Genomic DNA, 115343 nt, shown 5'->3' with positions numbered 1-115343 from the left:
TCCTGAGGGTCGAATTCCGGTTCGAACGATTGCGAAGACTCTTCGGCCGCCGAATCTCGCCCGGCCAACGATCGAGTCTCATCGATTGCTCGTTTCCGACTGGCCGAAAGACGCTCTTGGCTGAATCCAAGGTGCAGCAATCGGTAGCCAAGCCCGAAAACTCCAGACGCGATGGAAGCAACCGAAACGACCGCAACCACCCATCGCCCCCATCTTCCGCCGCCCTGAGTCAGGTTGGACTCCAGAACCCGACGGGCCTCTTCGGGAAGATCGATGCCGATACGAGACATCATCGCGGATGAAACGATGACCAACGCCAGAACAAAAACGCCCAGCAGGATCAATCCAAGGTAGAACGCGAGTTCACCAAGAATGCCACGCATCGCCCCGGTCCGCGAACGGCGTCCCCGTTTCTTACTCCAGGGACGCAGTAGCGTTCTCGACCAGGATCGTCTCACAAAGGACTACCGTAGCAATCAGTTGGCGGTCGAAACGGCCTGACGGCCAGGGCGATAGAACCCAAGTTGCTCAAGGGCGTCGTAGACTTCTTCGAGAGTCTTTTCGCCGAAGTTGCTGATTTTCAGCAAACGTCGAGGCGTCGCGTTGAGAAGGTCGCGAACGGTCAAAATGCCGGTCTCTTCCAGGCAGTTTGTGGTTCGAACGGTCAAACCCATTTCCGCGATGCTCAGATCGAGACGTTCACGGCGCAGTCGGGCTTCTTCCTCAGCCTTACTCAATGGAATGCGGGTCTTCATGAGAATCCTTTCACGAAAGGGTGCAATGGCGACAAAAAATGTGCAGATCGTCTTGTAAAGATAACCAATTCATACGCCCTGACAATGGCAACGCCTCGCAATCTTGGACACTCTTTCCACGACACTCCGCGGCATCCATCAACGCCGAACGTGCCAATCCTCGGTGCCATAACGCGTCCTTAACAATTCGTCAGCCACTTCTTCGATGGATCGAACCACCGACGAGTCAGGCTTGGACGACGCCCCAAATTGCTCCGCCAAATCCAAAGTCAACTGCGGAACATCGACATTGATGTTCCCGATGAATTCGCGGTGACTTCTTTGCTGACGATACTCCGGCTGTCTCGGTGCAAAATCCAAGCACGACTGGATCAGATCCAAATCGGAATCAACCAAGATGGTGCCATGATAAAGCAGGTGATGTCGCGCCACACGCAAGCTGTTGCCGGAGAACTTTCGGTTCTCAAACGTCAAGTCGCAGATTCCTTTTCGTTCCGCATTCGGCAACTGTGACTGGACCGCCGCGAGAACTCGCTGCATCACATAATCATGCGCAACGTCGATCTTGCGAATCGACGTTTCATCGAGCAACCGCAGCACGACGCTGTACATCCAACACCCTGGTCCGCCGACCACGGAAGCGCCCCCGGTACAACGTCGCAGCACCTCAATTCGACGCTCGCGACACCAACGACGATTCACTTCTTCATTGATTTTGGAACTGCGACCCAAAACGACGGTCGGCTGATCGAACTGCCACAACCGCAACGAATCAGTATCCATCGTCGTGGACTCGTCTTCGCCGACGACTTGGTCCGCCCACTGCAACATCGCCTCATCACGTGCGAGTTGCCTGCGGGCGAGCATCGATGAAACTTCGGCAGGGTCGTTTTCAAAGTTCAACAACTGCATTTTCGGCTCGCAACGATTCGATCAACGGCAGCGTCAACACTTTCCAAACGGCCACCAAACCGGCCAAGGTCCCAAACAACAAAATCGCAAGCAAGATCCCCAGCGGTTCCATGATCGGCATGCTGGTTCCTGACAACCAAGCGTACGGCAAAACGGCCATCATCGCGGTCACCGCTCCGCATCCAATCCCGATAGCAAGCAAGAACGTATTCTCCCCCAACACCAACGCTGCCAAACGCTGACGAGTGAATCCGACCGCTCGCATCACCGCCAACTCGCCGCGACGTTCCAAAACGCTTCGCAATTGAGCGACCGCCAAACCGATCGTTCCAAGCAACAATCCCAACGCCCCTAAACTTTGGAACGTTCGCAGATACGTGTTTTGAACCGCCAACAATCCCGCCAACACATGGTCGGCACGTTGCACGTCCATGCCAGCGTCAACCAAACGCGACTCCAACACTTCGGCAATCTCATCAACTTCGTCATCGCGGTCTGAAAGTTCACTCGCAGCGGACTCCGACGCGTCCCCACCTTGCATCGCAAACAGGAAGTACTCGTAACCAGTAGAACTCGGAAAGACGTTCTCGAAGGCTCGTTCACCAATGATCAACTTGCCTTGCAACACCGAGCCCGCCAACAAACCGACCACGCGAAAATGCACATCACCGCTGCCGTAGTCGAATGCTTTGACTTCACCCAGACCACCACGCATTTGCAAACTCCACATGGCGGTGTTTTGATCAATCACGACCGGCACCGGATCCTCGACCGTTCCGGCCGCGGGAACATCCAACAACTCCCAGGTCGCCTCCGACGAGTCCGCCTCCATGCTCGCCCAACCAAAACCGTCCAGCGAATCTTGATCTGACAATCCAATGACCGTCGGACGCATCGCTTGATAAAGATTGTTGCAACTCGCATCGTCGCCACCCTTCATCCGAAACGGAACGACGCGAACGTTGTCTTTAGTGAACGATTCGGCATCTCGACCGAGCAACTCCGCACGCACATCCTCCGCACGCAGATCTTGGTGAAGCGGCTGGGCCGTTTGTCCGATCAAGTCAAAGCCACCGGTCCCTTCTCGCGTCGGCGACAATCTAAACACGCTGATCGACAAGATCAAGAAAGCCGCCGTCGCAACCAACCCGATCGCAAGCGTGCTGCGGAGGGGACTGCGACGAGCGTTGGCCATCGCCAGTGAACTCAGCGACCCACCGCCCAGCCCCGGTGTTCGCATCGCGTGACCGGTTGAAGCTTGCTCACCGCGAGCCCCACCGGAATCTCCTCGTCTGCGAAGCGATCGGTGCACCCAAATCAAAATCGCCACCAACGACAACATTCCGGCTCCAACGAAGCCGCCCGCCGCTTGTTGACCGCCGCCCATTGCTCCAGCGATCGCGGCAACAAACGCGAGCACTAGCAACGCGATGGCAACCCATTTCGATGCATTGCCATCATTGGGATTCTTGGCCTTCGCACCGCCGCTCAAAGCATGCGATGAATCCATCGTGCGGCCACCAACCAACGCAGCAGGATTCAACCGCAACAAGAAACGCAGCGTCCAGGCCGCCGTGAACATGCACACCAACCAACCGAGGATCCCTCCCAAGGCGATCGACATCGGCGTCGCATGAAATTGCAAGAACGGAACCGTGACCGCTCCGACCCACCATGACTTGAGCGCCCACAGAACCGCCCACGCGTAAGCCACTCCGCCCGCGATTCCGAGCAGTGTTCCGAACGCAGCTGTCACCGCGGTTTCACCCAACGCCAACTTCATCACTCGTCGCGGGGTGAATCCAACGGCCAACAATGTGCCGAACTCACTGAGTCGTTGAATCACGCCCAATCGCAACAGCAAAGCGATCAACATCGTCGCGGCCAAGATCACAAAGAACGACAAGGCCAAGAACAAACCATCAAACGGTGTGGTGCCTTTGGACGCCGCCAACTGCTCGGCACGAATGGATCGCGGTGTCCAACCAAGCTCACTCTGCACGCCGCGAGTGGCAGCCAGGATTTTGGCTCGCAAGGCGGGCATGTCTTTGGCCAAACTCGCATCAATCCTCAAACCAGTCGTTTGCCCAAAGCGGCTTCCAAAAATCGTCTGGCCGACGTCCAGCGGAACAAACGCTTTGGGGGTCAACCGCTGCTCGTTCCAATAGGCATCGTCCTCACGTTCAATCTTTCGATCCAACTGAAACGGCAAGTCCCAATCGCCGATCGAATCTTGATCGGTCACGCCAGGAACATCGGGCGTCAACGCCGGATCGTTGTAGCGAGTGATCGGCTCGTCAAACACAGCTTCCCGGTTCCTGCGATAAGGCTTGCTTGGGATCGTCAACGGAACAATCTGAGTCACCACCGCATCGAACGACCGTTCAATTTCGCGGCCGTTTTCAACCTCCGGTTCGTAGAAGAACACGCGAACTTGATCACCAACTGCGGCACCCAAACGATTCGCGGTCCAATCATTCAACACGATCGGGGTTTCGCCCGAATCCGTCGTCGGTTGCTCCTGGAACGAATAGTCCAGCGGCAACGTGGGCCCGTCACTAATGGCGGACAACGTGCTGTAAGGAACCGAATGGGATTGGTCGTTGACGATCACTTCGCCGGTTTCGGGATCGACCTTTTCGATCGCATTGGCGAGGTAAGTCATCACCGGCGTCACGGTGCCTTCGGGCAAAGCATCCATGACCGCGTTGACCGCATCGTTCTTCAGCAACAGGTTCTCGCTAGTCAGCGAAATGTAGTCGATGACTGGCTCGCCGCCTTCTTCACCACCCCGCTGAATGTGTTGCAGGTTCCATCCCAGCGTTTCCAACGACCAACTCACGTCATCCCCAGAAATTTCGCGAGCCAGGAAAATCGCATTCGCTTGTCCATCGCGGTCCAACACGTCTGCGATGACTGTGCGAGACGCAAAAACCGTCTTGGGTGCCGCTTGGTTGGGACTCAGCGAAAATCGGCCCAGTCCGGAATCGGGCACGATGGCAGCGACCTTCATGCGAGGCAATCCTTCGCTTTGGATCTCTCGACGCCCCAGCGGACTATCGGCCGGCACCGCACCCTCAACCGGCAATCGCAATGTGACTTGATCGCCGACGGAAACCTTCAATTCGTCCGCAGCGGCTTGATTCAAGACAACGCTTTCTTCTCCCGGCATCGCCTCCGGCCGAATCCCGGTCACGTCCAAATCCCAAAACGATTCGTCGATCCCAAGAACTTGAACGCCGCCGATGCGTCGCTGTCGATCCGAACCTTCGACATCCGCCTCGATACTGCCACCGGGAAACAAAATGACCGGCGTCACGAAGGAATCCTTCGCGGTGGTGCCCGTTGTTTCCGTCTCTCCCTGACCGATGGATTCGCCTTCGATGGACAAATCCGCCAACGGGAAAAAGGCTCCAGGCGAAACAATCGATTCAATCTTCCCGAGCCGCTCCACCGTCAGCGATTTCAAGCTGCCACGCATGGAATCGCCCACCAACAAGGCTCCCGTGATCACCGCGGTCGCAGTCGCTACCCCGAGCGCCACCGCAACCGTCACAGCTTGACGATGACGAAGCGTCGAAAGGATCAGCGAGACCAAAGTGACGGATCGAGCGCGAGATGCCATTGGTTTCCGGGGGTCGGGGGGTGTCAACGGTCGTGACGGATGAACACGCGTCACAGTTCAAAGTGCCTGGCGTGCTCGAATTGCGACGATAACACGTTGGAGTTTGATTCCGAGTGCGTCCCACCAAGTTTGTAGGTTTCCTCACCGTCTGTCCACGTATGCCTTTGCAACGCAGTCATTCAACGTTCTGCGACCGCCATGGTCATGGTGGCTGGGATAGTGCATTGCAACGTTGGACGTTGGTGTTCGCCTTGGCATTCATCTCGATCGGGTGCCGATCCAATCAACCAATGCCCGATCGCGTTGCCAATTCAATCAAAGTCCCAAGCGAAATCAACGATCGAACGAATCTAGCGTCGGCCGTTCGCCTGGGAATCCCGACCGCCACGCAACAAGCCGGCGTTGAGCACCACGTTTACAATGACCGCGTCGAGCCAGCCCCCACCAACTCGCACGATCCCTTCGGCGGCAAACGAGACACGCAACGTCTGATCGAGTTGGCCTCCGCTAAACAATCTGGCCAACTGGACATCGCCACCCCGGCGATGCCCTCGTCCGTTCCTCCGTCAGACGCATCGCAGCCCCCGGAGTTCTGGGATCTGACGGAAGCCGAGATGATCACGTTGGCCTTGCAAAACAGCGACGTCATTCGGTCTCTTGGCGTACGAGTCCTCGAAGCACCGGCCTCCGTCACGACAGCCTACGACACCGCGATCCAAGCGACCGACCCAATGTTTGGTCCGCAGGCTGCTTTGGCGGAATTTGACAGTCAACTCAGTGCCTCGCTGACCACCCAAAACAACGACCGCGTTTTCAACAACGCCACGTTGGGCGGACAAGTTCAAGAGTTGGTCCAAGACTACGCCCAATTCCAATCCGGCTGGACAAAACGAAACACTTGGGGCACCCAGTGGGACGTGCAATCCATCCACCAGTACGACAGCAACAACCGAGCGGGCAACTCATTCCCGAGCTACTGGGAAACGCAACTGGAATTGGGAGTCCGTCAACCGTTGCTGCAGGGTGCCGGACGCACGTTCAATCTCATCGCGGGTCCCAACGCTCGCCCCGGGTTGAACTTCTCGAACGGTATTTGGATCGCTCGAATCAATTCCCAAATCAGCCAAGCCGATTTTGAAATTCAGTTGCGAGACTACTTCCTCGAACTGTACACCGCGTATTGGCAACTTCAGCGACTCTATCATTCGTACGCAAGCATTCGCCAAGCTCGAGACGTCTCGTACGAAATCTGGCAAACAGTTCTGTCAAAGAAACAATCCGGACTGATCGGCGGCGAAGCCTACAAGGAAGCTCAGACGCGAGCGCAGTACTACCGCTATCAACGCGAGGCGGACCTTGCACTGGGCGGCAGCGAAGGTGAAACAGGAATCCGGAATGCTGAACGAACACTCCGGCGGATGATTGGGCTGCCCATTGCCGATGGCAAACTCCTGAGACCAGCCGACGGGTTCACGGTCGCCCCCTTCGAATTCGCGATCGATGACAGCGTTGCTCGCGGGTTCCAACACCGAACCGAACTCAGGCGTCAACGCCTGCAGGTCCAACAACACAACCTCCGGCTCGTCGCTGCCAAGAACTTCCTGCTTCCACGATTGGACATGATCGGTCGCACACGAGTGAGAGGCTTTGGCGACGACCTGACGGGCGATGGCCCACGTTTCAGCAGTGCAGCCGACGACTTCTTCTCTTTCGATCACACCGAGTGGGAATTCGGCGTCGAAATGGGTGTCGCTCCTTTGAGGCGACAAGCCAAAGCCGCAGTGCGAAATGCCAAACTGCAACTGCACCGTGAACGCTCCATCCTGGAAGAGCAACAACACGCGGTGACGTTTGAAATTCACGACGCGATTTCGAACAGCCAATCCAGCTTCGCCGCGTTGCAGAATTCGCTCGCCCGCGTTGAAGCGGGCCAAGAACGCCTCGCTTCCTCGAGGGCCCTCTATGACGCCGGAAAAATTCAATTGGAGTTTTTGATCGACGCAACGGAGGAACTGCTTCATTCCCAACGTCAATTGCATGTTGACCAAACGAACTACAGCTTGTCGCTCGTTCGAATCAGCCGAGCGATGGGAACGCTGCTATCCGACGTCGGCGTTCACTCTTACCGCCGCTAAGATCGGTCTTGGGGCCTTCCAAGGCCGTCGAAGTGAAAACCCGACGCGTGAGCGAGGCATTCCCCAGATTCCGGCCGCGCAAGTTTTGAAGTTGCGCTTTTGCAGTCGGTTTTGTTGGCCAACGGCCAACATCCACCCAAACGTTTTAAATTGAATTTGGCCGTTGGCCATTAGAAAAAAAACCAACCTCAAAACTCACGCCGCGGTTTTCCAGGTCAGCGAGCCGTCCAGCCTCCATCGACCGTCAGCATGCTGCCCGTCATGTAGCTCGAAGCATCGCTGGCCAAGAAAATCGCAGCCCCTTGGATCTCTTGCATCTGTCCCCAACGCTCCAGGGCGGTCGCACCGACAATGAACCGTTTGGCTTCTTCGGTATCCGCGATTGGGACGTTCATCGGAGTCAAAAACGGACCAGGGCAAATGGCATTGACGGTGACATTGTCTGGGGCCAGTTCCAAACCCAATGCTCGTGTCATTTGCACCACCGCACCTTTGCTGGATGCGTACGGAGTTCGGTTGGCCAACCCGACCAAACCGAGCGTGCTGGCCAGGTTGATGATTCGGCCGGCACCGTTCTTCTTCATCACCGAACTGGCGTGCTTGCAACACAACCACATGCCATCCACGTTCGTTGCCTGAACCTGCCGGAATTGTTCCAGCGTCAGCTCATCGATCGAGCCACGCACATTGATTCCTGCACTGTTGATCAATACATCCAACCGAGAAAACTGGTCGACGCATCGCTGCACCATCTCAGCAACATTGCTTTCGACGGTCACGTCCGCCCCGATGCCGATTGCTTGAACCGGGTATTCGTCAGCAATCTTCTTTGCCGCCTCGGACGCTTCGTGTTCATTGCGACTGACCAAACAGACGTTCGCGCCGGCGGATGCGAGCCCGGCACCCATCGCTTCGCCCAACCCTTTGGAGCCTCCCGTGATCAGGGCGGTTCGACCGGACAAATCAAAGAGCTTCACACCGGGCCATCGAGTCATGTTTGTCACCAGAGAGAAAACGGGGAACGAGACCCAGACCAACTGCTCAATCAGCGGCAGCTTGCCGTCTCAAGAAATCGCGATTCGGCCGCCAATGTATCCAGCGAACAAAGCAATGAGAGAATAGAACCCGGTCAGGCCAATGACGAGCCCCAGCATCGAGTCCAGCCCCATTCCCTGCAAGTGAACCGCCACCGCGAAGGACATCAATACCATGCCCGAGAAAACGGATGCGAGAAAGCACCAGAACATGGTGGATAGAAACCCGAGGACCATGCCTTCCAAGGTTCCCGAAGCGGCTCGTCCGGCCAGCGGTCCAATGGTCGCCGGGCCGAGAGCCACCCAGAACACCGGGTTTAATCGCACCAACGAGAAAACAATTGCAGCCCACGTCAACACCAAGATCAAATGCACGATGCGGAACTGCATGACAGACTCACGTGGGTCCAGGTGAATTTTCCAACAGGCTGCTGATCAGCGGCAACAACTGCTTTTTGCGACTGACGACGTTCTCCAATTTATACAATCGATCTTCGAGCTGGGGGTAGTTGATCTCCTCCCAACCTTCCGGCTCGCTGCTCATCAACAACAAACTTCCGTTGCTGGAGATATCCGTCACCAACAGGGCTGAAAACTCAAGGTTCTCCTCTTCCGACAATCGCACCAAAGCCTGACTGAGTTCGGTTTGGCGTTCCCAGAACAGATCGAGTCCGATCTCTTCGATTTGAGAGATCGAAAATCGTCGTCCGTTCTCTTCGAACTGCTTGCAATCTTCGCGAACGACCTTGTCCGGCGTGCAGGATCGAAGTGCCGAACCGATCTCGAAGAATTCATTGGCGTACTCAGCCAACTCCACTTTGCAGTAACCCTGCAACCATTCCAGTAATTCGCGATCCACGTCCGTTGTTGTCGGCGAACGCAGATACAGCGTGTCACTGATGATTCCCGATGCCATGCAAAGCGCGATGCCGGGTTCAGGATCCAAACCTTCCTGCCGATACATGCGTGCCACCAATGTGCACGTCGACCCGACGGGATCCATGATGAACCGAATGGGCCCGGTCGATTTCAATGAGCCACCAAGTCGGTGGTGATCGAGAACTTCGACGATGTCAGAATCTTCCGCACCTTCGACGGCCTGTCCGATTTCGTTGTGATCCACCAACACCAATTGAGGCCGGGGTGGGTGAACCATGTCCGATTTGCTCAACACCCCAATCAACTTTTGATTGTCGACCACGGGGAACACGGTCTGCGCCGACCGATAAATCTGTTGTTTGGCTGCTGCCACAGGCAGCTTCGCGGACAACGCCAGGAAATCTCGATTGACGACTTCTTCAATCAACTGAGCGGCTTTGATCCGCATCGTCGTCGTTGCGGTGTCATACGGGCTGTTGATGACCGTCACGCCACGTCCGCGCGCGAGTTCCATCAAACCACTGGAGAGCTCATAGCCTCCGGTGACCACCAATCCTCGCACACCCATCTCGAGAGCGGGCAACTGGATCGTCGGCCGGTCACCGCTGACGACCAACAACCGATCGGCCGGGAATTGCTTCATGCGTTCGCAGAATCCACCGGCGCTCATCGCCCCCACGGTCAGGATCATGTCCTCATTGAGGCTCGAATCGACCGCGTGCTGGTACGATCCGCCCAACACGGAAACGACTTTATCGAGGTTGGTGCGAACCTCTCGAGATCGATATGGATCCACACCACCTTGGAAGACCAGCTCCAACAGATCCAGCAGCGTGACCAATCCGATCAACTGATCGTTGTCATCCAACACCGGAATGGACCGAAGCTCATGCTCGTCCATCCGTTCGTAGACTTCATAAAAGACGTCCGAAGTTCGAGCGACGATGACGTCTCGATTGCAGATATCCTCCAGCTCCGGACGGACATCCATGATGATTTTGGGCGCCGCCAGCTTGGCTTTCCGGAGCGCAAATTCGGTTCGTTCGTTGGGTGGACCACAACAGGCCGCCACCGCGTCAGGTCGAGTGGTTCGACGAAGAAAATCAGCGTAGGCCAAAGCACTGCAAATCGCATCCGTGTCCGGATTGCGGTGACCAAAAACGTGGACCGTCATGAAGACTATTCAATAACTCGATGGTGAAACGCGAGATGCAGTGCTTCCCGCGTGGATGATCCCAAGCCAGCCGCCATCACTGAACCGAGCCACCCGCGTTTGTCCAAGTGAGCATTAGCCCACTTCAACCATGGATCGGTTTCCAAATGCACGACCATTCAATCTTAGACCAAATGCCGGCACGAATTGTGCCAAAGATTTCGCTTGCGATGTCACGCCCAAATCACCCTGCAACCGATTTCACTGGTGACGCATTGTCGCACGGCACATCGGCGTTCAGTCGATTTTCGTTGCACGATCGGAGAACAACGTTTCCAACGTCTTCAAAATGGTGACGGGTTCACTCATTCGACCGGTGCCTTTGACTCGGCAACTGAGCCAACCGTCCTCGGGTCCGACCAAATGACAACCATCCTCTCGAAGCATTTCCACGTTTCGCTGGACCGCCACATGGTTCCACATTGGATCGCTCATCGCGGGTGCCAGCAACACCGGGCTGGTGTTTTGCAGATACAACGTGCTGATCAGATCTGACGCCATTCCCTGAGCGAACTGAGCCATCAAATTCGCGGTCGCGGGTGCAACGACCATCGCGTCGATTTCTCGCGTCAGCTCGATGTGGCTTCCCAGAGGAAATCTCGCATCGAAGACTTCATGAACGACCGGACGGCCCGAAAGCGCCGCCAAAGTCGCATCACCGATGAATTCGGTGGCCGCCCGAGACGTGACCACCTGAACTTGATGGCCAGCCTGTGCCAATTTGCTGCACAGGTCGGCCGCTTTGTACGCGGCGATTCCACCACCAATCGCCAACAGAATCCGCCGCGTCTTGGGTTCCATTACAGGTCCGAAGGATCCAGTTCAGGAGCTTCGCTAGCGGCAACGATGGCATCGAGGTCGTCGACCGTTTCGATTTCGTTTTCCATGTTCAGAAAGATCTTGTCCTGGACAATCTCTTGCAACACGATCGACATTTTGTCGTGCGTGTCCACGCTGACCAACGCTCGGCTGCCCTGGTTGAGCTGGACGAGACGTTTTTGGATCAAGGTGCTGAGTTTGAAACGGCCACCGATCTTGTTGACGATTTCTTCTTCTTTCAGTTCTTCGAGCACGGCGTCGTTTTCCTTTGATCCATTAAGATCTGGCAAATTTCGGTGACAGCGTTGTCGACCGATTCATTGATGATTTCGTATTGATAGCGGCTCAAGCATTGCATCTCGGCCGCGGCGGTTTCGAGTCGAGCAGTCAGAGAAGATTCTGATTCGGTGCCACGGTTTCGCAACCGTCGTTCCAACTCTTCCATGCTGCCGGGATGCACAAAGATCGTCACGGGGCGGTAGTGAGGGTCATCCAGGACCGCCATCGCACCTTGCACATCAATCTCTAAAATTACCCATTTCCCGGCATTCAGGCCAGTGGCAACTTGGTCCTTTAGGGTGCCATACCACTGCCCAAGGCTGAAAACTTGCTTGCATTCGACAAAGTCGTTCAGCTTTCGTCGGCGCTCGAATTCCTCGTGGGACAGGAAAAAGTAGTCTCGTCCGTGGATTTCGCCCGGACGAGGCTCGCGAGTTGTGGCGGAAACGCTGAGTTGCAACGGCACGTCACAACGTTTCATCAACTGCTTCACAACCGTCGACTTTCCCGCGCCGCTGGGCCCGGAAATGATAACCAGACGGCCGGGATGAGCGGTTTCGCCGCCAGATGGGCTGGAAGGATCGTTCATACCGACGGTTACTCCAAATTCTGAACGAGTTCACGCATGCGTTCGATCGCGCACTTGATCTCCACGACATGCTCAGCAATTTCCGCGTCACCGGCTTTGCTGCCGATCGTGTTGGTTTCGCGATTGAGCTCCTGAATGATGAAATCAAGCTTTCGCCCGACCGCTTCCCCGCGACTGCCCGACTCGCTGGAAGCCGTCTCCGCCGAGTCGCCCGCCAAAACGCCTCGCATCAATCCTAGGTGACTTCCCAATCGCGTTAGTTCTTCGCTGATATCGGATCGGTCTGCAAAAAGTTGGACTTCTCGGATCAAATCCACCGGGTCGCCCGCCGACAAGCCGTTGTCAGCCAATGCATTCTCGATCCGTTCGCGTAAACGTTCTTGGTATCGAGCCACAACCTGAGGACTCCGTTTGGCGATTTCCTCGCAGCGGGTCTGAATCAGCGTCATGTCCTGCTCGATCGATTCGGCCATCGCGATGGCTTCATCCGATCGCATCTGCTTGAAACGATCCAGCGCGGATTCCACGCTTTCCTGGATCAACGACCACTTGGCCGCCAAAGCCTGCTCATCGGCCGATCGGTTCTGTGATCCGGCCGAAGGCGATTCCAGCACACCCGGCATTTGCATCAGGTGAGCCAAATCAATGTTGGTCGAGGTGACGGCATCGCCCATTGCCAAAGAATCAGCGACCTGTGCCAACTGTTCTGCGTATGAACGGACCACATCGGCGTTGATTCGAGGCAGATCAGCTCCGGGTGGCGGAGTGAACCGAACCTGGACAGTGACGCTGCCACGGTGCAGATGCTGACGGACCAAAGCCTCCATCTTGGGCTCAAACTCCGAAACCGAATCACTGGTACGGAGAATGATTTTCAGCCCACGATTGTTTACCGAGCGAATCTCGGTGACGACCGAACCGGCGGCCCCTGAGGTTTCGCCTCGGCCCTGGCCGGTCATGCTGCGCAGCGAAGGGTAGGGCGACCCGCCGTGCGGTGAAGAGGGATTTGCTTGCGTGCGAAGGGACGCCTGCGTCACGGAGTTTCCTCATCCGAGGTGGTTTCAACTTCGGTAGTTTCGTCTGCTTCTGGTTCGGTTTCGGTTTCTTCGGCTGTGTCAGCAGCATCGGAATCGCCCGACGACAAAGAGCCCAACGATCCGATGGCAGCATCCAAATCGCTGACTTCGTCGCTATCAGATCCCGTTGGTACAACCAATCCGCTGGTGATGTCTTCGACGTCATCGCCAGGCCCGCCTTGAATTTGCGAGTCACTGGTGTCGGCGACGGCGGGAGTGTGAGCTCCCAATTGATACATCGCAAATGCACACACCAATGCCCACACGGCCGCGGTTCCGACGGTGATGGCGGTGAATGTGTCACCCGCTTTGCTGCCAAATGCGGACTGGCCACCGGGTCCACCCAGGGCTCCCGTCAAACCGCCGCCTTTGCCGCGTTGGATCAAGATCAGAAGGATCAAGAACACCGACAAAAACGCCATCAACCAACCCAACACGACGCTCATGAACGAGGCCAAGGGCAGGGCGGGAATCAGTTGATTGACCAACGACGCGGGTTGGAGCAAAGAATCGAAAGCGACACTCACGGCGAACAGTCCGTTGAAATGGAAAGGTTGTGGGAACGAATACGGAGTCAGATCAGGCGGAGGGAGCCGCGTTGATGATTCCAGCGAAATCATCGACCTTCAAGCTTGCCCCGCCGACGAGAGCCCCGTCGATGTTGGGTTGGGACAACAACTCTTCTGCGTTGCCCGGTTTCACACTGCCACCGTACTGAATTCGGATTTGTTCGGCGACTTCGGTCGAGAACATTTTTCCCAAAAGCTCACGAATGAAGGCGTGAACCGCTTCAGCTTGCTCTTTGCTGGCGGTTTTACCAGTCCCAATCGCCCAAACAGGCTCGTAGGCGATGACAATGTTGGCCGCACGAGCCTCGTCCAAACCTTCCAACGACCCGCGAATTTGCGTTTCGATGACCGATTCGGTGTCGTCCGCTTCGCGTTGTTCGAGAGTTTCGCCGACACAAACGATCGGGACCAAGTTTCCAGCCAACGCGGCATGCAGTTTTTTCGCGACGCAAGCGTCCGTTTCGCCCATCAATTGACGACGTTCGCTGTGACCCAAAATCACGAATCGGCATCCGACATCGGTCAACATCGACGCGTTGACTTCGCCGGTGAAGGCACCGTCTTCGGCGGCGTACAGGTTCTGAGCGCCCAATTCGACGGGAGTCCCGACGACGGCATCTGCCACGCCGCTCAGGTAAACCGATGGAGGACACAAAACGACTTCGACAGCGGGCGACTTGCCAACTGCGTCGACAATGCCCTTGGCAAGCGACGCGCCGGACTCGGCACGCATGTTCATTTTCCAGTTACCAGCAATCAGAATGCGACGACTCACGCGAGGGCCTCGGTTGGCGGGGTGTTTTTAGTGGTTGAATTCGGAAGAGGTGAGATCGTTTTACCCAGCAGTTCAGCCATCGCGGCCATCTTCTGAACGATCTCGTTGTATTGTTCGGGCAACAAGGCTTGAGCCCCGTCGCTCTTGGCTTCTTCGGGACAATCATGGACTTCGATGTGCACGCCATCCGCACCCGCGGCCAATCCCGCCAGAGCACATGGCGGAATCAAATCCGGCCGGCCCGTCGCATGCGATGGATCGACGATGATCGGCAAGTGCGTCAAACCTTGGACAGCTGGCACGGCAGCGACGTCGTACAGGTTGCGAGTCGACGGATCAAAGCTCTTGATACCACGTTCGCAAAGCACCACGTTCGGGTTGCCTTGAGAGAGCACGTACTCGGCGCTCATCAGCAGGTCTTGGATCGTGGCGGCCATCCCACGTTTGAGCAGGACAGGGCGATCGGTTTTGCCGACCTCGGTCAGCAACACGAAATTCTGCATGTTGCGAGCACCAACTTGCAGCATGTCCGAGTACTCCGCCACCAACTCCACATTTCGCGGGTCCGTGATCTCAGTCACAACCGGCACGCCAAACGTATCGCCGACTTCACGCAGGATCTTCAGGCCAGCTTCGCCCAGACCTTGAAACGCGTAGGGGCTGGTCCGCGGCTTGTAAGCTCCCCCGCGAAACAGGTTGGCACCTGATTTCACGACACTCTCGCCGATCCGCATCATCCGGTCGCGATCTTCGACGCTGCATGGCCCCGCGATCATGGCCAGGTTGCCTCCACCGATCTTCACTCCCGACACGTCGATGACGCTGGATTCAGGATGAGCTTCTCGGGAGGCCAATTTGTAGGGTGGCAAAACGGGAACGACTTGTTGCACGCCGGGGATCGATTGGAGCTGTTGTTCGGTGGTCAGACTCTCGTCGCCAATCATGCCGATGATCGTGCGAAACGTCCCGCGGCTGAGGTGCGTCTGGAACCCCATCGACTCGACCTTTTGGATCACATGGTCGATCTGATCGTCGGTCACGCCGTTTTTCAGAATCAATATCACGACTAAATCCGCGAAATGGCCGGTGGGTGGGGATGCAGACTGCTAAAAGAGACCGCACACCATAGCAGTCGACCCGCCAAATCGTCGAGAGGAGCTGTTTTCAGGGTTGAGGGGCCTGGGGAACACGGCAGTGGCGAAGATTGAAAAAGTTAAATTGACAGTTGCAAATTTGAAATTCAGTGAACTCCCTCTGGGCGAACATCGGGTAGATCAGCACGGCAGCAACAACTGGCCGCCAAACCGCCGAATCTTTGGCCTCCCAACCAAGATTTTACAATTTCAAATTGTCAATTGAACTTTTTCAATCTCCACCGGCAGACAACCAAGTGATGGCGATCCCCTGAACACCCTCAATCTTTTCTGGGCAAACTTCCTAAGAAATCCGCCCCCCACTCGTTGAGTAGTCGGAGGCGACATGACTCGTCTCCCTTTTTCTCCTCTCGCAATGAACCGCCATGAGTCAACCGGCCTCCACTTCCGCGGCCGAGGACCTCGTCGATCCAGGTGCGTCTGAACCGGATTCGTCCGGACAAGATTCTCCTGGGACTCGGAATACCGAGTGGATCGCCGAGGTCGTCGACCAGTTCCAGCGTCCTTTGTTGGCCTACGCCACCGGGATGCTGGCGGATCGCATCGCCGCCCAAGACGCCGTGCAAGAAACGTTTTTGCAATTGTGTCGCAAACGGCCGGACGATTTGGTCGACCGCTTGGCCCCATGGCTGTTCACCGTCTGCCGCTCACGAGTGATTGACATGCAACGCAAACGATCCCCTGACCGACTGGATCCTGACGCTGTCGCCGTCATCGATCCCGCCCCGCGCCCCGACGCGGTGGCCCAAGACCACGAGGCCCACGAGCAAATCGCGGCTTCGATTGAAACGCTGTCGCCCCGACAACGCGAAGTCATCCAGCTTCGAATGCAGGCTGGACTGAGTTACCGAGAAATCGCTGACGTCACCGGCATGACGGTCAGCAACGTCGGCTTTCATCTTCATCAAGCCGTCAAGTCGCTTCGCGATGGTCTGGCCGTCACCTGAAGCCTGACCAGTTCTTCCAATTCATTCTTCCGTCATCGGATCATCGATCATGTCCAATTCATCCACTTCCCCTCCGTGGGACGACCCTCGCGTCACGGCATTCGTCCTGGGCGAACTTCCTGAGAACGAAGCCGCTCAGTTCACCGAAGAGATGAACGCCAACCCGGAACTCGCCACTGCCGTCGAGGAAGCTCGAGCGGTCACCGAGCAAGTCGAATCATTCTTCCACTCCGCCGCGGTCCCACCACTGGAGTCCAACCGCGTCGAAAGCATCGTTCGCGAAAGCGAAACGGCTCCATCAGAAAACGACAAAGCTGCCGCGGGATCGACGGCGGGTGCTGCTTGGTACCAAGCGAAATGGGTTCAGTGGGCAGTCGCAGCCAGCGTCATTGGCATCCTTGCTTCGCTGTTGATTCCGCCAGTCCAAATGGCCCGAGAAACAGCCTTCAACCACCAACCATCAACAGGCGATATCGCCACCAATCAATCGGGTCCCGAATTTTCGGACACGATGGTGATGGATGAAGAGATGCAACTCGAAGATGTTGAGATGGTTTACCAACCATTCGACGGTTCCGCTGCCAAATCAATGCCAACGGAAATGAAGGCCGAGGGCGAGTCCTTTGGCTTGCAGGCAGCCAACCGTGTCTCAGGAATATCGCCTGCCGCCGAAGCCACTTCATCGGATGCGAGCCCACGAACCATTGCCGAGTCCTCGCTTTCTTCGGCGAACGAGCGAGCCGTAAGGTCGAGACGAGCCAAGCGAGCTGAGGATCCAACGATGGAAATGGGCATGGACTCCATGATGGGAATGGGCGACATGGAGATGGCTGGCCCGGCAATGGACATGGGCATGGGCAAGGACGGGATGGGAATGATGGGCGGAGGTATGGGCGGTATGCCAGCGGGCGAGATGCTTCGTCTTGAACTAGATAGCCAGCTCGCTACGTCCACGGACAGCGAACCCTCCGCTGGCAAACCAGTGGTAGGCGACTTTGCAGTGGCTCCCGTTCCGGAACAGCTTGGACGTCAGCAATTTTACTTCCGTGCTTCGCAGGGACGTACTCTCGAACGCCAGCTGGGAGAAACCGAGGAACTGGCACCGACATCAAACCGCCTGGCCATCTTGCCACCCACGCCCGATGGCGAAGGCCGGGGCCCCGGGATGTCCGGTGACAAATTCGAACCGATCCAAGAAAACAAATTCAGACGCGTGACCGAGCATCCGCTCAGCACGTTTTCCGTCGATGTTGATACCGCCAGCTACGCGAAAGTCCGCAGCTACCTGCAACGAGGCCAACTGCCACGTCCCGACTCGGTTCGAATCGAAGAACTGATCAACTACTTCGACTACCAATACACGCCGCCATCGGCGGAAGATCCGGTTCCGTTCTCCTCTGCGATGGCGGTCGCCTCGTGCCCTTGGAACGAAAACAATCGCTTGGTCCGAGTTGGTATCCAAGCCAAAGACATCGACCGAAAAGAACGTCCGCGCTGCAACTTGGTGTTCTTGATCGACACCAGCGGATCGATGAAGCGGCCGAACAAGCTGCCGTTGGTCATCGAAGGCATGAAGGTGCTGCTCGACCAACTGAAAAACAAAGATCGTGTGGCGATCGTGGTCTACGCAGGTTCCTCCGGATTGGTCCTCGACTCGACCCCGGTCAAGCAAAAGAAGAAGATTGTCCGCGCCCTGTCCGCTCTGTCGGCCGGTGGCAGCACCAACGGTGGTGCCGGTTTGCAACTCGCTTACCAAACCGCTCGTGAGAACTTCATCGAGGACGGCGTGAACCGAGTGATCCTGTGCAGCGATGGCGACTTCAACGTCGGCATGACGGGCACCGATCAACTGGTGGCTGAAGCGACTCGCCAATCCAAATCGGGCACCGAACTGACCGTGCTGGGATTCGGCATGGGCAATCACAACGACGCGATGATGGAACGCATCTCCAACTCCGGTGCGGGCAACTACGCCTTCGTTGACACCGTCTCCGAAGCGAAAAAGGTATTGGCGGATCAAGTGACCGGCACGCTGTTCACGGTCGCCAAAGACGTGAAGATCCAAGTCGAATTCAATCCCGCGGTCGTCTCGGCTTACCGATTGATTGGGTACGAGAACCGGATCTTGGCCAAGGAAGACTTCAACGACGACAAGAAAGACGCTGGTGAAATCGGAGCCGGCCACCGCGTGACGGCTCTGTACGAGATCGCTCCGGTGGGTCAGCTCCCCGATTCCATGCCCCCGATGTCGATCCGCTGAAGTATCAGCCCAGTGGCGACGCTGATTCGGGTGCTGAAGAAGTAGCCGAGGCCGAAGACTCCGACGAGTCTGCGACGAAGGAAATCCTGACGTTGAAGATTCGTCACAAACCCCCGCAAGGCGACGTCAGCGAGAAGCTCACTTTCCCGCTGGTCAACGAGAGCGAGCCCTTTGAAAAGGCCGACGCGGACTTCCAATTCGCTGCCGCGGTCGCCGGTTTTGGGATGCAACTTCGTAACAGCTCCCACGCTGGAACCTGGACGATGGACGACGTGATCGCCACCGCAACGGATGCCAAGGGCGATGACGAACACGGACTCCGAGCCGAGTTCCTGGAACTGGCGAGAACGGCGAAACGATTGATCGTCAACGACTGATCACTCGCCCAGAACCTGTCGCTCGGTGGTCCCCCACCGAGACGAGCACTGAAGACCAGACCATGGTTCACGATGGAGACCATCGTGCTACAGGTTCACTGACGCGCACGTCTATTGATCGGACGAAGTTTCCGCACGCGACCAAATCGCGTGCATCACGACACTGTAAAGCACCAGCGCGATGAGCATCAATGCTCCAAAGATCATCACGCTTTGACGAAGCGCAAATGCAACGCCGTAATCAGAATGCACGGCGTACACCCAGGACGCATGAACCAACATCATCAAGCTCGCCACCGCCATCACCGACAACGTGACCAAGTCCGGGATGCGAGTTCGCTTGGGCTCCGGGCTACCTTCGGGTTGTTTCCACAACCACCTCAGAGCGAACACGCCCATCGGCGGCAACAAGAACAGCGACGACAAGTGCTGGGCCACCGCGTACCATCGCACGCTGCGATCGGACAACGAGAACGCTTCGGATGACAAAAACGGCAACGCGATCATCGATCCCCAGCGATGTTGATGCGTGAACGAATCCCAGAACACATGTGTCGACGCGCCAACCAAAACACAAATGGCAACCAACAGAATGGATTGCCACTCGACCGACACCGGGCGATCCGCGATCGGTCGAACCCGAGTCCGCAACGGCCCCGGCAGCAACTCCACCGCCGGTTGCTTGATCAGCAAGTGATAAACAAAGTACGCAGCGACGCCGACTGGCACACAGTCGATGAACAACCCACGGATGCTGTGAAACGATTCGTAGTCAAACAGCATCGGGAAAAAAACGCCCGCGTCGGGCACCATGCACCCGATCGCGAGAGCGGAAAAGGGCAGACGCCACTTTGCCATCCACGCGATCGGAATTGCCGCTGCAACATGAGTCGGAGTGAACGGCATCGCTTCTCAAATCACTTGTTGGGCAGTGCCAAGGAACGAGCTCAGCTCGCTTGAATCAAAACATTCGCCGAGTTTGGCAAAACACTCACCGAAGCACCCGACTCAAGCAAGTTCTCAGCCTCCATCACCTGAAGCACCGCTTCGAGGATTTCAGGATCTCGCTTGGCGATCTCATTCAGTTTTTCACCCACGACGCTCGGACGCGCCGCAGCGGCTTCGGCCATCTTACTCGACACCTTCAGCGCGGTCTCACTCTTGATCAAACCCACACGGTTTTCACCATCTTGCTTCATCGCACTGGTCACCTGAACCAATCGCTTGACGACCTTTTCGGTGATGTTCTCGACCATATGACGGTCGGTAAAGGCGACCTTTCGAATGTAGACCGAACCCAACCGATAGCCCCACTTTTCTGACAGCGGCGACACCGCCTGCCGGACAGTTCGGGAAAGACTGTGCCGATCCTCGAGCATCTTTTCCATTTCCAAATTGCTCAGCGTCGAGATCGTCGAACTTGTCACGTTGGCTTGCAACGAGCCGTCTGGGTTTGCATTGGTGAACAGGAACGCAATCGGATCCTGCACCTGCATTTCGTACCAAATCCCCACGCCCATCGGCGTGCCTTCTTCCGAGTTGACCATTTGGCTGCGCAAGTAGTGTTGACGCAGCGCGGTGTCGACGACGTACTTCTTTCCAAAGAAAGGAATCAACATCGCCTTGGCACCAAAGTGAACCAAAGGGAATTGCAAACCGGGCGTTTTGATCTCGCCCAACACTTTGCCGAACAGAGTGAACACCTGCGACTCGCACTCAGCGACGCAGCAATACAAACCAAAGAAACGAGCGAATCCGAGCAAGATCGGAACCAACATCAACCCGAAAACGAAGCCGGGAACAAAACCAAGAACATCCATCTTATGCTTTCCCTTCAATCTTTGATTCGGTTTGATAAATACGTTCGGTGCGTTTGAACAACGGCACTCGCAGGTTCCGCAAGTAAGCCTTCAAGCAATCCGATCCGCCCTCGGACTTGATGCTGATCAACGTCCCAGCCAGTTCATGCAAAGGAGCCACTTCGGCTTGAGCGTTGTTCGTCGCGATCTCGACCGCACGAGCACTCATCGTGATCTGTTGTTCCGAATCCGCGCGCGCGGTGCTGATGTCGGCGGCGACCTGGTTGCGTGTGCTATTGATCGCCGACAAGGCTCGGTCGACTTCGGCGGGTGGATCAATTTCGGTGATCAACGCGGCATCCAACTCGATGCCATATCGGCCGGTCGTCGAACGACACTGTTCTTCCATGTACTGATTCAACAGCGGCAAGTTCTTACGCAAATCGTTGATCGAAACACCTTCGGAGAGCTCGACAGCACTCGACTTCGATTCGATGTCGCCTTCGCCTGTGCCAGCGATCGCTTCGGTTTCCGCGACGGCATCGGCGAGCAAGCTTTGTCCCTTGGGATCGACAAAGTTCGCAATCCGCTCACGCAGCACGGAGACAAAATACCCCATCACGTGCTCCAGCGGGCTCTCCACGCCAAACAGATACGGGTAGAGGTTGTTCTCACTGATCCGGTAGCGAATTTGGCCGTTGACTCCTGTGGTGAGGTTGTCTTTGGTGACCGCTTCGATCGTGCTTTGAGCCTTGGATGGGTCCCACGTCAGATCGACCGTTTGAGTCGCGACGCTGACTTTGTGAACTCGTTGCCAAGGCAGCTTGAAATACGGCCCACCGGGACCGATCACTTCGACTTGCGGGTACTCATAGCGCTCCCGTTCGTCATCCGACAGAACTTGACCATCGGATCCCGCCCCGAGACGTTTCACCGCCCCAAAGGTCGTGACGACCGCTCGCTGATCCGGTCGCACGGTGTACAAACACCCGACCAGAACCTTGAGAGCGGCATAGAAGCCAACTCCCATCATTAATCCAACCAAGAAAAACACGCTGCTACCTCTTTGGAAAGTTTCCGTTGCATCCGAACTGAATGTCACCCGAATTCGACAGCGAAACGCTGCTTGAAACCCTAGCCCGCGAAGAAAGCCACGGAGCGGATTTCCAACAATTCATTCGCTTCCAAAATGGATTGAATCGAATGTAACGACTGAAAGAGGGTGACGCTGGATGAAGAGGCTCGTTTGCGAGCGAGAGAGGGCGCAGGTTAGTTGATGTTGATGCGTTTGCACCGATGTAGGCCAGGTCATTACCTGGCACCCAGCCGATGCTTTGGAACAAAGCGAGGCGGGCAGCAACAACGCCTTCGAAGCTCTGACCCCGCTGGCCATTCACCGCGCCAGGCGGGGCCTGGCCTACGTTTGGCATGATTCAGACTTGGGAATTGAAAAAGTTCAATTGACAATTCTAAATTGTAAAATTGCAGGCAGAGATTCAGCACCGCTGTAGGCCAGGTCATTACCTGGCATCCAGCCGATGCTTTGGAACAAAGCGAGGCGGATAGCAATTCAGGCGGGGCCTGGCCTACGATTGGAGATCTGTCTAGCGAAGCAAGACGGCGCTCAGTTGTTTTTCGCAGGACGTGACCAACTTGTCGATGATTGAATCAGCATCGCCGCCGCTGAGTGTCTCCGTTTGGCTTTGCAATTCCATCGAGAACAGCACGCGTTTCTTGTCGGGGCCGTCGACCTTTTCGTTGCGATACGTTTCGCGATAAGTCAGATCCGCCAAACGTTCCTTGGCTGCCTTGCGAACCAACTCAGCCAACTCGTTCCAACGCACTGACTCGGGCAACACCAAGTTGAGGTCACGCTGAATCGACGGGAACGGACTGACCGCTTGCTGCTGTGGCACCAATCGCGATTGATTGACCAACACGTCCGCGGACAACTCGGCGGCAACGACACGCCCGGTCAACTTCCATTTTTTGACCAACTTGTCATCGACAAATCCCAAAAAGCCCAAACGCAATGACTCCTTGCCATCGTCACCGACAAGCGACAACTCCACCGCACCGCCCTTGGCAAAACCATCTCGCTGCACCGGAGCAACGGCCAACTCACCTGGAACACCCAAGCGATCGCAAAGCGTTTCGATGGTGCCCTTGAGAGCGAAGAAGTCTTCGCCAGCGATCAAACCAATGTGATAGGTCTCGTCTGGCAGCAATGCAATGTCGCTTCCCGCGGGCGCGGGCAAATAAACATGAGCGATCTCAAACAGGTCCGCAATCAAACTGGCCGAAGCCCAGTTCGCGGCGCGGCTTTGCAGCAGACTTGGAATCAGCGATCGTCGCAGCGTGCGGGCACCTTCCAACATCGACGTGCGAGTCTGCAGAGCAGGCAACTCCGTCCACGGCGAGATCATTTGATCCAGCTTTTCGGTGACCACGCTGGGCGTCATCGATTCGCTGATTCCGGCTGCGGTCAACACGCCGCGAATGCGTTCCATCGCGGTGTCGAAACGACGCTTGCTGCTGGGAGCAACGGGAATCGGCGAGTTCTCGGAAATCTTGTCATAGCCGTGAATCCGCGCGACTTCCTCGATCAAGTCGACTTCGCGAGTCAAATCGTGACGCCAGCTTGGCGGGACACACTGCAACCCATCGGCGAACGCGGAAACCTCGCAACCGAGCGAACGCAGGATTTTGTCCAGTTCTGCGGTTTCGATTTCCAACCCCAGCAGCGCCGCAACACGCTTGGGACGCAGCAACACGGTCTCGCGGGCTGGAATTTCAGGAGCGGTGTCGATGACACCTGGTGCAACTGATCCGCCAGCGATCTCGGTGATCAACTGGCACGCTCGGCGACTGGCCCAATCAATCCCGACTGGATCCACGCGACGTTCAAATCGGAACGACGATGGGCTGTGCAGCTTCAATCGACGAGCCGTTCGCCGAACCGACAACGGCACAAACTCGGCGGCTTCCAAGACGATATCGGTCGTCGCTTCGGTGACTTCCGAGGACGCTCCGCCCATCACGCCAGCAACGGCCAACGCATCGGACGAATCCGCGATCACGCAAGTCGAATCGTTGAGGTCGTAATGGCGATGGTCAATCGCTTCGAGTTGCTCTTTGTCTTTCCCTGAGCGAACGACGATCTTGCCATCGCCGACCTTCGCCAGATCGAACGCGTGCAGCGGTTGTCCACATTCCATCATCACGTAATTGGTCACGTCGACGACGTTGTTGACCACTCCGATGCCAACGGACTTCAGCGACTCCTGCAACCACTCAGGGCTGTCGCCAACCTTCACGCCGCGAATCACGCGAGCGGTGTAGCGAGGGCAGGCTTCGGGCATCTTGTTCTCGACCGCAAGCGATTCGTCGATCGCCGCCCCGGACTCTTGATACTCGATCGCTGGAATCTTCAGCTTCTGCTCCGTCAACGCCGCGATCTCTCGAGCGACACCGATGTGTCCCAGGCAATCACCGCGATTGCTGGTGACTTCCAAGTCGATCACGACGTCGCCGTCGACTGTTTCACTGCCTTCGTGATTCAGCCCAGACAGACTGAGTCGATCGACCAACTCGTCGTGTGGCAGCGTCAGGTCAACGTATCGCGACAACCATTTCCAAGAAACAAGCATGAGAGCGAAGTGGGCAGAAGATGAAGTCGGGAGGGAATATTTTGCGAGGCATTGCAGAACGTGGCGTCGACCATGTTTTCACACGAGCGATAACTGGTAGCCGGATTCGCCAGAATTCGGACCGCGAGTTGCTTCTTCAAAGTCAGTCGACTGCAGCTAAATCCAGCTCGCGGCAACGACGTTCTGATTGCTCAAAACTGTTTCAAGAACCGCAAGTCGCCGCTGTATAAATCGCGAATGTCGGTGATGCCATGACGACGCATGCACAGGCGTTCGACGCCGAGACCAAATGCGAATCCGCTGACCTTTTCAGGGTCGTAGCCCACAGCAGCGAACACGTTGGGATCGATCATCCCGGCGCCACCAAATTCAATCCACGTTCCGTTCCACAGAAAGTCGACTTCGACACTGGGTTCAGTGAACGGGAAGAAAGATGGCCGGAAGCGAATTTCAACGTCTTCGCCGAGGTAGTTGTTCGCGAAAACACGCAGGACGGTCTTCAAGTTAGCCATCGTCACGTTGGTGTCGACGAGCAACCCTTCCATCTGATGAAACATCGGGAAGTGCGTCGCGTCCGGTGCATCGGGACGATAGACACGACCGAGCGAAATGATTCGGATCGGCGGCTGAACTTCCTTCATCACGCGAATTTGAACGGTGCTGGTTTGGCTCCGCAGCAACTGCGAACCTTCGTCACCAGCACTGACCGAACTCTTGCCCGAGGGATCTTTCGCAGTCGCCAAGTAAAAGTTATCCAGCGGATCACGAGCGGGATGATCTTCAGGGATGTTCAGCGCAACGAAGTTGTGCCAGGGGTCTTCGACCTCGGGACCTTCGGCGACCTCAAATCCCATCCGCCCCATGATTTCAGTCAGGTGACTGATCGTTTGGGTGATCGGGTGAATGTGCCCGAGCGATGGGCGAGTCCCGGGCAAAGTGGGGTCGAAAGTCGGATCGGAACCTGAATCGTCGCCACCAGCCAGGTTTTGCTGGGCGCCTTCGAAAGCAGAGTTAATCGCCGACTTGACCGCGTTCAGCTTCGCACCGGCGGCAGGCTTGTCAGCCTTTTCGATTCCGCCGAGCATTTTCTGAATGTCTTTGAGCTGCCCTTTCTTGGCACCCAAAAAACGTCACACGAGCTTCCTCGAGCGCTGCCGCATCGGAAGCAGAAGTGAACGCGGATTCAGCGTCCGACTGGAGTTGATCCAGTCGGGAGAGGAATTGATCGAGTGACATGATGGCGACTTAAGCTGCCAGAGTCTCTTTGACCTTGTCGCAAACCTGCTTGAAGCCGGCGGCGTCATGAATCGCCATTTCCGACAACGATTTGCGATCGAGTTTGATCTCGGCTTTGTTCAAACCGTGAATGAACTCGCTGTAGCGCAACCCGTGCTGCTTGACGGCGGCGTTGATCCGAATGATCCACAGCTTGCGGAATTCACGTTTGCGGACGCGACGGTCGCGGAATGCGAATGCGCCCGAACGGAGCAGGGTTTCTTTGACGGTACGCGTCAGATTCCCGCGGCCACCGCGAAAACCTTTGGCTCGTTTGAAAAGACGCTTCTTGGATTGCCGGCGAGCGGCACCTTTGGTCGTACGCATCGAATTGAATTCCTAAATGCTGTGGTGATCTTTCGGGTCGTCCTGATTCAGGCCCCGGCAGAAAGAAAGGTCAACGCGACCACTCAATCCCCGAAGTTCCGCCCAACCAGGTGGCCGTTGGATTCCGTGGTGGAAAAGAAGTGTAAGTCAGATCGAATCAGTAGCTGTGGCCGTTGAGAGCTGCGTGAATGGTTGGTTCCATGCACTCAGCAACTGCGGTGGTTCCACGCAGGTTACGACGACGTTTTTTGCTCAAACCCTTGGCCAAGTGGCTGGTACCGCTTTGACGGTGCATCGCCTTGCCTTTGGCCGACAGACGGAACCGTTTCTTGGTCCCTTTGTGAGTTTTGATTTTGGTTCCCATGAGGGCATCAACACTGGTTGGATGGTGATTTTCGAAAAACGAAGCGGGGGAGCATATCGGATAGTCGCCAAAGCTGCTAGGGCGACCGCCCGGTTTCTGCACGAGTGGCAGGTTCTGCATGACTGGCAGGGTGCCGTCGTCTCACCCGGTACCTGCTTCGGTGAAGGCGTGCAGGCTAGCACACGGGACCGGCTGTTCGGGCAAAGATCGGCAGGACCGACCGAATCGCTGCACAAAAGTGGTCCTCGGCGGCAGTAATACCTGCGTGATTCCCCGCAGAACACGTCCGTTCCGCAACAAACCCCGCCACACCCTCAGTTTTCTTGCCATGCCAGATTTTGGCATCCCCGCAAACCGATGAATGCGTGATTCTGTTCCATCGCGGCCTCTCCGGCGGCAGATTCGTCTATCATCGGACGCGATCGCTAAGATCCCTTCCCAAATCCCCTCCCCGCAGAAGCAAGTCCCCATGATTCAGAGACTCCAAGCTTGGATCGGCTCATCCCGCGCGACGACCGTGTCATTCCAATTGCGAACCACCCGACAAGCAGCTTTGCCTGTCATCGCCGCAACGCTGATTGGCTTTGCGATGCAAACCAGCCCCGTGTCGGCCGAGGAAACGACCGATCAACACCGCGTGCTGCTGCACGGCAAGAAAGGCCTCGTCGTCGTTGAGCCGGATGGCTCCATCGGATGGCAGATGGATTGGGGCGGGATTCACGATCTGCACCTGTTGCCCAACGGCCACATCCTGACTCGCCAAGGCCCAGCAACCGTGGTCGAAATCGATCCGAGCACGAAAGAAGTGGTGTGGAGCTACGATTGCGGGAAGCAGGGCGGCAATGAAGGCAAGCGGATCGAAGTCCACGCTTTTGAACCACTCCCCAACGGCAACCTGATGATTGCCGAATCGGGTGCTCAACGACTGATCGAGGTCAACCGCGACGGTGAGATCGTTCACCAAATCGCCTTGCAGGTCGAAAACCCGAACGCACACACCGACACGCGTTTGGTGCGTCGTCTCGACTCAGGAAACTACCTGGTCGCCCACGAAGCCGACGGCAAGGCTCGCGAATACAACCGTGATGGCGATGTAGTTTGGGAATACGAAGTGCCAATGTTCGGCAGAAAAGCTGCTCGTGGTCACGGACCGGAAGCGTTTGGCAACCGCCTTTTCGCTGCCCTGCGAATGAAAAATGGCAACACCCTGATCGCGTCAGGCAACGGGCACAGCGTTCTCGAGGTCACTCCGGACAAAAAAATTGTCTGGGATATCCATCAAAACGATCTCCCCGGAATCCGCTTGGCTTGGGTCACGACACTGCAGGTCCTGGATAACGGCAATTACGTGATCGGCAACTGTCACGCGGGTCCGGGGCAACCCATCCTGATTGAGATCGAACCCTCGACGAAGAAAGTTGTCTGGCAACTCGATCGTTTCAACGACTTTGGAAATGATGTTTCCAATTCGTTGATCATCGACAAAATCGAACTCGACTGGCTGAATTGAACCAGTCCCCAAGCGGAGCGACCCGATCAACGAAGTGTGCGTGTCACGGAATTACCACGATCCGCCAATAGGATCGAATCAGATCGTGAAGATTCCGGCACGCGTCACCGACCCGTGACTTCAAGATGTAACCCGCAACGTTCTTCTTGTAGGCCGCGACCAAGTCCATTTCGTGGTCGGATGTTGTGAGCACGAATACGACGGTCGAACAAAGTTCAGGATCTCGGCGAATCTCCTCGAGAAACTCCACGCCGTTCATGATCGGCATGTTCATATCGAGAAAAACCATCCGATGTGGCCCGATTGACTTGTCCGGATGCTCGCCTCGAAGAATATCGAGAGCTTCTTGACCGTTTTCTGCTACCGTCAGTGGGTTCGGGACATCATTCTTTTTGATTCCGCGTTGAAACGCCATCACATCGATTTCGTTGTCTTCCACCAGCAGAATGTGGACCTCGTCCAAGCTCGAAACCGTTGCATGCGACATATCAATCAGCCAAACGAAGGGAAAGCACTCGCGTGATATCGGAAAGTAACGGTCCGACAAGCCAACGGACCAAGACAAACTGCGAGCAACTCGAAATCATATCGAAATCTGCTGGCTAATCGAAACGCTCAAACCACACCTCCGCAAACTAGACTTCGTAAATGCTGTCACGCCGACGCCCCCCAAAAGGACGGCAGGTGATCGCCAGAGCATGATCCACGCCCGCCAACGACTTCCTTCCAATCCGATATGCGTTGTTCCTTTAGCGGATGACCGAATCATTCGCTGCGAACGAGCGAACTGCAAAATTTGTGCACATTCGGCGAAACGTCCCACTACCCACCGATCGCTCGAAGATCTAAAGTGAACGCAATCGAGAACCGTTCTCATTTACAGGTGATGACTTGATCGCTGAACTCGCCCTGGACCGTTGCGGATCCAACAGTGCCGAAATCGTTCGTTTGGACCTGCCCGAAAACTGCGCTTCGCGTTTAAAAGCGTTAGGACTGTTTGAAGGTCAACTGGTGCAGTTGTCTCGCCGAGGCAATCCGCTGATTTTGAAAGCAGCAGGAAGCCGGATTGCCGTGGCTGGGGAGATCGCTCAACAGATCTTCGTTCGAGCCACTGACGGATGAGCGTTTCACCGGTTGCTCCTTGCAACTCTTCTGAAGATGCCTCCGCCCAACAGCTTTGCCAAGCTCGAGTGGTTGCCATGGTGGGCAACCCAAACGTCGGCAAAACATCTCTCTTCAACCGACTGACCAACCTGCTGGCGAAGACTTCCAACTTCGCTGGCACCACCGTGGACCGACGCACCGGCACCGCGGATTTGAACGAAGGTCAATCATGCACGTTGGTTGATTTGCCGGGCCTGTATTCGCTGACGGCGTCATCTCCCGAAGAACAGATTGCTCGAGCATTCATCACCGGTGAATCCGAATGCCCTCCCGAGGGCGTCTTGGTCGTGGTCGATGCGACCAACCTTCAACGCAGCCTCGCCGTTGCCCGCGAAGCCATCCAGTGCGGGCGGCCAACCCTCGTCGCCGTCAACATGATCGAACTGGCTCGCAAGAGCGGTGTCGATGTGGACTTGGATGTCCTGTCACAAAAACTTGGCTGCCCCGTCATCGGAGTTTCCGCCCGTACCGGCGAAGGCCTGGACGACCTGAAATCCAACCTGAGGCAATTGCTGCAGCCACGAAAAATGGTAGTGCTGAGCGCGGATGCCGAGCCGGCTGAGATTGAATGCGGAGCATGTGGGGCTTGCCCATTCGCGGATGGCCACCGCTGGGCTTCGACACTCGCTCGCGAAAGCACGCGAACCGGATACGTCGCCTCGGACGAATGGACGGACCGAGTCGACCAAGTCACGACCCATCGTTTCCTTGGCCCGGTGATTTTTGTCGCCGTGATGGTCGCCGCGTTCGCGTCAGTGTTTTACCTCGCGCAGTATCCGATGGAATGGCTCGACGCCACCTTCGGTTTGGTGACCGAGAAGGTCGGCGGTTGGTTGCCCGAAGGCGACCTGAACAGCTTGATCACCGACGGAATCTTGGCAGGCATCGGCGGCGTTGTGATCTTCCTGCCGCAGATCTGCATTCTGTTTTTCATGTTGGCCATCCTCGAAGACTCCGGCTATCTCTCGCGAGCAGTCGTCGTAATCGATCGATGGATGCGGCGCGTCGGATTGCCTGGCCAAGCGTTTGTGCCGTTGCTCGCAGCTCATGCTTGCGCCATTCCGGCGATCATGTCCACCAAAGTCATCGCGAATCGGCGAGACCGACTCGCTGCGATCATGGTCATCCCGTTGATGACTTGTTCGGCACGTCTTCCCGTCTACACGATGGTCGCCGCGTTGCTGTTTCCTTCCAGCCCATGGTCGGCCGCGTTGCTTTTCGCGTCGGCCTACGCACTCGGGATGGTCGCCGCTTTCTTCGTCGCATGGTTGCTGAAACGATCGATCTTGCCGGGTGAAGCCTCTCCGCTGATTCTGGATTTGCCTCCCTACCGAACACCATCGCTCAGCAACGCACTCCGGCATGCATACGAACGCGGATGGGGATTCCTGCGCGATGCAGGGGGCGTGATCCTGGCCATCAGCATTGGCATTTGGGTTTTGTCGACCTATCCTAAACTTCCGGAAGAACGTTTTACTGAGCAGTTGCAAACGGCAGGCTTGAACGCGGAAACGCTCGAAGAAACGGACCTGGAAAACCGCCGTGCCCTCGCCGCACAAGAACACGCCGTGATCGGACGGATGGGCAAGTTTGTTCAGCCCGTTTTCGCGCCGCTCGGTTTTGACTGGAAGACCAGCGTTGGTGTGATGACCAGTTTCGCCGCTCGCGAAGTGGTCGTCTCAACGCTCAGCATTCTGTACGGCTTGGGCCCTGAACCCGAGGATGAATCATCGCTGCATGATCGATTGATTTCGGCCACCGACGCGGAAGGCAAACGAGTCTTCACTACCGCAACATGTGTCAGCCTGCTGGTATTCTTCGTCTTGGCGATGCAGTGCCTTCCAACTCAAGCTGTCACCAAAAAGGAAACTGGCTCATGGGGCTGGGCGGTGTTCCAATTCGGCTACATGACCGTCTTGGCCTACGTCGCCGCGTTGATCGCTTACCAGACGATCTCGCGATTTACCTGAACCAATCGATCAATCATGTGCGGGCATTGTTTTACTTCAAACCCATTCCACTTGGCCGGTTGGTGATCGCACCGCGGACGCCCAATTGCCTTGGGTCACGAGCGATCTTGTCCGAGAAGACACGAACGTCATCGAGGATCGGACGCAAACGTGCCGAAGCCGCTTCGATGTTCTGAACGGTGCGCTGGACTTGGTAGAACAGCTCATCATCTTCCAGCAGACGACGAACGGTTCCGTCACTGCTGTTGAGCGTTCGACCAAACGTATCCAACTGCACCAATGCGTTGTCAACGTTGGCCAAGCTCACCAAAACCGCTTCAATCAACTCACCGCCACGTTCACCCAGCGGTTCAGTGAAGGCCTCGATGTTCTCCGCTGTGCCCTCAAAGCTCTTGGCCGTCGATCGAACGCTGCGAAGCGTAGATTGCAATTCGTTCGCGGTTTGCGAAACAGCGTCCTCGGCAACGATCCCGACCTGTTCGAATTGCCCTCCGACATCACGAAAGGTCTCAAACGTTTCGCGAGCGTCTTCGAGAGTGACTTTGACTTCGTCCAAAACACCAGGCAATCGATCGACCGTATCACTCACGCTTCGCTGTATTTGAGGGTCACCAATGATTGACCTGATGTCGCGAACCAAGAAGCTGAACTCTTTGACCGCTTGTGATGCATCCCCGGCCAATTGTGTGATCGTTGGCGGAGTCTGCATTCCTTGCTGGCCGGGCAATGGTGTCCCCAACTGAGTTCCAAACCCTTGCGGCGGAGTGAATCCCTGCGGAGGAATGGTTGGCTGCTGCATGCCCTGCTGTGGCAGCGGTTGTTGCATCGCCACTTGTTGAATCACACCCTTCGACGTAGCGTCCTGCGGACTTGAATGAGTCGCCAAAACAATCGGCCGGGCCCACTCGGGAGCGGGTGCCATCGACTGAGGAAAGCCGCCCATTGGAACCGATGGCGACGATACCGGTGCGGTTGGACTCAGCCCAATCACGCCACGAACATCGCGAACCAATCCCTTGATGTCGCTGCCAATATTTTGAATCGCATCCCCCGCACCACGCACGCTTCGGAACGTCGAGACGAGTTCATCTTCCATCCCAAAGATCAACGAGAATGGGTCTTCCAACTTTTTTCCATAGTCGAACAGTTCGCCATCCGTGTAGGGTTGTTCTATCAAGTCCGGATTGTCATCGAACAACCCAATCAATTCACGCCGGTCGGCTTTGCGAAACTCAAGTTTCGAGTCACCGGTGATCAGCGACCCGATTCCAATTTGAGGAATGTACTGGTGCGTCATCGAGACACTCTCGTCCATTGAAAGGATCAGCCTCACGCCACCTTCTTCCTGCAACCGGATGTCATCGACGCGCCCGATTTTGACGCCATCGCGATACACCGGCGCATTGACATTGATCCCATCAGCGGACGGGAAATAGACGTTCAACGTGTACTCGCGATTTAAGATCGCGGGAAACGCACCAAACAAGAACGTGAGGATCACCGCGATTCCAATCGCCGCGATCACGAGCACGCCCACACCAAAACGAAGTCTGCTGTCATCCATGGTTCAACCCATCCCCTGAGACATTTCGCGGATGCGATCCCCCGCTTCCCCTCGCACAAACTGGCGGACACGACGATCTTCGGCGTGTTCGAGTTGGCTCGGTGGAGCGTCAAAAAGTATTTGCGACTGATCGAGTTCGAGCCGACGTCGCGGATAAAACATCATCACTCGGTCAGCCACTTTGCGTGCGGTGTGCATGTCGTGGGTGACGACGATGCTCGTCACCGGATACATCCGGCGCGTATTCAAAATCAATTCGTTGATCACATCGCTCATGATCGGATCCAACCCGGTGGTTGGTTCGTCATAAACAACCAATTCCGGGCGGAGAACCAACGCACGAGCCAACCCGACGCGTTTTTGCATCCCGCCCGACAACTCAGCCGGCCGCTTGTAAATCACTTCTTCGGGCAATCCGACCTCACCGATGTGCTGACGCACTCGATCGTTGATCTCGGCTTCATCGACACCCTCTTCGTTTTGTCGAATCGGAAAGGCAACGTTGTCGAAGATGTTCATGCTGTCGAATAGCGCCGCATGTTGAAACACAAACCCAAATCGCCGACGGACGACCGCCAACTCAGCTGGACTCAGCCCCGACAAGTCTTGTCCGTCAAACATCACACGACCGACGGTTGGTTGCACCAACGCCACAATCGTTTTCATGAATACGGTTTTGCCGCAACCACTTTCACCGATCACGGCGACGGTTTGCCCGCGTTCAATTTGGCAGTCGATGTCCTTCAAGACCGTTTGGCCATCAAAGGTGACTTCCAGATTTTCCACTTCAACCAATGGACGCTCCGCCACCGCGACGGCTGACTCTTCAGCTTGCGTTTCGGATGCATCTTGCTCGAATGGATCGATCGGTGGATTGGAATCGCTCACTAAAACAGACTCGTGCCTTCCGGGTAGAAACTGAAATACACCCAGTCCAAAACGATGTTCAGGAACAGGTCGATCGCCAGGATCATCACGAACGAATACACAAACGCTTCCGTCGCGGCTTTGCCAACGCCCTCAGCTCCGGGTTGGCAATTAAAACCGCGATAACAACTGATGATGGCAATCACGCCGCCGAAGAAAATGCTTTTAAAGATCCCGTTGAAAAGATCAAAGGCGACCACGCCTTCACGCGAATGATGCAGATAGGCGGCACGGTCGATTCCGAGAATGATGACGCTGTAGAAATACCCGCCAACGATTCCCATGAAGTCCGCCACGATGGTCAGTGCGGGAATCAAGAACAGACACGCCATGAATCGCGGCACGACCAGATAGTGAATCGGGTCGGCACCCATCGTGGTCAACGCATCGATCTGTTCCGTCACACGCATCGTTCCCAGCACCGCCGCCATGGCGCCGCCAACTCGCCCGGCCAACATCGTCGCCGCCAACACCGGCCCGAGTTCCCGAACCAGCGACGTGTTGATCACGACACCGAGGTGCGTTTCCAATCCGATGGTGTGAAACTGGTAGTAACTCTGAACCGCCAGCACCATTCCGATGAACGATCCGGTAAGTGCCACGACCGGTAGGCTCAACACGCCAACCTGATAAAAGTTGACCAACACCGTGTCACGTCGAGGCATCCGAGTGAACATCCACACGAACATCTGCCAAGTGAACATCGCCAAGTCGCCAACCGCGGTGACTCCACCAACCACAGCAGTTCCCCACTGCATGATCCATCGCCGCATTGGCGTATCGATCGGAATCTCCGGTTTCGCAGTTTGAATGCGAAGAACGGATTCGGTCGTGGACTCTTGCTCCGACATAGCGGCGAAGACAGACCCGTGGGTGAAAGACGTGAAACATCTCGCGTCGAACCGATTCACCAATCACTGCTGGCTGAACGGTCGTGCGAACATCGTCTTTATCGGCCGGGCGAATGTTGCGGATCAGTCAAACTGCGCCGCGAAGTCAAACTTTGCCGGCTGTTAGAAAATCCCTCAGGATTGGCAAGCTCGCCGCAGACGCTGAATGTCGACTTCACTTGGCAACGCACAGGTGAAGCCAAGTGGCGAGACCGACGTTCTATCACCCCAGTGCTAAGCCGCACGGCCACCGCGTTTGAGCTGTTTGCGAACACGACGACGCTCCGCTTTGCTCATACCGGACCAATCAATGTCCTCTTCATTCATCTCGCTGTAATCAGGCTGAGAATCATCGTAGGAGTTTTGGTTGGACGACGAATGGTCGTTGGATCGCGAATCCGCAACCTCTTCGAAATTTGACGCCGAGACCTCTTCTTGTGTTTCGGATTCGTCATCCGTCGCATTCTTCTTGGCCTTGCGGCCGAGCGATGGGAACTTCAATCCGAAACGTCGCTTCTTCGGCGCCGCGTCTGCATCTTCGTTCTCTGAATCGTCGGTCTGAGTCATCTCGGCTGGCTCTTCCTCGACGTCCGAACCATCGTCTCCATCAGCTTTCGGCTTACGCTTCCACTTGGGGAACCAAGAACGTTTGGCCTTCGGCTCGGCGTCATCTGCTTCGGTGTCGTCGGCTTCGGTTTCAGCGGCTAACAATTCCTCTTGCTCGTCCTCGATGGTTTCTTCCTCCGAGTCCACGTGCTTTCGCTTGCGTCCCCAGAACTTCCATTTGGAGGCTCGCTTGCTGGACGTCTCTTCATTGTCCTGTTCATCGTTGGACGACACTTCGTTCGCAGCCTCGTCGATTTCATCATCTTGCTTGGACGCTTGATCACGACGGCTCGATGGCTCATCGCTCGCGGGCGACGCTTCGGTACGTTGCCAGAACCGTCGTTTGCGTGCCGGTTTCTCATCTGTCTCAGTTGTTTCCTTAGGCTTTGTCTCAACCTGCTTCTCGGGCCGTTTCGGTTCCGGAGCCTTCTTGACTTTCAGTTCTTTCGCGGGCTTTGGTGGCTTGGGTTCGCGTTTGGTCCAATCACGCATGCTTTCCCATTGCTCGGCCGACGCTTGCCGAACTCGGACTACCAAGCTCGCTGGTCGCTGAATCCCTCGGACATCCATGTAGAGCGTTCGCAGATACATGACAGTCGCGCAAAACCAACACGATGCTGCAACCAACATCGCTGACGTAAACGCGGTCCAACGAAGCGGTGTATCGATCGCGAGCAAGTTCCAATTCTCAGCAACAGGCAGCGCGGCCGCCAACCAACCGGCAAACATCCATGATGCTGCGACTCGGTGTTTCCAAATTTCGGCCGTGGTCCGCAACAACATCACCGCACCACCAACGGTCAGCAACAATTTGACCCAATCACTACCGGACAGAGCGACTCGCTTTCCCAACGCCCACTCGGTCACACCGCCCAACAAATCGATCAAGGGAACCATCGTCGCGACGCTGCCGAGTAACGCCATCACAGTGACGAGTCGCCACAGCCGATAGTGCCCTAGAAAATCATCGTTGCGGTATCGTCGAAGCTGATAGACCAGCCATGACGCGCCCGCGATTCCAAGCATCAACATGCTGGTGCAGTAGCGTCCCAAACTGCCCACGGCATCAATCCGAGTGACCGCAGTGACCGATGGGCGTTCCGCCAACGCCGGCCACGCGACCGATGCGTAGTGCAATCCGATCAGCACGAACGCGACGGAGATCACCGTCGCCATCAAGCCAAAAACGGCAGACCTTTGAACAGGAACCAATGAGAACCAACGCCCGCGCAAACACCTGCGAACACGCGACCCGTAGGCAACAGCGGGCCGGCGAGCTTCTCGCCATTGCTGCTGGACCGCCTTCTGTTTGGCCGTCGTGTTTCCGGTATCGCCGCCCACGGTGGTGAGCATAACTCTTCGGCGGCGTTCGGTCGGACGTCGAGTGTGATTCATTGTGTCGGGCGTAACAAAACGCTGCCTCTCGAAACAAGCCAAATCGCCGCCGTCGACTGATACTTTGCCGCGAAACACACTCCAAACACCTGTTCGGATGGCTACTGAATTGATTCTCCGGCAGTCCACCAGCCTGCAAAACCGGAATATTTGATTCGTGAATGAGCAGAACCTTGAAACCTGTTTCCCAAGGGTTTCACATTCCCCCCCAAGGCGGCGTAGCTTTTTCCACTGCTCCATCACGCTCACCGCCCACGTCATCATGCAACTGCTCCGCTCGCTCGCAATCTCCACCCGGTTGGCCATCCAATCGCCGTGGCGGAAAAAGCAAATTCAACGCATGTCCGAGCGTGGCGAGGCTCCGATGTCAGTGCTGTTCTACCATCGGGTCGCCGACGCACCGGTCAATCCGTGGACGATTTCAAACCGTGAATTCCAGCGACACGTTGACTACTGCCGCGACAACTTTGAATTGATTTCGTTGGAAGAAGTGCAGCGACGGCTCGAGTCGGGGCATTCTCCGCGTCCTTCCGTCACCTTCACATTTGACGATGGGTACTCAGAGAACTGCGAACTTGCTTTGCCGCTGCTGATTCGTCACCGAATACCCTGCACCTACTTCGTCACCACTGAAAATGTGCGTCATGGACATCCATTTGAACATGACTTGCGTCTCAAACACCCTCTACCAATCAACACCGTCGAGCAGCTCAAAGCGGCCGCAGATAGCGGCATCGAAATTGGACTGCACACGGCCAACCACGTCGACTTCAACCGAGTTCACACGGTCGAAGAGCTGAACAAAGAAATCGTTGAAGCGAAATCTAATCTCGAAGAGATGATCGAGCGACCCGTTCGATATCTCGCCGTTCCGTTCGGATTGCCCGAGCAAATGCGTCCCGCTGTCATCGAAACGGCTCGCAAGTGCGGGCTGATTGGCATCTGCAGTGCCTACGGCGCCTACAACCTGATCGGCGACGACTCGTTTCATATCCGCCGCTTTCATGGCGATCCAGAATTCAATCGTTTTCGCAATTGGCTGACCTACGACAACCGAAAAAACTTGCGGCGACCGACCCTGCCAACGGAAGACGTGCTGAACATTACACCGGAAGTTGCTACCAAAAATCGCCAGCCCCAGTTAGCCTTCTCATGAACACAAGCACAAGCTTTGCCCAACGCCCATTGAACTGCATGTTCATCATCACCAGCATGCCGGTCGGTGGTGCTGAAACGTTGCTGGTCAATTTGATGCGGCGAATGGATCCGAACCTTGTCCGTCCTGAAGTGATTTGCCTGAAAGAACCAGGCCCACTCGGAACCGAAATTGCCAACGAGTTTCCGATCCACAGCCACCTGATCCGTGGCAAGTACGACGTCGCGGTGCTGCCTCAACTAGCACGTTTGATGCGCAAACGAAAGGCCGATGCGGTGATCACCGTCGGTGCCGGAGACAAGATGTTCTGGGGACGCTTGGCCGCGAAAATGGCGGGCGTGCCTGTGATCGCGTCGGCACTGCATTCCACCGGTTGGCCGGACGGCGTCGGACGCCTGAACCGCTTGCTCACTTCCATCACCGATGCATTCATTGGCGTTGCCGAATCACACGGAGAATTCCTGCGTACGTTCGAGAAGTTCCCGCCCAACAAAGTGAACGTGATTCGAAACGGGATTGATTGCGATCGTTTCCATCCTTCGGCTGAATGCCGCACCTCACCCAACGTTCGCGAAGAACTCGGGCTGCCCGAAGAAACTCCGTTGATCGGAATCGTGGCTGCACTACGAAGCGAAAAGAATCATTCGATGTTGGTACACGCAGCTGCCAAACTGCGCGACCGGCATCCCGACCTTCATACGCTGGTTATTGGCGAAGGCCCCGAGCGAGCGACGATCGAACCATTGATCGAAGAATTGGGACTCACCGACCGAGTTCACCTGCTGGGCAATCGTGGAGACACGCCTCGTTTGCTCGCCGCCATGAATATTTTCACGCTTTGCTCACTCAACGAAGCCTCACCGGTTTCAATTTTGGAAGCTCTCGCTTGTGAGACCCCCGTCGTCGCCACGGACGTGGGATCCATTTCCGAAACCGTTCTGCCGGGCAAAACTGGCGAACTGGTCCCCAGCGAAGATGTGCAGTCCTTCGTGGCAGCGATCGATATGCTGCTCAACGATCCTCAGCGGAGTTCACAATTGGGTCGAAACGGCCGCGAATTGGTTCAAGCCACCGGATCGCTGCAATCGATGGTGGACGGCTACCAATCGCTTGTGCATCGAATTTTCACAGAGAAATCACGAGCCCGCCAACGAGCTCCCTCTGCCGAAACCGCTCCTCGAACCCGCACCAACCCAATCAAGGGTGCTTCGAGGGCAACGGCTGGCTGAGTAAACTGGTCGCATGACACTGACCAGCCATATCATCGTTCTGCTCGCAAAGATGTTCAGCGGCTTCACCGTTCGGTGGGTGGATTGCCAGCCGGACACGTGCCAACGAATTTACTTTGCCAACCACACCAGCCACCTCGACGCGGTGGTGCTTTGGTCGGCATTGCCGCACGAAATACGCCTGTTGACTCGTCCAGTCGCGGCAAAAGACTACTGGACCGGGAGCTGGTTCAAAGAACACATCGCGCGCAGCTTCAACGCTTTGTTGATCGATCGCAAAGAGATCAAGGTCCATAAAAGCCCGATCGACATCATGATCCGGCAAATGGGTGACCTGTATTCGTTGATCGTGTTTCCCGAAGGAAGCCGATCAGCTGGCGAAGAGATGAGCGACTTCAAAAGCGGCCTGTACTACTTGGGTAAGAAACGCCCTGACCTCGAATTGGTCCCCGTTTACATCGAAAATGTGAATCGAATCTTGCCGCGTGGCGAAGTGCTGCCGGTTCCGTTGCTCTCATGCATTACGATCGGCGCTCCCATCTTTTTGGAAACCGGCGAACCCAAAGCTGACTTTTTGCGCCGCGCTCGCCAAGCAGTGCTCCAACTCAAGGAAGTCTGAACATGTCGACGCATCCCACCGATCCGTTTCAATCTGGTTCGCCGAACGATCCAAACGTCATGGTGCAACCTGCCAAAAAATCTGGTTGGGGCTGCGTCATTTGGGGATGCTTAGGAACGCTCACTTTCGCGATCGTGTTGTTGGTCGCCAGCGTCTTCGGTGCCTATTACTTGTTCACCGGCCAAGTCGAAAAATACACCGACGATCGGCCCGCCGAAGTCCCTGTTGTCGAATGGGAACAAGAACGCTTGGATGAGCTGCAGGCCCGGATCGACGCGTTCAGCGAACAAGTTAAATCCGGCTCTCAAGATGACGACACAACCATCGACGGCGAGATCGCTGGCGATGAACTTGAGACGAACGATCCTTCGCCGGTTGCCGCCGACGCTCCCCGAGAGTTGCGTTTGACCAGCGATGAGATCAACGCATTGATCTCGGCCAACGAAGAATTGCGTGGCAAAGCGTACGTGCGAATTGAAGAGAGCCGACTGTACGGTCAAATCACTTTGCCGACCGACATGATCCCCGGTGGCAAAGGACGCTATTTCAACGCCGATGCCGAGTTCGAAGTCTCGATGGACAATGGCGTTTTGGTCGTGCGTCTGACCAGCGCCAGTGTCAAAGGCGAGCCCATCCCGGAATCATTCATGGAAGGCCTCGCACAACAGAACCTTGCGAAAGACGCCTACGACGATGTTGAGACCGCGGAACTGCTGCGGAAGTTTGACAAGATCGAAGTGGTCGACGATGCAATCATTCTTCAATTGCGTGAACCGGACGCCGAGAACGATTCAGACGAAACGGGTGCATCAGAAGAGCCCGATGCACCAGTCGACGATGCTGACTCAGCAGAACCAGAATCAGTACCGGAAGACGCCGCCGAATCAATCGCGGAGTAATCTCGCGATCGGTGGTCAGGGCACCAACCAAAACTGCTTGCCAGCTTTCTCAAACTCATCCGGCCGAGTCCACCACTGCTCGTCTCGTTCGCCCGTCCAACGGTCGGATGCGGATTGAACTTTGCCGCGAACCTGGTTCTCGATACCGAACTGCTGGATGATCCGATCCGCCAGCGCCCATTGATACCGAGCCTGCGGAACGGAAGGCACTTTTCGAACGGCCAGCGATAACTGACCGAGATGAAAATCGTGCCATCGATCCGGATCATCATCGGCGGTGATTGCGGCCTGCCATTCTTCGGGCAATTGGTCGATCGCTGACTCGTGAATCTGAAGCGTGACTCGGCTGCTGTGCGGTGAGTACAACGCCCACGCGAGCCAGTGATCCCAGTAGCCTGCTCGCTCGAATATCGGCATCACGAGAGCGATCACAACGACCGTCCAAGGCAGAGCCCCCACGCGGCGAATCTCTGTGTTCGGCTCGTCCTCAACTTCCACAACGGTTCCGGCGAACAACCACCAAGCTTGCATCGCCATCACAGCGTTCCAAACGATCACACCGGGGCTGTGCCCCAATCCCATCGGTGACAACACCGCGATCAACCCGAGGTGCATCACCGTCGCCATCCAAACGCCCAGCATCCGAGTCCGAGGCCAACTCAGTGCAATCGCGACGCACAATTCAAAGCCCGGAAAGCTAGCTGCTGCAATCAACCTGGTCCTTGCCGACCAAGCCGATACATCAACGCCGCCCCATTGCAGCGGAGCTTTGAGGAAGTCCTGGCCAACGGTGTGCAAAAACTGAAAATCAAATTTGCCGACCGCACTGAATACGTACACGCTGATCGTCAGCAAGCGAACCAAACGGAAGGTTGATTCAGACAAACGCCCCGACTCGTCCCGTGGAGCAGCCGCGAACAAAATGGCGTAGAGAAACGATTGATAAGCCCAAGGTTGCAATCGATGCTGATCCAAAATCACCGCGGTCGCCAGCGACACTGCGATGATTGGCCAAGTCAAACGCGATCGTCCCAATCCAACGGTCGCGAAACAAGCAACCACGATCGCGAGCGTCGCAGCGAAGGAAACCAAACCGGCGGCTTGCTGCGTCAATCCGACCTTCGCCAGATCAAACATTGGCACCGCGGGGTAATCCCCCGTTCCGATCCAGCTAGCCGGCAGCCAAAGCCGAAATGTTGCGGCCATCAAAGCCAACAATGCGAGCGACCAAAACGCTTCGTAACCGCCTCGCATCCGCCTCATCGCCACCACTATTCACCGCCTTCTGCGGCGACCTTTTCGGCAACTGCGATTTGGCGATAGGTCGCTTGCGTGGTCTTGTCGTGTCCCTGCACGATGATCGAACCGGGCTCCAACCGAAGTCCTCGGCGAGGATTTTCATCCGCCTTGCGAGTGTCAACGATATCGGTCACCTGCAAACCGTTGACCCAAGTTGCGAAGTGATTGCCTTCGGCGACGAGCAAGATTGAATTCCATCGCTCCGGTTCACCGGCAACCACACGAGCGTCTTGTCGACGAAAGATCCCGCCGGCACCGCAGTCAGCGGGCTGCAACGGATTGCCATCGATCAACTCGTTGCTGACCTGGCACTCGTAGCCCATCATTTCATCGCCGGGGATGGCGCGAAAGAACAAACCCGAGTTGGATTTTGGATCATCCATCTTGTAATCAGCCAACATGACGAAGTCGCCGAACACAGCCTCCGTCTCAAGCTGTTGCTTGCCGCCGTCGACGACCAAATGACCATCGTCATTGATTCGGTATTCGCCATCCATTCCTTCCCGAACGGTCCAACCTTCCAAGCCATCGGCCAACAGATTCTTCAGACCCAACGGACGCAACTGAATGTCTTTGAAAGCGATTCGGCCTTCGCGATGTTGTAATCCGATGTATCCGGAAGTCGGCTGCGTCGCATCATCCAATTCGCAAGTCACGGTTCCGTCGATGGTGACTCGCAACGTTGCACCATCGCACAAGATGTTCATGGTGTGCCATTTTTCAGGATCGGTGTCGAACGTTTCGCCTTTCGATCGCTGCACCACGCCTCCGGTTGGAAACGGATTCGACGGCGGCGCGATGTTGACCTCATAGCAATCCGTTTGAACGCTCTGCGGATCCAGCGTCGTGCGTACAAACACACCCGAGTTGGTCTCTTCATCGCATTGGAACTGCAATTCCAATTCGTAGTCGCTCCACTGCGTCGACGTGGTCAGCAAACAATTCTCGCCTTTGTCGGCCACGATGGTTTCATCTTCCACTCGGAAGTTGGCATTCCCACCGATCACCCACCCAAACAAAGTGTGCCCGTCAAACAATCGAATCCAACCCTCTTGGGTTCGTTCGATCGGCAAACGACTGGCCAACAACTTCTCGGCGTCGGCTTCAAAAACGGGCGGCTCGAAAGAAGCCTCGGGAGACTCCGGCGGCAACTCATCGATCGCGGCAACCGAGCCGGTCGTGGTTTCGGTTTCTTTGTCCGTTGACTCCGTTGTCGCGGAAGACGAGCAACCCGCAACGATCATGCTGGCGCACAAGCAAGTCGCAATCGTGAACGCATAGGACGAGCGAGAGAAGATTCGGTTCATCATTATCCAAACGATCCAGTGAATTCAAAAAGAGATCAACGGTATCCGTACCGGTCAAAATAGTCGCTCCAACGATCCAGCAGGAGCTTTTCTTGATCCGGATCCAATTGGTGCTTGTTGGTTTTGTACTGCCGGTGTTCGTTGTCGGCCCAATCTTGGATGTCTTCGCTGACCGTATCGAAATCGCTCAACCGCAACGACTCGTAGATCGTTCGCAAAGTGCCGACCGGATCGGCGATCAAGTCTTCGTAACGAATATCGATGATGTGATGCTCGTCGATCTCCTGACGATCCGCATGAAACGAGTCGTACATCTTTGACAGACAAGTCAGCACGTATTCATCCAGCCCTTCTTCATCGCTGGTTTGCAACGATTGAACCTCGTCCAAACTTCGCCACAGCCGACAGGTGCTCGGAAACAGCGACCGCGGATCGCGAGTGATGTGGACAAACTTGGCTTGCGGAAAAGCTCGAGCCAAATGACCGATTCGGCCGGTGTGCGTTGGACTTTTGATCACCAAAGGCCGATTCGTCGACACGCTGACTCGCAATAAAAACGACCGCAGCGTCGACAACCAAGTTTCGCGATCCTCGTTGGACACGTCGATCAGGTCCAAATACTCCATGTCGACCTGATTTCTTCGCGGAAACGCGATTCTGCGATATGGCGAGGGCAGCCCCAGATTCATCAAGGCAAACTCGTCCTCCTGTGGCCGTTCCCACCCCGCATCCATGTTGTCCATCGGACGCTTGCCCGGCAGCAACCAGCTGGCGAATTTCCGAAAGAACCACTGCGTCACGAGAAAATGCGAGGGTGCAAAGCACTGAAACGTCGACGGGCTACTGAACCGTTCGTCGCGAACCATCAACTCATGCAGCAACGTTGTGCCGCTTCGCCAGTGCCCGACGATGAAGACCGGAGGCCCGTGCAATTCAGCTTCTCGCAGCCGTCGCGCGAACAAAACGTTCTGCAGCCACGTCAACAGCGTGTTGACGAATGTTGTCAGTGAAACGCTGATCACCATCGGGATTCGCGATGGACTGATTTCGAAACTGCCACTGCGCAGCAAACGCCACCATGCGGCTGGCCGCATCCCGTGCCAAAAACGCGGGCTGTAAAACGGGTACGAGTTCAGCTTGGCCGGTTTAATTTTTGCCGCTTTGGCTGAAGGCGTTGAGGGAACTTCGGATTTCGAAGTGGATTCCATGCGACTGGTTGCAAGTGTGCCGAAATTGGGCGGAACGGAAGGGGACAGCGTGACACAAGAGGGAGGCATGCCAAGGTGCCTCGCGGTTCCGATTCGGGTCGCTAGAATACGCCTCGCAGTCGAATTGGCCTATCATCCGAATCGATCGAATAAAGATTTTTTGCGTGTTTGACGGTTCAAAGTAGCCTGATCCGCAATCTCGAATCCAATCTTCCGCTCGGCCTTTGCCGAATTCCGCCTTCTCCGCCCGACTTCTTCATGACGTCTCCCAGCAAAGATCTCTCGATCGCGGATTTGCAAAAGCACATCCACCGCATGTATTACGACAAAGACGTCGCTCGCGGTGTGGATGGAACATTCATGTGGTTGATGGAGGAGGTCGGTGAACTCGCCTCCGCCCTACGGGGGGATGACCGCGAAAATTTGGCAGAAGAATTTGCCGACGTGATCGCTTGGTTGTTCACGATCGCAAACGTCGCCGACATCGATTTGGCCGACGCTTTGTCGAAGAAGTACGGCAACGGTTGCCCGGGATGTGGACGTTTTCAATGCGAATGCAGCCTGAGCGAAAAGCCATGAGCAGTCGGAACGCATTTGCACAGATCCGCCAAAGCCAAAGGCTCACGTCTTCGCTGATCCCGATTTTCGCGATCGCCTTGCTGGCGACAATTTCCATCCATCGAGGATCGTCCGCCGCGGCACAGGACGCCATGGCCCCCAACGTCCAAGCGAAGTGGGCAGGGATCCAAGGTCACTATCGACCGGGCCAATGGACCGCCATTCGATTGAAGACCGCGCAAGGCGAACCGACCATCGGCGATGCGATTCCCGTTGAGCAGCTCAGCGGCTTGGTCATCGAAACGCTCGACGGCGACGGAGCGGTTGTTACCTACGAACAACCCAATCTTTCCGAAAACTCTCCTTTCGGGCTCGTCATTCCCGGCAGTGAAGCGGCTCCGATCATCATCCGATCTGGCGAACAAGTTCTGGCGAAAACGCGATTGCCCGAAAGAGGCGTTCCGGCCAACGGAGCCGCCATGATTCCTCTGGGAATGCCCTGGGTCATGGTCTTTGGCGACACGCTCACCATCGACACGATCGGAGTGAATGAACTGCTCAACCGCGAAGCTTCGGTCGCGGTGACTCACATCCAGGATCCCGCCGCGGTCCCAAACCATGCGTTGGCTTTGGATGGCATCGACTTGATGGTGATCAACGCAGCTGGCATTCCGATCCTGAAAGAACTCAGTGCATCGCAACGAACTGCGCTGGCACATTGGGTTCGCAACGGCGGGCAAGTTCTGCTGACGCTGGGCGAGAATGCGGAGGCATTGCTGGACACGGCCGATTGGTTGGCGGAGTTGCTGCCCGAAGCGGTTGCGACCGCCAAAACCACTCGAATGGACCCTTCGGGTTTGGAAACGTTCACGAGCAGCCAAACTCGACTTCCTGAGTTTGAGGGGCTTCAGCTTCCCAAAACTTTTGGCCGCGAAGGCATCGGCGAAATGCTGATTTCCGGCCGAACCAGCCGCCGGGTGAGCCAACCGTTTGCTGTTCGATATGTATCCGGTTTTGGCAACATCACTGTGTTGGCGGCGGATCTGGAATCGCCCGAATTTGCCGAATGGCCCCAGCGGATGGACTTGGTCATGCTTTTGATCGGCGATCAGCTGCGGCATGCGGACGAAGACAATGTGAGCGAAAGCATTCGGCTCAGCGGCTTCGCAGACTTGGCTGGCCAAACCCGCGCGACGCTGGATCGTTTTGACCTCAAACGCCCATTCAGCTTCGCTGTCTTGGCGGTGATCATCGGCGTCCTGATCGCCTTGGTTGGTCCACTGGACTACTTGCTGATGCGAAAGTTCAACCAAAGCAGTTGGATCGGCTGGCTGACGTTTCCCACAGTCTCCGTCGCTCTGTCGATCGGACTTTGGATGGCGGCTCAACCCAGGCAACCGGCGGACGCGAGGTCGACTGACGCATCGACGGCCAACCAACCCGCGGTCGACGACGCGTTGCTGCGGACCAACTCAATCGAGTTCGTCGACATCGATGCCCAGTCCGGGTTTGGCCGACTGTTTCGATGGTCGTTCATCTACTCGCACCCATCCAATCGCATTCGAATTGCCACTCGTACCACGGCAGAATCCAAAGCGGTCGCTGACCAATTCCATCATCAAGTCCTGGCGCCGTTTGGGACGCCCAGCCTGGCGATGGGCGGCATTCAAATCGAGTCGTCAGGAAAATCCTGCGGCGTTTTACTAAAACAAGCCGATCCAGCATCACCGCTGAGCAGTCAGATCGGCGGGATGCGACTGTCGCCACGGAGCAGCAAGTCGATCGCACTGCAGACACAGTTTTCGACTGACCTGCCGGAACAAATACTCAAGCGTCGACGCGGCAGCGAACTGCTCAATGGAGAGCTCGTCAACACGTTGCCGGTCGACTTGCTCGACGGCATGTTGATTTATCAAAACTGGGTTTACCTGCTGCCCACTCGCTTACCCGCTGGTTCGCGAATTGACGAAGTCGACTCCCTTCGCCAAAAGAACTTCCGCTGGCAATTGTCGCGACAACGAGCTTTGGAAAGTGCTTCCGAAGGCGAGTCGTGGGACGTGACGATGGTCGATCAACCGCGTCGTTTGGCAGAGATGCTGATGTTCCATGATGCCGTCGGTGGGCCTCGCTACACAGTCCTTCGCAACGAGGTCCTCGGCCATTTGGATTTCAGTTCTTTGTTGACGGCTGACCGCTGCATTTTGATTGGACGTTGCAAGACGCCTTGGTCGGAGTTGGTCGTGACGACGGAATCGCCCGACTCGGATAACGCTTCCAAAACCGCTGAATCGCTCGCGATGCCTGAGCAATCCAATTCCTATGTCCGTTTGGTTTTGCCGGTCGAAGAAGTCCGGCGTTGATCGAATTCCCCCGTTTGTTTCCCTTGTTCTGCATCGTGCCGGCTCGTGATCAAGACAGTTGACCTGACGAAAAAATACGGCGACGCATTCGCGATCCGCGCCATTGATTTGGACCTGGAAGCGGGCGACCTGTTCGGTTTCATCGGCCCCAATGGAGCTGGCAAAACGACGACGATGCGGATCATCGCCACGCTGCTGGAACCCAGCTGGGGCGAAGCTTACGTGTGCGGCCACAGCGTCCACACGCAGCCCAAGGAAATTCGCCGGTTGGTCGGCTACATGCCCGACTTCTTTGGCGTGTACGACGACATGACCGTGGTCGAGTACCTCGAATTCTTCGCCGCTTCGTACCGGATCGGTGGCACCGATCGACGCAAACGCGTTAACGAAATGCTGGAAGTCGTCGATTTGGACTTCAAACGGGACGCCTACGCCAACACGCTTTCTCGCGGACAAACCCAACGCCTTGGGCTGGCGCGAACGCTGCTGCACGATCCTCAAGTCCTGCTGCTCGACGAGCCACTTTCGGGACTCGACCCGCGAGCTCGGATTGAGATGCGGAACCTGCTGCGTCGTCTAGGCGAAATGGGCAAGACCGTCATCGTCAGCAGTCACATCCTGCCGGAATTGGCTGACGTTTGTAACAAGGTCGGAATCATCGACCGCGGTGAACTCAAGCAGAACGCTCGCGTCACCGAAGTCATCCGGATGGTCCGCGAACACACCGTGTTGATCATTCAGCCAAGCCAACGCGAACAGATGTCCCGAATCGCGGAGCTTTTCCAGGGCCATCCATTGGTCCAATCGACTCAGCCGGGTGATGACGCCGTTCGGGTGATCCTCAATAGCGACACGGACGATTACAGTGAATTGCCCAAACTGCTGATTGAAAACGGCATCGGCCTGAAGCGTTTCGCCGAGGAAGAACTCGACCTGGAATCAGCCTTCATGGCTCTGACGAAGGGCACCAGCACCCGAATGTGAGCCTCCGCTGGGTAGAATTTGCCCAATTCGACCGCTTCGGTGCAATTCTGTGCCGATTCTATGGTTGAGGCGTTTTGGGCGGGGTACTAAGTTACGCGGCATGAAATACCGCCAAATCGACCGAATTACCGAACTGACACCCGGCCAACGCTTGGTCGGCGAACGAACTTTGGCGGCAAACGAAGAATACTTAGCCGACCATTTCCCGCGGTTCCCCGTCATGCCCGGCGTGATGATGCTCGAAGCATTGCACCAAGCCGCCGTGTGGTTGATCCGAATGTCGCCTGATTTTGATTCTGCCTTGGTACTTCTTCGCGAAGCCAAAAGCGTCAAGTTTGGTGATTTTTTATCGCCTGGTGAGACGCTGACAGTGGAAGCGGAGATATTCAAACGCGACGGTGCGTTGACGATTGTCAAAGCCAAAGCCCGCAAAGGCGACCGAACGACTGTTTCGGCTCGCTTGGTCCTCGAGAGCTGCTCTAGTGGCGACCCAGAACATCTTGGTACCGACGCGGACGTTCAAAGACTCTCTCGCGAGCAATTTTTTTCCTTGTTCAGCGACTCACCCGCCGCGATGGCCCTGCGTCGTCCCGGCGAGAACATATCGCCGACCATGACCCCTCACTCTGTTTGAAACACACTTAGGATTAGGAACGCACGATGGCGCTCTCAGAAGACGAAATTTTCACCAAGGTCCAAGAAGCTCTCGTTGACGCATTGGGTGTCGATGACGACGAAACCACTCGCGATGCCACTTTGGTGGGCGATCTCGGTGCCGAATCAATCGACTTCTTGGACATCGTGTTCAAGCTCGAAAAAGCTTTCGACATCCAAATCCCTCGCGAAGAATTGTCGCCGGAAGACATTCTGACGAACAGCCAATACGTTCAAGACGGTGTTGTCACCGCCGACGGAATGGCCGAACTGAAGAAACGGATGCCTTGGGCCGACTTGTCGAAATTCCAAGAAAACCCACGGGTTCAAGACTTCGGCAACTTGTTGACCGTTGGCGACTTGTGCAATTACGTCGACAGCAAAGTCAACCAGTAAGCATCCGCGTAACAACCGAAGGCAGCCTGCCATGCGATGGTTTTGGGTGGATCGCTTCACCGAATTTGTGAGCGGTTCTCATGCGTCCGGCGTGAAGAACGTCGCGTTGGACGAAGAGGTCGTTGACGATTACTGCCTCGGCTACACGATGCTTCCGCCAACTCTCATCATCGAGGGTCTCGCTCAACTGGGCGGGATCCTGGTGCACGAGAAATTTGGATTTACCAAACGGGTCGTTTTGGCCAAGGTCGGCAGTGCCAAGTACTATGCACCGGCGCGACCTGGCGATTCGTTGCAGTACCATGTCAAACTGGAACGCACCCAAGACAGCGGCGCAACCGTCACCGGTACCAGCCACTGCGATGGTGAATTGCAAGCCGAAGTTGATTTGATGTTTGCCTTCCTCGAGGAAGGCCATTTAATCGACGGACCGCTCTTCAATCCTGGCGATTTGCTGGCCATGATGCGGATGATGAACTTCTTTCACGTCGCCGTCACGGCTGACGGAGAACCGATTCCCTTTCACGAAAATCTGTAAACGTCCATGTCGTCGCGTCGCCGAGTCGTCGTCACCGGAATCGGTATGATCAACCCAATGGGTTGGGATGTCGCCACCGTTTGGTCTGGCCTTCAAGAAAGCGGCAGCGGCGTTGCGCCAACGACGCTGTTCAACGCCAGCGGTTTCCCCACTCGCATCAGTGCGGAAATCAAAAATTGGGACATCACCAAAGCGGTTGAAGACGGTGAAAAACACGTCCAACGCGGACGTCACACCCAATTCGCGATCGCGGCTGCCACTCAAGCGATGAAGGACAGCGGCGTTCTGTCGTCGATCAAGGATCCTACGCGGATCGGCGTTTATTTGGGCAGTGGTGAAGGCAACCAAGACTTCAACACGTTCAGCAAAATGATGGTCGCGGCACTTGCCGATGGAACCTACGACCCGACCAAGTTCATTGCCGCCGGATTGAGTCTGCTCGATCCAGCCAAAGAACTGGAACAAGAACCGAACATGCCCGCGGCTCACCTCGCCGCTCGTTTCAACGCGCAAGGCCCTAACTTCAACTGCCTCACCGCATGTGCGGCCAGCAGCCAAGCTGTTGGCGAAGCCACCGAAATCATTCGTCGCGGTGAAGCCGATGCGATGTTGGCGGGCGGAACCCACAGCATGATTCACCCGTTCGGCGTGACCGGATTCAACCTGCTGACGGCGCTGAGCGAAAGCAACGACGATCCAACCAAAGCCAGCCGCCCCTTTGACGCCGGCCGCAACGGCTTTGTGCTGGGCGAAGGCTCCGCCATGGTTGTGCTGGAAGAACTCGAATCGGCTAAGAAACGCGGCGCGACGATCTACGGCGAAGTCGCCGGCTACGGCACAACGGCCGATGCCTATCGCATCACCGACATTCCACCGGACGGCCACGGCGGTATCGGGTCCATGCGAATGGCAATCGCCGACGCGGGACTCAACCCGTCTGACATCGGTTATGTCAACGCTCACGGCACCAGCACCAAAGTCAACGACCGCGTTGAAACCAAGGCTTGCCGCGAAGTGTTTGGCGAGCATGCCGAACAGACCCCCGTTAGCAGCACCAAAAGCATGATGGGCCACCTGATCGCGGCTGCGGGCGTGACGGAGATGATCGTCTGCCTAATGGCGATTCGCGATTCGGTTTTGCCACCGACAATCAACCAAGAAACGCCGGACCCGGATTGCGATCTGGACTACGTGCCCAATGAGGCTCGTCCTGCCGAGATCAAGCACGCACTGAACAACAGCTTTGGCTTTGGCGGCCAAAACGTGACGCTGTGCCTGAGTCGCTTCGACGGCTAACGCATCATCCTGCGAGCTTTCCAGGTGAGCCGGACATCCAAGTCCGGCAATAGCCACTCAAACCGACGGACTCGGAAGCTCATCTCACTGTCTGGCACCAAGACAGACTGACACTGCGGCAGAATAACGGCGTCCGTGGCCTGTAGGGCCGACGCAAAAAATCCCGGCGTGATCTAGAACTTTCGATCGACCGCGAAATCGGCGATCGTCTTCAAAGACTCCAAGGCCGACGAAGGAGCGAATCCGCTGATCGCTTCGATGGCACTTCGGCGATAGGATTCCGCCACTTTGCGGGTGTAATCCGCCGCGTCGCTCTTTCGCAGCAACGGCATCACTCGCGCTAGCCGATCTTCCGGCGGCAATCGCAACGCATCCAACGCAGCGGTCGCGACCGTGGTGTCTTCGTGACGCAGCAACCGGATCAATGGCAAAGTGATCTTGCCCTGCTGCAGATCGGTTCCCAACGTTTTGCCCACGTCGTCATCGTCACCCCACAAGTCAAGGAAGTCGTCCGCGATTTGAAAGGCGATGCCCAGATCGTTGCCAAACCGAGCGAACGCTTCGACTTGGCCTTCATCGCCGCCGCTGAGATCCGCACCAATTTGACAGGACACACGAGTCAGCTCGGCCGTTTTACCGCGAATGATGTCTAGATAGGTCTCCTCGTCGATGTCCAGCCAATCGCGACCGAGCACCTGCCGCAGTTCGCCCTCACAAACCTTTTGAGCCGCTTGGCCAACCAAACGGCACGCCAACGTCGAAGGCAGTGTCGCGGCAAGATAGAAACTCTGAGCAAACAGATAATCCCCCAGCAGAATGCTGGTGTCGTCGTTCCAACGAGCGTTGATGGTCGGGACGTGCCGACGCGTCGCGGCTTTGTCCAAAACGTCGTCGTGGATCAGCGTCGCCGTGTGAACCATTTCGACAACCGTTGCCATCACGACGTGATCTTCGGTCGTCGCCAATTCTTCCGTCGTCAATGGATTTTTCGCCGTCCGGTCGGCGTGCATCGCGGCACCCGAAAGCAGCAACAGCGCCGGACGCAAACGTTTTCCGCCCAATTGCGTTCCGTGTCGTAGAACAGGCACCAAGGCTTCGTAGCGAGATTGCAATTCACGGTGCAGACGAGCGTCGACGGCCGCTAAAGATTCCACAATCGGTGCATAGATCGATCGAAGCGGACTGACTTCACCGGACGTTTCATGCGCACTGGAGACTGCATCCGCCGAAGCGATGGATGAGTCGGCATCGGCCGTTCGCTTGGAGACGGTGGATTTCGAAGAGGGAGGGACCACAGACCGATCCATGACGCGACCAGTGAAACTAGACAAGAACAGAAAACCGTCAATCATCAGGCGAGAGAGCATTTCTGAATACCCCCGTCTGGACTAAACCGAAGCCAAGCCCCGAGGACAACCTCGAATTCTCAGCTGAAACTTGATTCTGCCGATTCACTCGCGGCAATCTCAAGCTTGCTCGCCTGTGCCTCTACGAAAGTCACCGCTCTTCCCACCGGATTTCGACTCCAGCCGCACTTGCGCGATGACCATCGCTCGGTCGACCGACTTCAGCATGTCGTACACAGTCAGTGCGGCGGTGCTGGCCGCGGTCAGACTTTCCATTTCGATACCGGTTTTCCCGGTCGTGCGAGCCGTCGCGGTGCATCGAAGCGTCTGGCAAGCGGCCGCGGCATCATCCGATTCGGATTCCTCCACCCAATCAAAGTCGATGGACACGGCTTCGATCGGAATGGCGTGGCACAACGGAATCAAATGCGACGTCCACTTTGCACCCGCGATTCCCGCCAACCTTGCCACGGCCAAAACGTCACCCTTTTTGGCGTCGCCCCGCCGGATCGATTCGGCTGCATCCGCCGACATGCGAATCCTCGCCGAGGCAACTGCCTGACGGACGGTGATGTCCTTGCCGGTCACGTCGACCATATGGACTTCTCCCGCGGCGTTGAAATGAGTCGAGCGTGGATCGGGTTTCATGGCAGAATCGAAGCGGCGATGACAGAAGTGGCAATGACAGGCGGAGCGAGCTGGATGGCGGACTGACCGGCACAAAATCCATTGCGGTCGCATCAGCGTCGGTTTCGAGCAGTTTGAGCCGCATGCCACATGAGCACAACCAAAGCCGCATGCGCAATCGGAGTTGCTAGCCTCAATCGAACTTCACCGGAGCGGCCTGACTGCACGCAAACGCGGTCCTGGCGGCTCGCACGATGATTCCGCCGCAGACGATGTCCATCAATGCCCAACTCGGGTGGGCCTGGGGAACCAAACCGCTATCCCCGGCATCCAATCAAAAAGATTTGGGAAAGTTTTTTTGCGAATGTTGATTGATGTTGACACGGAAAACACGTGATTCCAGCAGTCGATTCGCTGATAGTGATTGTTCGCGATGAATCACATTAAAGAGTTGACCCGGATTTACTCGACACTATGTCTCGGAAGGGAGCAGTTTGGCTTCGGCTGAAACGCTCCCGGACACCCAGGGGGGAATTCTGGGAAACGGTGCTTCGGTGTCTCACCGCCGCGGGAAGGGTTCGTCATGACGACGGACCACGATTGCACAGGTGATTCCTAGCACTGCCAACGGGCGATCTCAGCCGATCGTTCCGCACCAACAAATCGTATTGCATGAACCACGTGTCAGGATGACTCGTGGGGAATGAAACGAGTGCGATGTTGCGGAACGCTGGGCCGAGTGTCACTTGATGGCTTTCTGTGTTCTTCCCGCCGATTGCAAACCCATGCAGTCGTTTGAACAGACTCATTACATTTTCATCGCGAGAATCCCGAATCGGAAAGCGTTCAGCAGGACGCGAGCCGGCAGGCCCAGACCCAGCGTTTGACAACCTCACCCACCATCAATCGAAGCACGACCCACCGTGAACAGATTGGTTCCCAACGAGATTTTCGTTGAGAGCGTGTGGATGAGAACGGAGAGCGAAACAAGGGCCACAGGGGCAATGGTTACCGACGCACCATTGTTCCAAGGGAAGAATCAACGAGGCGTTTTGGAGCACCTAGTATGAAGGTCTTCACAACTGGACAGGTCGCCAAGATCTGTAAAGTTGCCCCACGAACTGTTAGTAAATGGTTCGATTCGGGGCGTTTGAAAGGCTACCGCATTCCTGGATCGCAAGATCGGCGGATCCCGCGGGAGTATTTGATTAAATTCTTGAAGGAGCATGGTATGCCCTTGGGCGACCTGGAAGACGAAGCGATGGCAAAGTGCCTGATCGTCGCCCAGGACCAAGTTCTCATCGAGAACCTGAAGCGTGAATTGCCACCCGAAAAATCGTTCAAAGTCGCTGTTGCAGCCAGCGGATTTGAAGCCGGCATTCAAGCCGAAAGCTTCAATCCAGACTGCATCATCGTGGACTTTTCGATCGGTAAAATCGAAGCGGTTCAGATTTGCCAAAACCTGCGAAAGAACATCGATTTCACCGATATCGTGTTGATTGCGTTGCTGCCAGATGATGGCCAACCAATGAGCTTCGATCGCAGCAGCATCAACGAAACGTTCAAAAAACCGTTCGACGCACACTTGCTGGCAGAACGTTTGCGAACCCTCGTCGGAGCAAAGAAGGAGTTGGTCTAAGACCGACTCAGAAGGGCCTTTGTGCCACCCCGCCTCGACGCCCTTCATGCGAACCCGCTCGCATGAAGGGCGTTTTTCGTTGGCCTGGTGCCCTTCTGGTGAACCGCCGTCCCATCTCGATCATCCGCTGTGACCTCAGCGGCCCGATGACGTTCACGGCTCCCCTTGCGGTTGAGCCGGCAATCCACAGCAAACCACGGGTCTTTGATGGTGGTCCACACTCTGGTGGACTTGGACATCGCGTCGCGGCGTCGAGCTTCCATCGGAACGCCTGAATGAATGCACAGTCCGCTCCGCCGTATCAAGATCACCCTGCCGAGATCGCCTCGCAAGGGTCACCTCGTTTTGGGTTCTGGTTGGAGTGGCTACACTAGCACGTCGCGACGGACAAAGATCCTTTGCATCCTTGATCCGCTAAAACAGCTTTAGTGAAATTGCGAGTTTTCGCGAGCCGTGCCCGCCTTCCACTCAATCATCTCATGGCCCACCTCACTTCTACCATCGACGGCAATCCCTCGGGCACCTTCCAGCTGGACCGAGACGAAATGCAGGTGGGCCGCCATCCCGATTGTGACATCGTGGTCGACGCTGGGGCGGTCAGTCGATACCACGCGAAAATCACGAAAAAAGGGAACGAGTTCGCGGTCGAAGACGCCGGCAGCCGAAACGGAACGTTCGTCAACGGCCAACTCCTTTCGCGACCGCATGTGCTTTCCGAAGGAGACCGAATCCGAATCAGCGAAGTCGTGCTTGTCTTTCATGGCGACGAGGTCCCCGGTTTTGCCAGCGGAAGTGGCAGTGGCGAAATGACCTTCGACGGATCCAACTTTGGGATCCTGATGGTCGATGAGACTCACGCCAAGCAGATCACCGGTCCCAAAGTCGAATTCCGATCGGGCGACGACGGCCTGAAAATGTCAGCGACCGCGGAAGCCAAGCTGGCCGCACTGATCGCGATCAACAGCAACCTGACCGGCGCGATTTCCGTCGATGATGTGCTGCCCAAAGTGCTGTCCAGTTTGTTTCAAATCTTTCCATCAGCCGACCGGGGTTTTGTGGTCATGGAGACACCCGACGGAGCACTTGTTCCGCGCTGGGTCCAACTGCGAAACAAAACCGACGACACGGAAACGATTCGCATCAGCCGAACCATCATTCGCCAAACGATGGAAACGGGTCACACGATCTTGTCACTCGACGCGATGGATGACAGCCGGTTCGACAGCAGCGAATCAATCGCTGACTTTTCGATCCGTTCGATGATGTGCGCACCACTTCACGACGAAGACGGAAATGCCATCGGCGCGTTGCAAATCGATTCCACCCAAGGTCGCGGTCAATTCCGAGACGAGGACATCGACCTGCTGACCGGTATCGCCGCCCAAGCCAGCGTCGTGATCAACAACGCTCGCATGCACGAACAAGCCCTGCGGCAACAAGAGGTCGAACAAGATCTCAAGCTCGCGACGGAAGTGCAGCGTGCCTTCCTTCCCGCGGAAGCGCCCCAGGTTCCCACGTACCACCTGGAGAGCTTCTACCAAGCCGCCAACCACATCGGTGGCGACTACTTTGACTACGTCGACTTGCCGGACGGGCGTCTCGCAGTCGTCGTCGCGGATGTTGTCGGTCACGGTGTCGCCGCAGCGATGTACATGGCCAAACTCTCCGCTGAAACTCGGTTCTGTCTCGCTAGCGAACCCGATCTCGCTCGCGCGGTGGAACGACTCAACGATCGCATGAGTGCTCTCGAAGTCCAACGCTTCGTGACTTACCTGCTGGTGGTGATCGACCCTCAATCCAACGAACTCAAAATCGTCAACGCGGGCCACATGCCTCCAATCGTTCGCGATGCGGTGTCGGGCAAAATCAGCGAACCCGGCGACGAAGACTCGGGACTGCCTATCGCGATCGATGAAGGCATGGAATACGCGGTGACCACCGTCCCAATGCATGCCGGCGATCTGGCGTTGATGTACACCGACGGATTCAGCGAAGCACTCAACGCAAAAGAAGAGGAGTGGGGCACCGATCCACTTCGTAAAATTGTGCTTGAAGCGACTCCTTCCGACGAAGACGACGAACCTCTGGCCAAAGTGGTCAAGAACGAGATCGTTCGTCAAGCGTTTGAGCACATGGGCGGCGCGGTGCAGTTCGACGACATGTGCATGGTCATCATCGAACGAACCGAAGACGCCGCTGCGGGTGCGCCCCGATCCCAACCGGCCGCTGCCCAGTCGGATGAAGACGAACCGCAAGCCTCCAAACAATCTGAAACGATCAACGAGCTGGACATCAACGACACCTTGCCAGCCAACTTGTCCGAAAATCACTGAACATCTTTTAACAACCCCGTATTCGAATATGACCAAGCCAATCTGCCGCTGGGGAATCCTAGGCGCAGCGAACATCGCCCGCAAAAATTGGAAAGCCATCCGGATGAGCGGGAATGGAGTTGTCACCGCTGTCGCCAGTCGAGATGTGCAGCGAGCCGAAGGCTTCATTCACGATTGCTCGCTTGAATGTCCTCCCGTGATCACCGGAGCAGACGGTTCGGCCGAACTGACTCGCCCCGAGGCCATCGGTGACTACCAAACCTTGCTGGACCGCGACGACATTGACGCGGTTTACATCGCGTTGCCGACGACTTATCGCAAGAAATGGGTCCTCGCCGCTGCCGCTGCGGGCAAGCACGTCATCGCCGAAAAACCTTTCGCGGTCCATGCTGACGACGCCATCGAAATGGCCGATGCCTGTCGTGAAGCGGGCGTCAACTTGATGGACGGCGTGATGTTTGATCACTCCAGCCGATTGCCTGAGCTGAAGCACACGCTGACCGACCCCGCCGCCTTTGGCGACCTCAAGCGGATCCAAACGCATTTCTCATTCTGCGGTGATGACTCGTTCGAAGAAGCCAACATTCGCGCCAGCGCCGATCTCGAACCACATGGCGCACTCGGCGACCTCGGTTGGTACTGCATTCGGTTCACGCTCTGGGCTGCCGGCGACCGATTGCCAACTGCCGTCAGTGGCCAATCGACGGTTCGCTTGGACGAAGGCCGCGTGCCAGGCGAATTCCAAGGTGAGATGCGTTTTGATGACGGACTGACCGCCGGCTTCTTCTGTTCGTTCTTTTGTGTCAACCAACAAACCGCAACCCTCTCGGGCAACCGCGGCTACGCAACGTTGAACGATTTTGTATTGCCTTTCAACGGATCAGAATGCAGTTGGGAGACACACCAACACGAGTTGATCATCGACAATTGCCGTTGGAACTTTGGCGAGCACAGTCGCAAGCACGGCGTCACCGAACACGCGAGCGGTGAAGCGGACTCACAGGAAACTCGAATGTTCCGGCACTTCGCTGATGAGGTCTTGCATGGCCGAGTCGAAGCTCGCTCATCCGAGATTGCGGTCAAGACTCAACAAGTTCTTGACGCACTGCGTCGCAGCGATGCCGACGAAAGCCGCTGGGTCACGTTGTAGCAATCGGCTCAACTCACGCTGGCAACTCACGCTGGCAACTCACGCTGGCAACCCACGTGGCAATCGCCCTCAGCCAATTGCCCCTGCCTTCAGATCAGCTTGGCTTCTCGTAAAACTTGCTGATGTCGAGTTCCTGCTTTTGCTCTTGCTCCATCAATTTCAAACGTGATTCCAAACGTTCGATTCGGCGGAGCAATTGTGGGATCGTGTCGCGATCTTCCGTCACACGAACGGGGCGTGGCACTGGTGGATAACCCAAGTGCCGCTGCATCGCACCGAACAAATACACCGGATCTTTGCGTCGGTTCGCGAGCGCGATGCGACCTTCTTTTTCGCCAAACAGAAACGGTCCTTTCTGACTGACGTCTTGGTCGATTTCGATCAGCCGACGGCGATACTCTTCGCTGCTTAAAAACAGCAAGTCAGCCAGATCGACCAAACCGACTTGGGCACGCAAATTCAGCAACCACTGAGACCAAGCCTGGTCGTAAACCGGATCCTTGCTCATCGCCAGCAATCCCGCGTCATACCCCAGTCGATTTCGCGAAAGCGTTTCAAACTGAAAGAAGAAGAAGCCACAACGGCAATGCTGCACGATTGCTTCTGGAGTGGCGGGTCCGCGATGATGCGAATCCGCTCGAGCGGGTGGAATCGAATTCGATTCGATCGCTTCCATTTGCTCACTGAACTGAGAACGCAACTTCGCATCGGCCTGCAAGATCTGCAAAGCCAAGTGAATGGTGAATCGCCCGGCTTCTTCTTCGGACTCATTGACCAGATAAGTCTGAAAGGGCGAGAAGTAATGCGACAGTCGCTCCATCGCCGGCCCCATCAAACCGGTGTGCCGCAGTTCTGTCAGCATGAATTCGATCGCCATCGGCAAACGAGTGGTCGCAAGCAGTTCGTGCCGCAACTGCTCCAGCAACTCCTGCATCGGAGTCTGCTCAGCGATGCGTTGTCGTAGCAGATCGAACAAGTACGCTTGTTCAACATATTCAGAGTGCGGCAGCATCAAGAGTCTTCAAAGAGAAGCATGTATTCGTTTCCAATAGCTTAGCGGATAAGCGGCCAACTCGAATCCGCCCGTCAAAGTAGCGCCCCGGCAATTCTCTGCAGAACGCCGCCCGTGGCAGAGGCCGTGCAGTTTTTGATACCGCTTTTCGGCAGATTTCTACATGGCATACCTCTCCCGAAACGAAGTTTGGGGAGAGCGATATACTAGGTCGAGCGACGCGGTTCAGGCGTACGCGAAGGTGAGGGCCGGGCATGAGAAGTGAGGCGTGTTCCCCTTCCTTGGAAAGCTCGCATACGTCGGTCCGGCATCACTCCCGCCTTGGCTTCATCCTCGACGTTACAATAGCAGGCAGGGTTTTGTCGGATGTGTCAAAGGAGAACAAGCGAGATGAGTACGGCACTGCAATTGTCACTCGAAGAATACGACCGGATGATTGCTGCGGGAGCATTCGTCGGCATGGACCGGCACATCGAATTGATTCGTGGGGAGTTGCGCCAGATGAATCCAGCAGGACCGGTTCACGGGGATCTGATCATGTACTTACTTGATTGGTCTCACGATCAGGCGGATCGCTCCGCATTTCTTGTAACCGGTCAATCCGGCGTGAACATGCCCGAAGTGGGCAGTCGTCCCGAACCGGACGTGTTCTGGATCCATCGCAGGCGTTACCGCGACCGACATCCTGGAGTGAGTGATGTTGTTCTCGCGATTGAGGTTGCCGATTCCAGCTTGCAGTATGACTTGGGCGAGAAAGCAGACTTATACGCCGAGGCAGGACTCTCCGAGTACTGGGTCGTCGATGTACCGCATCAGCGACTGCACGTGATGCGTGAGCCAAACGGCAAGGCTTACAACCATCGCGAAGTTTTTCAAATTGGCGATTCAGCCTCTCCGTCGATCCAAACCACCGCGACCCTGGACCTGCAAGATTTATTTGAGGGTGAATAAAAACGCTTGACGCCGCCCACCGCATGCCAATACATTGACATGTGTTAATTCATTAACACGTGCGGTACATCGTTGGCAATGGCGAAAAAGAAACCAGCTGAACCTCCCAAACTAGGCGCCCGAGAACGGCAGATTTTGGATGCCGTCTATCACCTTGGGCAGGCTTCGGTCGCTGATGTGAGGTCGCAACTGAACGACCCGCCGAGCTACTCCTCCGTTCGCACGATGATGGGGATCCTGGAAACAAAAGGATTCCTGCAACGGCATCGTGATGGAGTTCGTCATCTCTATTCGGCAACTCGATCTCGCGAGAAAGCGGGGCGTTCGGCACTAACGCATTTGATGTCGACGTTCTTCGAAGGCTCCGCCAGCAAGATGCTCGCCGCCTTGCTAGATGAATCCGCGTGCCAATTGTCCGACGAAGAATTGGCTCAACTTCAACAATCCATCGACCAAGCTCGCAAGCAAGGGAACTGACATGTCACTCAGCGACTGGATGTTCAACGTGTCTTTGAAATCATTCGTCGTGATGGCGATCGTGACCTCGATGGCGTTGGTGTTTCACCGTTCCTCCGCTGCTGTTCGACACCGAATCTGGACACTCGGATTGTGCGGGACTCTCGGCATCCCTTTGTTCACATGCCTGTTACCAAGCTATCAAGTCGCTGTTCTGCCGCCAACATCCGTTGCGGAGGCCGCAACAACAGCCTCGACCGATGCACTGGCTGAATCAACCGGAATGGTCGAACCGCTTCTTGTTGGCGAGCCCCCACAGCAGTCACCCAATGCGATGCCCGATGCGACTGTCATCGATGCCGCATCCATGGCAGAGTCGGCACATCAACCAGACCGTGCATCGGCACCGTCAATTCTGATGCCTCCTTTGGTTCAAACGCCCGCAGCAAGCGATTCGTGGTGGATTGTGTTGTACCTGATTGGTACCACTGTGTTGTTGGTAACTTGGTTGCTTCGTCAATTTCGGACGCTGAACTGGATCTCCAACGCGCATCCTGTTGACGAGCCAAAAGTGCTCTCGTTGTTGTCAGATATTCGCAAAGATTCGATGGAGCGAAACGCTTCGAGCCGATCTCCACAGGTCTCGCTGTTGCACCGAGAAGATCTGTCGATGCCATGTGCAGCAGGAATATTTCGACCAGTCATTCTCCTTCCGACCGAATGTTTAACTTGGCCGCAAGAACGCCTGAGGTCAGTCCTGCTTCATGAGCTGGCTCATGTTGTTCGGCGTGATTTGCTGACTCAATCACTGGCCGAGATCTGCCGTGCTGTCTACTGGTTCAATCCTTTCGTCTGGCTCGCCGTCGCACGGCTGCATGTTGAACGCGAACAGGCTTGCGATGACCACGTCCTTCGCTCGGGCGTCGTTGCCAGCGAATACGCCGAAACACTGCTCGATGTCGCACGTGATTATCGCCGCTCCCATCATGCGATCGGACTCGCAATGGCACGCCCGAACGCTTTGCAACAACGCATCGTCTCACTGCTGGATGCGACACGATCACGCATCGCAGTCAACCGATCCCTTGCAATTGGCGTGCTGGTTACCATCACAATGATCAGCGGTGCGGTCTCTGTCTTGCGTCCTAGTTCGATGGCGGATGAACCAACAACAGTCGCCGAACAAACTGAGGAACTCGGAGTCCAAACCCGTGGCACTGGGACTTCGACGGAGGTCCTTTTGCGTGGAACGGTGGTTGATTCGCAAGGCAACCCTGTTCCCGATCCACAAATCGAAATATCGCTTCAACTCGTGCATGGCAACAAACGCCTCAAGCCAACGATCAGTGGCAATTCCTTCAAAACTTGGTTGCCGGCTTCAGGTTTGAATTGGCACAGCCTCAATGTGGATGTTCGCCGAGATGACACAAGCAACGAACGTGCGTTTTACTATGTCAGACGCCGTGAACTCCGTGAATTCCTCAAAAACGGCATGAACGTGCAGCTACAACGTCCGACAGGCTTCACCGAGATTCATGTTACCGAGAAGAACCAGCCTGTTCCAAACGCCAATGTGCAGGTTCAAATCGCATTCGGTCGAACCGCTCGCGAGAAAACCGACCGCAACGGGATGGCCAAAATCAATCTCTACGAAAACAAAAGGCTGTCGTCCATCACGGCGTGGACCGCGGACCATCGCGTCGGCGGCTATCAATTCAGTCGCCAACCCGTTCGAGATCGCAATGCCCCGGTTCACTATGTTGAACTGTCAAAGTGTCGTGACCAAACCATCCGCATGGTTGACGAAGATGGCGCCGGCATCGAGGGCGTTGAATTCCGAATGCAGTTGGCAACTCCAGTACCGTACGTCAACTACATCGGCACGACCGATCAGTGGGAATTGAAGACGGATTCAAATGGTGAAGCCGTTTTGAAATATTTCCCGGATTGGCCGGAGGTCTATCGCTACGCCGAACTGCTCAGCCAAGATTGGTTCATTCTGAAAGAAGCGACTCCTGTCGATGACGCACTGGTCATCACACTCAAACGTCGTGTCAAGCGTCACCGTGTGATGGGAAGTCTCAAGGGTGATCAGATCAACTTGGCCGGCTTCAATGTACAAGCCGGAACTTTCCAGGCAGAAACGGAAGGTCATAGCGAGCAACTTTTCGCGATCACCGATTCCCAGGGACACTTTTGGATTGACGTGCTTCCCGGAGCGACGTACAGCGTCCATGTCAACGACTCGATCTTAGCCAGCGACTATTCCGACGTGCTCGCGTTCGATCCAGAAACCTCGCAAGTCAATGCACCTGAACTCACCCTGCAAGAAGGTGTCGTGGCAAAGGCCAAATTGACCGCTGGCAAGGATCGGACACCTATCGCGAACGCAAGCGTGTCTTTTCGAGAAAAGCACCGGTACGAATGGATGGAAGATGGAGAATCCCGCAAGGGTGTCACAGGGCGAAGCACTTGGGCAACCACCGACGAGGATGGAATCGCGACAATGCTCGTGCTTCCCGGCACCGTGGAAGTCTCAGTTCTACAAAAAGACTGGCGGAGTTCAGCTAACATCGATGTCGCCGAAAACGGCGAGAACTTTGCTGAACTTCACCGAGAAGTTGCCGAGTCGAGATTGGTGACGGGAAAACTGGTGCTGGCAGAAAATGCTGATGCCTCCTTGAACGACTGCGAGCTGACCATCGGCGCCCTTGATGGCAAAACTCGGGACGAACGATTGATCCGGCTCAACGGCGTCACAACATTTTCTTTCACAACAGCGGCAACCAAACTTGGAGTTGGCGCCGTCACCGATGATGAGCGATTCGCAGGCGTCATCATCGCCGAAGATCTCTCGCAACCGATCGTTGTCACGATGTACCCGACGCAGCCCCTTCACGGTCGCGTGACGAATTCAGAAGGATCTCCTATTGCCGGTCAAAAGATCACCGCGATCGGGAACATACGCGACCCAACCGCTTCTCAAACAGTTGATCCATTCGGTGCGGTCACGTTCCCCTCTCAAATAAGACTTGTGAAGCGGATCGCAACTTCGGATGCCGATGGCAACTATGTCATCACCGGTCTGCCGTGTTTTGTGACCACCACGATCTACGCCGAAGGCCAGGACTGGCGGCTCGACCAAGTCTATCTGCAACCCGGCGAAAAACGTCCGCCGTTGGTTTCAAGACTTCAAAGCACAACCCAGTCAAAAGCACCCCGCAAACCCATCGCCCTACGTTGGTCAACTCTAATGCGAGACTGCCGACTGGGTGGCTACCGTCCGTTGGTCATTCTCTCGCAAGACAATGCCGAAATGAATCAGTTCATAGGTGATCACCTCTTGAACTATCGACAGAATCGTTCCGCTGCGAAGTTTATGACGCTGACTTACCATCCCAATCCCGCTGACGCCCGTTTCGCAGCGACTCAGAACTGGACCGTTCCTAGTGAAAACAAACTCACTGCGATCGCCTACGATAAATCCGGAACGGAAATCGGACGTGAAACGTTTGATGCCAGTGCCCCGAGCAGCGTCGCTCAAGCATCAGCATTCCTGAGTCAACACGCCCTGGAGGATGTCGACATGGAAAAGGCTTGGAACGAAGCGTTCGCCGTGGCAAAGAAAACGGACCGACGAGTTTGGGTGCGATTGAGCGGACGCTACTGCGGTCCATGCTTCACATTCGCTCGCTGGCTGGATGACCACAGCGACGTATTGAGCAAGGACTTTGTAATGCTGAAACTGGAGCAGGGTACGAGTTCAGATAACAGTGAAATCGTGAACCGCTTGACCGATGGAAATCATGTTGGCATCCCGTTTCACGCCATGTTCTCCGCTGACGGGACCAGGATCATCGACAGCAAAGGTCCCCTGGGAAACATTGGATCCGTGTCAGGATTTGAAGGCAAACAACACCTGAGAAAGATGATGGAAGCTTCCTGCAAACGCATCTCACCCAGCGAAATGCAATCGGTGATATCGAGTCTTGAAGACTGACCAAAAGAGCAACGACTCAGCTCACAGCGCATCCGCGCGATGGTGCGATAGTCGGTGGTAGCGTCTGCCGGCACCTTCCGGCTGAAACGTTTGCTTCAGTTCACCGCGATGCTTGCGGAACCAAGATGCGACGACGGCCACACTGTGCGGCTGATCGACTCGCACACGTTGATGCCGCGACACAAGCAAGGACTGCCACTTCTTTAGCGTCGGCCGTAGAAGCTGGTATTGGTCCCGGTCCTTGGGAGCAGAAGCGACATCAATGATCTCACCACTTCGAACCAAATACCAAATTGAACACGCGTCGTATCCCGTCGCGGCATACACAAACGAAAAATCACGTCGCGCATCGGCCAAGTGACCTAATTTGCGTGAAGCGTATTGCAGTGACTTCAGCGTGTCTCGGGCTCGCGACGCCAATTCGTATTGCTGGTTCGCCGAAGCAGATTCCATCAATTCGCGGACGGCGACCAAGGGCTCGTCGTTGAATCCGTCCAAAAAACTTTGCGCAGCGTTCACTCGTTGAACGTATTCGTCTCGAGAACACGCTGCCGCACATGGGCCCAGGCAAGTGCCAATTTCAAGACGAAGACATCCGGGTCGCGGACTCAACTCAAAGAGCGACAACTGGTCCTGGTACTGAAAGACAGTTTGCTGACTGCAGTCACGAAGCTGGAACGTCTTGTTCAGCGCGTCCACCACCGATCGCATTCTTTCGGCACCATAGAATGGTCCTTCGATGGCAACGCAATCGGTTGCCGGCGGTGAACTGGCCAGGAAGAACGTTTCTGCTGGCTTTCGTCCCAAGCACAAATAGACCGGACGATGCCGATGAGGAACGCCCTGAACATTGAACCGCGGTGTCCAACGTCGAATCAATTGCAGCTCTCGCAATTGAGCGGCGAAATCGCTGGGCTGGGTTTCCCACTGGATGGCTCTCGAGTTCTCGATGATACGACCGCCCTTTTCTTTGCGTGCGGCCTCACCGAAGTAACTCAGCAATCGGTGTCGCAACGACCGACTCTTGCCAACATAGATCAGCTCGCCATGCCGATCGAACATTCCGTAGATACCCGGAACCGGCGGGCATAGGGTGCGGACCTTCGACCTCAGCCCCTTTCGATCACTGGCACCCACCATGTCACCGGGACGGCCACCGTAGGGGTCCAGCGAATCAGGTCCAAAGCCTTCGATCAGATGGGAGGAAATGGCGGGGACCGGAACACGAACACCCGAAGGACAATGATCGAGGTGACCTGACGGACGTTGCCGCGCGGCACTGTCAGCAACGGGTTCGCCGCTGGAATCACTCGCCAGCTCGTACCCGGCGACGGCCTCACCGACCTGGGTGGCGTCATTCGCCCGGTCGCTGGCCTCTTCCGCAGGATTCGCGTCAGGAGTTTCGGCAACCTCCCCACCCATTTCATTCAACAGGTCAGCGGGCTGTGAATGCCGCTTCTTACGTCCTTTGCGTTTGGTCACCATCCTGATTTCGCCACCATCCATGTGAAAGCGTCGCCGGCAAATTCACCGCGAACCCTCCAATTATGCCACTTTCACCAGGGCTCTCCAAGCGGAATTTGACGCAGCACTGCGGCGGGGACTTCTCTTTCTAGGCATTTTCGTGTTCAATACGGGACTTCCCTTTCACCCCTCACAAGCTGCGCCCTGACGCTTTATGGCTACCGAGCAAACCGAAGATACGCCCCAAGAAGAAACCCCCGTCGAAATCGTTCTGCGCTACAACAAAGACGATACCGACGAGCATGGCTTCGCGTCGGTTTGGAATGTTGCTTCGGCCACCTGTGACGGCGATACCGCCCGGACTCGCGACATGGCGGGACGAATGCTTGGTTTCCTTTGCAAAAAGGACTACGAGCACGTTGTCTGCAGCTCGACCGATGCGGCTTACCTCGACGAATGGTTCGAACGCGACAAAGCGATCCTGTACAACTGGAAAGCCGACAGCGAAACGACCGATGCGATCACCCAGCACGCTTATGTGCCCGCCGCGGCGATGATCAGCTTCTTGAAACGAGAAAAGTTCAAACCGACCGCAAACTACAGCCCGCGTCGTGCTGACCGCGTGGCTTGGTTCCAAGAAAAGTGGGGCCTCGGCTGAGCCCGATGGGCAATCCGTCCGAGCCTTCATCTGCTTCGGTCCATTTCGCCATTTCGACGGTTCGCCTTCCCGCGAACCCTGCTGAGATTGAGTCGGATTGGAACGTGACTGAACTTGCCCCCGAGGCAACCGAAGACCTGCTGGAAGAATGCTGGGAACAGATTGATTCCCCGAATCAATCTCCCAATCCGCTGGCGGCACTCCTGCAGCGTCACCTGCAACGCACCCGGCACGTCTTTCGCCTGGAATCGCCCGAAAATTCGCAGGCGAGCTTTCCCGCGTCCAACTGGCAAGATTGGGCCTGGACTGCCAATGCTCTTTGGTGGACCCCCGAAAGCATCGGCAAACCAGCGACGCTGAACGATCCTGCCGGGCGACAATTGCACGGCCCTGGGAATTTCGATGCCGAAGCGCAGATTCCTTTTCTTCCGGAATCCCGACAGCGACGCCTCGAGTCAGAAACCGTCCTGCGAAACCGCAATCTCGACCCAGTCGACGGCACCGCTCCTCTGCCCAGCAGCAGCGAAACCGAAACCTTTGCACCTGCGATCGCGGCCAAGCGAATGCTGGGACTGTTTGCGGTTGCGGCTCGAGCCGAAGCGATGGCCAACAACCAAACGCTCGACTTGGACCGGGTCCGCGAGCGATCCCCGTTGGCCGCAGAAGCGCTAACACCCGCCGAGAAAGATTTCTTCGACCTCGTTTCGCCTCCTGCTGAAATGGTCGACACCGCCGCATGGCGTTACGAGTCGCTGCACACACTGCAGTGGGCCTTGCAAATGCAACCGGACCTCGATTGGCCCGATGAACGCTGTGACCTTGCCAGCGTGCTTCGCTTGATCCTGTCGCTACCGCACGAAGACCTGATCAAACACGCCATCCTGCGGCCAATGGAAGAGCTACTTCAAGCTGCTGATTTGCATGTTTGCTTGTGGTGGAAACTCGCGGTTGAAGGAGCAGCGGGACGAGACATTCCCGGTGGACTGGATCCCGGAGTGATTGCTGAACGCGTTCACGCCCTCACCTGGCTGCTGCAGCTTTCCGGCAGTGTTCCCGAGGAAGCCGCTGACATGTCCTGGGATCAAGTGGGCCGCGAAATTGAACGTGGCATCGTCGGCTAACTGTCTTCCAAATCGTTGGCTTAACCTGCCCGAGTCGGCTTTTTGCGGCCTACTCGATGCACCGGTGCTGACGTATAACTTTTACCAACCCATTCGCACTCCGAATTCCTGAGTTCTAATCGCATGACCCAGCTGCTGTCTGCCCGCGCGGGCGAAATCACCCCCGAAATGGAATACGTCGCCAAACGCGAAGACCTGCCGGTCGAGCTGATTCGCGATGAAGTCGCCTCGGGCCGCATGGTGATCCCAGCCAACAAAGTCCACGCGGCTGGCGCTTTGGAACCGATGGCGATCGGCATCGCTGCCAAGTGCAAAATCAACGCGAACATCGGCAACAGCGCCGTGACCAGCAATGTTGGCGAAGAACTTGAAAAGCTCCACACCGCGGTCCACTTTGGTGCCGACACGGTCATGGATTTGTCGACCGGCAAAGACATTGACAACATCCGTCGCCAAATCATCGACAAGAGCCCCGTTCCAATCGGAACCGTGCCGATCTACCAAATGCTGGAAGAGCTCGGCGGCAACATCGAAGACATGAACGCCCAACACTTCTTGGACATGGTCGAGCACCAGGCCAAGCAGGGCGTTGACTACATGACGATTCACTGCGGTGTCAAACTGGAACACCTGCACCTGACCGTCAATCGCGTGACCGGTATCGTCAGCCGCGGTGGATCGCTGATCGCCAAATGGATGATGGCTCACAACAAGCAAAACCCATTGCTGGAAGCCTTCGACGACCTTTGCGACATCATGCGTGAGTACGACGTGACCTGGTCGCTGGGCGATGGACTGCGTCCGGGTTCGATCGCAGACGCTTCCGACGACGCTCAGTTCGCCGAACTGGACGTTCTCGGTGAATGCACCAAACGCGGCTGGGAAAAAGGCACTCAGGTCATGGTCGAAGGACCAGGACACATTCCTTTGGACCAAATCCAAATGAACATTGAGCGGCAAATCGAAGTTTGCCACGGTGCTCCGTTCTACGTTTTGGGCCCATTGGTCACCGACATCGCTCCTGGTTACGACCATATCACCAGCTGCATCGGTGCGGCCAATGCCGGCATGCACGGCGCTGCCATGCTTTGCTATGTGACGCCCAAAGAGCACTTGGGCCTGCCAAACGAGGAAGACGTTAAGCAAGGCGTGATTGCATACAAGATTGCCGCCCACACCGCTGACGTCGCACGCAAACGCAAAGGCGCCCAAGATCGTGATGACGCCCTTTCGAAAGCTCGATTTGCATTCGACTGGAAAGAGCAATTCCGTTTGTCGCTCGACCCGGAAACAGCCCAGCGATACCACGACGAAACACTTCCTCAAGACACCTTCAAGAGCGCCCACTTCTGCAGCATGTGCGGACCGAAGTACTGCTCGATGAAGATCACCGAGGACATCCGCCAAATGGCCAAAGAAAAGAAACTGGTCGAACTCCCAACGACCTGATCCGCCCTGCGAACCACACGCAGAAACAATCCAAAGCCTCGGAATTGCCTCGCAGTCCCGAGGCTTTTTTCGTGGACAAACCATACCTCATGACGATCCGAGCCCAGTCACCCAACCGCCCCGAAGCACGGATCGGACCACCACCCCCAACCTTCGTACGGTTCAATCCGGACATCGAAAGTCCGATGAAGCTTCGACAGGTCGCTCGTGCCGAGACATCATCGAGTTTTCCCTGGTGAACATTCCTGAAGCACCATTGCGATGACAGCCGCAACATGAACAACGCTTTTCGGCGTTATTTGAAAGTCGGCATGTATCGACACCCTGGAATTCAAAGCGAGAACTGGATTCGCATCGACCAAATCAACGTCACTCGCCTCACCACGAGCAAGCCTGCGAAGCGGCGAGCGAGGCTCAGTGAGCTTTGCCTTCTTCCAAGTGGTGTTTGTGCCGGACGATGTCGCCGCTGACCATGTAAATGGTTTCCTCCGCGACGTTGGTGGCCATGTCGGCAATTCGCTCGATGTGGCGAGTGGCACTGAAGCAATGAACAGCGGGCTCAATCCAGTCCGTGTCGGTTTTCATCATCGATTGCAGTTCTTCGATCAACTCAACATTCAAACGATCCACCTCGTCGTCGCGAGAAATCACTTCGCGAGCGAGCTCCGCATCTTGCTCGATGAAGGAATCCAGCGCGGAACGAACCATTTCCAAAGTGATTGTCACCATTTGGTTGATGTCGTCCGGCACTTTGAACAGCGGAAACAAATCCAATGACTTGCTCCGTTCTGCGATGTTGCAAGCCAGATCGGCCATGCGTTCCAAATCACCATTGAGCTTGATCGCGGACACCATCCAGCGAAGATCAATCGCGACGGGCTGATAGAGTGCCAATAGCTTCAAGCACTCTTCTTCAATCAGGATGTCTTTCGCATCCACCTTGTCGTCGGTTTCGATCACTTGAACGGCCATGTCGGGACGGCGTTCAACAAGCGCCCGCACTGACATATTGATCATTTGCTCAACGACGCCAAATTGCTCCACCAAGTCGGTGCGGAGATCCTGAACGGCTCGGTGAAGATGCTTGCTCATGCGTGATTCCAAAGCTGCCGCTCGGCGGACATGATCGGCCGAGGGCTATGAATGATTGGTGATGGTCTGCCACAGGACGTGAGGCGGATCAACCGAAGCGCCCGCGAACATAGTCGTCGGTTCGCTTTTCCTGGGGCTTGGTGAAGACATCCTGCGTGGGCCCCGATTCGACCAACTTTCCTTCAAAAAAGAAAGCCGTCCGGTCGCTGCAGCGGCTTGCTTGCTGCATGTTGTGGGTCACCATCACGATCGTGTACTGCTCTCGCAACTCATAGATCAAGTCTTCGATCGCCAACGTGCTGGCGGGATCCAGTGCGCTACACGGCTCGTCCATCAAGAGAACTTCCGGACCAACCGCGATCGCACGAGCGATACACAACCGCTGTTGTTGACCACCGGACAATCCCAGTGCGGGTGCGTGAAGCCGGTCTTTCACTTCATCCCAAACCGCCGCTTTGCGAAGCGACCATTCAACCAACTCATCCAGCTCAGCACGACTGAGATAAAGGTGCAGCTTGGGGCCGAACGCAACGTTGTCGTAAATGGATTTCGGAAACGGGTTGGGCTTTTGAAACACCATCCCGACGCGACGACGAAGGTTCACAACGTCAGTCGTTTGTGCCAGCACATCCAACTCATCAATCATCAGAGTCCCACGACTATTCGCCGAGGGAACGATGTCGTTCATTCGATTGATCCATCGCAACAACGTGCTCTTGCCACAACCGCTGGGACCGATGAAGGCGGTCACCTGATTGCGAGGCACGTCGAGAGAAAGGTTGTGAATCGCCTGAAACGACCCGTACCAGGCGTTAAAATTTGCAATGCGAATGCAGACTTCCGGCGTCACCTCCGCTTGCGCGGGTGAATCCGATTGGGGAGTCGCCGATCGAGAGACTTCAGACATCGTGGAGATATTCGCGTTTAGAGCTTTCATTGGACCGTTTTATCCCACCCGCATTTTTTGTCGAAGGTAAATCGCTGCTGAGTTCATCAGCAACAACACGGCGAGCAAGACGATAATCGCCGCTGCAGCGAGTTCTTGATAAGCAGCTTGTTGACGGCCGGCCCAATTAAAAATCAACACCGGCATCGTAACCACATTATCCATCAAATTCTGGGGCCCGGAATTCTTTGCCACTGCGGCACCGAGCACCACCAAGATTGGTGCCGCTTCACCAATCGCGCGGCCCATCGCCAAAATGGCACCCGTCATGATACCCGGCATGGCCGCCGGTAGCGAAACATGCCGAACAGTTTGCCACTTGGTCGATCCCAATCCAAACGAGGCTTCCCGCAAACTGGGGGCGACTCCGCGAAGAGCTTCCTGGGATGCGATGATCACAATAGGCAAAATAACCAGTGAGAGCGTCAAACCCGCCGCCAGGAAGCTTTTGCCAAACGGCAACCTCAGGTAGTACCACTCCGTTTCGGAATAAGCGCCACCGCCTTGGCCTTTCCGAACGGTTCGCTTCCGAACCTCAGGGTCACTCGGTTTGGGCTGGCCCGATGCGGGATCCCAAATTGCCAACTCAAACGTCTCTCCGTCACGAGAAACCGCTTGAGTCGGCTCATCAATCTTAATGGTCTTTTGTGACTCATCTTCCTGGGGAATCAGAACCGTGTGTCCGCCCCCCGCAAGCGAGAGAACCTGGTAGTAGTGGCTGACACCGAACAATTCAGTCCCGCTGGATTCATTGACCTGAATCCGACCGAAGACATTGAACATGAAGACAAACAAACTCAAGCCAAGCAATCCATAAACGATGGATGGAACGCCGGCGAGGTTGGAAATATTCAATTGAATGAAGCTGTGCAGCATTCGCAGCGGTTTACTGGCCGGCTTGAACTCTTCCAAGAAAATCGCGGTGCCAATTCCCAGCGGCAGGGCGGACGCAGCGCAAATGCCACAGATGAAGACAGACCCAATGATCGATGGCCACATGCCAGACGATTCTGGATTGAGTTCACTGTGTGAGTTCTGAAGCAAATCCCAGGTCAATCGCGAATGGCCTTGCCACCCGATGGAGACCAAAAGGACTCCCAAAACCACAACGCTAAGACCGGAGATCAAAACGCAGAGCAGATAGAACAACCGGCTGTATAATTTGCGTCGGCTTGAGTTGTCAGTCGATACCGCGTATCCGCCGCCCGGATACCCGGAGGCCGCTGGCGGGTCGCTGTTGTCGACCGGTGCGTTGATATCAGTCGCCATGAAACTTGTATCTGTAAGTAAAAGCGGGAGTGACTCAGGAGTAAACTTCTTGGTAGCGACGGCGAATCAATTGGCCGACCAATGTCATCCCGAAAGTAATCACAAACAGCGTCATTGCGACCGCATACAAACTGAAATACTGAACGGTCCCGTACTCGTTCTCACTCTTGATCATCTCAACAATGAAGCCTGTCATCGTTTGAGATTGTTCGCGTGGGTCAGCTGTAAAAGTGGCACGCGTTCCCGCTGCCAACGCGACCACCATCGTTTCACCAATCGCCCGGCTGAACGCCAGCAAGAAGGCGGAGATGATCCCCGAGAGTGCCCCGGGTACGACAACCTTGACGGCGGTTTCAAACGGTGTGCATCCCAAACCATATGCCCCTTCACGAAGAGCTCGTGGCACGGCGTGCAAAGCGTCTTCGGACAGACTACTCACCATTGGCAAACAAAGGATGCCAACTGCGATTCCGGCGCTGGTGGCATTGAACGTATCGAATCCACCACCGGAGAAAAATTGCAGCGATGGACTGACGACCAACACGGCGAAATAACCGAGAACTACTGTGGGGATCCCCGCGATGACTTCCAGCGTCGGCTTCAAAATCGCTCGAACACGACTGGAAGCAAACTCGGACAAAAAGATTGCTGTGATCAGACCGCAGGGCAATGCGATGCACATTGCAATGACCGTGACGCGCAGGGTTCCCGACAACAATGGCCAGATCCCGAACTCCGCTTTCTCAATGTCTTTGCTTTGAAGAGCCGTCCATTCGGTTCCGGTGAGAAAACCGCTGAGCGAAACGTACTTGCTCTGGATAAAATTCCAGCTCTCACCAATCAGCATCACGATGATGCCCACGGTGATCCCGATGGTCATGAGTGCGCAAAGTGCGAGCAAAGCCACCATGACTTTCTCTTGCACCACGCCAATTCCCGTCGAACGAAACTTCTTGTTGACGAGCGCGGCTGGACGATTCAAAGCAGTCTTCCCGATCCACCGCCCTGCTTGGATAGCAGGGCAGCCCTAAGAAAAGCATTCGCCGCCAGGGAAGCGGCGAACAAAAAGATCTAGAAACAAGTGAAACGAATGTTTACTTGACGAGATTCTCTTCAACGAACAGATCGGTCAATGCACCGCTACGGCTTTCTCCCGACTCGTCGACAAAGTGGGTGCCGGTTTTGACCGCGTCCAGGTTGGCTTGAGCCTTTGCCATGACAGCTTCAGGCAATCGGACATAGCCAACCTTCTCACTGACTTCGGGAGTGTTGGCCACGAAGTACTCGACGAAGGTTTGAACTTCCGCACGATTCAGCGAGTCAGTGTTGACGTAGATGAACAAAGGTCGGCTGAACGGAGCGTACTTGTTCGATGCGATGTTCTCAGTCGTTGGCTCGTAGGCAACTTCATCCTTTGGATTGACAACAGGAACCGCACGAAGCTTGTCCTTGTTCTCTTCGTAGTAGGCAACTCCGAAGAAACCAATTGCGAATTTGTTGTCTGAAACGCCCTTGACCAAGATGTTGTCATCTTCGTTCAGGTTCATGTCACCACGGAGTTCTTTCTTCGACTTCTTCGCCAATACTTCGTGGAAGTAATCGTAGGTTCCCGAACCCGTGCCTGGGGAATAGATCTGAATTGCTTCTTCAGGCCAACTCGGATCAACATCGCTCCAGTTCTTCACTGCGTCGTCGCCGACGAACATCGACTTCAGTTGATCGACGGTCAGTTCTTTGACCCAGTCGTTTTGAGGGTTCACAACGATGGTCAAACCATCGTATGCGACGGGCAGTTCAACAAACTCAACGCCATTCTCTTTGCACTGTTCGAATTCGCCGCCTTTGATAGGACGCGAAGCATCGGAGATGTCCGTGCCCTTGTCGTAGAAGCTCTTGAATCCGTTTCCGGTCCCGTTGCCGCTGACGATGATGTCAACGTTGGGGTGTTCTTTGATGAAGCCTTCGCGGATGGCGTTGCTGATCGGCTGCACGGTGCTGCTGCCGTCAACTTTGATCGTGCCGACCAAATTTGATTCAGCCGCTGGTGCCGATGAGTCGGCGCCGGGCTCAGTGTTCGATGAAGACTTGTCACAGCCTGTCGAAACGACCGCGAGGGCGATCAAGCACGAGAAAGCGAAAGAGGAGAATTTCATTGTCGGATCGCCTGGATTTCTGGGACGATTAGGGGAGTGGGGAACGTCTGTTCGAAGAGGCATAAAATTCGTCATGCTCAATCCTTTGACGCGGTTTGATATCCGCGCGGAGGAATTGTAATCCTCTTCCCTAGCTTGACAAACAGACCCCACGACGCGACAGAACAACCACATCCGCCCCCTAAAAAGACGTCTTTTGCAGCCTCATCCCACCCTTAGTGACGCGAACCGCTCAATTCGAGCCAACAAGCGGTGTTGAAGATATTGTGAAGAAATGGGGCCTCGCCTTGCGAAAAGCTTTCACAATCGGGAGCCTCCCCCTAGACGTGCTACTTCGACACCGCTTTTGCGCAGCGGCGATTCGCAATCACGATGGTCCATTGAAGACCGCTGCGTCTCAGACGCTCGCTGTCTTTTTCAGAGGCACAGCGTCACAAAAGCTTGACCGCGGTAATGAAGCTCGGAACACCGTAAACCAGTGTCCACGACGATCGAGTCAATTAGGGAGTCGCGAGAGGATCAGTGCTCGCCGGTTCGCCATTTGCTTTGGCTTCCTTCATCACTTCGGGCAAACGTCGCCATAGGGAAACCGCTTCGCCCACCATCCAAGCCTGCAGAATCAAAACCAATGTTCCGAATCCGATCAGTACATAGTCTCGCTGCGGCCACCAGTTGTTGACCAAATCAAAGACCATTGCCCACGCCGGCAACAACAACATCATGCCCATCGGAATTGCTAGAACCGCGACAGGTCGACTGCGTCGCGCGAGATAGAAAACGGCGACCATCAAAGCCAAACCAGCCAACAGTTGGTTGGTTGCACCAAACAACGGCCACAACATCAAACCGCCTTTGCCAGGGCTGTCGCCCGCGAAAACGGCGATGGCCATCCCGATGCCAACAGCGATCGTCGTTGCAACATATTTGTTGGTACCAGCCTGCCAACCGGCCGAAGAGGCGAGTTCACTGATCACATAACGTTGCAGACGAGTCGCGGTGTCCAAGGTTGTCGCGGCGAAACAGGCAACCATCACCGCCATGATCGCAACGCCGTATTTCAACGGGATACCGATTGCTGAAATGAAGTTGGCACCCCGTCGATGAAAGCAGCCAGCTTTTTGTCGAGTCCTTGCCCCTTCCATCCACCACCCGCAGCTGCGGCAGCTCCTTCGGAGCCATCGGTGGTCGTTCGTCCGGTTCGGTAATAGGAACGCCACGCCGCCGAGCCATCCAATGCAGCTTCCTCCGCAGAAACTTCCGCCATCGCGACGGGTTCTTGGCGTGTGATCTCGATCGACCCAGATGACGTATCGCGAGTCAGCCGGCCCATGCCAACTCCCGCGCAACAGGCCAAGATCACCAACACGGCCAGCATGCCTTCGCCCAGCATGGAACCATATCCAATCATCTGAGCATCACGAGCGTTTTTGAGCTGCTTGCTCGTCGTACCGCTGCTGACCAAACAATGAAATCCGCTGCAAGCACCGCATGCGATGGTAATGAACAAGAACGGCAACATTGGTGGAGCGTCCGCGGGCACTTGCTTTGCAATCGCGGGTGCTGCGGTGGCCAAATTGGCTTGACCGTTCAGCGAAGCAACCGCCAAACCAGCGACCAACAAAACCAAGGCCACACCCAACTGCAAACTATTCAAGAAGTCACGGGGCTGAAGCAACAACCAAACCGGTAACACCGAAGCGAAAAAGGCATAAACCAGCAAAAGCAAAGTCCAAACGACCACGGGGGTCATGTAAACCGCATCCGCGGGCAACACCTCTGACAAATCCAAGGGCAACGTCGTCGTGCCCAAATAAACGGTCAGATAGAGGATCCCCAGCCCGATCAAGCACGGCAGGACCAAATTGCCTCCGCGTCGAATCACCGCCCAACCGATGAAGGCGGCCACCGGCATCGCGGTCCAGACGGACAAAACCGATTCGGGATACAGCTTGAAGATGTTTGCAATCACCAAGCCGAACACCGCCAGAACAATCGACAACGCCAGTGCCAGGACAATCAGGAACAGCACCTTCGCTCGTGGCGAAATCAATCGTCCCGCGGCTTGCCCAATCGACTCGCCTCGGTTTCGGATTGAAATCACCAAAGCGGCCAGGTCGTGCACGCCGCCGATCAGAATGGAACCGAACACAACCCAAAGCAACGCCGGCAACCATCCCCAAAAAACCGCCAGTGCCGGGCCAACGATCGGCCCCGTCCCAGCGATGCTCGTGAAATGGTGGCCAAAAACGATCGACCGATTGGTCGGCACAAAATCGACGTCATCCCGCAGCGCAACGCTGGGCATCGGTTCGTCACCGCTCAGCCGAAACAACTTCGTGGCGAGATAGCGACCATAGGTGTGGTAGGCGACGACAAACGCGACCATCGAAAGGATCGCAATGACAAGAGTGCTCATACGGAGTAATCAGCCGGCTGGCAAAGGTGGGGATGAACGGCGGGAGCAGACGAGGGACGATGAAGACAAGGGGCAAGTGGCGAGGGGAAAGCGACTAGGACTGGTCGCGAGCGAACGGAGTTTACCGGCGGTGCAGGGCAGGAACTCGCCATTCTTCAGTAGGAAGGACGCGACTTTCACGACCTCCCGTTCTCGCGATTGGTCCGCGGATCGCAGTGAAGTGGCCAGACCGACCGAGACGCTTTGACGGAACCGATTCGCAAATCCCAATCGTTCCCGGCGGAATTCCTGCCACTGGCCGGTCGTCGATTCGAATTCGGCCCCTATAATACGCGAAACGTGTGGGCTCCGAACGATGCCGCAGGCCCAATCGAGACCATTTCGCTTTCGCGACCACTCACCCATCAAGACTGAATCATGAGCTCTGCTTCCAGCAACGGAAACGCCCCATCCAAAATCGAAAAGACGATCATCATCGGCAGTGGGCCGGCGGGTTGGTCAGCGGCCATCTATGCGGCTCGAGCGAACCTGGATCCCGTTCTTTACGAGGGCACAGTCAAGCCAGAAATGATTCCTTTGGGGCAGCTTGCCTACACCACCGAAATTGAAAACTTCGCCGGTTTTCCCGCTGGCAACGTCCGTGCATTCGTGGAATCCGCCGTCGACAAAGATCGACACTGGAACTTACCGATGGCTCCCGAAGGCCACGAAAAAGACGGCCAACCACACTACGCCGTGCAAGGCGTCGAGTTGATGGAGCTGATGAAGCAACAAGCGTTGAATTTCGGCACACGAGTGGTTGGTGACGACATCGAACGCGTCGATTTCTCAGGACCACCGCACACGCTGTACCCAGCCTCGGGCGAGCCGGTCCAAGCTCAGACGGTGATCATCGCCACCGGTGCCCGAGCCAACTACTTGGGTCTTCCGAGCGAAGAACTTTACAAGAACAAGGGCGTCAGCGCCTGTGCCGTTTGCGATGGTGCACTACCTGTCTACCGCAGCAAGCCATTGGCCGTTGTCGGCGGTGGCGACTCCGCGGTCGAAGAAGCCACCTACCTGGCCAACCTGAAAGGTGCCGACAAGATCTATTTGCTCGTGCGTCGCGACCAAATGCGGGCCAGCAAAGTCATGCAAGATCGTGCGATCAATCACCCCAACATCGAGATCCTTTGGAACACCGTCGTGGAAGAAGTCCTCGGCGATGAAAAGCTGGTCAACGGCTTGCGTCTGAAAGACACCGTCGATGGATCGACTCGTGAACTGAAGGTTGGCGGTATGTTCGTCGCCATCGGCCACACACCCAACACTTCGTTCTTGGACGGTGCGGTCGAAATGAACAGCGAAGGCTACATCCAGTGGACCAAGGCGTTCCGAACGAACACTTCCGTCAACGGTGTCTTCGCTGCTGGCGACGTCGCAGACGATTACTACCGTCAAGCGATCACGTCAGCGGGAACCGGATGCATGGCCGCTCTCGATGCGGAACGCTTCTTGGTCGAACACGAAGAAACGACGGGAACAAGCGAAGCTCGTCCTTCGCTGACCTAAGACAGGAAAAAGAATTGAGCGGGCGAGTCCAGGACAACTGGACTCGTGTTGACCCCCGCGATCTCCTTCGTTCGCCGACTAGTTGGAACTGCCTTGCAACTCTAGCATCGCCCACGCGAATGCTTCGCCGATCTGGGCCATGGTTTTTCCGCAGCCCAAATAGTGGTACCCGGCGTTCGATGCGCCACGCTTCCACAACCTGAGTTCCTCTTCTGAAATCAACTCGCGTTCAAACTTTTGCATGAACTCGGCTTGCTGTTCTTTGGACATCGAGCCGTCGTGATTCTCATGCCCGCGTTGCTTCGTTCGCAATTGATACGACTTCTGCCGCACCTCCGCGAACTTGCTCGCGATGGCTCCCAGCTTGTCATCCCAATATGGCCCCGTGGGCACCGCGACCACATTGCCGCGAAATTCATCGAGCTTCGCCGGCGCTGCCATCGCATCTCGGAATTGCTGATGATCGGGACTCGGGTGCTCACCATCGACTCCCATCACGCCAATCACAAACGGCAATTCCGCAGCGTTCAGATCCGATCGCACGTCACGAATGAAGTCCGCCATCCATTCGGAATATTTCGCGAATCGGTTCTGCTCGGTATCGGCGGGTAGTCGCGGATAAACATCCCGATTGACAACGTCATTCCAACCCTGGAACCAAACAAAACCCGCTAGTTCGTAACCCTGTTCGGATTGGTAGGAAGGCACGACCCGATCGAGATCGTTGAGCACCGATTTCACATGATCAACCATCAACCGATAGTATTTTCCTGAATCCTTCTCGCCGTTGCGATCTCGCTCGATGTCGTTTTGGGTTCTCGCGTAGACGCCAGCACTCGGTGGACGAAAATCGTAGAACAATGACTTGCCGCCCCACGCCGTTTTGATCAACAGGATCGGGGCTTCGGTGTTTTCTTCCAGCGTCAATCCAAACGTGAACTCGGGCCCGATCTTGCCACCGTCTTCACTTGGTGTTTGTCGCGAGCCGTAGCCGGCGGTCAGCTTGCCAACGCCTTCTCCGTTGTTCTCACCTCGACCGGTCAAGTAAGAGATGGAAACTCGATCGCAAACGCGGAAAGATCCGTCCTCGTTTCGCATTCGATTGAGCAACGCCTCGCAATTCGGGTCATCGCTCATGTAGTCGATCGTTTCGACCTTGGCGTGACCTTCCATGTTGGACTGTCCGGCCAGAATATAAACCTGCAGAGGCTTGGCGGATTCCGAATCAGACGGTGTCTCAGCGCGAGACGAGACCGCGACCAGCAAGCAACCCAACAGACAAACACAACGCAACATCGATACAGCCTCAACAGAAAGCGAAAGAATGATGAGGCGATCGCACCGACGACGCTCACCCGGTCATGCCAGGATGTCGTGGACCACTTCGCCGTGCACATCGGTCAAACGGAATTGACGTCCCTGGTATCGGAACGTCAGACGCTCGTGGTCGACTCCCAGCAAGTGCATGATAGTCGCGTGCAGGTCGTGAATGTGCACGGGAGCTTCCGTCAGGTTGTAACCAAAGTCATCCGTTGCACCATGCGTGATCCCTGGCTTCACCCCTCCACCGGCCATCCACAAACTGAAACACCGCGGGTGATGATCACGGCCGAAACTGTTTTGCGTCAGTTTGCCCTGACAATAGTTTGTGCGTCCGAACTCGCCGCCCCAGATGACCAGCGTGTCATCGAGCATTCCCAGTCGTTTCAAATCCTGAACCAAAGCCGCAGACGCTTGATCGGTCGCCTTGCATTGATTCGGCAATCCCTTGGGCAATCCGCCGTGGTGATCCCATCCCTTGTGGTAAAGCTGGATAAAACGCACACCGCGCTGAGCCAATCTTCGGGCCATCAAACAATTCGCGGCGAACGAACCGGGGTTTTTGGAATCTTTACCGTACAGTTCAAAAACCTCTTCGGGTTCGTCAGCAAAGTCGGTGGCTTCGGGAATCGAAGACTGCATCGCAAACGCCATTTCGTACTGGGCAATGCGAGCCTCGACCAATGGATCCGCTTGGGTCGCCAATTGCATTTGATGCAACTTTGAGAGAGCGTCCATCGCCGAGCGTCGACTCTTTGAATCGATGCCCTGTGGGTTGCTCAAGTACAACACCGGATCGGCACCACTACGGAACTGGACACCCTGGTGCTCGCTGGGCAGGAAACCGTTGCCCCAAAATCGTGACACCAATGGCTGGCCACTGTTTTGGTTCTTGGTCGTCATCACCACAAACGCGGGCAGGTTTTCGTTCTCGCTGCCCAAACCGTAATCCACCCAAGCACCCATGCTGGGTCGTCCGGGGAACATGCTTCCCGTTTGCATGAACGTGACCGCGGGGCCGTGGTTGATCGCCTCGGTGTACATCGACCGAACGACGCAAATGTCGTCCGCGATCTTGGATGTGTAGGGCAGCTGATCACTCATCCAAGTGCCAGACTCGCCATGCTGCTTGAATTCAAAAGGAGAACCCACCAGCGGCAAACTGGATTGATTGCCACTCATCCCGGTCAAACGCTGGCCACCGCGAATTTCGTCGGGCAGTTCCGTGCCGTGTTTTTGATTCAGCAAAGGTTTGTAATCAAACAAATCCAACTGTGACGGCGCACCGGACTGGAACAAAAAGATCACCCGTTTGGCTTTCGCGGCGTGATGCAACGTCCCCATCGACCCCGGAACGGGCGTCCCCTCACCATGAGCATTCGCTGAATTCGCGAAGGCACTGGATTCGCCCAGACTGCTGGCGAGTAACTGCCCGAGAGCCATACCGCCGAATCCATAAGCGGAATTCTGAAGCAGAGCACGACGATTGATTGAAATCGGATTCAGTGCGGATTCGTTCATCGTTTCACAAGACAGAGATCAAAGTTCAGTAACGTTCCCACCACAACCGTCATCGCTGCCACGCGGTTGGCGTCCAGAGAAGCATCCGGCTCGGCATCGCCGATCGAGAGAAATTCGCTCGTTGCTGATTCATGAGTTTGAAAGTAGTTGAGTTGCTCGTCGTACAAATCGACCAGCACACTCAGTTGGTCTTGCGTTGGACGCCGGCTCGTTGTGACACGGAATGCATCACGAAGCACCGTCTTCACGTCTTGGGAGAATGCTTCCCGAACCAATCGTTCCGCTAAACCGCGAGAGGCCTCGATCGTTTGCGGGCCGTTGAGCATCACGAACGCCTGCAGTGGCGACGCGGTTCGTTCACGCTGAACACGACAAACATCTCGCTTGGCAGCATCCAATGTTGTCATCACCGGAGCGGGGCTGGTGCGTTTCCAATAGGTGTACAAACTCCGCCGGTACAAACCCTCGCCTTTGTCGCGATCGGTGGGCTTGAACGACACTTCCACTTCGTATGGTTTCGCTGGCGGTCCGCCCATCGTTCGAACCAAGCGTCCGCCGGCGGCGAGTGCTTGGTCACGCAACATCTCGGCGGGCAATCGATAAGTCGGAAAGTGCGACAGCAACCGATTGCTCGGATCAACCAAGGCGAGGCTGTCTTGTGTCGAGACACTGCTGCGACCATAGACATCTGAAAGCATGATCTGCTTCATCATTCGCTTCAGGTCCCAGCCATTGTCTGCTAGATCCAAAGCCAACCAATCCAGTAACTCTGGATGCGTCGGCGGCATCCCCTGGCTTCCAAAATCTTCCGGCGTGCGGACCAGACCCTGACCAAAACAGATTTGCCACAATCGGTTCACTGCGACTCGTGACGTCAGCGGATGCTCTCGGTCACACAACCATTTCGCCAACGTCAATCGGTTCGGGTTGGATGAGCCGTCCGAGTTCATCGGCGGCAAGAAGTCAGGCGTGCCTGGCTGGACGACTTGTTGTGGACTGTCGTAGACACCGCGGGCGAGCAAGTGAGTGGGCCGTTGCTCAGGCAACTCACGCATCACCATGATTTCATCGAGCGAATCTTCCAACTTGCACTTCGCAACGCGAGCCTCGCGCAACTTGGCTCGAGCCGAGGCGACTTCTTCGTCCCAACGCTCCAAGGCATGATCGATCAACTGATCCCGATCCCAGTCCGATTCGGTGTCGAACTCATATTCATCGCGGGCGAGTTGCTGGATTTCCAAGTCGCTCAAGCGAACATCAAAGACGCGGAACTGGTCGACAGCCCCTTTCTTGAAACCACGATCTCGCATCCGTTCGCCGATGGTGATGTTGTCGCCGCCACCGCCTTGGATTTGTTTGGTCAGGGTATCTCGAACAACGCTGGTCTCGACCGCTTTTCCGTTGACGTGAATTTCCAGCCCAGATGCTGAACTGGATCCTTCGGTTGTGGCCGTGACATGCACCCACTCACCAACGGGAATGGCTTCGTTCGTCACAACGCTGATTGCATTGCCCGGCCAAAAGTGAATCTGCGACCACTGAAGTTTTCCATCCAAGATCAGCAATTCATAACCGCGACTGGCGGCGTCCGTCCAAGCTCTCGAACGATGCCAGACGACGGCGCGTTCCTTGAGGTCGGGAGTCTTCATCCAAAGGGAAACCGAAAACGGCTGGGAACGATCAAAGTTTCCCACTTCGGTCGCAACGGCGTCATCGCCGGTCAACTGCCAAGCCTTCCCGACTTTGCCTTCGACTGACTGGTTGGGCGATTTGGGTTCGTCTTCGAAATCCAGTGAGGCGACAGGCTTCGCCAAACGATGTTCTGGTAATGAAGCGATCGAAGTTAAGCTGGTCTGATTCAACTGTTCAGACCAATGATCACGTCGCTCTTGGATCGTTGTTCGAAGCCGTTGTTCCGCGACGGCAATGTCGCTTTGCAACTGCTTCAACCGGCGTTCCTCTTCTTCGGTCGGCAACGGCAATGTGGGCGTTGGAACCGATGGTGTGAAATACGAATACAACCCGGCTTCGTCAATATTGTCGAAGAACGCATTCAGTTGGAAATAATTCTCTTGGCTGATCGGATCGTATTTGTGGTTGTGACATCGGCAACATTCATACGTCAGTCCCATCATCGCGGTCGCAACGGTCTGGGCTCGGTCGGCAACATACTCAATGCGAAACTCTTCCGGCACGCTTCCGCCTTCGACCTTCTGTGGATGCAAACGATTGAACGTGGTCGCCAAGATCTGTTCGCGAGTCGCACCCGGCAACAAATCGCCCGCCAGTTGCTGCGTCACAAATTCGTCATAGGGCATGTTGTCGTTGAACGCGTTGGTCACCCAATCTCGCCATGGCCAGACAAAGCGATCACGATCGACCTGATACCCATATGTGTCGCTGTACCGTGCTGCGTCGAGCCAATCCGTCGCCATGCGTTCGCCGTATTCGGGACGCGCGAGCAATCGATCGATCACGCGGACCTTGGCCATCGGACTGTCATCCGCCAAGAACGCGTCCATCTCCGAAAGCGTCGGCGGAATGCCTATCAAGTCAAACGTTACCCGGCGCAACCAAGTTTCTCGGTCGGCTTCACCTTCGGGCTGCAACCCAGCCTTGGTCAACGCGAGATTGATGAACCGATCGATCTCGTTCGCTCCACCCGATGACTGATCGCCGAGTGCGTCTTCATCTGGAACATCGACGTCCGCCGGTGAGATGAACGACCAATGGCTTTGATAGTGAGCACCTTGTTCGATCCAACGACGCACGAGTTCGGTTTGCTCGGGTGTCACCTTGCGTTCCGAATCCGGCGGCGGCATCAACATGTCCGGATCGTCGGACACCATTCGCAACCAGACTTCACTGGCTTCCCAATCGCCTTCGACAATCGCCCAGTCCTTGGCCCCTTCTTCGGTATCCAAGTGCAAACCAGCCTCACGGTTTTCGTCGTCTGGTCCGTGACAGTGAAAGCAATTCTCTGACAAGATTGGACGGATGTCGCGATTGAACTGGATCGCATCTTCCGGTTCGCTCGCGTCGTCAGCGTTCGCAAACGGAACCAGCGCAACGACGCAGATCACGGACACAATCCAATTCCATGAACCAAGCTTCCGGTGGTTCAGATTGCGTTTTCCGTCGCGGGTCAAGAACAGAGTCGATAGATCACGCATTGCGTGCCGTGGCTTTTGTGGTGGGAAGGTTTGAAGATGGCTGTGCGAAGGAACAAACCGCAAGGGTCTGCTAAAGCCCACACCACATCTTAGACGGTCCGCAACATCCCGTCACATATATAGACTACCCGGTCAGCACGCTCCGCCACGCGTTCATCGTGAGTCACCACGACGAGTGTGGAGTTTTCTTCTTTGCGGATTTCATCGAGCAAATCCATCACCTCGTTCCCACGCTCGGTATCAAGTGCACCGGTGGGCTCATCGGCCAAGATCAATGGCGGGTTCCCCGCAATCGCTCGCGCGATGGCAACACGTTGTCTTTGCCCGATCGAAAGTTTGTCGGCGCGATGGTTCACTCGATCGCCGAGTCCAACTCTTTCTAACAAACGGATCGCTTCGGCTTTTCGTTGCGACACGTTGGGATGCGTGTCGAACATTGTCAGTTGCACGTTCTCATGAGCGGTCAGATTGGGCAACAAATGATACGACTGAAAGATGAATCCGATCTTATGAGCTCGAAACCGGTCCAGACTGGGTTGTTGCGACAACGGTTTGCCTTCAAACCAAACCTCACCCCGAGTTGGCTCGTCCAAGGCCCCCAACATGTTCAGCAAAGTCGACTTGCCACCTCCGCTGGGCCCGACGATGGCCACAAATTCGGCGGACGCGATCGACAAATTGACATTCACCAATGCGTCGACATCGCCGTCCACGTAGTGCTTGCTGACACCCCGCAACTCGAGCAACGGTGGGGTGTCGGTCGCTGGCGTGCCGTCTGAATCCGTCAACAGTTTCGTTCCGCTGAATTGGAGTGAAGATATGTGGAGGGTCGATCGGCAAAGCCAACGCCCTCGGTGAAAATCGTATCACGCGAATCCGATGAGTGGACTCCCACGAAACTCAATGATCAGCGTGACGCGAATCGGCTGTGAAATTCGTTCGCCACCGACGGTGTAAATTCGACGCCACCGGCCGAGTTAAATCTGGTGCGGTCGGCTGTGCTAAATTGACGCTGGTTGCCGGACGCACTTCCGATTTGCCTGCTGCGTTCGTTCCTCCGGACAACGATCCTTCCCTCCCACTTTGAAGACACTTCCCATGAAACGATGGATGACATTCGGCTGGACCGCCGCTCTTTGCCTCACCGCTTGCTTGCAATCTGCCATGAGTTTTGCTGACGAATACTACGAAGTCCGCACGATCGTTCTGGGCGAAAAGGGCGATGCGGCGGCGATTGATCAGTATCTTGAAAAAGCACTGATTCCCGCATTGGAACGACAAAACATTGGCCCGGTCGGCGTCTTTGCCCCCAAAGAAAACTCCGAAACCAAAGCGGGATCGGTCTTTGTCATCATCCCGTTCACCGAACTTGGGCAGGTGGAAACGTCACGAGCCGCATTGGCCAAGGATTCGGAATATCAAAATGCCGCCGCGGATTACTTGGGCCGCGACGCGAAGTCGCCTCCTTATTCGCGAATCAGCAGCGAATTGCTCACCGCGATGGATTGCTGGCCCAAAACCGTTGTTCCTGACGGAACGCTTGAAAACGATGAACGGGTGTACGAACTTCGCCTGTACGAAAGCGCCAACGAGCGTCTGGGTGACTTGAAAGTCGAAATGTTCAACGCCGGCGAAGTGCCGATTTTTCTCGACAGCGGCATTCAGCCCATTTTCATCGGACAAGCTCTGGTGGGACCGCAAATGCCTAGCTTGACCTACCTGACGGTGTACAAAAACGAAGCGGCCCGCGAAAAAGCTTGGGACGCATTCCGTGCCCACCCGGACTGGAAAGTGCTGAGCAAAAACCCTCGCTACGGTGGCACGGTCAGCCGGATCGACAAATTCGTACTCTCGGCGAAACCTTACTCGCAAATGTGACCCCAGCGAGGCTGTCCGAGGCGGCGGCCTGCCGGTACGATTCGCACCATGACTCCCATGATGCGACAGTACCACGAGGCGAAAGAGGCGTGCGGTGACGCATTGCTCTTCTTTCGCATGGGCGATTTCTACGAGCTGTTTTTGGACGACGCCAAGGTCGCTGCGGGGATCTTGGGGCTGACCCTCACCAGCCGCGACAAAGACAGCGAAAATCCGACGGCGATGGCGGGTTTCCCCCATCATCAGTTGGATCAGTACCTGCAAAAGCTGATTCGTGCGGGCTTTCGAGCCGCGGTCTGCGAGCAAGTCGAAGATCCAAAAGCCGCCAAGGGCTTGGTCCGCCGCGAGATCACTCGGGTGGTCAGCGCCGGCACGTTGACCGACGAGGGATTGCTCGATCCCAAGGAACCGAACTACTTGGCCGCCGTTTTCGCACCGAGCCAGAAGGCTCGCGAAAAAGCGAAGAAAGAAGCAGCCAAAAACAACGACCCGAGCGGTGGTGACGTCGTCGGGATCGCTTGGGCGGAACTTTCCAGCGGCCGTTTCGAGGCCGGCGTTTTCCCGCGAGCCCGCCTGGACGATGAGCTCGCTCGAATTGGTCCCGCCGAAGTGCTTCACTGCGAAGACGACGCCTCCGTTCACCCCGACCCAACCGCGACTTGGTCTTGGACAGCTCGTCCCGCCTGGAGCTACGCGGCCGCCGACGCCGAAAAATCGCTGTGCAAACAGCTTTCGGTTGCCAACCTCGAAGGCCTTGGGTTTGAAGACAACGGCGACGTTGCGATCCGAGCCGCCGGTGCGGTGCTTTGTTATCTGAAAGAAACCCAGCGAGGATCACTGGATCACTTTCGTTCGCTGACCTGCCACAACCGCAGCCCGGTTTTGCAGATCGACGCCGCGACGCGACGCAGTCTCGAAATCACTCGGACGATGCGAACCGGTTCTCGCGAAGGTGCTTTGCTCGGCGTGATTGACCGGACCGTGACGCCGATGGGTTCGCGATTGCTCGCGGATCACTTGGCTGCTCCGCTTATCGATGCGGACGCGATCACCTATCGAACGGACGCGGTGGACGAGTTCGTTCGCAACAACAACTTGCGAAGCGACATCCGCACCGTCCTTGGTGACACATACGACCTGACCCGTTTGCTGGCTCGAGTCGCCACCGGACGCACCGGACCGCGCGACTTGCGACAAATCGCCGTCACTCTCAGTGGTCTTCCGGCCCTTAAAGCTCGTTTGGCCGAACGAGACAGCGCGTGTCTGACTCAACTGGAATCGGAACTGCATCTCTGTCCCGAACTTCGCGAACAACTCGAGTCCGCCCTCAATGATGAATGCCCGCTGTCGGCTGCCGATGGCAACTTCATTCGTGAAGGCTTTGATTCCGAACTCGACACACTCCGCGAATTGGCTCGCGGCGGCAAACGCTGGATCGCTGAATATCAACAGCGACAAATGGACGAAACCGGCATCCCCAATCTGAAGGTCGGTTACAACCGCGTCTTTGGTTACTACCTGGAAGTCAGCAACGCACACAAAGACAAAATCCCCGCGGACTTCATTCGCAAGCAGACACTGAAGAACTGCGAACGGTACATCACGCCGGAGCTCAAAGAATACGAAGAGAAGGTTCTCGCGGCGGATGAAAAGGCATCCAGCCGCGAGCAAATGCTCTTCACGCTGCTCCGCGAAAACACGCACAAGCATCTGGCGATCTTGCAGGAAGTTGCGAACGCCATCGCCATGACCGACGTGGTCGCATCATTGGCAGAAGTCGCGGCGCAACATCATTGGGTGCGTCCAACCCTGACCGATGACAGCGTGCTTCGTATCGAAGGCGGCCGACACCCGGTGTTGGATGTCACGATGGCGCAGGGCGAATTCGTTCCCAACGATTGCAATCAAAGCCCCGAAACGGGAATGATTTTGCTGATCACCGGCCCCAACATGGCTGGTAAGAGCACCTACATTCGCCAAGTCGCGTTGATCACTTTGCTGGCACAAACCGGCAGCTTCGTCCCCGCGACCTCCGCCGAAATTGGAATCGCCGATCGAATCTTCGCTCGGGTTGGTGCGAGCGATGAACTCAGTCGCGGCCAAAGCACGTTCATGGTCGAGATGGTCGAGACCGCTCGGATTCTGAACACCGCGACCTCACGCAGCTTGGTCATCCTTGACGAAATCGGTCGTGGAACCAGCACGTACGATGGCTTGTCGTTGGCCTGGGCGATCACCGAGCATTTGCACGAACAAATCGGCGCAAGAACGCTTTTCGCAACGCACTATCACGAACTCGCCGCACTCCAAGAAACCCTTCCACGCGTCGCCAACCTCAGCGTCGCGGTGAAAGAATGGCAAGACGAAGTGGTGTTCTTGCACCGCATCGTGCCGGGGAGTGCAGACAAGAGCTACGGCATCCAAGTCGCTCGATTGGCCGGGATTCCGGTCGAAGTCAACGAGCGTGCGAAGGACGTGCTGGCACAACTTGAAGCAGACCACCGTGACAGTCTCGACCGACCCACGATCGCTCCACCAAGTGGAGCCAACGGAAAGGGCTCCGGCGACACGTATCAACTGACGTTGTTCGGCTACGCCGATCACCCGCTGATCCAAGAGATTGAAACAGTCGACATTGATTCAATGTCACCGATCCAGGCTTGGCAGTTTCTGCAAGATGCGAAAGCGAAACTGACCGCCGGCCCGAATCCGGTTCGAGGTTGAGATAGCTTTCGTGTTAGCGGAGTGACGCGATCCCCCCGGTGAGGAACCGGATGGCTCGCACTATTCCGCTAAGAAGTTAGAACGCCCAAAGCGTACCAGCGAGTTTCAACGGAGAACCTCAGTCCGCAGCCTTCAGCTGCTTCCACCATTCGACGTGAGGATCATCGGATTCTTCGTCTCGAAAGAAGTTGCCGATTGCGAATTCGTCGATGCCGTCGGCGTCCATGTCAGCGACCTCCAACGTCAGATGGTATTGGAAATCGGTCTCAAGGATCTCGCCTTCGAAAACACCGTCCTCGCTTTGTCGAAGCAACAACAGCGATGGCGAACCGCTTCCCCGCCAACGCTTGATCGTCGGTGAAGCCAGCAGCGCGCCCGCGACCACATCCAGGTCGCCATCTCCATCAAAATCTCCCGCTTGCGCTCGCAACACACCCGGCATAACGGCCAGTGGATGATGCACAAACTCAGCTCTCGGAGCTTGGTCAGGTTTTGATGCGGGTGATTCTACCCAGCGGCTTTGGTCCTCGAATGGATTCTCGAGCCACTGAACCATGTGGTGACGCTTTGCACCTCGGTCAAATGAATCACCGTTGCTGAACAGCACATCGATATCATCGTCACCATCCAGATCAACCAGTTCGATGCCGGTTGAACCATAAGACGGATCAGGAGCCGAATACAGGGCGACGTTTCGAAATTGCCCCGTCCCGTCATTGAAGAACGCTTCAATGGACTCATGCTCCTGACTAATTAGGGCGACAAAGTCCAAATGCCCGTCCCCATTCAGATCGATTGTGGGAACGTTGACCGGGCCGGCTCGCTCATCGATTGTTTCCATCGTGAAAGCTTTGCTTCCTAGCGAGATGTCGACTTCTCCGTCGCGTCTCAATAAGAACAGCCCACCCGTTTTTCTCCAACCAAAAACCGCGACAACAAAATCCAGGTCGCCGTCGGAATCAAAATCACCTGGTTGAACCTCGGCAACTCGTCCCAGCCCATCGGCCAAGACGATCTTTTCCATGGTTCCGACCTCATCGGTTTCATCCGGCTTTGACTGGCGAAGCACGACGACTTGACCAAGGTCGCTGTCCGCCGCATTGAACTCACCGACATCGCCGACGATCAGATCCAACAAACCATCCGCGTCGATGTCACAAGGTTCGACATGGACGGGTTGAAACAGAGTTGCCAAACGTTTTGTCATGCTTTCCGATTCACCTGGCCACGTCGCAAAGACCGCCCCGGTGTTTACATCACAGGCAACGAGCGCCGGGGAATCACCGAGTCCGGATGAGATCCATTGCAGGTGGCTGATCCCGGGCGGGCGTGACGTTTGCAGATCTACGGAACGTTGCATCCAATCCGCACGGCTCCGCCCAAATTCTTGCTCGGCGAACGGCAGCCCCTTCGACTTGGGTGCCTGCAACTGAAAGAACTTCACTGTTTCCGTGCGGTCCGGAACGATCACGTCCGTGCGGCCTGATTCCTGGTAAGTCATGTACATCTGATCGACCACCTGCGGCCACTCGGATTGTGGTGCGCCGCTGGGACTGGGCATCACATGACAAGTCGAACAGAACTCCTCGACCTGAGGACGAACCCGCTCAACCAATCGGTCATCAAGCGATCGCGAATCGGTGACTTTGGCTGTGTCCGAAACGGGATCGTTTTTCTTGGATTGGACCGTTTCTTTGTCTACGTCGTCCGATGACGAATCAGACGAAGGCCTGCATCCGATTTCGATCGAAAGCACTCCGATGGCCAACCCGAAACAGAGCATTCGAGTGAGTGTCGTGTGCGTACCGAAAAGCAAAAAATTGTTCCAAGTAGAAGGGTGATCGAAAAACGAGCGGAGGACGTCCTCCCGCTGACAGGGTGGACCGCGAAACCACATCGGAAACAACGAAATACCGTTGGCAGTTTAGCCCCGCCGCTCATGCCAAAGCAATTGCTGAGATACAATGACTGCCATGAACGCTGCTTGTTATTTGATAAAGAATTCTCTCCGTCGCTGCCGTCCCGCGGCAGGTCGATTCGTTGCTATTTGGGCTTTGTTGACCCTCTGCGGTGGATGCCCTCGCTCCACCACTACGAGCAATACCGATGAAGAGGTCACCGCTAAGCGACCACTGGGACGCATGCGCGTGCTCGGTCGAAACGGAAAGTGGGACGATGCCTGGCAGCTTCGCGAAGCCGTGCTGGAAAAACACGGCGAAGATCCAGACGCGATCACGTATGTCGCGCGGGTGGCACATCAAACCGGGCGAGCCAATCTGGCGGCCGACTATCTCGAGCAAGCCAGCCAGGTCGAAAACTACGCTTCCGCAAAACGAGTCGATGAAACGCTCATCGCGATGATCTCCGCCGGTCGAACGCACGACGCGATGGCCTTTTTGGAAAAGGTCGTGAACGCCCATCCGGATCGCCACGAAACCCGGCGAGTGCTATTCGATCTGCAGATGGGCACCGAAGAACGTGGAGCCGGCCTGGAACACGGACGCAAGCTAATCTTGGAAAGGCAGTTTGATCTCGAACTGCTGATGACGATGACCGACACCGAGATCCGATCCATGGATGCAAAGCCGCTGGACGAAATGGTGCAGCGCAATCCGGATGACCTCCGCCCGTTGATCGGAGCGGCTCGTTCGGCGCTGGACCAAAACTTATTCGATGAAGCAAGAAAAAGCCTGGACAAGATTGTTGATCGTCACCCGAATTACGCGACCGCCGCAGCAATGCGTTCGCTTCTGCTTGCTGAACAAGCGGATTGGAAGGAGCTCGAATCATCGCTGGCAAACTTGCCCGCGGAAGTGACTCAGCGGCGTCATTTCTGGACGGCGATGGGCATGTGGTCCGAAGCGGTTGGGAACGCCGGTTCAGCGGCACGAGCTTATTTGCGAGCGGCTCAACTCGATCCCGACATTTCGCGTTCATGGCTGGATCTGCAACGGGTCCTTCAAAGCAACCCTTCGCTCGGTGCGAGTCCCCAGGTGATCGAAGCGGTTGGAAATCGAGCCGAACAACTCAACCGATTCAATCAACTTCGCCGTCGTTTCAATCGGTCCGGTCGTATTTCGCGGTCCGTGATCGCTGACATGGTAGGCGTCGTGCGAGAAATGGGCCGTCCCTGGGAAGCCGAAGCGTGGATCTCCGTCGCGATGCACTTGCCGGAGGACGACACGATCGACCTGCAGCAAATGCGAAAGGACCTGATCGCTGAACTCCGTCGCGACACGCCTTGGCAACAGACCAAAGAATTCCCAGAACTTCAACTGGATCTTTCCCATCTGGCTTTTCAACCTTCCATCGAACGATTCCTCGACGAGCAATCAGACGAAGACCCGCGTGACACGCCGCCTTCGGTGATCGATGATCCACAGCTCGAAATGGCGGACGAAGATCGCGGAAAAACTGGTCCGATCGAAATGGTCAACGAAGCCAAACAACGCGGCATTGCCTTCTTAGCTTCGACCGGCGATGACCTGGACCAACCGGGGATCAGCCTGCATCAAACACTCGGATGCGGCGGTGCGACGCTGGATTTTGATCGCGACGGATGGAGCGACTTGGCATTGGTCACAGCAGGCGGCACGCCACCACAAAAGGACTCCCCGCCAAACGTTCTGCTGCGGAACGAGAACGGTGTGTTCACAACAGCCCCCGAATCAGCCGGTGTCAACGACCGTGGTTTCGCACAAGGAATCGCGGTGGGCGATCTCAACGAAGATGGCTGGCCCGATCTGCTGTGCACCAACTATGGACCGAACGAGCTGTTGATCAATCAAGGCGATGGAACGTTCATCAACGCGACCGATCAATGGCTCGCTAATCCAGACGAATCACGCTGGTCCACTGGAGCTGCCTTTGCTGATTTGGATTCGGATGGCCTGTCGGATTTGGTTGTGTTGAATTACTGCGAAGGCTTGGATCCTGTCACGTTTGTTTGTGGCAGCGACTCGGACGACGAGCCAGCCAGATCGTGCTCGCCGATGCGGTTCAGTGGCGATCACGATCAATTCTTCCGAACCAACTTCCGCGGAAACCTTCGCGACGTGACCGAACAGTGGAGTGTAAAAGCCACCGATGCCGGCCGCGGTCTCGGTCTGGTAATCGGACGCTTTGAAGATCGCATTGGCAACCAAATCTTCGTCGCCAATGACATGACCAGCAACTTCTATTGGTCGCGTGCTTTGAACCAAACGTCCAGCGACGACACCGCAAACATGAGCTGGACCGAATCAGCCTTGCCACGAGGGCTGGCCGTTGACGTTCGATCGGTCGCTCAGGGTTCGATGGGCATCGCCGCGGATGACTTCAACGCCGACGGTAAAATTGACTTCTACGTCACGAACTTTGACCAGGAGTACAACACGCTTCATCTCCAAACCGGTCCCGGCAGTTGGCGTGATTCCACCATGGCAGTGGACTTGGGATCAGACACATTGCCGCTGGTTGGCTTTGGAACCACGACGACAGACCTGGACGGTGACGGAAACAATGAGTTAGTCGTTTCCAATGGCCACGTTGATATTTTCCAGCGGGATGACCTTTCTGAAGAAGCAACAGACCGACCTGCTCGCCGAAGCCAATATGCTCAGCCGATGCAGTTCTTTCGCCACGGAGACAACGGCCGTTTCGAACCCGCGGCGACCTCTGGCGAATACCTTTCTCAACCACATGTCGGACGCAGCCTGTGGACGATCGATGCCAATCGCGATTTCAAGCCTGACCTGTTGGTGACTCACCAAACCGAGCCTGTCGCGTTGCTCGTCAATCACACCGAGTCGTCAGCTCCAAAGCTGAGATTACGCGTGACCGGAACGCGATCTTCCCGTGACGCAATCGGCACCAAGATCACCGTGACCGCTGGCGACTGGAAAAGGACGCACTGGGTAACCTCCGGTGGCAGTTACCTCTGCAACGAGGAAGCGAGTTGGATGTTGAGCTGCCCGGATGCCGAGGACGAGGTTCGTGTCGAAATCACGTGGCCGGACGACCAGCAACAAAGCTTTGCGGGACTCGCAACCGATTCAGAATGGTTGATGGTTCAGGGAAAACCACAAGCCATCAACCTTCGTTGACGCATCCCGATGAATTGCCCGAAATTGGATTCGGCCATTCCGAAACGACATGAAAAAACCCCGGTGAATTCACCGGGGTCGCGTTTGCATCAAGAACATTCCCAGCATGCGGGTTGCCGAGGACAGTGTCAGTTCACTCTTCGGTGACGCGAACGGTCTTCATCGTGTCGCCTTGCTCGATCGCATCAACGACGTCTTGGCCTTCGATGACTTTGCCGAACACGCTGTGTCGATTGTCGAGGTGAGGCTGGGCTTCGTGAGTGATGAAGAATTGCGACCCATTCGTGTTGGGGCCAGCGTTGGCCATCGACAAAACGCCGGGGCCATCGTGTTTGAGCTCGGGGTGGAACTCATCTTCGAACTGGTACCCAGGTCCACCGCGTCCACTGCCTTCGGGGCAACCGCCTTGAACCATGAAGTTGGGAATCACGCGATGGAAAACCAATCCGTCGTAGTACTTCTTCTCGCAGAGCGTTTCGAAGTTCTCAACGGTCTTCGGAGTTTTGTCGTCAAACAATTCGATGCGAATCGTTCCGCGATCGGTGTCAAAGGTGGCAACTTTCATCGGTCACTTTCGTCTAAGAAGTAAAAACGGTTTGTTGGTCGGGTTGATTGGGAGAACGCCATTCGCGTCGGTCACAAGACTCACAAATCGAGCGACGATTCCAATTCGCGAAGTTCTCGCTCAGTTTCGTCTTCAAACGTCATCTCATCGATCGGCTCGTCGTCGGAACCAAGGCCATCGGGAATTGTCGAGGACGGATTCGAAGCATTGAGTTCTTTGCGAGTCCCATCGGGCAAGATCAAGATGGCTTCATCGACTCCGCCGCCCGGTCCCACTTTCACCGCTGCTTTGGCGGAACCGCTGGTTCCCTCCAGATCGAAAACGATGAAGTCGGGATTCTCTTCGGCTTCGTTGACTGTTTCGCCAAAGTTCATCGACATCGACTCGATCTCGCCAATCTCGTCGGTGACCTCGGGCATTCGGTTCAGGTCTGCTCGAACGGGTTCGAAAACGGCACCCAAACCGCCGACTTTTGACATCGCAAACCACAGCACGCCACAGCAAATCAGCATCGAGACGAAACCGAGCCCCAAGACGATTGCGAGAATCATCGGCCATTTTTTCTTGGCCGGTGGTTGAGCACCGGGCCCCCCGGGACCACCAACGACTTCGGGAGTCAATGGATTTTGATAGGCCCGATTTGGATCAAATGGATCGTTTGGTGTATTGGACATGATTCCGTTTCGCCCACGCGATGGTGAAGATTCTTCCCTGACAAGCAATTGACGATTGCGTTGACCGCCATGGCTCCCGCAATGCTTACCAAGCTGGCATATTCAGCTGCTTCGTAACAGAGCGAACATTAAACCCAAATGCATTCGGATTTGGTACCGCCCCAGATTCTTCCCTTTCTGAGCATTGGTAATCCGTGTCAATTCGGGTATTTTAAGGGCCGTTGGCTGCATCGAAGTGAATCACGCTGGTTCATTTTTCATTGCTGCGGTTGGGTAGAACCGTTTGTCTGACAGTTTCATTCTTTGCTCTGGCAAGACCGCCAAGGGCACCAAAAAGTCTTTAGGAGACTCGCATCCATGACCAAGTGTAAGTTGGAATACATCTGGCTCGACGGCTATCAACCGACCCAGAGCATGCGCAGCAAAACCAAAATCGTCGACGACTTCAGCGGCAAAGTGGAAGACGCCGAAATGTGGTCGTTCGACGGTTCGTCAACCGAACAAGCCCCCGGTGGAGCCAGCGACTGCTTGTTGAAGCCCGTCTTCTGCGTTCCCGATCCGGATCGTTTGGGCACCGGCTTCTTGGTGATGTGCGAAGTGATGAATGCCGATGGCACGCCTCACCGCAGCAACGGCCGTGCAACAATCAAGGACGACGACAATGACTTCTGGTTCGGTTTCGAACAGGAGTACACGATCTTCGACCCAGAAACCAAGAAACCAATCGGCTTCCCATCTGAAGGTTTCCCAGGACCTCAAGGCCCTTACTACTGCTCGGTCGGTGCCGGCAAAGCAGTCGGTCGTGAAATCGTCGAAGAGCACCTCGAACTGTGCTTGCAAGCTGGCTTGAACGTCGAAGGCATCAACGCCGAAGTCATGATGGGCCAGTGGGAATTCCAAATCTTCGCCAAGGGTGCTGCCCAAGCTGGCGACGAAATTTGGCTCGCACGCTACTTGCTGGATCGCACCGGCGAGAAGTACGGCATGGAAATCAACTACCACTGCAAACCAGTCAAAGGCGACTGGAACGGCAGCGGTATGCACGCCAACTTCAGCAACACGACCCTGCGTACGTGCGGCAGCAAAGAAGTTTACGAAGCGATTTGCCAAGCCTTCGAGCCTCGTATCACCGAGCACATCGATGTTTACGGTGCTGACAACGATCAGCGTTTGACCGGTTTGCACGAAACGCAATCGATCGACAAGTTCAGCTACGGCATCTCGGACCGCGGCGCATCGATCCGCATTCCAATCGCCACGGTTGAAAAGGGCTGGAAGGGATGGTTGGAAGATCGTCGCCCAGCTTCGAACGCTGACCCATACATGGTTGCCAGTGCAATCATCGCAACGGTCAAGACAGCCAACGTCCCAGCCGGCGTTTGAACCAAGTTCCCGGCCCAGGCTGCTGAGCCGATTCAATCGTGAGCGACTTCAATCGCCACAGTTGATATCACTCTGAAATTCGATGCCGAGTCACCCAGGTGGCTCGGCATTTTTTATGCGCTGACATCGACTTCACACCTGCCAGACCCCGCTCAGAACAACACCGCTCCCGTTCCAAACGGTTACAATGGCGAGCCCGCGTCCACTTTGTTGACGCCTGTCCTTTTTCGAATTCTTGACCGGAGTGCCCCATGAACGCCTCGAATCTTCGTCGCGCCCTCGCTGTTGTTTGCTGCCTTACCTTGGGCACCGCAATTGGATGCCCATCACAACCGGGCACTGCACTGGAAGACGCAGACCAGTCGGCGATTGAAGCTTACCAAGCGGAACAAGCCAAAGAACAAGCCGCGATGGACGATTCGCTCGATACCAAGCCCTAGCAGCCTGTTGATTTAGTCGTATACCGAGTGACAACAATTAGCCGATGGGCGTTAGCCCCGAATGGCGTCTGACTAACCGCCGCTAACGCGGTGCGGCTCATTGAATCAACAGCCCGCTAGCGCACGACCGATATAACGCATTCGATCTAGCATTTACGCCAGTTCGCTCGTGGCTAGTAAAAAAGCCGGCTTCGCTCCTTGAGCGAAACCGGCTTTTGTTATTTTTCTAGCCATTTCATTGGCATCACAACTCGAAGTCGATGACCTCGCGACTCGCTTTTGTGCCCAACGATCCCCAAACTCCGTAGGGGCTCTTTGATCCTGGTCTCGCGGTTGCCATCGTCGCATTCTGCCAAACCATCTCGTGGTTTTGGTTCCCTGCATCGATTGAGTCCGTGATGAACTTGATCGCCCCATCACCCATCAAAATATGAGCACCACCTTGATGACGGCTCGATGGCGGGAACATCCCCGTCTGCCCGGCATTGTTGCCTCCACAAATGGCAGCGTTGGGCGGAGCAATTGTGTGAACACCACTGAAGTTGGGCCGGAAGTCGGCCCATTTGAAGCCACGTCCACCATTCACACCCTGGATCGGAGTGCCCGCGAGCCAGAACTGCGGGCGTTCCGGATCGATTTGGCCGTCCTCGACGCAGAAATTTGGGTTGGCCCGCACTTCGTTGGGCGGGTTTCCGTTGATGGACTGGATCCCACGTGTATCACGGTCCCCAATATCAGTGATCAATTCCGCCATGGCGACAGTATTAGAAAGACCGTCTAGAACGTCACGAAATTTGGATGTTGTATGCGGAACGAACATGCCTCGATCCGCTGCCCGCGACCTCTGTGCCCAACCATTGTTGCTGACTTTCTCACCGCTGTTCCCATCATGTGATTTAGTTCCACGGACCGACCACTCCATCGAATCACCTAAGCACGCACCGTAATTCGTCCGGCCTTGCCCAGGCAATCCTTGTCCGGGATCGCTTGGGCAGCGAAGCATGGGAAGATTGGTCATCCATGGTCGATACTGCAGGAACTCGACGGTTGGCCCCATAGCGGGCCATGCTGTTCCGAGTGGCGTCGCTGGGTCGAGAGCGTTGATCAAACTCGGATTACTGATCTCTTCCCACAAACCTTGTTGTTCAACGAAAGGCGTCAGTCCAACCAACATGCTCAATCGCCATGCATTCGCATCGCCGTAGTTGGTCCACCAATTGGTAGTAACCCCAGTGTTTCCGAACGGAGCAGCACCTCCAGCTGTCCCCCCAGTTCCGACTCCGTGAATTGGAAGTTGATTGTAAGCCGAGTGGTAGTTGTGCATTGCCAACCCCAACTGCTTGAAATTATTGCTGCAGCTCATCCGACGGGCTGCTTGCACTGCCGGCAGCAGCAGCCCCACCAAAACGCCAATAATGGCAATGACCACCAAAAGCTCCACCAAAGTGAAACCTTTTGGCTGAACGCGAAAACGCTTCATGACAACATCTCCTAGGAACAAAACGAAAAAACAGTCGCTCAATACGAGCAGAGCAAATGCCTTTCTATCTTAAGGACACTGTCGACCTCAGGTACAGAAACATCGCGTTCCAAAACGCATATTTTGTAAGTTATTGTCGCAAAGAACTGGCTCAGAGGCCACTAGAGTGCCCTAGCAGCCACCCCCCATCTGCCGAAAAACTGTGCTTCTAGATCGAAGGTTGCTCTACAGTCGGTTTCAATAGGCCGAGCCGTCATCTCAAGTTCCGGCACCAAACAGTCTTGTGTTTTCACCCCACATCGGGCTTTACCTCAATCAGCCATCGCCGGTACGATTTGGCGTGAAACCCGATGGGCTGCGATGTGAATCACTCGGAATGTGCTTCCAAGCCCACAACTGAACACAGCAAAGGATTGTGCCATGGGTGGCGCTGTGACGTTATTGTTGGTCGCGACGATGGGCATCACTTTCGGATGGACTCCGGACGGTGCCGATGGGGTGAAATACATCATCCAAGTCCCGCCTGACCAGCTCGATCAACTCGAACGCGTCGGTGAAATCACCAGCACGATTTCGCCGGAAGTGCGAGGACGCGTCAGCGAGATCGTCATTCGCGTAGGCGATGGCCCCGTGCCTCGGCAGATGCCTGCGAATTGGATGCAAACCAACGCATCGCATCCCTACGGAGTCTCGCAAGTCGTCTCGGACGAAAATGCACTTCGCGGATTGCCAATCGCATCGGACGACCGTCGACCGATTCCGATTCCCATGTCATCCAATTCGATGCAACCGGGGATCATTCCAGGGAACGTCAACTCGCCCAGCGTCACTCGGTTGATGAAGCCGCAATCCAACGGCATGAGCATGCCCGGCGGATTCGATGCGCCCACTCCAACTGGCGGAGCACCGACCGGCGGTTTCAGCATGCCGCCGTCATTGGCGCAAGGCCCCACCGCCACCGGTGCCGCAAACAATGGATCGCTTGGTGACAGCCTTCGTGCGGGTGCCGAATCCTTCGGGCGTTCCATCGGGCTGGGCACACCGAGCACCGCCCCAACAAACGCAGCCGCCCCCAATCGCGATCCCTCAACGACCGTAGCTCCTCCACCGTTCACCGGCACCGGTAATTCCAATCTGTCCGGGAATCCCAATCTGAACAACACGGATCGCGCCGCCCGTGCCGGAGGCCCATCGACTGATCCGGCGGCGTCCACAGGAAGCAGCGCACGACCTTGGCCAAACAACGACGACGATTGGTACGCGTTGGGAGAACGACCTGCCCAACGTCCTTCGACCGCGCCCGTCAACAATTCCGCCACCGCATCCAACGCGGGCACAACGACTCGACCAGGTTCGGACGCAACCAATCGCAACGCCACAAACACGGGACTCAACACAGGCAACTTCAATCAAATGCCCAGTGGGATCAGTGGACAAAATCCCTACGGTCAATCGAGCTCGGACGCACTCGCCAACTCCCCCTCACGTCGAGAAACCCCATATTCCACGACGGCGACTGATCGAGACGACACGATCCAGCGGGATGAGTACGCCCCGCACCTGACCGCGGCCGAAGCAGCCCGACTGCCCAAGAACGGCTACGACTTCGATGACGCCGGCAATCCTGTCGATCGTTTTGGATATCGCTTGAATGTTTATGGCGACCGCATTGGTCAAAACGGCCGACCGGTGGGTTCTTCGAGCTATGCCGAAAATCGTGCAAACGCTAACACGAGTCCAGCTGGCAACTCTCAGTATCCCGGCAGCCCCCCATTCCCTGGTGATGCGTCAACAACGACTCAAACCGGTCGAAATTCGACAGACGCCACCTACGCCAATCAGTCAAGCAATGGCTACGGCCAAACAAACACGGGAGCTCCCGCCTCCGGTGCTCCGGCAAACCCGTATGGGCCGAACGGCCAAACGTACCCAACCGCCAACACGCAGCAACCGCCGCCAACGATCCCAACCGGATACGCTGGCTCGCCAAGAAACGGATATCCAAACACGGCTCAGCCCCAGACTCAGTACCCTCAGGTGCCGAATTACGGAACCAATCCGCCTTACACGCCGATCGATCCAAACATCAATCCGGCTACGGGATACCCGTATCAAAACGCGAACTATCCCAACACCGTTCCAACCTATGTGGCAAACAGCAACACGTCCGCCGGTGGGCCTCCGACAGGATTGCCCAGTGCCGGCGCCGCACCACCCCGAGGTCTCGGTTCCGGCTCGACTGACGCCGCAGGTGCCACGACGGGAGCAACCTCCGACAATGGCGATCGATCCAACCGCGAAAAGGTGGCCACGCAGACTCTTTTCAATGCGTTGCTGCTCGTGTCCTTTGTCGCCAACCTGTACCTCATGTACTGGCTGAACGTTCTGCGGCTGAAATACCAGGAAATGGTGGCGGCGAAGCGTGCTGCGGCGAGTTCCAACGCGGCCGCGGTCGCCTGAGAAGCCTCGCCAGCCGGACGGGGGTAGGGGAAATGTCCTTCAACGCATAAAACTATGCGTTGTTTTGACATTCCCATCTCATTCGTCCGGTTATCACGTGTCCGCGAATTCGACCGCCGCTTTTCGTGCCCCCGCCGCAAGCCCCCATTTCCCGACTCTCGAAGAGCAGGTGCTGGCGTTTTGGGACCAGCATTCGATCTACGAGCAATCGCTCGCCCGTCGCGCCAACGCACCAACATTCGTCTTCTACGAAGGGCCGCCGACCGCCAATGGCATGCCTCACCCCGGGCACTGCCTGACGCGCGCGATCAAGGACGTTTTTCCTCGCTACAAAACCATGCGAGGTTACCGCTGCGAACGAAAGGCTGGCTGGGACACTCACGGTTTGCCCGTCGAAGTCGAAGTCGGCAAAGAACTGGGCATCCATAGCAAAGAAGAAATCGAAGCTTACGGCGTCGAACCCTTCATCCAGAAATGCCAATCCAGTGTTTGGCGTTACATGCAGGAATGGCAAACGTTGACCCGCCGGCTCGGGTTCTGGGTCAACCTGGAAGAAGCCTATGTGACCTACCATCAATCCTATGTTGAAAGTGTTTGGTGGTCACTCAAGAACTTGTTCGACCGCGGACTGCTTTACCAAGGTCACAAAATCGTGTGGTGGTGGGCCCAAGGCGGCACGGCGCTCTCCGCTGGCGAAGTCGGCCAAGGCTACCGCGAAGTTGCTGACCCGAGTGTCTATGTTTTGTTCCCGTTGGTGGACCAACCTGAACGATCGCTGGTTGTTTGGACGACCACACCTTGGACCTTGCCGAGCAACATGTACGCGGCGGTGAAACCCGACCTCGAATACGCCGTGGTCAAGGATTCCGAGACCGGCCAAGAGTTGGTGTTGGCCGCCGCGCTGGTCGAGTCACTGGCGGGCAAGCTAAAACGCGAATTGACGGTTATTGAAACCATCTCGGGCGAGTCGCTCGTGGGCCAACGCTACCAACCTCCGTTTGATGATTACCACTCTCGACTAAACGATCCAACCGGTGAGCTGGTCGCTGGTGGAGAAGAGTCTCTCTATTGGCGCGTTGTTGCCGCTGACTTTGTCACGACTGACTCAGGGAGTGGCCTGGTTCATTTGGCACCCGCCTTCGGTGAAATCGACTATGAAGTCTTGGTGACGGAACGAACCCGTTTTGTCGATGGCCAGCGTCCCGAGCTGCTGTGTGCGGTCGGTCCCAATGGCAAGTTCACCGACGAGTTTGCATCGATGAAAGGTGTCTGGGTCAAAGAAGCTGACAAGACCCTGACGCGAACGTTGCGTGAGTCCGGACGCCTGTTGCACTTGGAACAATACCTGCACGATTATCCGTTCTGCTGGCGGGCGGACGATGACCCCTTGATCCAGTACCCGCGAGAAAGCTGGTTCATCCGGACGACCAAGTTCCGGGATCTGATGTTGAAAAACAACAGCAAGATCGGTTGGCAACCCGAACACATTCGCGATGGACGATTTGGGAATTTCCTGGAAAGCAACGTCGACTGGGCACTGTCCCGAGAGCGTTACTGGGGCACTCCGCTTCCGATCTGGGTTTGCCAATCGACCGGGCGCATGGAAGCCATTGAAAGCTACGAAGAGTTGCTGGCGAAACCAGGCGTGGATGGCACTCAGGTTTGGGACAACGCGAAAGCGGCCAACCCGGAACTGCCTGACGATCTGCGAGTTCATAAACCGTACATCGATTCAGTCACCTACGATTCGCCATTCGAATCGGGTGCCCGAATGCAACGAGTCAGCGAGGTCATCGACTGCTGGTACGACAGTGGCGCGATGCCGTTTGCTCAGTGGGGATGGCCACACCAAAACGACGCTCAATTCCAAGAGCAGTTCCCAGCGGACTTCATCAGCGAAGCGATCGACCAAACCCGCGGTTGGTTCTACAGCCAACTGGCGATCAGCACGATGTTGTTCGGCGAAGGCGCGTCGATTCGCGAAGCCGGAACGAAAGCAAACGAACTGGCACCGTCGCGTGACAGCGAATCGGATTACCCGCACCCGTTCCGCAACTGCATCGTGCTCGGTTTGATGCTGTCGCAATGGTACGAATCCGCTGGCAAAGAAGGTCAAGCGAAAACGGTGTTGCTGTCAGAAGCCGAAGCAGATCAAGCCGAAGGCAAGTTCACCAAGAAGACCGGCAAGATGTCCAAGAGTCTTCGGAACTATCGCAGTCCGTCCGAGATCTTCGACAAGTACGGCGCCGATGCGATGCGTTGGTATTTCTTCGCCAACCAAGCACCCTGGAATTCGATCATCTACGCCGATCAAGCGATCCGCGATTCGATCCCTGAGTTCCTGCTGCGGCTTTGGAACACGTACAGCTTCTTTTCGATCTATGCAGAGATCGACGGTTTCGATCCCACATCCGCGACGGATGTCGACGAGCAGTTGAGTCCGGCATCGCTCGCCTCCGCACCGACCTATCGCCCAATTAGCGAACGGAGCGAAATCGATCGATGGATCCATTCCGAATTGCATCGCACGTTGGCGACGGTCATCAACCGGATGGATGCGTTTGACAACTACAACGCGTGCCAAGCGATCACGAACTTGCTCGATGGTCTCAGCAATTGGTACGTCCGTCGAAGTCGCGATCGTTTCTGGGCCCCCGATTCGGATTCGCCCGACAAGCACGATGCGTACTGGACGCTCTACGAAGTCATGCTGGAGTTGACCAAGGTCATCGCCCCGTTTGTTCCCTTCTTGGCGGACACGTTGTGGCAAGAGTTGACCGCTCCGTTTGGCGACAAGGCACTGAAGAGCGTTCACCTTTGTGACTTCCCCAAACCAGATGCCACCCGCGTCGATCAAAAGCTTTCCGACTCGATGCGACTGCTTCGCGAAATTGCATCGATGGGACGATCGGCTCGTGCGGATGCCAAACTGAAAGTTCGCTTGCCGCTGTCCAAGGTCGAAGTGATTTTGACCGACGACTCAGCGATCGATTGGTTGCAAAGCCACGACGCTTTGGTTCGGGAAGAGTTGAATGTCAAAGCCGTCGATTACACGACCGATGGCGGCGACTACGTTCAATACACGATCGTCCCCAACTTCAAACGGCTTGGTCCAAAGGTTGGCAAGAACATCCCCGTGGTCAAAAAGATGCTGGGAGAAGCCGACGGCAACCAGTTGTTGACTCAGCTTCAAACTGCCGGCTTCGTCGAATTGGAACTTCCGTCGGGTCCATTGAAATTGGATGGCGAAGACATCGAGGTCCGACTGCAAGCTCGCGAAGGATGGGCGGCCGCTCAAGGATCGGGATGTGTCGTCGTGCTCAATACCGAAGTCACACCTGAACTACGTCGTGAAGGATTGGCGAAGGACTTGATTCGCGGCATCCAAAGTCAACGCAAGGAACTCGATTGCCAATACACCGATCGGATTCAAGTGGCAATTGAAACGTCCGATGCGGAACTGCAATCTGCGATCGAGGAACATCGCACCATGATTTGTGGCGAGACGTTGGCGGACGAACTGGTCATTGGCACTCTGGCCAATGCTCAGCAAGTTGCCATCGAAGGCGGCGAATTGTACGTCGCCAAGGTGAGTGGCAAGTGAGCAATGCAAGCACATTGAAAGTGGCCGTCTTCCTCAGTGGAGGCGGTCGCACGCTGGCCAATTTGATTCGTCATCGCGACGAGCATGGACTGCCGATCGATTTCCGGTTGGTGATCGCCAGCCGAGACGGATTGGGCGGAATCAAAATTGCCGAAGATGCGGGCATCGAAACCTGCGTCGTTCGCAAATCCGATTTCGAATCCGACGAAACCTATCGCGAAGCCATGTTTGAACCGTGTCGAAAGGCCGGAGCAACGCATGTGATCATGGCGGGCTTCCTGAAACATGTTTTGATTCCAACCGACTTTGAACATCGCGTCATCAACATCCACCCGTCTTTGCTACCCGCATTTGGCGGCAAAGGAATGTACGGTCGCAACGTGCACGCGGCAGCGATCGAGCGTGGGGTAAAAATCAGCGGCTGCACGGTCCACTATGTCGACAACCTTTATGACAACGGGCCGATCATCCACCAGAAGGCCTGTCCGATTCTGCCAACTGACACCCCTGATGACCTCGCGTCACGCGTGTTCAAACTCGAATGCGAAACCTTGCCCGAAGCCATCCGCATGATGGCTGCCTCGCAAGACACGTGAAATCAGTCGCGGACACCTAATTCATGCGTGAAACGACACGCATGAAACCGCGAGTTTAAATTCACATCTCGATCGCAAATCTCACACCCCTCGACCTGGCAAGCTTTGCCGGTTGAGGCGTTTGATCGCATCCCGCGGATGCTTCTGGACGATCCGAACACCACCGGTCGATCTCCCCAAAGTGTTTGTCGGCTTTGTTCGGATTGTCCATGCGATTTTGGGTTGTTCAGGTTCACACGATGATGCTCATCATTCCTCGTCGTGAAACGCTCGCGATTCTTACGCTCTGGCTGGGCCTATGGAGTGGGTTCGCGCCCGCACGAAACTTGGCCGCCGACGAAGGTGTGCCGTTCAGTGGCCAGCAAACCTTAAGTGATGAAGAATTGCTGAAAGTTGGGCAACTTCTCGGTGTGGGAAATAGACTGTACGGACGCCAACCGGCGGCCTCCGTTGCAACCATTCAGCCCACCAATCCGCGGCGCCCTGATCGCTTGGTTGGTGCCGAACTTGATCCGCTGGCGGCGTTCGCCGATCCATCCGCAGAGGCCGATCCTCTCGCGAATCTCGGTAGCAACGACCCCATCAAGCCGCCGGCAGCCAAGGATCCAGAGAAGAAAGATCCGCACGAAGGACTATGGACGGAAGAGTGCTACCCGTCCGCTGAATCATGCCGTGCGTGTCACCCGAAGCACTACGATGAATGGAGTGTCAGCAGCCACGCCTACGCTGCTGTCTCGCCAATGTTTCAGCGGTTTGAACAAGCTATGAATGAATTAACCGAAGGCACGGTTGGTTACTTCTGTATGCGATGTCATTCACCCGTCGCGACTCAGTTAGAAATTCCGCGCACGGTCAGCATCTTAGATCAACCACCCGTCGCTCGCGAAGGCGTGACGTGCATTTCTTGTCATCGAATCAATGAACACTACGGTCGAAGCAGCAACGGCGATCGTCGAATCGAACCGGGCAACATCCATGCTCCGGTCGGTCGAGGTGGCAACGGAGCCGGGTTGGCTGATGCCTTGGCCAATGCTGAAAAGAACAAACTAAAAACCCACGCCGGTCAAAAGGGACCGGGCCAAGCGATCCACAATGGTTCGTACTTCTTCGAACCACTTACCAAATCAGACATTTGTGCGTCGTGCCACCAAGTCGCGGTGCACCCCGGCATCTCATTGGAAGTCGTTCACGCTCAATACCGCAGCAGTCCAGCAGCAAAGTGCGGAATCTCTTGCCAAGATTGTCACATGGGAGCTGTCCCTGGGAAGGCGGAAGGTTACGAAGAGTGTCATGTCGCGGAGCTATCGGGAAAACCCTACGGTCAACCCAAGAAGCACTCCAATCATACGTTCTGGGGTCCCGGCTACTCGATCGCTCATCCGGGAATCTTCCCACACAATCCCAAGGCTAAGTCCTTCACACCACGCCAGTGGCTGTTGTTCGATGACCGTGCCGGCTGGGGCACCGAAGAATTTGAACGCAACGTGCCGGACGGCATGTACTTCCCCAAACCCTGGGACAACGCGGACGATCGGCGTGATGGTCGCAAGATCATCGATACCAACCTCGCCAGGATGAACGAAAAACGCGGCTATTCGGCAATGACGTTGGAAGCCGGTGCTCAGGTCAGTGATCCGGTATTTTTCACGACACCTCAAGTTGGCATGCCGCTCAAATTGGGCTACCGAGTCGACAACATCAGCACAGGCCACAACTTGCCCACAGGTTCGCTGGGTGCTCAACCACAACTTTGGCTCAACGCCGTTCTGATCAATCCCAACAACCAACGCGTTTGGGAAACGGGTTACTTAGATGCCAATGCAGACCTTTGCGACATGCACAGCGTCGAAGTGGCCAAGGGTCGGATTCCCCGTGACAAAAACTTATTCAACTTGCAAACCAAGTTCTTGATCAACAACGTCCGTGGCACTGACCGCGAGGCTGCGTTGCCATTGAACTTCAGCCTGGACCAGCTCGCTTTCTTACGACCTGGTGCGTTGCCAATCAGCGTGCTCAACCACCCGCCATTGATCCGAATGGAAGCTCACAGCATCGCTCCCTTGGACCACCGCATCGCCAAATACACCATCCCGGCCGAAGCCTTCCGAGTCCCGGGACCGTACCGGCTGAGCGTCCGGATGCGGAGCCGGACCGAACCGATGTATTTCATGCGTCAGATCAACTGCACGCCGGACATGATTCGCCGAATGAACGAGCGGATGATAGATATCTGCCATGGCTCGCACACATTCATGGTGCGTTGATCATGTTGCGATTCAATTCTTCGTGCCAATGCACTTTCGCGTTGTGTGTCGCCGTGTTTGCAACGGCGATGACGCCGGCGAACTCGCTTGCGCAAACCGCTCGTCTTCGACCCCAACGTTTGCCACTCGTCCAGCCGGAATCACCAGCGAGTCCGCCAACGACGATCGCTGTGGACACGGCCGATGACTTGCCGCCTTCGCCGTTTCCGGAACGGCAAGACTTCAACTACGCCGGGCACGCGAACGTCGCGCTTGGATCGCCATCCTTCGCGGACCATTCGATACTGGAAGAAGAATCCGCTGCTGACTTTGCAAAGTCGGCTGGTTTAGAAAACCTATCGCACTTCGCCAACGACTTCTCCCCCACTCCGCTACCGCAGGAATCGAACTGGCACGATGGATCCCGCGAGCAATGGGTTTACGACGCGAAAGCCGCGGTCCCGACTCAGAGTCCCTGGATTGAGTGGGGACGAACGTTCTATGGTCCCGGCATCACGCCACGGGGCAAAAATTGGTTCGGCAGCACCAACCTCGCCCGCCCCGAGTTCTACTTGTACGGCGATTTCCGATCCGGAATCATCACCGGTCGCAACGCAGCGGGGCGAACCGACAATTGGGCCAGTCGTCTGAATTTGGACCTCGATCTACGCCTGACCGATTCCGAGCGATTCCATGGATTCATCGGGCCGCTTGATCGCAACGGTCAGTTCAATCGGGTGGACTTCCAAGATGGAAAATTCGACTACCAGGGTGTGTTCGATCCTAACTTTGTGACCGCATTCTTCGAAGGTGATTTGGGGGCGATGTGGGGCGGCTTTCATGGAAAGTCATCGCCCGCTGAGATGCCTGTGACAATCGGTTTGATCCCGCTGCTGTTTCAAAATGGTATCTGGATGGAAGATGCCGTGACCGGTGCCGCGTTTGCAATCCCGGCTCGTCATAGTCGGGCACTGAACTGGGCCAACTTTGACTGGACGTTCTTTGCGGCAATCGACCAAGTCAACAGCAACGCGTTTGGAACGGACAAACACGCCGCTCAAGCCTTCGGCACCGCGTGCTTCATCGAAGCCTACGGCGGATACATCGAAGCTGGCTACGCATTCTTGCGAGACCGCAATGACTCACGTCGAAGCTATCACAACATGACGGTCAGTTTTACCAAGCGTTACCTGGATCGAATCAGCAACTCACTTCGTCTAATTATCAACACAGGACAAAACCTGCCCGATGCTGATGTGACAGCTGACGGCGGTTTGTTTTTGTGGGAAAACAGCCTGATCACCTCGTCGCCACTGACCGTGGTTCCGTACGCCAACTTTTTCTACGGATGGGGACGACCACAGTCCGTCGCTCGTGCGGGCGGAAGTGGAGGCGTCCTTCGCAACACCGGTATCAACTTCGACACCGACGGCCTGAACGGATTTGCGACGCTGGACCCAACTGGGTTCGACACAGTTGGCGGATCGATTGGGATCGACTTGATCGGCAATCAACTCGATCGCCAACTGCTATTGGAAGCGTCCTACCTCACCGAACACGGCGACTCCAACCCATTTGTCCAAGGCGACCAATTTGGACTCGGCACACGCTATCAATTCCCGGTTTCCAACCGCACGCTGCTCCGCTTCGACGTCATGCATGGCTGGCGAAGCGATCTACCAAACGTGTACGGAACCCGTATGGAATACCGCTGGAAGTTCTAAGAAGCTTGGTCGCAGTGTTTTGAGGCACCTGTCCCATACGACGGGTGGCGTCCCATTTAGAGCGAATTTCAAATTACGCGGCTCGAGGTTAGTAACTCCAGACCGTGTTGACGCATGAACTTGCCTCTCTCCCATTTCCTGCAGCGATGGCAGCGAGAACAGCAGGGCTTCACTCAGTCTGGTCGACTTGGTTTGAGAAACATTGGCGTCTTCTCCCACGAAATGATCGCAAGATTCGTTTGGCTTTCCAGCTTCACACGAATCAGTTTCTCGGCTGCGGGCCAACCACGCTGAGCCGTGCGTCTACGAAAAGATACCTGGCATTCGACGACACCTGATAGACTGCAGCATCACCCGAAAGAACTTTTGAGCTTGCAACGGAAACCATGTCGAAATTCGCCTCAATCTTGTTGCTAATACTCGTCGGTTGCGGAAGCAGCGGGTCACCTGCAATTCCTCCGACTGAAGATGACTTCGTAAAAAATGAGAACGGTGTCGGAACGGCAAAGGTTTTCGGAATCCATTTTCGTGTCGATGTGGATTCGAATGGTGCTAGCACCAAGGATTCAATCAAGGCGAATTTCGTTTCCCCCGAAGAATCCCATGCAACCAAGCAATTCTCCTTCGGCGACGAAATCACGATTCAACTCGACAGCGTCAATGAATCCGAAGTGAAGTTCGTCTTGAACACACAGGACTTTGGCAACCTAAAGGTGGGTGATGAGGTCGTGATCGATGACAAACGAAACGTCAAGGTCAACGGAACAGCCCGCCCTTCAAACGATTCGGACCAATCGACAATTATCCCGTGAACCACGGGCAAGCTTACACCGACGTCCGCGTGATGCAATTATCGCACCTCCCGACTCTTAATCTAACTTCGATGTCGTCAATCAACTCAGCAGGCTGGTTCATTCCGATCCGCTTGTTTTTGGTTTTCAATTGACAAGGCGTTCCACAGGCGCCGAGCATCGCAGTGTAGGTCGGCATCTATTGCCACTCTCGTGCCAGCATTTCCCGACATTGCAAACATGACCTCGGAATTGAAATGACAGGCAACCATTCGTCGCATCAATGCTTCGCCCCATCTCGTGTCCATTCTCCATCCGTACACAGTTCGCTTCGCCTTACGCGACGCGATGGCACAATCGAAAACGTTTTCGCACGATGAAACCCGACGATGATCTTTGCCTGTGTTTCCACGTCCCTCGGCGAAAGGTGGAACAGTACATCCGCGTGCAAAAGCCGCGACGTGCTAGCGAACTCTCGGAGTGCTTTGGAGCCGGAACAGGATGCGGTTGGTGCCGACCGTTCTTGCAACGTTTGTTTGAATCCAGCCAACCCGACGCCGAAGTCTTGCCGGATCCTGATCAATACCAAAACGATCGCAAGAGCTACCGCAAGCAGCAGTTCAATAACGACTGAGTCGCGTTTGGCCCGAGTGCGTACCGCGATGTGTATCACCAACCGCAGAAACCGAACAATCGTCAAAAACAGCCAACTTGCTCTGTGAAGTTGGCTTGCCGACCCAGCGATGCACGACGGACAAATCGCCGCGTTCTAGCTTTCAATGCCAGTTTGTTCTTCGCAATTCTTCATTGATCGCAGGTGTTTCGGTTGAGTCATTCATCATCCATTTCAGATTCAGCAACCAACACCGTGGAACGTTTGGAATCAGAGGTGCGTGGCTATTGCCGACTCTTCCCGAGCGTCTTTCAAACAGCGAATGGCTCGACATTGACGACCGCGGAAGGTTGTCAGTTCATCGATTTCTTCTGTGGTGCTGGATCGCTGAACTATGGGCACAATCCGCCGGTGGTGAAGCAGGCATTGCTGGACTACATCTCTCGCGATGGGATCCAGCATTCGTTGGACATGACGACCGAGGCCAAGGCTCAGTTCTTGGAGTGTTTTGAGCAAACGATTCTGCAACCGCGATCGATGGACTACAAGATTCAGTTCACCGGACCAACGGGTACAAACGCCGTCGAAGCGGCGATCAAGCTCGCCAAACAACACCGCAAACGTTCTCACGTGGTTGCATTCACCAATGCGTATCATGGCCATTCGCTCGGCTCATTAGCGGTAACGGGAAACCAGACCTACCACAGCGAATACTACGGTTCGCACAACAACGTCAGTTTTCTTCCGTACGACGGCTACCTTGGCGATTTCGACACGACCATCTTGCTCGAAAAAATGCTGACCGACCGTAGCAGTGGCATGCCGCTTCCCGCAGCGGTTGTACTGGAGACGATCCAAGGTGAAGGCGGGATTCACGTGGCCAGCGATGCGTGGTTGCAACGAGTCCAAACGCTCTGCCGCGAGCATAATGTGCTGCTGATTATCGACGACATTCAAGTTGGCAATGGCCGGACGGGAGACTTCTTCAGCTTCGAAAAAGCCGGGCTATCACCCGACCTGATTTGTCTTTCCAAATCGATCGGCGGCGGTCTGCCTCTGTCACTCGTAATGATTCGGCCCGAGTGCGATATCTGGCAACCGGGCCAACACACCGGGACATTCCGCGGTAACAACTTGGCGTTCGTGGCGGCAAACGCAGTTTTGAACCACTGGAACGATGCTTCATTCGTTGATGGCATCCAAGTCCGCAGCAACACGCTGCAAACATACTTGGCATCCATCATCTCGGAATACTCGGACGAGAATTGGGACCTTCGCGGCCGAGGCATGATTTGGGGATTGGACATTCGCCGAGGAGACCTGGCTCGCATGGTCATCGACACCGCATTTGAAAATGGGCTGCTATTGGAATCGTGCGGCAGCGATGACGAAGTCTTGAAGTTCATGCCGGCCCTGAACATTCCGGAGCAACAACTCCGCCAAGGACTGCAATTGTTTCGACAAAGCTTGCAAACAGTGTTTCTTGAATCCTCTGGAACCAAATCAGCACTCGTGCCATCAACCGGATCGCCAATCGCTTCGCTTGGCTCATCGATGGTGGTCTCATGAAGTCGGTTGATTCGATCACGCCATTCATTGATTTGTTTTGGCAACAATGCGAAGCCACGCCAGACCGTGTTGCGGTCGTGCAAGACGATTGCTCGTGGACCTACCGCGAATTGCTCTCGCAATCTTGTCACGTCGCCGACTCACTGCGAACCGCCGGCGTTCAGCCGGGCGAACGAGTGGGAGTGTGCGTCGACCGCAGCCCCATCGCCATCGCGTCAATGCTGGGAATTCATCTGGCCGGCGCGGCCTTCGTGCCCTTGGATCCGGAGTACCCAGCCGAGCGACTGCGTTTCATGTTGGACGACGCGAAAATCAAAACGCTGATCGGCCACGCGAGATATCGTTCGTTGTTCGATGCCAATGACTCCACAACTAGCTCGACGAACTCGGGCGCAACTCTCAAGTGGGTAGACGCATCGGACCTGATCCGTGATGGCATCTCGCCCAGCTTCCCGGTTCGCGAAAACTATTTCAAACTGACTGGCGAGCAACTCGCCTACGTCATGTACACCTCGGGATCGACGGGAAATCCCAAGGGCGTGTTGATCAACCACGCCGCTTTGACGACTTATTGCGAAGCGGACATGGAAGTCTACCGCTTGCACGCGGACGACCGGACGCTGCAGTTCTCAACGCTCACCTTCGACATCGCAATCGAAGAGATCTTCCCACCGTTGTTGTGCGGCAGCTGCGTCGTGGTACGGCCGCTCGAACGAGCCAATTCGGCCAACGAACTCTCACACTTGATCGACACGCTCCAAATCACTGCCGTCCACTTGGCAACCGCCTATTGGCATCAATGGGTCGATTTGATGGTTGCCACCGACTCCCAAGTTCCATCGAGTCTCCGCTTGATGGTTGTCACGGGAGAAAAAGTGAGCGTCGATCACTATCAACGCTGGCAAACCATTTGCGATCACGACGTGCTGTGGTGCAACGCCTACGGACCGACCGAAGCCACCGTCACCGCGACGGTCTTCGTACCGGAAGCTGACTTCTCTGCCGCCAACATGCCGATCGGAAAACCTCTGCCAGGCTACTCCGCCGCCATCTTCGACAAAGACTTGAATGAAGTCGCCGTTGGCGAAACCGGCCAACTGTTCATCGGTGGCCCCGCGTTGGCCGACGGGTATCTCAATCGGCCTGAACTGACACAAGCCGCCTTCATTGAACGCAAAGATTCAGATGGTGAAACGCAACGCTGGTATCGCACCGGAGACATCGCACGCTGGATGGACGATGGCAACATCGACTTTGGCGGCCGAGTCGATCATCAGATCAAACTCGGATCGTACCGCATCGAACCCGGAGAAATCGAAGCCGCACTGACTTCGATTTCCGAGGTCAAAGAGGCTTTGGTGACCGCGGAAACACTGGACGGGCAAACCACTTTGCTCGCACATATCGGATTGGGTGCAGACGCACTGTCTGCCAACAGCATCGACAAGGAAGCGTCGAACGAACTCACCGCGACTGCGGCCAAAATCGCCAAACAACTGCGAGAGAAACTGCCGCCCTACATGGTGCCGACACGATTTGTCTTCGTTGAGCATTTCCCAAAAACGATCAACGGCAAAATTGATCGTGAAAACCTTCCGGACAGCAGTCATGCGGTCGTGGCCCGCGAGGAAAGCCTTGTCGCGCCTCAATCGGAGTTGCAGAAACAACTTTGTGAGATTTGGAGCTCGGTCCTGCAGGTTCCGCAGATCGGAATCGACGACGACTTCTTCCTGCTCGGCGGCAGTTCATTGTTGGTGACGCAGGTGGTCGCGCGGCTGAAGAACCAATTGGGTTTAGAACTTCCCGTCCGGGATTTTTTTGCCAACCCGACGATCGAATTGGCCGCACGGCACATTCAAGCGATGTTGGGCGACGAATCGAAGACAGCGGACGAAGCGACCGCAGCGATTCAATCTCAGCGAGATCGTTTGCCGGTGATGGAAGCGTTCTTTCTACCGAGCGGTTCACATGACCTTTTCGCGGTTCATTACTCGCCACCCTCGCGTCAAACCCGACGAAATCGAGCGGTTGTGCTGTGCCATGCCTATGGCCATGAGTACGCGCGTAGCTATCGAAATCTGCAACAGCTTGCGGTGCATTTGGCTCAACAAGGCTTCGATGTCCTGCGTTTCGATTACGCCGGAACGGGCAACTCACACGGCAACGCATTGGAAGCCTCGCCGCATGTGATGATGAAAAACATTCGCGATGTATCGAATTGGATGCGGCAGAGACATGAGCTTGATTCGGTCTCACTGATCGGCATTCGTCTGGGTGCAACCTTGGCGGCATGTTCAGCAGCTACCGGCATTGACCAACAACTGCTTTGGGACCCCGTCGTTTGTGGAGAGACATTCCTTCAAAGCCTTGATGAATTGCATTCAGAAACACTTAGCAATGAAATGCGTTTTGCACGACCGCGTCAATCCAGTTCGATCGACCAAGCCTACGGCACACGACTGAATCACGTCATTCGCCGACAGTTGAGCCAGTTGAAGTTGAACCTGAGCGACTCGCAGGATGATC

At 55.9% G+C, this 115343-nt stretch carries 89 protein-coding genes and 2 pseudogenes (2 of these 91 running past the window's edge); 44 read left to right on the top strand and 47 right to left on the bottom strand.

From position 1 onward, the window contains the following. From RE6C_RS23345 to RE6C_RS23330, 4 genes are all read right to left on the bottom strand, one after another. Window positions 1-383, bottom strand: the 5' portion of a protein-coding gene (locus tag RE6C_RS23345; protein ID WP_008660608.1) for a hypothetical protein. The gene continues 703 nt to the left of window position 1, outside the view; only the first 383 of its 1086 coding nucleotides appear in the window; its start codon is at window positions 381-383; the stop codon falls past the left edge of the window. 93 nt (window positions 384-476) lie between these two features. Beyond that, entirely contained in the window at window positions 477-755 is a 279-nt protein-coding gene (locus RE6C_RS23340; RefSeq protein WP_007326741.1) for a DNA-directed RNA polymerase subunit alpha C-terminal domain-containing protein, read from the bottom strand. 138 nt (window positions 756-893) lie between these two features. Further along, window positions 894-1667, bottom strand: coding sequence for a lipoate--protein ligase family protein (locus tag RE6C_RS23335; RefSeq protein ID WP_008660605.1), 774 nt, complete (start codon window positions 1665-1667; stop codon window positions 894-896). Continuing rightward, window positions 1648-5292, bottom strand: a complete 3645-nt coding sequence (locus tag RE6C_RS23330; RefSeq protein ID WP_008660604.1) for an ABC transporter permease — start codon at window positions 5290-5292, stop codon at window positions 1648-1650. The genes RE6C_RS23335 and RE6C_RS23330 overlap by 20 nt, the downstream gene beginning before the upstream one ends. Before the next feature lie 158 nt (window positions 5293-5450). Here RE6C_RS23330 and RE6C_RS23320 point away from each other — a divergent pair, with 158 nt between their 5' ends. Beyond that, complete coding sequence (locus RE6C_RS23320; protein WP_008660602.1) at window positions 5451-7427, top strand: TolC family protein; 1977 nt, start codon at window positions 5451-5453, stop codon at window positions 7425-7427. Window positions 7428-7642: 215 nt separating this feature from the next. On the opposite strand, the gene RE6C_RS23315 is transcribed toward RE6C_RS23320, so the two are convergent. The 10 genes from RE6C_RS23315 to aroF form a co-directional block, all read right to left on the bottom strand. Then, window positions 7643-8422: an SDR family NAD(P)-dependent oxidoreductase gene (locus RE6C_RS23315; protein WP_008660600.1), complete on the bottom strand. Its 780-nt coding sequence runs from the start codon at window positions 8420-8422 to the stop codon at window positions 7643-7645. A gap of 69 nt (window positions 8423-8491) precedes the next feature. Continuing rightward, window positions 8492-8851, bottom strand: a complete 360-nt coding sequence (locus RE6C_RS23310) for a hypothetical protein (protein WP_008660599.1) — start codon at window positions 8849-8851, stop codon at window positions 8492-8494. Between the two features lie 7 nt (window positions 8852-8858). Beyond that, on the bottom strand, window positions 8859-10514 hold the full coding sequence (locus RE6C_RS23305) for a putative manganese-dependent inorganic diphosphatase (RefSeq protein ID WP_007332016.1): 1656 nt from the start codon (window positions 10512-10514) through the stop codon (window positions 8859-8861). A 276-nt stretch (window positions 10515-10790) separates the two neighbouring features. Next, window positions 10791-11354 carry a phosphopantothenoylcysteine decarboxylase gene (locus tag RE6C_RS23300; protein WP_008660596.1) on the bottom strand — a complete coding sequence of 188 codons (564 nt, stop codon included), beginning with the start codon at window positions 11352-11354 and terminating at the stop codon, window positions 10791-10793. Further along, window positions 11354-11626 (bottom strand): DNA-directed RNA polymerase subunit omega, encoded by a 273-nt coding sequence (locus RE6C_RS23295; protein WP_007326729.1) that lies wholly within the window; start codon window positions 11624-11626, stop codon window positions 11354-11356. Before RE6C_RS23295 ends, RE6C_RS23300 begins: the two co-directional genes overlap by 1 nt. Then, entirely contained in the window at window positions 11611-12240 is a 630-nt protein-coding gene (gene gmk / locus RE6C_RS23290; RefSeq protein ID WP_008660594.1) for a guanylate kinase, read from the bottom strand. The genes RE6C_RS23295 and gmk overlap by 16 nt, the downstream gene beginning before the upstream one ends. A gap of 8 nt (window positions 12241-12248) precedes the next feature. Continuing rightward, complete coding sequence (locus RE6C_RS23285) at window positions 12249-13199, bottom strand: YicC/YloC family endoribonuclease (RefSeq protein ID WP_007332020.1); 951 nt, start codon at window positions 13197-13199, stop codon at window positions 12249-12251. Window positions 13200-13273: 74 nt separating this feature from the next. Then, window positions 13274-13843, bottom strand: coding sequence for a preprotein translocase subunit SecG (secG, locus tag RE6C_RS23280; RefSeq protein ID WP_008660593.1), 570 nt, complete (start codon window positions 13841-13843; stop codon window positions 13274-13276). A gap of 52 nt (window positions 13844-13895) precedes the next feature. After that, window positions 13896-14660 (bottom strand): triose-phosphate isomerase, encoded by a 765-nt coding sequence (tpiA, locus tag RE6C_RS23275; protein ID WP_008660591.1) that lies wholly within the window; start codon window positions 14658-14660, stop codon window positions 13896-13898. Beyond that, entirely contained in the window at window positions 14657-15724 is a 1068-nt protein-coding gene (aroF, locus tag RE6C_RS23270) for a 3-deoxy-7-phosphoheptulonate synthase (RefSeq protein WP_008660590.1), read from the bottom strand. The genes tpiA and aroF overlap by 4 nt, the downstream gene beginning before the upstream one ends. A 455-nt stretch (window positions 15725-16179) precedes the next feature. On the opposite strand from aroF, the gene RE6C_RS23265 reads away from it, so the two are divergent. From RE6C_RS23265 to RE6C_RS33300, 3 genes are all read left to right on the top strand, one after another. Continuing rightward, window positions 16180-16761, top strand: coding sequence for an RNA polymerase sigma factor (locus RE6C_RS23265; RefSeq protein ID WP_007332024.1), 582 nt, complete (start codon window positions 16180-16182; stop codon window positions 16759-16761). 49 nt (window positions 16762-16810) lie between these two features. Beyond that, window positions 16811-19021 carry a VWA domain-containing protein gene (locus RE6C_RS33305; protein WP_008660588.1) on the top strand — a complete coding sequence of 737 codons (2211 nt, stop codon included), beginning with the start codon at window positions 16811-16813 and terminating at the stop codon, window positions 19019-19021. A gap of 92 nt (window positions 19022-19113) precedes the next feature. Further along, window positions 19114-19398, top strand: coding sequence for a YfbK domain-containing protein (locus RE6C_RS33300; protein ID WP_008660586.1), 285 nt, complete (start codon window positions 19114-19116; stop codon window positions 19396-19398). A 111-nt stretch (window positions 19399-19509) separates the two neighbouring features. On the opposite strand, the gene RE6C_RS23255 is transcribed toward RE6C_RS33300, so the two are convergent. The 3 genes from RE6C_RS23255 to RE6C_RS23245 are packed head-to-tail and all read right to left on the bottom strand — an operon-like array spanning window position 19510 to window position 22299. Next, window positions 19510-20304, bottom strand: a complete 795-nt coding sequence (locus RE6C_RS23255) for a DUF4184 family protein (protein ID WP_008660585.1) — start codon at window positions 20302-20304, stop codon at window positions 19510-19512. A 41-nt stretch (window positions 20305-20345) separates the two neighbouring features. Next, complete coding sequence (locus tag RE6C_RS23250) at window positions 20346-21218, bottom strand: SPFH domain-containing protein (protein WP_008660584.1); 873 nt, start codon at window positions 21216-21218, stop codon at window positions 20346-20348. A gap of 1 nt (window position 21219) precedes the next feature. Continuing rightward, window positions 21220-22299 (bottom strand): SPFH domain-containing protein, encoded by a 1080-nt coding sequence (locus RE6C_RS23245; RefSeq protein ID WP_008660581.1) that lies wholly within the window; start codon window positions 22297-22299, stop codon window positions 21220-21222. A gap of 232 nt (window positions 22300-22531) precedes the next feature. Between RE6C_RS23245 and RE6C_RS33615 the strand changes: the two genes are divergently transcribed. Both RE6C_RS33615 and RE6C_RS33060 read left to right on the top strand, forming a co-directional pair. Continuing rightward, entirely contained in the window at window positions 22532-22708 is a 177-nt protein-coding gene (locus RE6C_RS33615) for a hypothetical protein (protein WP_008660580.1), read from the top strand. Then, window positions 22680-22763 (top strand): DUF1589 domain-containing protein, encoded by an 84-nt coding sequence (locus tag RE6C_RS33060; protein ID WP_236618473.1) that lies wholly within the window; start codon window positions 22680-22682, stop codon window positions 22761-22763. The genes RE6C_RS33615 and RE6C_RS33060 overlap by 29 nt, the downstream gene beginning before the upstream one ends. A 38-nt stretch (window positions 22764-22801) precedes the next feature. Here the strand turns inward: RE6C_RS33060 and pheT are convergent, their stop codons facing one another. The 4 genes and pseudogenes from pheT to rpmI all read right to left on the bottom strand — a co-directional run bounded on the left by pheT (window position 22802) and on the right by rpmI (window position 26813). Further along, complete coding sequence (gene pheT / locus RE6C_RS23235; protein WP_008660578.1) at window positions 22802-24847, bottom strand: phenylalanine--tRNA ligase subunit beta; 2046 nt, start codon at window positions 24845-24847, stop codon at window positions 22802-22804. Between the two features lie 191 nt (window positions 24848-25038). Beyond that, window positions 25039-26083: pseudogene (gene pheS / locus RE6C_RS23230) on the bottom strand (phenylalanine--tRNA ligase subunit alpha). A gap of 9 nt (window positions 26084-26092) precedes the next feature. After that, window positions 26093-26449: a 50S ribosomal protein L20 gene (rplT, locus tag RE6C_RS23225; RefSeq protein WP_008660575.1), complete on the bottom strand. Its 357-nt coding sequence runs from the start codon at window positions 26447-26449 to the stop codon at window positions 26093-26095. A gap of 157 nt (window positions 26450-26606) precedes the next feature. Beyond that, window positions 26607-26813, bottom strand: coding sequence for a 50S ribosomal protein L35 (gene rpmI / locus RE6C_RS23220; RefSeq protein ID WP_007332031.1), 207 nt, complete (start codon window positions 26811-26813; stop codon window positions 26607-26609). 469 nt (window positions 26814-27282) lie between these two features. Between rpmI and RE6C_RS23210 the strand changes: the two genes are divergently transcribed. Further along, on the top strand, window positions 27283-28323 hold the full coding sequence (locus RE6C_RS23210) for a PQQ-binding-like beta-propeller repeat protein (protein WP_008660573.1): 1041 nt from the start codon (window positions 27283-27285) through the stop codon (window positions 28321-28323). A 43-nt stretch (window positions 28324-28366) separates the two neighbouring features. Here the strand turns inward: RE6C_RS23210 and RE6C_RS23205 are convergent, their stop codons facing one another. Further along, window positions 28367-28810, bottom strand: coding sequence for a response regulator (locus RE6C_RS23205; RefSeq protein ID WP_008660572.1), 444 nt, complete (start codon window positions 28808-28810; stop codon window positions 28367-28369). A 404-nt stretch (window positions 28811-29214) separates the two neighbouring features. On the opposite strand from RE6C_RS23205, the gene RE6C_RS23200 reads away from it, so the two are divergent. Together RE6C_RS23200 and feoB are read left to right on the top strand one after the other, a co-directional pair. Beyond that, complete coding sequence (locus RE6C_RS23200) at window positions 29215-29445, top strand: FeoA family protein (RefSeq protein WP_007326709.1); 231 nt, start codon at window positions 29215-29217, stop codon at window positions 29443-29445. Continuing rightward, on the top strand, window positions 29442-31457 hold the full coding sequence (gene feoB / locus RE6C_RS23195; RefSeq protein WP_008660569.1) for a ferrous iron transporter B: 2016 nt from the start codon (window positions 29442-29444) through the stop codon (window positions 31455-31457). Before RE6C_RS23200 ends, feoB begins: the two co-directional genes overlap by 4 nt. 31 nt (window positions 31458-31488) lie before the next feature. Here the strand turns inward: feoB and RE6C_RS23190 are convergent, their stop codons facing one another. The 4 genes from RE6C_RS23190 to RE6C_RS23175 all read right to left on the bottom strand — a co-directional run bounded on the left by RE6C_RS23190 (window position 31489) and on the right by RE6C_RS23175 (window position 36797). After that, the gene (locus RE6C_RS23190) at window positions 31489-33021 is read right to left on the bottom strand and encodes an MlaD family protein (RefSeq protein WP_008660568.1); all 1533 of its coding nucleotides are present in this window, start codon (window positions 33019-33021) and stop codon (window positions 31489-31491) included. Window positions 33022-33024: 3 nt separating this feature from the next. Further along, window positions 33025-33909 carry an ABC transporter ATP-binding protein gene (locus RE6C_RS23185; protein ID WP_008660566.1) on the bottom strand — a complete coding sequence of 295 codons (885 nt, stop codon included), beginning with the start codon at window positions 33907-33909 and terminating at the stop codon, window positions 33025-33027. Beyond that, entirely contained in the window at window positions 33909-34799 is an 891-nt protein-coding gene (locus tag RE6C_RS23180) for an MlaE family ABC transporter permease (protein WP_008660565.1), read from the bottom strand. The genes RE6C_RS23185 and RE6C_RS23180 overlap by 1 nt, the downstream gene beginning before the upstream one ends. A 273-nt stretch (window positions 34800-35072) precedes the next feature. Beyond that, window positions 35073-36797, bottom strand: coding sequence for a DUF2339 domain-containing protein (locus RE6C_RS23175; protein WP_236618456.1), 1725 nt, complete (start codon window positions 36795-36797; stop codon window positions 35073-35075). A gap of 304 nt (window positions 36798-37101) precedes the next feature. Here RE6C_RS23175 and RE6C_RS23170 point away from each other — a divergent pair, with 304 nt between their 5' ends. The 4 genes from RE6C_RS23170 to RE6C_RS23155 are packed head-to-tail and all read left to right on the top strand — an operon-like array spanning window position 37102 to window position 40742. Continuing rightward, window positions 37102-37995: a polysaccharide deacetylase family protein gene (locus tag RE6C_RS23170; RefSeq protein ID WP_008660561.1), complete on the top strand. Its 894-nt coding sequence runs from the start codon at window positions 37102-37104 to the stop codon at window positions 37993-37995. Between the two features lie 38 nt (window positions 37996-38033). Next, window positions 38034-39224, top strand: coding sequence for a glycosyltransferase family 4 protein (locus RE6C_RS23165; protein ID WP_008660559.1), 1191 nt, complete (start codon window positions 38034-38036; stop codon window positions 39222-39224). 13 nt (window positions 39225-39237) lie between these two features. Next, window positions 39238-39843: a lysophospholipid acyltransferase family protein gene (locus RE6C_RS23160; protein ID WP_007332043.1), complete on the top strand. Its 606-nt coding sequence runs from the start codon at window positions 39238-39240 to the stop codon at window positions 39841-39843. A gap of 2 nt (window positions 39844-39845) precedes the next feature. Next, window positions 39846-40742 carry a hypothetical protein gene (locus tag RE6C_RS23155; RefSeq protein WP_008660556.1) on the top strand — a complete coding sequence of 299 codons (897 nt, stop codon included), beginning with the start codon at window positions 39846-39848 and terminating at the stop codon, window positions 40740-40742. 15 nt (window positions 40743-40757) lie between these two features. On the opposite strand, the gene RE6C_RS23150 is transcribed toward RE6C_RS23155, so the two are convergent. From RE6C_RS23150 to RE6C_RS23140, 3 genes are read right to left on the bottom strand one after another with little or no spacing between them, the layout of a single operon-like run. Then, a complete protein-coding gene (locus RE6C_RS23150) occupies window positions 40758-42005 on the bottom strand; it encodes a hypothetical protein (RefSeq protein ID WP_236618455.1) in 1248 nt (415 codons plus the stop codon). Window positions 42006-42013: 8 nt separating this feature from the next. After that, window positions 42014-43351, bottom strand: a complete 1338-nt coding sequence (locus RE6C_RS23145; protein ID WP_008660554.1) for a 3-keto-disaccharide hydrolase — start codon at window positions 43349-43351, stop codon at window positions 42014-42016. A gap of 32 nt (window positions 43352-43383) precedes the next feature. Further along, the gene (locus RE6C_RS23140) at window positions 43384-44556 is read right to left on the bottom strand and encodes a sulfotransferase family protein (RefSeq protein WP_008660552.1); all 1173 of its coding nucleotides are present in this window, start codon (window positions 44554-44556) and stop codon (window positions 43384-43386) included. 258 nt (window positions 44557-44814) lie between these two features. Here RE6C_RS23140 and RE6C_RS23135 point away from each other — a divergent pair, with 258 nt between their 5' ends. The 7 genes from RE6C_RS23135 (at window position 44815) to RE6C_RS23105 (ending at window position 51342) form a co-directional block, all read left to right on the top strand. After that, window positions 44815-45135 (top strand): MazG nucleotide pyrophosphohydrolase domain-containing protein, encoded by a 321-nt coding sequence (locus RE6C_RS23135; protein ID WP_008663028.1) that lies wholly within the window; start codon window positions 44815-44817, stop codon window positions 45133-45135. Next, the gene (locus RE6C_RS23130) at window positions 45111-47474 is read left to right on the top strand and encodes a hypothetical protein (protein WP_008660550.1); all 2364 of its coding nucleotides are present in this window, start codon (window positions 45111-45113) and stop codon (window positions 47472-47474) included. Before RE6C_RS23135 ends, RE6C_RS23130 begins: the two co-directional genes overlap by 25 nt. Before the next feature lie 45 nt (window positions 47475-47519). Continuing rightward, complete coding sequence (locus RE6C_RS23125; RefSeq protein WP_007326694.1) at window positions 47520-48458, top strand: ABC transporter ATP-binding protein; 939 nt, start codon at window positions 47520-47522, stop codon at window positions 48456-48458. Window positions 48459-48558: 100 nt separating this feature from the next. Continuing rightward, a complete protein-coding gene (locus tag RE6C_RS23120) occupies window positions 48559-49092 on the top strand; it encodes a 3-hydroxyacyl-ACP dehydratase FabZ family protein (protein WP_007326693.1) in 534 nt (177 codons plus the stop codon). A gap of 26 nt (window positions 49093-49118) precedes the next feature. Further along, a complete protein-coding gene (locus RE6C_RS23115) occupies window positions 49119-49508 on the top strand; it encodes an acyl carrier protein (RefSeq protein ID WP_007326692.1) in 390 nt (129 codons plus the stop codon). 31 nt (window positions 49509-49539) lie between these two features. Continuing rightward, window positions 49540-50046: a 3-hydroxyacyl-ACP dehydratase FabZ family protein gene (locus RE6C_RS23110; protein WP_008660545.1), complete on the top strand. Its 507-nt coding sequence runs from the start codon at window positions 49540-49542 to the stop codon at window positions 50044-50046. Between the two features lie 6 nt (window positions 50047-50052). Continuing rightward, complete coding sequence (locus RE6C_RS23105) at window positions 50053-51342, top strand: beta-ketoacyl-[acyl-carrier-protein] synthase family protein (RefSeq protein WP_007326690.1); 1290 nt, start codon at window positions 50053-50055, stop codon at window positions 51340-51342. 173 nt (window positions 51343-51515) lie between these two features. Here the strand turns inward: RE6C_RS23105 and RE6C_RS23100 are convergent, their stop codons facing one another. Together RE6C_RS23100 and moaC are read right to left on the bottom strand one after the other, a co-directional pair. Further along, window positions 51516-52496: a polyprenyl synthetase family protein gene (locus RE6C_RS23100; protein ID WP_039963189.1), complete on the bottom strand. Its 981-nt coding sequence runs from the start codon at window positions 52494-52496 to the stop codon at window positions 51516-51518. A 312-nt stretch (window positions 52497-52808) separates the two neighbouring features. Continuing rightward, window positions 52809-53336, bottom strand: coding sequence for a cyclic pyranopterin monophosphate synthase MoaC (gene moaC, locus RE6C_RS23095; RefSeq protein WP_008660540.1), 528 nt, complete (start codon window positions 53334-53336; stop codon window positions 52809-52811). A gap of 1045 nt (window positions 53337-54381) precedes the next feature. On the opposite strand from moaC, the gene RE6C_RS23075 reads away from it, so the two are divergent. From RE6C_RS23075 to RE6C_RS23060, 3 genes are all read left to right on the top strand, one after another. Further along, on the top strand, window positions 54382-54954 hold the full coding sequence (locus RE6C_RS23075; protein ID WP_007329551.1) for a helix-turn-helix domain-containing protein: 573 nt from the start codon (window positions 54382-54384) through the stop codon (window positions 54952-54954). Between the two features lie 479 nt (window positions 54955-55433). Beyond that, window positions 55434-57287, top strand: a complete 1854-nt coding sequence (locus tag RE6C_RS23065) for a SpoIIE family protein phosphatase (RefSeq protein ID WP_039963120.1) — start codon at window positions 55434-55436, stop codon at window positions 57285-57287. 28 nt (window positions 57288-57315) lie between these two features. Next, window positions 57316-58437, top strand: coding sequence for a Gfo/Idh/MocA family protein (locus RE6C_RS23060; RefSeq protein WP_008660533.1), 1122 nt, complete (start codon window positions 57316-57318; stop codon window positions 58435-58437). Window positions 58438-58531: 94 nt separating this feature from the next. Here the strand turns inward: RE6C_RS23060 and RE6C_RS23055 are convergent, their stop codons facing one another. Beyond that, window positions 58532-59449, bottom strand: a complete 918-nt coding sequence (locus tag RE6C_RS23055; protein WP_008660532.1) for a hypothetical protein — start codon at window positions 59447-59449, stop codon at window positions 58532-58534. A 390-nt stretch (window positions 59450-59839) separates the two neighbouring features. Between RE6C_RS23055 and RE6C_RS23050 the strand changes: the two genes are divergently transcribed. The 3 genes from RE6C_RS23050 to RE6C_RS23040 all read left to right on the top strand — a co-directional run bounded on the left by RE6C_RS23050 (window position 59840) and on the right by RE6C_RS23040 (window position 64856). Then, the gene (locus tag RE6C_RS23050; protein WP_008660531.1) at window positions 59840-60400 is read left to right on the top strand and encodes a Uma2 family endonuclease; all 561 of its coding nucleotides are present in this window, start codon (window positions 59840-59842) and stop codon (window positions 60398-60400) included. A gap of 78 nt (window positions 60401-60478) precedes the next feature. Continuing rightward, a complete protein-coding gene (locus RE6C_RS23045; RefSeq protein WP_008660530.1) occupies window positions 60479-60877 on the top strand; it encodes a BlaI/MecI/CopY family transcriptional regulator in 399 nt (132 codons plus the stop codon). A 1-nt stretch (window position 60878) separates the two neighbouring features. Further along, entirely contained in the window at window positions 60879-64856 is a 3978-nt protein-coding gene (locus RE6C_RS23040; protein WP_008660529.1) for a M56 family metallopeptidase, read from the top strand. A gap of 21 nt (window positions 64857-64877) precedes the next feature. Here RE6C_RS23040 and RE6C_RS23035 read toward each other — a convergent pair whose 3' ends face one another. After that, complete coding sequence (locus RE6C_RS23035) at window positions 64878-66362, bottom strand: UvrB/UvrC motif-containing protein (protein WP_008660528.1); 1485 nt, start codon at window positions 66360-66362, stop codon at window positions 64878-64880. A 172-nt stretch (window positions 66363-66534) separates the two neighbouring features. On the opposite strand from RE6C_RS23035, the gene RE6C_RS23030 reads away from it, so the two are divergent. From RE6C_RS23030 to thiC, 3 genes are all read left to right on the top strand, one after another. Next, window positions 66535-66978 carry a hypothetical protein gene (locus tag RE6C_RS23030; protein ID WP_008660526.1) on the top strand — a complete coding sequence of 148 codons (444 nt, stop codon included), beginning with the start codon at window positions 66535-66537 and terminating at the stop codon, window positions 66976-66978. Between the two features lie 104 nt (window positions 66979-67082). After that, a complete protein-coding gene (locus RE6C_RS23025; protein ID WP_236618450.1) occupies window positions 67083-68099 on the top strand; it encodes a DUF4272 domain-containing protein in 1017 nt (338 codons plus the stop codon). A gap of 123 nt (window positions 68100-68222) precedes the next feature. Beyond that, window positions 68223-69548 (top strand): phosphomethylpyrimidine synthase ThiC, encoded by a 1326-nt coding sequence (thiC, locus tag RE6C_RS23020; protein ID WP_007326663.1) that lies wholly within the window; start codon window positions 68223-68225, stop codon window positions 69546-69548. Window positions 69549-69962: 414 nt separating this feature from the next. Here the strand turns inward: thiC and phoU are convergent, their stop codons facing one another. From phoU to RE6C_RS22990, 6 genes and pseudogenes are all read right to left on the bottom strand, one after another. Next, complete coding sequence (gene phoU, locus RE6C_RS23015) at window positions 69963-70652, bottom strand: phosphate signaling complex protein PhoU (protein WP_008660522.1); 690 nt, start codon at window positions 70650-70652, stop codon at window positions 69963-69965. Window positions 70653-70728: 76 nt separating this feature from the next. After that, a complete protein-coding gene (gene pstB / locus RE6C_RS23010) occupies window positions 70729-71547 on the bottom strand; it encodes a phosphate ABC transporter ATP-binding protein PstB (protein ID WP_007326667.1) in 819 nt (272 codons plus the stop codon). A 39-nt stretch (window positions 71548-71586) separates the two neighbouring features. Further along, a complete protein-coding gene (locus RE6C_RS23005) occupies window positions 71587-72855 on the bottom strand; it encodes a PstA family ABC transporter permease (protein WP_008660520.1) in 1269 nt (422 codons plus the stop codon). 34 nt (window positions 72856-72889) lie between these two features. Further along, entirely contained in the window at window positions 72890-73837 is a 948-nt protein-coding gene (gene pstC, locus RE6C_RS23000; protein ID WP_008660519.1) for a phosphate ABC transporter permease subunit PstC, read from the bottom strand. Between the two features lie 112 nt (window positions 73838-73949). Continuing rightward, window positions 73950-75008 carry a PstS family phosphate ABC transporter substrate-binding protein gene (locus tag RE6C_RS22995; protein ID WP_008660518.1) on the bottom strand — a complete coding sequence of 353 codons (1059 nt, stop codon included), beginning with the start codon at window positions 75006-75008 and terminating at the stop codon, window positions 73950-73952. A 500-nt stretch (window positions 75009-75508) separates the two neighbouring features. Beyond that, window positions 75509-77424 (bottom strand): annotated as a pseudogene (locus RE6C_RS22990) (carbon starvation CstA family protein). Between the two features lie 417 nt (window positions 77425-77841). On the opposite strand from RE6C_RS22990, the gene RE6C_RS22985 reads away from it, so the two are divergent. Continuing rightward, on the top strand, window positions 77842-78975 hold the full coding sequence (locus tag RE6C_RS22985) for a thioredoxin-disulfide reductase (RefSeq protein WP_008660513.1): 1134 nt from the start codon (window positions 77842-77844) through the stop codon (window positions 78973-78975). Between the two features lie 78 nt (window positions 78976-79053). Here the strand turns inward: RE6C_RS22985 and RE6C_RS22980 are convergent, their stop codons facing one another. From RE6C_RS22980 to RE6C_RS22965, 4 genes are all read right to left on the bottom strand, one after another. Next, a complete protein-coding gene (locus RE6C_RS22980) occupies window positions 79054-80271 on the bottom strand; it encodes a sialate O-acetylesterase (RefSeq protein ID WP_008660512.1) in 1218 nt (405 codons plus the stop codon). 63 nt (window positions 80272-80334) lie between these two features. After that, the gene (locus RE6C_RS22975; protein ID WP_008660511.1) at window positions 80335-81816 is read right to left on the bottom strand and encodes a DUF1501 domain-containing protein; all 1482 of its coding nucleotides are present in this window, start codon (window positions 81814-81816) and stop codon (window positions 80335-80337) included. Then, a complete protein-coding gene (locus RE6C_RS22970) occupies window positions 81813-84989 on the bottom strand; it encodes a DUF1553 domain-containing protein (protein ID WP_236618449.1) in 3177 nt (1058 codons plus the stop codon). The genes RE6C_RS22975 and RE6C_RS22970 overlap by 4 nt, the downstream gene beginning before the upstream one ends. An 89-nt stretch (window positions 84990-85078) precedes the next feature. Continuing rightward, window positions 85079-85777 (bottom strand): ABC transporter ATP-binding protein, encoded by a 699-nt coding sequence (locus RE6C_RS22965; RefSeq protein ID WP_008660509.1) that lies wholly within the window; start codon window positions 85775-85777, stop codon window positions 85079-85081. 295 nt (window positions 85778-86072) lie between these two features. Here RE6C_RS22965 and RE6C_RS22955 point away from each other — a divergent pair, with 295 nt between their 5' ends. Both RE6C_RS22955 and mutS read left to right on the top strand, forming a co-directional pair. Continuing rightward, the gene (locus RE6C_RS22955; RefSeq protein WP_039963118.1) at window positions 86073-86867 is read left to right on the top strand and encodes an NIPSNAP family protein; all 795 of its coding nucleotides are present in this window, start codon (window positions 86073-86075) and stop codon (window positions 86865-86867) included. A 48-nt stretch (window positions 86868-86915) separates the two neighbouring features. Beyond that, a complete protein-coding gene (gene mutS / locus RE6C_RS22950; protein ID WP_008660507.1) occupies window positions 86916-89591 on the top strand; it encodes a DNA mismatch repair protein MutS in 2676 nt (891 codons plus the stop codon). Between the two features lie 118 nt (window positions 89592-89709). Here the strand turns inward: mutS and RE6C_RS22945 are convergent, their stop codons facing one another. Further along, window positions 89710-91374, bottom strand: coding sequence for an FG-GAP repeat domain-containing protein (locus RE6C_RS22945; protein WP_008660506.1), 1665 nt, complete (start codon window positions 91372-91374; stop codon window positions 89710-89712). Between the two features lie 190 nt (window positions 91375-91564). On the opposite strand from RE6C_RS22945, the gene RE6C_RS22940 reads away from it, so the two are divergent. Next, window positions 91565-94675 carry an FG-GAP-like repeat-containing protein gene (locus tag RE6C_RS22940; protein WP_236618447.1) on the top strand — a complete coding sequence of 1037 codons (3111 nt, stop codon included), beginning with the start codon at window positions 91565-91567 and terminating at the stop codon, window positions 94673-94675. Window positions 94676-94808: 133 nt separating this feature from the next. On the opposite strand, the gene RE6C_RS22935 is transcribed toward RE6C_RS22940, so the two are convergent. Both RE6C_RS22935 and RE6C_RS22930 read right to left on the bottom strand, forming a co-directional pair. Further along, entirely contained in the window at window positions 94809-95240 is a 432-nt protein-coding gene (locus tag RE6C_RS22935) for a peptidylprolyl isomerase (protein ID WP_007326614.1), read from the bottom strand. A gap of 80 nt (window positions 95241-95320) precedes the next feature. Then, window positions 95321-95914, bottom strand: coding sequence for a hypothetical protein (locus RE6C_RS22930; protein WP_008660503.1), 594 nt, complete (start codon window positions 95912-95914; stop codon window positions 95321-95323). Window positions 95915-96271: 357 nt separating this feature from the next. Between RE6C_RS22930 and RE6C_RS22925 the strand changes: the two genes are divergently transcribed. Both RE6C_RS22925 and RE6C_RS22920 read left to right on the top strand, forming a co-directional pair. After that, the gene (locus RE6C_RS22925) at window positions 96272-97297 is read left to right on the top strand and encodes a glutamine synthetase beta-grasp domain-containing protein (protein WP_008663091.1); all 1026 of its coding nucleotides are present in this window, start codon (window positions 96272-96274) and stop codon (window positions 97295-97297) included. A 251-nt stretch (window positions 97298-97548) separates the two neighbouring features. Further along, window positions 97549-97737, top strand: coding sequence for a hypothetical protein (locus RE6C_RS22920; protein WP_039963117.1), 189 nt, complete (start codon window positions 97549-97551; stop codon window positions 97735-97737). A gap of 244 nt (window positions 97738-97981) precedes the next feature. On the opposite strand, the gene RE6C_RS22915 is transcribed toward RE6C_RS22920, so the two are convergent. Beyond that, entirely contained in the window at window positions 97982-99217 is a 1236-nt protein-coding gene (locus RE6C_RS22915) for a DUF1559 domain-containing protein (RefSeq protein ID WP_008660500.1), read from the bottom strand. A gap of 420 nt (window positions 99218-99637) precedes the next feature. Here RE6C_RS22915 and RE6C_RS22910 point away from each other — a divergent pair, with 420 nt between their 5' ends. From RE6C_RS22910 to RE6C_RS22865, 9 genes are all read left to right on the top strand, one after another. Next, window positions 99638-101677, top strand: a complete 2040-nt coding sequence (locus RE6C_RS22910; protein ID WP_173401825.1) for a mu-protocadherin — start codon at window positions 99638-99640, stop codon at window positions 101675-101677. A gap of 97 nt (window positions 101678-101774) precedes the next feature. Then, the gene (ileS, locus tag RE6C_RS22905; RefSeq protein WP_081605733.1) at window positions 101775-105281 is read left to right on the top strand and encodes an isoleucine--tRNA ligase; all 3507 of its coding nucleotides are present in this window, start codon (window positions 101775-101777) and stop codon (window positions 105279-105281) included. Then, window positions 105278-105877: a phosphoribosylglycinamide formyltransferase gene (purN, locus tag RE6C_RS22900; protein WP_008660493.1), complete on the top strand. Its 600-nt coding sequence runs from the start codon at window positions 105278-105280 to the stop codon at window positions 105875-105877. Before ileS ends, purN begins: the two co-directional genes overlap by 4 nt. Before the next feature lie 209 nt (window positions 105878-106086). Then, window positions 106087-108141, top strand: coding sequence for a multiheme c-type cytochrome (locus tag RE6C_RS22890; protein ID WP_008660491.1), 2055 nt, complete (start codon window positions 106087-106089; stop codon window positions 108139-108141). 2 nt (window positions 108142-108143) lie between these two features. Continuing rightward, on the top strand, window positions 108144-109844 hold the full coding sequence (locus RE6C_RS22885; RefSeq protein WP_173401824.1) for a hypothetical protein: 1701 nt from the start codon (window positions 108144-108146) through the stop codon (window positions 109842-109844). A 386-nt stretch (window positions 109845-110230) separates the two neighbouring features. Continuing rightward, window positions 110231-110656: a hypothetical protein gene (locus RE6C_RS22880; RefSeq protein WP_008660481.1), complete on the top strand. Its 426-nt coding sequence runs from the start codon at window positions 110231-110233 to the stop codon at window positions 110654-110656. Window positions 110657-111011: 355 nt separating this feature from the next. Continuing rightward, window positions 111012-111269, top strand: coding sequence for a (2Fe-2S)-binding protein (locus tag RE6C_RS22875; RefSeq protein WP_039963186.1), 258 nt, complete (start codon window positions 111012-111014; stop codon window positions 111267-111269). Window positions 111270-111452: 183 nt separating this feature from the next. Further along, complete coding sequence (ectB, locus tag RE6C_RS22870) at window positions 111453-112817, top strand: diaminobutyrate--2-oxoglutarate transaminase (protein ID WP_052035029.1); 1365 nt, start codon at window positions 111453-111455, stop codon at window positions 112815-112817. Continuing rightward, window positions 112814-115343: the 5' portion of an amino acid adenylation domain-containing protein gene (locus RE6C_RS22865; RefSeq protein ID WP_008660472.1), read on the top strand. The gene runs 221 nt beyond the window's last position; 2530 of the gene's 2751 nt are visible here — the first part of the coding sequence; its start codon is at window positions 112814-112816; the stop codon falls past the right edge of the window. Before ectB ends, RE6C_RS22865 begins: the two co-directional genes overlap by 4 nt.

Origin of the sequence: Rhodopirellula europaea 6C, assembly GCF_000338295.1 — a bacterium.
Taxonomy (GTDB): domain Bacteria; phylum Planctomycetota; class Planctomycetia; order Pirellulales; family Pirellulaceae; genus Rhodopirellula; species Rhodopirellula europaea.
The sequence above is the reverse complement of the archived record's forward strand: the minus strand, read 5'-3'. Positions and strand labels throughout refer to the sequence as shown.

What these genes read in the sequence shown, in the direction of transcription:
- RE6C_RS23340 (WP_007326741.1), bottom strand. Translation starts at nt 755, where the DNA reads ATGAAGACCCGCATTCCATTGAGTAAGGCTGAGGAAGAAGCCCGACTG.
- RE6C_RS23335 (WP_008660605.1), bottom strand. Translation starts at nt 1,667, where the DNA reads ATGCAGTTGTTGAACTTTGAAAACGACCCTGCCGAAGTTTCATCGATG.
- RE6C_RS23330 (WP_008660604.1), bottom strand. Translation starts at nt 5,292, where the DNA reads ATGGCATCTCGCGCTCGATCCGTCACTTTGGTCTCGCTGATCCTTTCG.
- RE6C_RS23320 (WP_008660602.1), top strand. Translation starts at nt 5,451, where the DNA reads ATGCCTTTGCAACGCAGTCATTCAACGTTCTGCGACCGCCATGGTCAT.
- RE6C_RS23315 (WP_008660600.1), bottom strand. Translation starts at nt 8,422, where the DNA reads ATGACTCGATGGCCCGGTGTGAAGCTCTTTGATTTGTCCGGTCGAACC.
- RE6C_RS23310 (WP_008660599.1), bottom strand. Translation starts at nt 8,851, where the DNA reads ATGCAGTTCCGCATCGTGCATTTGATCTTGGTGTTGACGTGGGCTGCA.
- RE6C_RS23305 (WP_007332016.1), bottom strand. Translation starts at nt 10,514, where the DNA reads ATGACGGTCCACGTTTTTGGTCACCGCAATCCGGACACGGATGCGATT.
- RE6C_RS23300 (WP_008660596.1), bottom strand. Translation starts at nt 11,354, where the DNA reads ATGGAACCCAAGACGCGGCGGATTCTGTTGGCGATTGGTGGTGGAATC.
- gmk (WP_008660594.1), bottom strand. Translation starts at nt 12,240, where the DNA reads ATGAACGATCCTTCCAGCCCATCTGGCGGCGAAACCGCTCATCCCGGC.
- RE6C_RS23285 (WP_007332020.1), bottom strand. Translation starts at nt 13,199, where the DNA reads ATGACCGGCCAGGGCCGAGGCGAAACCTCAGGGGCCGCCGGTTCGGTC.
- RE6C_RS23265 (WP_007332024.1), top strand. Translation starts at nt 16,180, where the DNA reads ATGAGTCAACCGGCCTCCACTTCCGCGGCCGAGGACCTCGTCGATCCA.
- RE6C_RS33305 (WP_008660588.1), top strand. Translation starts at nt 16,811, where the DNA reads ATGTCCAATTCATCCACTTCCCCTCCGTGGGACGACCCTCGCGTCACG.
- RE6C_RS23255 (WP_008660585.1), bottom strand. Translation starts at nt 20,304, where the DNA reads ATGCCGTTCACTCCGACTCATGTTGCAGCGGCAATTCCGATCGCGTGG.
- RE6C_RS23250 (WP_008660584.1), bottom strand. Translation starts at nt 21,218, where the DNA reads ATGGATGTTCTTGGTTTTGTTCCCGGCTTCGTTTTCGGGTTGATGTTG.
- pheT (WP_008660578.1), bottom strand. Translation starts at nt 24,847, where the DNA reads ATGCTTGTTTCTTGGAAATGGTTGTCGCGATACGTTGACCTGACGCTG.
- rplT (WP_008660575.1), bottom strand. Translation starts at nt 26,449, where the DNA reads ATGCGTACGACCAAAGGTGCCGCTCGCCGGCAATCCAAGAAGCGTCTT.
- rpmI (WP_007332031.1), bottom strand. Translation starts at nt 26,813, where the DNA reads ATGGGAACCAAAATCAAAACTCACAAAGGGACCAAGAAACGGTTCCGT.
- RE6C_RS23210 (WP_008660573.1), top strand. Translation starts at nt 27,283, where the DNA reads ATGATTCAGAGACTCCAAGCTTGGATCGGCTCATCCCGCGCGACGACC.
- RE6C_RS23205 (WP_008660572.1), bottom strand. Translation starts at nt 28,810, where the DNA reads ATGTCGCATGCAACGGTTTCGAGCTTGGACGAGGTCCACATTCTGCTG.
- feoB (WP_008660569.1), top strand. Translation starts at nt 29,442, where the DNA reads ATGAGCGTTTCACCGGTTGCTCCTTGCAACTCTTCTGAAGATGCCTCC.
- RE6C_RS23190 (WP_008660568.1), bottom strand. Translation starts at nt 33,021, where the DNA reads ATGGATGACAGCAGACTTCGTTTTGGTGTGGGCGTGCTCGTGATCGCG.
- RE6C_RS23180 (WP_008660565.1), bottom strand. Translation starts at nt 34,799, where the DNA reads ATGTCGGAGCAAGAGTCCACGACCGAATCCGTTCTTCGCATTCAAACT.
- RE6C_RS23175 (WP_236618456.1), bottom strand. Translation starts at nt 36,797, where the DNA reads ATGCTCACCACCGTGGGCGGCGATACCGGAAACACGACGGCCAAACAG.
- RE6C_RS23170 (WP_008660561.1), top strand. Translation starts at nt 37,102, where the DNA reads ATGCAACTGCTCCGCTCGCTCGCAATCTCCACCCGGTTGGCCATCCAA.
- RE6C_RS23165 (WP_008660559.1), top strand. Translation starts at nt 38,034, where the DNA reads ATGTTCATCATCACCAGCATGCCGGTCGGTGGTGCTGAAACGTTGCTG.
- RE6C_RS23160 (WP_007332043.1), top strand. Translation starts at nt 39,238, where the DNA reads ATGACACTGACCAGCCATATCATCGTTCTGCTCGCAAAGATGTTCAGC.
- RE6C_RS23155 (WP_008660556.1), top strand. Translation starts at nt 39,846, where the DNA reads ATGTCGACGCATCCCACCGATCCGTTTCAATCTGGTTCGCCGAACGAT.
- RE6C_RS23150 (WP_236618455.1), bottom strand. Translation starts at nt 42,005, where the DNA reads ATGAGGCGGATGCGAGGCGGTTACGAAGCGTTTTGGTCGCTCGCATTG.
- RE6C_RS23145 (WP_008660554.1), bottom strand. Translation starts at nt 43,351, where the DNA reads ATGATGAACCGAATCTTCTCTCGCTCGTCCTATGCGTTCACGATTGCG.
- RE6C_RS23140 (WP_008660552.1), bottom strand. Translation starts at nt 44,556, where the DNA reads ATGGAATCCACTTCGAAATCCGAAGTTCCCTCAACGCCTTCAGCCAAA.
- RE6C_RS23135 (WP_008663028.1), top strand. Translation starts at nt 44,815, where the DNA reads ATGACGTCTCCCAGCAAAGATCTCTCGATCGCGGATTTGCAAAAGCAC.
- RE6C_RS23130 (WP_008660550.1), top strand. Translation starts at nt 45,111, where the DNA reads ATGCAGCCTGAGCGAAAAGCCATGAGCAGTCGGAACGCATTTGCACAG.
- RE6C_RS23120 (WP_007326693.1), top strand. Translation starts at nt 48,559, where the DNA reads ATGAAATACCGCCAAATCGACCGAATTACCGAACTGACACCCGGCCAA.
- RE6C_RS23115 (WP_007326692.1), top strand. Translation starts at nt 49,119, where the DNA reads ATGGCGCTCTCAGAAGACGAAATTTTCACCAAGGTCCAAGAAGCTCTC.
- RE6C_RS23110 (WP_008660545.1), top strand. Translation starts at nt 49,540, where the DNA reads ATGCGATGGTTTTGGGTGGATCGCTTCACCGAATTTGTGAGCGGTTCT.
- RE6C_RS23105 (WP_007326690.1), top strand. Translation starts at nt 50,053, where the DNA reads ATGTCGTCGCGTCGCCGAGTCGTCGTCACCGGAATCGGTATGATCAAC.
- moaC (WP_008660540.1), bottom strand. Translation starts at nt 53,336, where the DNA reads ATGAAACCCGATCCACGCTCGACTCATTTCAACGCCGCGGGAGAAGTC.
- RE6C_RS23075 (WP_007329551.1), top strand. Translation starts at nt 54,382, where the DNA reads ATGAAGGTCTTCACAACTGGACAGGTCGCCAAGATCTGTAAAGTTGCC.
- RE6C_RS23065 (WP_039963120.1), top strand. Translation starts at nt 55,434, where the DNA reads ATGGCCCACCTCACTTCTACCATCGACGGCAATCCCTCGGGCACCTTC.
- RE6C_RS23060 (WP_008660533.1), top strand. Translation starts at nt 57,316, where the DNA reads ATGACCAAGCCAATCTGCCGCTGGGGAATCCTAGGCGCAGCGAACATC.
- RE6C_RS23055 (WP_008660532.1), bottom strand. Translation starts at nt 59,449, where the DNA reads ATGCTGCCGCACTCTGAATATGTTGAACAAGCGTACTTGTTCGATCTG.
- RE6C_RS23050 (WP_008660531.1), top strand. Translation starts at nt 59,840, where the DNA reads ATGAGTACGGCACTGCAATTGTCACTCGAAGAATACGACCGGATGATT.
- RE6C_RS23045 (WP_008660530.1), top strand. Translation starts at nt 60,479, where the DNA reads ATGGCGAAAAAGAAACCAGCTGAACCTCCCAAACTAGGCGCCCGAGAA.
- RE6C_RS23040 (WP_008660529.1), top strand. Translation starts at nt 60,879, where the DNA reads ATGTCACTCAGCGACTGGATGTTCAACGTGTCTTTGAAATCATTCGTC.
- RE6C_RS23035 (WP_008660528.1), bottom strand. Translation starts at nt 66,362, where the DNA reads ATGGATGGTGGCGAAATCAGGATGGTGACCAAACGCAAAGGACGTAAG.
- RE6C_RS23030 (WP_008660526.1), top strand. Translation starts at nt 66,535, where the DNA reads ATGGCTACCGAGCAAACCGAAGATACGCCCCAAGAAGAAACCCCCGTC.
- thiC (WP_007326663.1), top strand. Translation starts at nt 68,223, where the DNA reads ATGACCCAGCTGCTGTCTGCCCGCGCGGGCGAAATCACCCCCGAAATG.
- pstB (WP_007326667.1), bottom strand. Translation starts at nt 71,547, where the DNA reads ATGTCTGAAGTCTCTCGATCGGCGACTCCCCAATCGGATTCACCCGCG.
- RE6C_RS23005 (WP_008660520.1), bottom strand. Translation starts at nt 72,855, where the DNA reads ATGGCGACTGATATCAACGCACCGGTCGACAACAGCGACCCGCCAGCG.
- RE6C_RS22995 (WP_008660518.1), bottom strand. Translation starts at nt 75,008, where the DNA reads ATGAAATTCTCCTCTTTCGCTTTCTCGTGCTTGATCGCCCTCGCGGTC.
- RE6C_RS22985 (WP_008660513.1), top strand. Translation starts at nt 77,842, where the DNA reads ATGAGCTCTGCTTCCAGCAACGGAAACGCCCCATCCAAAATCGAAAAG.
- RE6C_RS22980 (WP_008660512.1), bottom strand. Translation starts at nt 80,271, where the DNA reads ATGTTGCGTTGTGTTTGTCTGTTGGGTTGCTTGCTGGTCGCGGTCTCG.
- RE6C_RS22975 (WP_008660511.1), bottom strand. Translation starts at nt 81,816, where the DNA reads ATGAACGAATCCGCACTGAATCCGATTTCAATCAATCGTCGTGCTCTG.
- RE6C_RS22970 (WP_236618449.1), bottom strand. Translation starts at nt 84,989, where the DNA reads ATGCGTGATCTATCGACTCTGTTCTTGACCCGCGACGGAAAACGCAAT.
- mutS (WP_008660507.1), top strand. Translation starts at nt 86,916, where the DNA reads ATGACTCCCATGATGCGACAGTACCACGAGGCGAAAGAGGCGTGCGGT.
- RE6C_RS22945 (WP_008660506.1), bottom strand. Translation starts at nt 91,374, where the DNA reads ATGCTCTGTTTCGGGTTGGCCATCGGAGTGCTTTCGATCGAAATCGGA.
- RE6C_RS22940 (WP_236618447.1), top strand. Translation starts at nt 91,565, where the DNA reads ATGAACGCTGCTTGTTATTTGATAAAGAATTCTCTCCGTCGCTGCCGT.
- RE6C_RS22935 (WP_007326614.1), bottom strand. Translation starts at nt 95,240, where the DNA reads ATGAAAGTTGCCACCTTTGACACCGATCGCGGAACGATTCGCATCGAA.
- RE6C_RS22930 (WP_008660503.1), bottom strand. Translation starts at nt 95,914, where the DNA reads ATGTCCAATACACCAAACGATCCATTTGATCCAAATCGGGCCTATCAA.
- RE6C_RS22925 (WP_008663091.1), top strand. Translation starts at nt 96,272, where the DNA reads ATGACCAAGTGTAAGTTGGAATACATCTGGCTCGACGGCTATCAACCG.
- RE6C_RS22920 (WP_039963117.1), top strand. Translation starts at nt 97,549, where the DNA reads ATGAACGCCTCGAATCTTCGTCGCGCCCTCGCTGTTGTTTGCTGCCTT.
- RE6C_RS22915 (WP_008660500.1), bottom strand. Translation starts at nt 99,217, where the DNA reads ATGAAGCGTTTTCGCGTTCAGCCAAAAGGTTTCACTTTGGTGGAGCTT.
- RE6C_RS22910 (WP_173401825.1), top strand. Translation starts at nt 99,638, where the DNA reads ATGGGTGGCGCTGTGACGTTATTGTTGGTCGCGACGATGGGCATCACT.
- RE6C_RS22890 (WP_008660491.1), top strand. Translation starts at nt 106,087, where the DNA reads ATGCGATTTTGGGTTGTTCAGGTTCACACGATGATGCTCATCATTCCT.
- RE6C_RS22885 (WP_173401824.1), top strand. Translation starts at nt 108,144, where the DNA reads ATGTTGCGATTCAATTCTTCGTGCCAATGCACTTTCGCGTTGTGTGTC.
- RE6C_RS22880 (WP_008660481.1), top strand. Translation starts at nt 110,231, where the DNA reads ATGTCGAAATTCGCCTCAATCTTGTTGCTAATACTCGTCGGTTGCGGA.
- RE6C_RS22875 (WP_039963186.1), top strand. Translation starts at nt 111,012, where the DNA reads ATGAAACCCGACGATGATCTTTGCCTGTGTTTCCACGTCCCTCGGCGA.